Consider the following 105,303-nt stretch of genomic DNA (forward strand, 5'->3'; position numbering starts at 1 on the left):
GGCGCCGGATGCGCCGGGGACAGCGGGTGCCGGACGGATCAGCCGACGTGTGATCGACGTCCGCACCGGTGGTTGGTCGTGGGTGGACCGTTCCAGAACCCTGCCAGGCCCTGGTGACCGGCCCCTGAACCTCAGATGACCTTCTGCTCCAGAGTGACGCACCTGATGCCGACGGCATCGAGATGCTCACCGACCCGGACAAACCCGGCACTCTCGTAGAACGACAGGTTCCCGTCACTCTCGGCCCCGGTGAAGAGCCAGACGACCCTTACGTCCCGCGGCACCCGTGTGCTGACGGCCTCCAGCAGCCTGCGACCGACCCCGCCACCCTGCACGTCGGGCGCGACGGCCAGCCGCGCCACCTCCATGCGCTCGCCGTCGACGCGGCTGCGCACCGACCCGACGAGCCGCGCCCCGTCGAACGCCCCGAACGCGGGCGTGCCGTCGCCGAGGTGCTCGCGGATCTCGTCGAGCGTCTCGACGAGCGGCGGCAGGTCCCACGCCCCGTAGCGGCGAGCCTCTGCGAGGTACGCGGCACGCTGGATCGTCAGGACTTGACCGGCGTGATGCGGCTTCAACGGTCCGATGTGGACGTTCACGGCCCGGTGACCCCTGGCGTCCAGCTCTCGGGGAGTCCGCTCTCGGTGAGGACCAGCTGGTGCTCGTGGAACCCCTCCGGCGCATCGGGTTGCCAGGGCCACTGTCCCTGCGGCGTCGGCACGATGATCTGCACCGCCGCGAACTCCGACCCGTCGTAGAGGAGGTACGCGCTGCCGAAGAACTCCGGGTAGAACCCCTTGTAGACCCGCTCGAACACCACGGGCACGCCCTCGAAGAAGTCGTGGTAGAGCTGCCCCATCACGAACCGCTCGCCACCGCTGGCGCGCCGCACGTACAGGTTGATCAGGTTCTCGCCCATCCCCTGCGGCAGCCCGATCACGACGGCCTCGGCCACCCCGAACCGCCGCCAGGCCCCCACCGAGAACACGTACCCGGCGCCCTCGGCGTCCGGGTTCACGACGATGTTCGTGTGGCCGTGCTGGTCTGCCGCGGAGAGCAGCCGGGCTCGCAGCGCGATGTCTTCGTCGGAAAGCACATCACCACCCTACGACTTGCCGCCGGTTTGGAGCTTCTCCAAGACTCCCACCTTCAGGCAGATTTGAAGCGAAACGATGGAGCGAACGGGAATCGTGGGCCTACTTTCCCTTTCATGCCCAAGAGATCGTCCAGTGTGGTGGGCCGCGAGTTCGGAAACGGCGTCCGTGCGGCCATCGCGAGCACCGGCCTCACCCATCGCCAGCTCGCCAAGTTGCTCGGCTGGCAAGAAGCCAAGATCTCGGATCTGCTAGCCGGCAAAGGCGGCGTGACCGAGCTGGAAGTCGCCACCCTGCTCGCCTACTGCCGCGTCCCCCTCGCCGAGTACGAACGCCTGATGGCGTTGTTCCGCGAGTCGGGCAACGTCTATCTGCAGATGCCGAAGGACGGCGTCCCGGACCAAGTCCGCACGCTGATCGAGCACGAGAAGGACGCCAACGAGATCACCTGCTGGTCGATGATCCTCGTTCCCGGACTGCTCCAGATCCACGACTACATCGAGGCTGTCACCGCCAAAGCAAGGACGGTTTCACCCGAGAACAGGGCCGCGGTGGTCGCAGCGCGGGCCGCCCGAGCAGAGATTCTCGAATACACCCGAACCTTCACCTTCTACGTGCACGAGCAGGCGCTGTGGCTGCCGGTCGGCGGCGAGGAGGTGTGGCGGGAGCAGCTTGCCCACCTTCTGCGGTTGTCGGTGCGGAAGTACGTCAGCATCCGGATCGTCCCCAGGTCGATCGGCATGCATGCGGGCGTGTCCGGCGACTTCCGGCTGATGAAGTTCCCGAAGTACCCGCCCGTCGTCTACGTCGAGAGCGTCAAGTGCTGTCTGTTCTTCGACGACAAGGAGACCGTCGACACCTACGAGAACATCCTGAAGGACCTCGCTGCCGTCGCTCTCGATGAGGAAGAATCGAGGGCGGTGATCAACAGCATCTTGGAGGGCCTCCAATGACCGTGTGGCGCAAGAGCAGCTACAGCGGCGACGGCGACAACTGCGTGGAGGTCGGCCGCGGCGTCGGCATCCGAGACAGCAAAGCGCCGACCACCCACCTGCAGGTGTCCGCAGATGCGTGGTCGGCGCTGTTGAAGCTGGTGGTCAGCCGACCTCGGCCATGACCTCGTCCGACACGTCGAAGTTCGCGAAGACGTTCTGCACGTCGTCGCAGTCCTCCAGCGCGTCGATGAGCTTGAAGATCTTCTTCGCGCCCTCGACCTCCAGTGCGACCGAGACCGACGGCAGGAAGCTCGACTCGGCCGACTCGTAGTCGATGCCGGAGTCCTGCAGCGCCTTGCGGACCGGAATGAGGTCACCGGCCTCGGACACGACCTCGAACGCCTCGCCCAGGTCGTTGACCTCCTCGGCACCGGCCTCGAGCACCGCCATCATCACGTCGTCCTCGGACGTGCCCGCCTTCGGCACGATCACGACGCCCTTGCGGCTGAACATGTACGCCACCGAACCGGGGTCGGCCATCGAACCGCCGTTGCGGGTCATGGCCGTGCGGACCTCGGTCGCGGCGCGGTTGCGGTTGTCGGTGAGGCACTCGATGAGCACCGCGACGCCGTTGGGGCCGTAGCCCTCGTACATGATGGTCTGCCAGTCGGCGCCGCCGGCTTCCTCGCCGCCACCGCGCTTGCGCGCGCGCTCGATGTTGTCCAGCGGCACCGAGTTCTTGCGGGCCTTCTGGATCGCGTCGTACAGCGTCGGGTTGCCGTCCGGGTCCCCACCACCGGTGCGGGCGGCCACCTCGATGTTCTTGATCAGCCGCGCGAAGAGCTTGCCGCGCTTGGCGTCAATGGCGGCCTTCTTGTGCTTGGTGGTCGCCCACTTGGAGTGGCCGCTCATTTCTCCTCCGAACCCTTCAAACCACGAACCATGTCCACGAACAGGCGGTGGACGCGCTCATCCCCCGTGAGCTCCGGGTGAAACGCCGTGGCCAGCACGTTGCCCTGCCTGACCGCGACGATCCTACCGGCGGCGTCGCCCGCCTCAGCCGTAACGGGCACCGTAGCGAGAACCTCCACGTGCTCGCTCACCGCCTCCACCCACGGCGCACGGATGAACACGGCGTGCACCGTCTCACCGGCGAGGTCGAGATCGGTCTCGAACGAGTCGATCTGCCTGCCGAAGGCGTTGCGCCGCACGGTGACGTCCAGACCGCCGAGCTGGTGCTGGTCTTCGCGCCCGTCCAGCACGTTGTTGGCCAGCAGGATCATGCCCGCGCACGACCCGTACGCCGGGAAGCCGTCCTTGATCTTGGCCTTCAGCGGCTCCAGCAGCGCGAAGTTGTCGAGCAGCTTGCTGATGGTCGTCGACTCGCCGCCGGGGATCACGATCCCGTCGAGCTCGTCCAGCTCCTCGGCGCGGCGAACGGGCCGTGCGGTGACATCGCACTTCGCGAGCGAGACGAGGTGTTCCTGAACATCACCCTGCAGGGCGAGCACACCGATGACGGGAGGGGCAGCGACAACCATGCCACCAGCATATTTGAGGCGTCGGAACCCTGTTGGCAGTGGTTGCCCCTGCGCGGGCCGGCGTAGTGCGTGATGATCGTTTTTCGCCCTGATGGACGTCGCCACCAAAGCGGTTAACGACGTTAACTCGGCAACGTGTCCAGCATCGATGACCACATGACCACCCTGCCCCGCGACCCACGCGCCGATGAGTACCCGATGCCGTTCGTGCCACACGGCTGGTACGCGGTTCTGCGCAGCGTTCAGCTCCCTCGCGGGAAGGTCGTGCCCCTGCACTACTTCGGCCGGGCTCTCATCGCCTTCCGCGGTCCCGACGGGCGGCCCGCCGTCCGTGACGCCCACTGCCCGCACTACGGCGCACACCTCGGCGTCGGCGGGAAAGTCGTGGACGGGACGGTCGAGTGCCCGTTCCACGGCTGGCGGTTCGGCACGGACGGCCGGTGCACGTACGCGCCGTTCGCCGCCCGGCCGCCGAAGGTGTCGATCGGCGGGTTCGAAGTGCGGGAGCACAGCGGACTGATCTTCGTCTACACCGGGCCGGACGCGCCGGCGTGGGAGGTGCCGGAGATCCCGGAGGCCACGGCGGGTGAGTTCGCGAGCCCGATCGACGACGTGCAGACCTCGCGCATCCACATCCAGGAGATGCGGGAGAACATCGTCGACGAGTCCCACTTCCACTTCATCCACGGCCAGAGCGAGCCGCCGGTGCAGGACCTGGTCGTGGACGGGCCGTTCGCCGAGGTGCGCGGCCGCTTCGCGCGGAAGGTGCTGGCCTGGGAGGTCGACAACACCTTCGACGTGTTCATGTACGGCCCCGGCGTCATGGTGGTGCGCGTGCTCGGCAGCATGCTCTCGCTGACCGCCATCGCGCTCACGAACCCGATCGACGACCACACGAGCGAGCTGCGGATGCTCTACCACGTGCGCAAACCCGCCGGGCTGCCGTTCCTGACCCCGGTGCTCAAGCTGATCTTCCGCACGCAGGCCCTCGGCGAGGTCCGCGAAGAGGTCCGCATCTGGGACCACAAGATCCACCAGGCCCGTCCGGTCCTGCTGCAACACGAACGCGGCATCAAAGCCCTGCGCCGCTGGTACGCCCAGTTCTACCCCGACGTCCCCGCCGCTTCGTGAAACGCACGCGGGGCCCTTTCGTACTGTCAGTCAGTACGAAAGCGCCCCGCGTGCAGCTCAGTGCTCGTCGTAGTGGTCGGCGTGGGCCGCGTGCCGGTGCCCGTCGTGGATGTAGTCGACGTGGTCGGCGTGCGGAACGGCCACGTGGCCACAGCCCTGGCCGTGGTCGTGGTCGTGCGCGGCGTGCTCGTCGTGGCCGCTCGGCTCGCACTCGTCGAAGTGACCGTCGTGCTCGCGGTGGAGGTGACCGTCGTGGACGTAGTCGACGTGGTCGCTGTGCGGCACCCCGACGTGGCCGCAGCCGTCGCCGTGGACGTGGGGGTGCCCGGTGTGCTCGATGTGGCTCGTCGTCATGGAATCAGGCTGCTCCGCCGCGCCGTCCGCCGCGTGTCCAGCCACCCGACCGAGTGACACCGGAAAGCCGCGAGCCGCCCCCTCCACGAGGGGACGGCTCGGCGAGGCCTACCTGTTGGCGATGGCCGTGGCCTCGGCGACCACGTCGGCGAGGACCGGGTCGACCTGGTCCGGGTGCGCGGCGTGGAACTCCAGCAGCGCGGGGCCGTACGTCTCCCAGCCCGCCACGAGGTCGCGCGCCGCCTCCGTGCCGATCAGGGTGAGGACGCCGTCGGCGTCGGCAGTCGCACAGTCCCCCGGCCCCACCACAGCGGCCAGCAACGTCCGTGCGCTCGCCAACGCCTCCTCCGGTGCGCCGTCGAGTTCACCGAGCCGGTCGAACATCGTGGTCCACACCGCGACGAGTGCGTCGGTCTGCTCGTCGGAGCTCGAGTGCTCGCAAATGGCGTCCGCGGCGTCCACCACGAACAGCATCGCGGCGAACGGGTCCGGCGTCGTGGTCCGCGTCGCGTTCCGGTGCAGCCCGGGAGACATCTGACCGGCGTAGCGCCGTTGCAGGTCCATCAGCTTCGTGATCTCCGCGTCGACCGCGTCCGGGTTCTCCTGCCGCGCCGCCAGCAACGGCGGACCCCACGAGGAGTACTCGCTGAACAGGGTGCGGACAGCGGTGGTGCCGACGGCCCCGAAGGCTCCGGTGTTCCGGACGTCCAGGCACGTCTGCGGCCTGAACGACTGGGACATCAGCGTCCTGAGCGTGTGCACGGCTTCCTGCGGAAGGCCGTCCGCCGTCTCCATCCCGGCGAGCGCGTTGTCCAGGGAGACGGCGGCCCCGCCGACCACGCCGCCACTCGTGCTGCCTGGCGTCCGGTAGTTGCCGGTGAAGTTGCACGCGTAGTCGAGAAGGTCGATCCACGCCAACACGGCCCGGACGGCATCGGGCCTCTCCGGTGTCGCCGCGGCCGGCTGCGCGCCGAGAACCACGAGCGAGGTCACAATCGCCAACAGCCGACGCACTCTGCGCGACATCAGCAGACCTTTCAGAAAGGTGATTGATGCGTGAAAGCTACAACACGCGGGCACCTTCTGCTGTTTGGCGCGAAGGCGAATGGAGTTCACCAGCAAGGCGCGAGCCGCCCCCTTGTGAGGGGACGGCTCGCGATCATCACCGAGTCCTGGTCAGCTGACGGTGACGAGCTTCTCCTGCTCCTGGCCGACCGGCCGGCGCGACTTCACGAAGCGCCACCCGATGAACAGCACCAGAGCGAGCACGGGGATCGACCAGAACGCGATCCTCTCCGCGGCGCCGGCGGAGAACGCCATCTGCCCGATCACCAGCGCGAGGAACGCCAGCGTCAGCCAGTTCGTGTAGGGCGCGCCGGGCATCCGGTACGAAGGCCGCTCGATCTCCCCTGCCAACGCCTTCTTCCGCAGCCTCATCTGACAGATGATCAGCGTGGCCCACGTGGACACCACCCCCAGCGACGCCACCGCGATCGCGATGTCGAACGCCTCCTTGGGCACCATGTAGTTGAGCACCACGCCGAACAGGTAGGCCGCACCGGTGAACAGGATGCCGCCGTAGGGCACGTGCCGGGAGTTCATCCTGCCGGTGAACGCGGGCGCCTCACCCTTCTGCGCCAACGACCTCAGGATGCGACCGGTGGAGTACAGACCCGAGTTGCAAGAGGACAGTGCGGCGGTCAGCACCACCGCGTTCATGATGTCGCCGACGGCGGGGATGCCCAGCGCGGAGAACACCGTGACGAACGGCGACTCGGTGCCGGTGAAGTGGTCCCACGGCAGAAGCATCGTCAGCAGCAGCACGGAACCGACGTAGAAGATCGCGATGCGGTACACCACGCCGTTGATGGCGCGCGGCATGATCTTCTCGGGGTCCTTGGTCTCGCCCGCGGCGATACCGACGAGTTCGATGGCCGAGTAGGCGAAGATGACCGCCTGCAGGGTCATCAGTGCGACCCCGAACCCGGCCGGGAACAGACCGCCGTGGCCCAGGGTGTTCGAGACCGACGCGGTGGTGCCGCCGATGTCGGCGTTGCCGATCACCAGGCTCGTGCCGACGACGAGGAAGACCACGATCGCGGTCACCTTGATGACCGAGAACCAGAACTCCAGCTCACCGAACAGCTTGACGGACAACATGTTGATCCCGATCAACACGAAGAGCGCCACCAGTGCGGTGATCCACTGCGGCAGCTCCGGGAACCACTTGTGCATGTAGATCGCGACGGCGGTGATCTCGGCGATGCCGGTCATCGCCCAGTTCACCCAGTACATCCAGCCCGACGTGAAGCCCGCCCACGGACCGATGAACTCGCGGGCGTACTCGACGAAGCTGCCGGCAACCGGGCGGTGCAGCACGAGCTCGCCCAATGCGCGCATGACGAAGAACGCCGCGAGGCCGCACACCGCGTACGACAGGATCAGCGACGGCCCCGCTGTGGCGAGGCGTCCGCCCGCACCCAGGAAGAGGCCGACGCCGATCGCACCGCCGATGGCGATCATCTGCACCTGACGCTTGCTCAGCGCCTTGGTGTAGCCGTCCGCATCAGTTTCCACAGAACTCACGAGGGGTTCCTTCCGAAAACGGAAAAATGCTCGCGTCGGAACCTCCCGCGCCCCGACGCGCTGATGCGTTGGGACCTTAGTGAGCGCCGGTCATCACCAAGTAATCACCTGGGGAAGGCTTAACGTAAGCGACGTCACAGAGCGCCGCGTTCAAGTCGTCCCAAATGTCCTCGACATGCTCGAGTCCAACTGAAATGCGCAGCAAATTGTCCGGAACTCCCGATGCACGCAGTTCTTCTCCGGGCACCAGTCGATGCGTCAAAGCCGAGGGATGCTCAATCAGGGTGTCGACCGAACCCAGCGATACCGCCGGCGTGATCAACCGCAGCCGCCGCATGACCTCGGTCGGGTCGCCGTGCACGCCGAACGCGATCATCGCGCCGGTCCCCCGCATCTGCAGCGACGCGGACGGGTAGCGCACGAACTCGACGGCGTCGTGCTCGGCCAGCCGCACCGCCAGCACGGCCGCGGACCGCGAGGCGGCCTCGACGCGCAACGGCAACGTGGCCAGCCCGCGGTGCAGCAGGTAGCCGCCCAACGGGTGCAGCACGGCGCCCGTGATGATCCTGACCTGCCGCAATGCCGCCGCGCGGTCCTCAGCACACGCCACGACACCGCCGAGCACGTCGCCGTGCCCGCCGAGGTACTTGGTGCCGGAGTGCAGGACGTAAGAGGCGCCGTGCAGCGCCGGGTTCTGCAGGATCGGGGTCGCGAAGGTGTTGTCGACCATCACCGGCACCGAACCGGCCTGACGCACGACGTGGTCGATGTCGACCAGGTCCAGGTTCGGGTTCGCCGGCGTCTCGACGACGATCAACCCGGTGTCCGGCCGGATCGCGGAGGACACCAGGCCTGCTTCGACGTAGGTGGTGGAGACGCCCAGGAGACCGGACGACAGCAGGTGGTCCGTGCCGCCGTAGAGCGGCCGCACGGCCACGACGTGCGGTTTTCCGGCCATCACGCACGCGGCCTGGATCACCGCGGTCACCGCCGCCATGCCGCTGCCGAACGCGACGGCGGCCTCGGTGTGCTCGAGCTTCGCCAGCGCCTGCTCGAACCGGGCCACGGTCGGGTTGTGCAGCCGCGCGTAGACGGGCGACGAGGCCCGTGCGGCGCCGGTGGCCCACTCACCCAGTGCTTCCCCGCCGAGGGCCTGGTCAGGCACGGGGTAGGTGGTGGACAGGTCGATCGGGGGAGCGTGCACGCCGAGCTCCGCGAGGTCGTCGCGGCCGCCGTGCACTGCGATGGTCTCGATGCGCGTCATGGCGCGAATGGTGGAGACTTCCTCGGCGGAGTGGGCGAACAACCGCAGCAGATTCGATGAAACGGAGAAGAGCCGTGCTGGATTCGATCGACGAGGCCATCGTGCGGGAGCTGCGGAAGGACGCGCGGCTGCAGAACAAGGACCTGGCCGAACGCGTGAACGTCGCGCAGTCCACGGCGGTGGTCCGGCATCGGGCGCTGCGGGAGCGCGGCGTGATCACCGGGTACCACGCGGAGATCGATCCCAACGCGATCGGGCAGCACGTGCAGGCAATGCTCGCGGTGAAGATCCGCCCGCACACCAAGGAGATCGTGGACCCGTTCATGGCTTACGTGCTGGGCCTGCCCGAAACGCTCGCGCTCTCGCACGTGACCGGTCCGGAAGATTTTCTAGTACATGTCGCAGTATCTGATGTCGGTCACCTGCAACGGCTGGTATTGGACAAATTCACCAGCCGCCGGGAGGTGACAGAGGTTCATACGAACCTGCTCTTCTCACACGTCCGCAAGCATTAGCGAGAAACCACCCTCAGGCCACGCCGATGAGCCTGAGTCCCGCCGTGGTGGCCGCCGCCAGCACAATGACGGCGACGAACGGCAGTTTGCGCCACGCCGCGAGCCCACCGACGACAACACCGGCCGCAAGCGCCCAGCCGCCGAACTGCTTGCCGTTCGTCAGCGCCGAGACCGCCACCAGCGCCAGCAGCAGCACGGTGGCACTCGCGGAGATGACCTCGCGGGCCTTGTCGGGCAACGTGACGCGGTCGCGCAGCAGCGGACCGGCGATCCGGATCGCGAACGTGCCCGCGGCGAGGATCAGGACTGCGGTGACGGGCACGGTTCCTCCTTTTTGGTCCTGAACACCACCAGTCCGGCCAGTGCGAGCAGCACGGGCAGACCGGCGGGCAGGAACGGTGTGGTCGCGAGCGCGATCGCCGCACCAGCGAGCGCCGCGTTGCGCGTGGCCGCGTCCTTCAGGGCCGGGAGCGTGAGCGCGAGCATCGCCGCGGGGAACGCCGCGTCCAGCCCGAACGTCATCGGATCGCCGATCGCCTGGCCCGCGAGCGCACCGATGAGCACGCCCGTGTTCCAGCTGAAGAAGAGCGCCACGCCACACGCCCAGTAGGCCGCACGCGCTCTCGCGGGATCCTTCTGCGACATCGCAAAAGCGGTCGACTCGTCGATCAACAGGTGACTGCCGACGATCCGCGCCAGCGGACTTCTGCCGAGCACATCACCGATCGCCAGCCCGAACGGCAGGTGCCGAGCGTTGAGCACCAGACCGGCCAGCACGGCCGCGGCAGGACTGCCACCGGCGGCGACGATGCCGACGGCCATGAACTGCGAGCCGCCCGCGAAGATCACCAGCGACATCAGCACCGGCATCCACCACGGCAGCCCCGATCCGACCGAGATCGCGCCGAAGGAAGCACCGGTCACAGCGGCGCCAAGTGCGACTGCGGCGACGTCACGCAGGAGCACAGCATCAAGGGTTCGCCATATCGAACGCATCACCCATTACAATGAACACCTGAACGGGTGTTCGTCAAGCCGAACGGATGGACTTCTGTGTCGAACGCACCACTCGACCTCATCGCGGCCAACCTCCGCCGCGAGCGCGACCGCACCGGCATGTCGTTGAGCGAGCTCGCCAAGAAAGCCGGAATCGCGAAGTCGACGCTCTCCCAACTGGAGTCCGGCGCCGGAAACCCCAGCGTGGAGACCCTGTGGGCACTGGGCGTGGCCCTGGGCGTCCCGTTCAGCCGGCTCGTCGAACCCGCCGTGCCACGCGTGCAGGTGATCCGCGCCGGCGAGGGCCCGGTCATCCACTCCGAACGCGCGCACTACTCCGCCACCCTGCTGGCCGCCTGCCGTCCGGGGACCAAGCACGACATCTACTGGCTGACCCTCGAACCCGGCGGCGCCCGCGAGTCCGAGCCGCACGTGCCGGGCAGCGTCGAGCACATGATCGTGGCGTCCGGGCGCTGTCTGGCGGGGCTGGCCGACGACCCGATCGAGCTCGGGCCCGGCGACTACATCGTTTATCCGGGCGATCTGCCGCACATCTGCAAGGCCCTGGAACCGGGGACCACGGCGATGATGGTCATGGAGCACACGTCGTAAGCAGAAGCCCCGAAGCCGGCTCTGGCATGCTGAAGACGTCTTGGTTCGAGTGGGGGACGTGCGTGTGGGGTTTGGTCGGCAGGAGTGTTCTGGCCGCTCTCGTCTCGGTCCTCGCGGCCGGCGGGATCTTCCCCGCGACCGCGTCAGCGATCGTCGGCGGCCAGGAGGTCACTCAGGAGTACCCGTGGGCTGTGGTGGTCGAGTACTCCCAAGGGGCGTGCAGCGGAGCCCTGATCGCGCCCCGATGGGTGCTGACCGCCGGGCACTGCATCGTCACCGCTCGGCCAGACCAGGCCGAGAACGACCCGGGACTGGACAATCCGCTGCGTGAAGCGGCCGACGTCCGCCTGTACGTCGGGGCGACCGCGAGGTACGAGGGGCAGGCCCGCCGGGCCAACCGCCTGGTCAAGGGACCGGCCGGGCTCGACGTCGGCCTGATCGAACTCGACCGCGCGTCGGACAAGGCGCCGATCCAGGTCGCCGCACCGATGACGCCGAGCGGCGGGCAGCAGGGATTGCTGGTGGCATGGGGCCAGGTCTGTGCGGAGAAGGACTGCGCGGTCTCCCAGACCCTCAAACAGCTGCCGGTGAACCTGTCTCCGGCCGCCGGCGTGACGGCGGCCGACAGCGAACTGCTGACCTGGCCGATGGAGGACCCTCAGCAGCAGGCGGCCAAGGGCGACTCCGGCGGCCCGATCGTCACCCAGATCGATGGGCAGCCGCAGCTGGTCGGCACGCTCAGCGGCTCGGGCACGTCCAGCAACAGCAGTGCGCAGAAGGGCCTGGCCACCAACGTGACCTCGGTCCGTCGCTGGCTTGACGAGACAACCTCGACCACCACGCCGGAAACCAGCAGCTGGAGCGTGGAGTTCATCCTCGCGGTGGTTCTCGGCGGCGTGGTCGTGCTCGTGGTGATCCGGTCGTTCTGGCGCTTGCACGGACGTAAGCGGCAGATGATGCCGTCCACCCCGATGCAGAAAGCACGCGACGAGGATCTCGACCACCTGGAGCAGTGGGCGCTGCGGCACTCCGGTGTCGAGGCCTACTTCGAACCGGGCGCTGCGACCATCGTCGCCACCATCATGCTGATCGCGGGCGACGGCGAGTGGACCCGACGCAAGATCGGCAGCCTCGAGGCCGCGTTCCGGTTCGGCAACAAGTGCGGGATCCCCGTCTACGAGGTGTTCAGAACCGGCTATCCGCAGCGGAAAAGGGACTACGACGAGCGATCACGGCGACCGAAGGCGCTTGGGTAGCCCTGGCAGACAGCGGGCGGCAGCGCCGTTTCTTCCCACTTAACCGTATAGCAGAGAGGGGGCCTTGCCACAAGGCCCCGTGCATCGTTCACACTCATCGCCTCATGCCAGAACACAGGCGCACTGGGGAGCACGTGGGGTACGAAGAAGAGCTGCAGTACGAGCGTGAATACGTTGCCGGTCTCTACGCACGGCTCGATGCCGAACGTGCGCGCGTGAAAGCCGCGTACCAGTCAGCGCTGGGTGGCACCGGCGAGACCGTCATGGATCGCGACAACGAGGTGCGCGCCCGGCACCGCGAGATGAAGCGGCTGAACGTGGCCGACTACGGGCTGTGCTTCGGCCGGTTGGACAGCGTCGACGGGGACGTGTCCTACATCGGCAGGATCGGCCTGTTCGACGAGGAGCAGGACTTCGAGCCGGCGCTGCTCGACTGGCGGGCACCGGCGGCGCGGCCGTTCTACACCGCCACCGGCGCCAACGCCGAGGGCATGAGCCGCCGTCGTCAGTTCCTCACGCGCCGCCGCACGGTGGCCGGGTTCACCGACGAGGTGTTCGGCAGGCTCGGCGAGGAGCGCGGTGACGTGGCTCTGCTGGAGGCGTTGAACGCGCCGCGCGGCGAGGGCATGCGCGACATCGTGGCGACCATCCAGGCCGAGCAGGACGCGATCATCCGGCTCGACCACCCCGGCGTGCTGGTGATCGAGGGCGGGCCCGGCACCGGCAAGACCGTCGTGGCGCTGCACCGCGTCGCATACCTGATGTACACGCAACGCGAACGCATGGAACGGCACGGCGTGCTTGTGGTCGGCCCGAACCCGGCGTTCCTCAACCACATCGGGCGCGTGCTGCCGTCGCTGGGCGAGTCCGACGTGGTGTTCTCGACCGCCGGGAGCCTCCTGCCGGGGCTCAACGCGGTGCTGGAGGACACGCCGGACGTCGCGCGGCTCAAGGGCTCGCTGAAGATGGTGGACGTGCTGAACGCGGCCGTCGCGGACCGGCAGCGGCTGCCCGAGCAGCCCGTTCCGATCACGATGAAGGACGTCGTCGTGCAGATCGGCGCCGACGTCGCCGAGTGGGCCCGGCAGGAGGCGCGCGACAGCGGCCTGCCGCACAACGAGGCCCGCGCGGTGTTCCGCGAGATCATCACGTACGTCCTGACCGAACGGGCGCTCGGCCGGATCGGCAAGGGCTGGCTGTCCCGTTCGGACAAGCAGGGCTGGGAGGACATGCGGTCCGGCCTGGTGAAGGAACTGGCCGACGACGAGACGTTCACCGGGGCGCTGGACTCGCTGTGGCCCGTGGTGACGCCGGCGCAGCTGCTGGGTGAGCTGTACACGTCGCCGGCACGGCTGGCGGCGGCCGGAGCGGATCCGTCGCTGCACCGCGCCGACGGTGAGGCGTGGACGGTCTCGGACGTGCCGCTGCTCGACGAGCTGCACGACCTGCTGGGCCGCGACGGCACCGAGCAGGCCTCCGACCAGGCGCTGTCCGCCGAACGTCAGGCCGAGGCCCGCTACGCCGCCGAGGTGCTCGACAGCATGGTCAACCGGCAGGACCACATGGACGACGAGGACCACCTCTTCGCCACGGACATGCTGGAGGCCGAGGACCTCGCCGAACGCTTCGAGGAGCACGACCAGCGCACGCTCGTCGAACGCGCCCAGGCCGACCGCGGCTGGACCTACCGGCACGTGGTGGTGGACGAGGCGCAGGAACTGTCCGAAATGGACTGGCGGGTGCTGATGCGCCGCTGCCCTGGCCGTTCCTTCACGGTGGTGGGCGATCTGGCCCAGCGCCGTTCGGAGGCCGGCGCCCGGTCGTGGGGCGAGATGCTGGAGCCGTACGTGCCGGGCCGCTGGGAGTACCGTTCGCTGACGGTCAACTACCGCACGCCCGCCGAGATCATGGCCGTCGCCGCTCGGGTGCTGGCCGAGTTCGCGCCGGACGTGCAGGCCCCGGAATCGGTGCGGGCCAACGGTGTTCAGCCGTGGGCCCGGCAGGTCTCGGAGTCCGAGCTGGCCGCGGCCATCGAGGAGTTCGAACGCGCGGAGGCCGGTCTCGAGGGCACCAGCGTCGTGATCGGGCCGCCCGGCGTGCCCGGCACGGTGCCCGCCTCGGAGACCAAGGGTCTGGAGTACGACTCGGTGCTCGTCGTCGCGCCGGAACGGATCCTGGCGCTCGGCCCGCGTGGCGCGGCGGAGCTGTACGTGGCGCTGACCCGCGCCACGCAACGGCTCGGCGTGCTGCACCACGAGCCGTTGCCGGCCGCTTTGTCCGGTCTCGCCGAGACGGTGCGCACCTGAGGCAGGCGCAGGGGGACGGACGGGTTCAGCGGCTAAGCTCACGCGGAAATCCTGGGGGGATCCGATGAGCAAAACCGACGAACCCGATCCGTTCTCGGCCTTCGACGCGCCTGCCGCCGAACCGCCGCCACCCAGTGCGGGCGGCGGCAGGCCCATCGGCGTCTACGACGTCCCGGAGCCGGTGCTGCCCGTCGCGCCGCACCGCGGGTCCGGTGGCGGCGGGAAGATCGTCGCGGTGCTGACGGTGTTCGCGCTGGCGCTGGGCGGCCTGATCTTCTGGCTGTCCACCAAGAACACGATCGAGTTCAGCAGCGGCAGCGACACGCCGACGACGGCCGTTGCTGCTGTGACGACCACTGCTCCGACGACCACGTCGAAACCGGCGCCGTTCGCTGCGATCGGCGACTGCGTGTCGATGACCGGCAACGCGGCCAAGCCTGACTACAAAAAGGTCGCCTGCGGGGAGCACAACTACACGGTCAGCAAGGTCGGAACGTCGTCGAGCGACAAGTGCGGCGAACTGACCGACGGATACGTCCAGTACGTGCAGTTCAGCGTGTTGGAAAGCGTGTCGGTCTGCCTGATCCCGGTGTTCGCCGACGGTCAGTGCTACGACTTCACGATGGCCTCGATCCAGGCTTCCGTGCCGCAGAAGGACTGCGGCACCTTCGGGGTGGCACGGGTGAAGGTGCTCGCGAACACCGTCGACAAGGCGGCGTGCGGGCCGAACCCGGTGCTGGCACTCGCCTATCCGGAGATCAAGACGACGTACTGCTTCTCCCGATAGTTCTCCCGACGGCAAAAGGCGCACCCGCGAGCGGGTGCGCCTTCGTCGTTAGTGGAGCTTGCTCACCAGCCGCGCTCGGCGAGGCGGTGCGGCTCCGGGACGTCCTCGACGTTGATGCCGACCATGGCCTCGCCCAGGCCGCGCGAGACCTTGGCGATGACGTCCGGGTCGTCGTAGAAGGTGGTGGCCTTCACGATGGCCTCGGCGCGCTGGGCCGGGTTGCCGGACTTGAAGATGCCCGAGCCGACGAACACGCCCTCGGCGCCGAGCTGCATCATCATCGCGGCGTCGGCCGGGGTGGCGATGCCGCCCGCGGTGAACAGCACGACGGGGAGCTTGCCGTTCTGCGCGATCTCCTTGACCAGCTCGTACGGCGCCTGGAGCTCCTTGGCGGCCACGTAGAGCTCGTCCTCGGGGAGGTTCTGCAGGCGGCGGATCTCCTGGCGGATCTTGCGCATGTGCGTGGTGGCGTTGGAGACGTCACCGGTGCCGGCCTCGCCCTTGGAGCGGATCATGGCCGCGCCCTCGGTGATGCGGCGCAGGGCCTCGCCGAGGTTCGTCGCACCGCAGACGAAGGGGACGGTGAACGCCCACTTGTCGATGTGGTTGGCGTAGTCGGCCGGGGTCAGCACCTCGGACTCGTCGATGTAGTCGACGCCGAGCGAGGCGAGGACCTGGGCCTCGACGAAGTGGCCGATGCGGGCCTTGGCCATCACCGGGATCGAGACGGCGTTGATGATCCCGTCGATCAGGTCGGGGTCGCTCATGCGGGCGACGCCGCCCTGCGCGCGGATGTCGGCGGGCACGCGCTCGAGCGCCATGACGGCGACGGCGCCCGCGTCCTCCGCGATCTTCGCCTGGGTGGCGTCGACCACGTCCATGATCACGCCACCCTTGAGCATCTCGGCCATGCCGCGCTTCACGCGGGCGGTACCCGTGACCTGATCAGTGCTCACCGGGGCAACCTTTCACGAGGGGAAGTCTTGGTGAACTCATCCTACGTCTGACGTGGCCACCTCACCCAAGCCACTGGAGCCCGGAACCAGAAGGCCACTTCACGATCAACCGCAGGTCGTGACTGGTGTCACTCAGACGGTTGACGGGCGGGCCTGTTCGCCGGTCGGCGCCCAGACGGGTCTTCGGGGTTGTCCCACGAGGGGAACGGGTGTGAGATCGAACACTACGACTTGACGGAGGTCGCCATGGGAAGCAAGAACTCCGACAACGGGACACCGGCAGGCGCGGTCGCTGTAGACGACCCGGCCAAGGTCCGCAACGTCGTGCTCGTCGGCCCGTCCGGCGCGGGCAAGACGACGCTCACCGAGGCCATGCTCGCCGCCACCGGCGTGCTGACCCGCGCGGGGTCGGTCACCGAGGGCACCACGGTCTGCGACCACGACCCGGCCGCCGTGCGACAACAACGATCGGTAGGCCTGGCGGTGGCCCCGATCCAGCACGGGAACATCAAGATCAATCTGATCGACACCCCCGGATACATCGACTTCGTGGGTGAGCTCAGGGCAGGACTACGGGCCGCGGATGCGGCCCTTTTTGTTGTCAACGCTTTCGAGGGCGTCGACACGGCCACCATCGCGCTGTGGGAAGAGTGCGCGCTCGTCGGCATGCCACGTGCCGTTGTCATCACCCGCACCGACCACCACCGCGCCAACTTCGGCAACGCGGTCATCGAGTGCCAGGCGGCGTTCGGCGCGGGCGTGGTGCCGTTGTACATGCCGGAGGGCGACACGCTGGTCGGTCTGCTGACGTCCGGCGACAACTACCCGGACGAGCGCGCGGCGTTGATCGAGGGAATCATCGCCGAGAGCGAGGACGAGTCCCTGATGGACCGCTACCTGGCGGGCGAGGAGATCGACCAGGACACGCTGATCACCGACCTGGAAACCGCCGTCGCACGCGGTTCGTTCCACCCGGTGGTGCCCGTGTGCGCGGCAACCGGCATGGGCCTGACAGAGCTGCTGGACGGCATCGCGCGCGCGTTCCCCTCACCGCTGGAGCACGAGGTCCCCCTCGTCACGTCGGTGGACGGCATCCCGCAGCCCCGCATGGCCGCCGACCCGGACGGGCCACTCGTCGCCGAGGTGGTCCGCACAGCGGTGGACTCCTACGTCGGCCGCGTGTCGCTGGTCCGCGTCTTCTCCGGCACGCTGCGCCCCGAACGCCCCGTGCACGTCTCCGGCCACGGCATGGCCGACCGCGGTCACGAGGACCACGACGCCGACGAGCGCGTGGCCCACATCTACTCGCCGTTGGGCGCCTCCCTTCGTGAAGTCCCCTACTGTGTGGCCGGCGACCTGTGCGCCCTGACCAAACTCACCACCGCCGAAACCGGCGACACCGTGTCCGCCCCCGACAAGCCACTCCTGATGGCCCCGTGGGACATGCCCGAACCGCTGCTGCCCGTCGCCGTCGTCCCGCGCACCCGCAGCGACGAGGACAACCTGGCCCGCAACCTCAACCGTCTGGTCGCAAGCGACCCGACCCTGCGCCTCGACCGCAACGCCGAGACGCACCAGATGGTCCTGTGGTGCATGGGCGAGGCCCACGCCGACGTCGTGCTGGCCCGCCTGCGCGCAGGCGGAGCGGAGATCGACACCGAACCGGTCCGCGTCGCGTTGCGTGAAACCTTTGCGAGCTCGGCAAAGGGCCACGGCCGGCACGTCAAGCAATCTGGAGGTCACGGCCAGTACGCCGTGTGCGACATCGTGGTGGAACCCCTCCCCCGCGGCTCCGGCTTCGAGTTCGTGGACAAGATCGTGGGTGGCTCGATCCCCAACCAGTTCATCCCTTCCGTGGAAAAGGGCGTGCGCGCGCAGCTGGAACGGGGCCTGCACGACGGCACACCAGTGGTCGACGTCCGCGTGACCCTCGTCGACGGCAAAGCGCACTCCGTCGACTCCTCCGACGCCGCCTTCCAGACCGCGGGTTCGATGGCCCTGAAGGAAGCCGCCGCGAACGGCCGCACGACGTTGCTGGAGCCGATGGACGAGGTGGCCATCAGACTGCCCGACGAACACCTGGGCACCGTCCTCGGCGACCTGTCCGGCCGGCGCGGCCGGGTGCTGGGCACCGAGTCCGACGAGGGCGGCTGGACGATGATCCGCGCCGAGGTGCCGTCGTCCGAGTTGCTGCGCTACGCCATCGAACTGCGCTCGCTGACGTCGGGCACCGGCACCTTCACCCGCCGCTTCTCCCGCTACGACCCGCTGCCGGAGGCGCTGGCAGCTCGCACGAGCAAGTAGGCCCGGTCGCTCGCGTGCTCCACACGCGGGTCCGGGGCGCGATCGAGGCGGGCTGTCACCGTGAGGCCCGCCTCCGCCAACGCCCGCGTTTCCGCGTCCGGATCGAGGAACCGGAAGGTCAGCTCGACCTCGTTGTCCCACCACCGCGTCAGCGTTTTCTCTTGCCCCGCCCGCGTTTCCGCGTCCCGCACGTGGAACGCGACCAGCGCGTGCCCACCGGGCCGCAGCACGCGTGCGAACTCCGCGTAGGCCGCCGCCCGTTCCGCCGCGTCGAGGTGGATCACCGCGTAGAGACAGACGAGCGCCGACACCGAGTGCGACCGGAACGGCAGTGCCGTCATGTCGCCTGCGCACACCGGGACCGAGGCGTGCGCGCACATCTGTGGCGACAGGTCGACCCCGACGACGGACACGCGCCGGGCCAGGTACTCGGCGACGTGGCCCGGCCCGCAGCCGACGTCGAGCACCGGGCCGTCCGCCAGCTCGGCCACCGCGTCGAGCAGCGCCCGATCCAACGGCTTTCCCGCGAGCTCGTCGCCCAGCTCGGCGGCGTAGCGCGCGGCAACCAGGTCATACGAGCGCCGGGTGCTCATGCCTCAGCACCGCCGTCAAACCGGATGAAGCAGCGCAGCGTGCCAGACCCGTAATCGCGGATCTCGGCGTAGCCCAGGCTCTCGTAGAACGCGCGTTGGCCCGGCTCGTCGTCGGTCAGCAGGACCTTCTGCCGCACCGTGCGATAGCGGTCCAGCACCGCCCCCACCAGAGCGCGGCCGATCCCGCGACGGTGCTCGGCCGGGTGCACGAGCACGTCCTGCAGGTAGCAGATGGTCGCCCCGTCGGACAACGCGCGAGCGAGGCCGACCAGCCGTCCGCCCCGGCGCGCGGTCACCACGAAGGACGCCCCGGCCACCGCGGCTTCCAGCAGCTCGGGCGAGGAGGTGTAAGCCGACCAGCCGACCGACTCGTAGAGCGCCAGCAGCTCGGCCACCGGGATACCCGACTCCGGTCCGATCACGAGCTCCGCTTGATCCACTCGACGATCCTGACACATCGACCGCAGCTTCGGCCGCAGTCGTGATCGCGGGCGTGATCGCGGGCGTCACAACGAGACCGAGCGCCGGCGGGCGGGACCCGCACAGCGCTCGGCACGATCGACGGACCACGCCGGTGATGGCGAGGGCCGCGGACAGGATGGCGTCGAGGAGCATGGAGACGACGCTAGGCCGGGGTGAGCCCTGGGGACCATGAGGTCAACCGCAAAGTAGACCTGCGGAAAACCACACCCCGGCTAGGTGTTCTGCGGGAACCCCAAATTCACCCCACCATGCGACGGATCCAGCCACCGCGAGGTGATCACCTTGGAGCGGGTGAAGAAGTGCACGCCGTGCGGCCCGTACGCGTGTGCGTCGCCGAACAGCGATTCCTTCCAGCCACCGAACGAGTAGTAGGCCACGGGCACGGGGATCGGCACGTTCACGCCAACCATGCCGACCTCGATCTCGTTCTGGAACCGCCGCGCGGCCCCACCGTCGTTGGTGAAGATCGCGGTGCCGTTGCCGTACCGGTTGCTGTTCACCATCTCGACGGCTTCTTCATAGGTGTCACAGCGGACGACCGAGAGAACCGGGCCGAAGATCTCGTCGGTGTAGATCGTCATGTCCGTGCCGACGTGGTCGAACAGCGTGGGGCCGAGCCAGAACCCGTTCGCCTCACCGTCGATCGGGTGGTCGCGGCCGTCCACCACCAAAGAAGCACCGGCGCTGACACCGGCGTCCAAATAGGACGTGACCTTGTCCCGGTGCACGCCGGTGACCAGCGGTCCCATCTCGCACGACGGTCCGGACCCGACCTTCACGTCCGCGATCCGCGACTTGATCTTGGAGACCAGCGAGTCACCAACCGGGCCCACGGCCACGACCACCGAGATGGCCATGCACCGCTCGCCCGCCGAACCGAACCCGGCGGACACCGCGGCGTCCGCGGCCAGGTCCAGGTCGGCGTCGGGCAGCACGACCATGTGGTTCTTGGCGCCGCCCAGCGCCTGCACGCGCTTGCCGTGCGAGGTACCGGTTTCGTAGACGTACCGCGCGATCGGCGTGGAACCGACGAACGAGATCGCCTTCACGGTCGGGTGTTCCAGCAGCCGGTCGACGGCCACCTTGTCGCCGTGCACGACGTTCAGCACCCCGTCCGGCAGCCCGGCCTCCGCGAACAGCTCGGCGATGAAGATCGACGCCGACGGGTCCTTCTCCGACGGCTTCAGCACCACCGCGTTGCCGCAGGCGATCGCCGTCGGCACGAACCACAGCGGCACCATCGCCGGGAAGTTGAACGGCGAGATCACGCCGACCACGCCGACCGGCTGCTGGATCGAGTAGACGTCGACCCGCGTCGAGGCGTTCTCGCTGAACCCGCCCTTGAGCAGCTGCGGGATCCCGCACGCGTACTCGACCGACTCCAGCGCCCGCTGGATCTCGCCACCCGCGTCGGAGACGACCTTGCCGTGCTCCGCCGAGACGATCTGCGCGAGATCACCCTTGCGCGCGTTCAGCAGCTCGCGGAACTTGAACATCACCGTCGAGCGCTGCGCCAGCGACGCGTTCCGCCACGACGCAAACGCTTCCGCGGCCGCGTCGACCGCGGCGTCCACTTCGGACACCGACGCGAACGCGACCTGCGCGGCCACCTTGCCGGTCGTCGGGTCGTAGACGTCACCGAGACGTTCCGAAGCGGATTCCCAGGGCTTGCCGTTGATCCAGTGCTTGATCACGCCTTCTCCACCGCCTGCGCCAAGATCCCCAGAGCCTCTTCCAGTTCGTCCTCGGTCAGCGTCATCGGCGGCGCCAACCGGATCACGTTGCCGTACAGGCCGCCCTTGCCGACGAGCAGTCCGCGCGCCTTCGACTCGGCCAGCACCGTGGCCGCGGCACCGGCGTTCGGCTCCCCCTCGGGTCCGACGAACTCGACGCCGACCATCAGGCCCTTGCCGCGCACGTCACCGATGACCGGGTGCTTGTCCGCGAGCTCGCGCAGGCCCCCGAGCAGGCGCGAACCCAGCTTGGCCGCGTTGGCCTGCAGGTCGTGGTCGAGCAGGTAGTTCACGGTGGCGAGCGCGCCGGCCGTGGAGACCGGGTTGCCGCCGAAGGTGGAGATCGAGTTGGCGTTGATCGCGTCCATCAGGTCGCCGCGCGCGACCACGCCGCCGATCGCGAGGCCGTTGCCGAGGCCCTTGGCGAACGTCATCGCGTCCGGCACCACGTCGTGCGCCTGGATGCCCCAGAAGTGCTCGCCGGTGCGCCCCCAGCCGGTCTGCACCTCGTCGGAGATGAAGAGGATCCCGTACTCGTCCAGGACGTCCTTGAACGCGCGGAACAGGCCGTCGGGCGGGGAGGTGAAGCCGCCGACGCCCTGGATCGGCTCGGCGATCATGCACGCGACGTCGCCGGACGTGGTGGTCTCGATGATCTCGCGCAGGTCGTCGACGCAGGCCTTGATGTAGTCCTTGTCGTCCATCGCCTTGAACGGGCTGCGGTAGCGGTAACCACCGTGCACCCAGCTGACCTTGATCGGCGAGAGCGCGCTGGCCGACCAACCGCGGTTGCCCGTGATGGCGACCGTGGCGAACGCACGGCCGTGGTAGCTGTTGCGCAGGGCCAGCACCTGCTCGCTGCGGCGGGCCTGAGTGGCGAGCATCAGCGCCGTCTCGTTGGCCTCCGTGCCGGAGTTGGTGAAGAACACCTTGGCGTCCGGGATGCCGCTCAGCTCGGCGATCTTCTCGGCCAGCTCGACCTGCGACTTGATCAGGTACAGCGTGGAGCTGTGCAGGACGCCGGTGTCGAGCTGGGCGCGGATCGCGTCGCTGATCTCGGCGACGTCGTAGCCGATGGCGTTGGTCAGGATGCCCGCGAAGAAGTCCAGGTAGGTCGTGCCCTCGCGATCGGTCACCCGGCGCCCGCTGGCGCTCGCGATCTCGATGGGCTCGTCGTAGTAGAGGGCCAGCCACTTCGGCATCACCGCGCGGTGTCGTGCCAGCAGCTCCTTGTGGGCCATCTCGTCCTCCAGGGGTTAACTCCTGTTCTCGGAGTCTGCTGTGGTGCCCGGTTCGCCGCCATGCACAACCTGTACCCGGATCGGGCGGTTGGCATTACGTTGTGTCCATGTACCCGACCGTCGCCGATGTCGTCGCTCTCCCGGTGATCCGGCAGGGAAAGCCGCGTTTGGTGGCCGGGTCGGCCGGTTTGAGCCGCCGGGTGCGATGGGTGCATGTGGCGGAGATCGCAGACATCGCACCGTTGCTCCGAGGTGGCGAGCTGGTGCTCACGACCGGCGTGATGCTGCCAGAGTCCGGCCTCGCCCGGTACGTCGAGGAACTCGCCGCGGTGGGCTGCGCCGGACTGGTCGTCGAACTGGGCCGGCGGTGGCGCGACGACGTGCCGGCCGCCCTGGTCACCGCCGCCGAACACCACGGGTTACCGCTGCTCACCCTCTCGGAGGAGACGAAGTACGTGGCGGTGACGGAGGCGGTGGTGGCGTTGATCGTGGACGCCCAGCTGGCCGAGCTGCGGGCCGCGGAACAGGTGCACGAGACGTTCACGGCGCTGACGGTCGCCGGGGCCGAGCCCGCCGAGGTGCTGCGCGAGGTGGCGCGCACGTCGGGGCTGCCTGTCGTGCTGGAGACCTTGGGCCACGACGTGCTGGCCTACGACGCGGCCGGGCACGACCCCGTCCGGCTGCTCGACGACTGGGCGGCGCGCTCGCGGGCGGTCACGGTGTCCGAGCGGACCGCCTACCACTCCGGGTCCGGCTGGCTGATCACGATCGTCGGAGCGCGCGGAGCCGACTGGGGCCGGCTCGTGCTGGTGTCACCGGAACCGCCGCCGCATCGGCACGTGGTGGTCGCCGAGCGCGCTGCGTCCGCACTGGCCGTGCACCGGTTGGTGGCGCGTGACCGCGAATCGCTGGAACGGCAGACGCACCGGACATTGCTCGCACAGCTGTTGGGTCAGTCCGCCCAGGCGCCTGATTTAGGTGCGCGGGCGGCGGCGTTGGGTGTGCCGTTGGAACGGCGGCAGCTGATCGGGGTGGCGGTCCGGCCGGTGTCCGTGCTGCAGGGGCAAACGCTTGCCACGCAGGAGGTTCTGCGCGACCTCGCGGAAGCGACGGCGTTGGCTGGGCGCAGGGTGACGGTCGCGGCGCTGGTCGGCGTCGTGGACGACACATCGGTGCGTGCGCTGCTGTCTGTGCCGATGACCGTTGGGGTGGAAAGCGTGCTGCGCAAGGTCGCGCGCGAGATACACCGCACGGCCGCGTCTCCGGTGGTGATCGCCGTGGGCACGACCGTGACGTCCACAACGGACGTTCGCCGCTCGTTGGGCGAAGCCGCGCACGTTGCCGGAGCGGCGTTGCGGGCGCCGGGATCCCAGCTCTACCACCGGCTCGACGACGTGCGGCTGCGCGGGCTGCTGCACCTGCTGCGCGAGGACGAGCGGGTGCGAGCGTTCGCGGACCGCGAGCTGGGGCCGTTGCTGGCGCGGGATTCCGCACAGGGCTCACGGCTGGTGGAGCTGCTGCGGTGCCTGTGTGAGAACGGCGGCAACAAGTCGGCGGCCGCGGGCGCCGCGCACCTGTCCCGCACGGCCTACTACCAGCAGCTGGCGCGGATCGAGCAGGTCCTGGGCGTGTCGCTGGAGGACCCGGAGTCGGTGCTCTCGCTGTACGTCGCGCTGCTGGTGCACGAAATGGGCCCGTGAGGAAGCCATGGGGGGCACATTCATGGACCTGAGGTCCATGAATGTGCCCCCCATGGAGCGCGTGTCAGCCGTTGATCGTCGGCAGCGTGCCCGACAGCACGTTCGGGTTCGGCACGACGCCGTTGGTCGGCAGGTCGGACAGGCTCGGCGCCTTCAGGTCACCGACGTGCGCGTTGCCGGCGAGGGCCTCGGCGTTCGGCAGCGCCGGCAGGGTGCCCAGCTCGGGCAGCGGCGCGGGCACGGTGCGCTCCTGCGCGGCCGGGACCGGCAGCTCGCTGACCACGGGAGCCTGGATCTGGCCGAGGTTGACGGCGCCGGCCGACTCGAGCGGGTTCGTGTGCGAGGTGGCGTCGGAGATCACCTTGTCCGCGCCGACCTCGGGCAGGCCACCGTTCAGCTGCGGCACCTCCACGGCGTTGGCCGAGCCCGCGAGCAGCGGGGCCGCACCGGCGGCGAGAAGGGCGGCGGCGCGGAACAGTCCGGAACGAGACACAGTTTTCCTCAATCTGGTTTGGGGACCGATCTTCGTTTTCATCGGCTGTTTTGGTTCGCCGATTAATCCGCTCGATCGGGTGTTGAGGACTTGAACCTCCCGCAGCGTGAGGTCCTACGGTCTTGGTGTGACCCGTTGGAGCATCGGTGACCTGGCCAAAGCGAGCGGACTGACCGTCCGCACGCTCTACCACTACGACGAGATCGGGCTTGTCGTCGCGTCGGAGCGCACGACATCCGGTCACCGTCGGTACACACCGGACGACGTCCGGCGCCTCTATCAGGTGAGATCGCTGCGCCAGCTCGGTCTGACGCTGGAAGAGGTCCGATCGGCACTGTCCCGTTCGGACTCGCTGCGGCCGCTCTTCGAGGCGCAGCTGGCGGCGTTGAACGCGCAGGCCCAGCACGTGGAAGCACTGCGGTCCCGCCTCACCGCGCTGCTCGACGGGCACACCACCGAGTCCCTTCTGTCCACTTTGGAGATGATGTCCGTGTACGAGAGCTACTTCACCGCCGACCAGCTCACCGACCTGCGATCCCGCGCGGCCTCGATGGGCCCCGAAGCCGTGGAGGCGCTGAAGGCGTCCTGGCTCGAGCTGGTGCAGCAACTGCGTCAGCACATGGCGGACGGCACGCCCGCCACCGACCCACGCGTCGTGGAGCTGTCACGGCAGTGGGACGCGCTCGGAGCAAAGTTCACCGGCGACGACCCGGCGATCAAGGCCGCCGCGCAACGGTCTTGGGAGGAGAACAAGTCGTCGATCAGCACCCAGATCGGGTGGCCCGCCGACGACGGCCTGGTGGATTACGTAAGTCAGGCGCGCGCAGCTCAGTGAGGTGAAAAGGTGTCGTCATGTCCGCTGATGACGATGCCCGCCGCCTGCAAGCCACCAATCCGACCGGTTGGTTCGAAGAGCTCTACGCGGAGGCCGAAGCCGGCACGGCCTCCGTCCCCTGGGACGTCCCTCATCCGCAACCGCAGCTCGTCGACTGGGCCTCTGGCCTCGACGGCACGGGTCAGCGCGCGTTGGTCGTGGGCTGCGGGTACGGCCGCGACTCGGAGTACCTGGCCTCGCTGGGTTTCGACGTGGTGGCGTTCGACATCTCCCCCACCGGGATCGCCGCGGTCCAGGCGCGCCATCCCTCGTCTGCTGTTTCCTACGTCGTCGCCGACCTGCTGAACCCGCCCGCCGAGTGGCACCACGCGTTCGACCTGGTCGTGGAGAACATGACGGTGCAGGCGCTGCCCGTCGAACTGCACGCGCAGGCCACCGAACGGGTCGCGTGGTTGACCGGCAAAACGCTGCTGGTGCTCGCCGTGGCCCGCGAGGAGGGACCGGTGCCCGATGGTCCGCCATGGCCGCTGACGCCGTCCGAGATCATGGCGTTCGAGACCGACGGGCTGCAGGCGCGCAACGTGCGGCGCGACGAGTACCGCTGGACGGCGGAATTCGTGCGCTAACTGTCCATGAACTGACTACTTATGCCGGACTTCTGCCGCATAGCGTGAATCATGCTCGTTCGTCGGCTGATCGCCCGTCTGCTCGACTGGCTCCTGGTGCTGGTCGTGGCGTGGCCGTTGGTCCACGAACCCGTGCTGGTGGTGCTCTGCGCGGTCGTGTACGACGCTCTGCTGCTGCGTCTGAACACCCTCGGCAAAGCCCTGACAGGGCTGCGGGTGGTGGGCCCCGCGTCCGGTCTGCGCCTCAGACGAGCACTCGCCCGCACGCTCATCACGACCGCGCTGCCCGGCGCGGGCGCGGTGCTCGTGCTGGCCGGCCTGGGCTGGCGGGAACCGGCGCTGATGGCGGGCCTCGGCTGGCAACAGCCGTGGGTCGTCATCGGCGAGCACGTGGCCGTGAGCTCGGCGGGCTGGTTGGCGTCGCTGCTGCTGGTGGGCGGGCTGGTGCTGCTCGTGTTGTCCGCCGTGGAGTCGTTGGACCTGCGCGGAACGCGGACGTGGCACGACCGTAAGGCAGGCACGGCCGTGGTGCGCCTCAAGGTGGCAGACTCCCGCCGGTGACGGTGAACAACGAGATCCACGACAACCGCGGCAACGCGGTACAGGCGGGTCACATCGACACCCTTCACCTCCACTCCGCGGCGCCACCACCGACCGCGCTGGACGGGTTGCTGGACGCGAGCAAGTCGTTCACCGGCAGGGAGCCCGAGCTCGCCGAACTGACGGGCGCCTCGGGGTTGACCGTCATATCGGGCCTGGCCGGGGTCGGTAAAACCGAACTGGCGCTGCGGTACGCCGAAAGCGGCGAGTTCCCCGGCGGCAAGCTCTTCGTCGACCTCCACGACTACGACGACAAACGCCGGGTCACGCCCGCGAAGGCGTTGGAGGGGTTCCTGTCCGAACTGGGCGTGCGGGAGATCCCGCCGACCGAGGCGGCGCGCACGGCCCTGTTCCGCACCATCACCGCTTCTCGTGAGCCGATGCTGGTCATCATCGACAACGCACGGTTCGTGCCGCACGTACGGCCGTTGCTGCCCAACAGGCATCGCACGATCGTGACCAGCAGGCACCGGCTCGCCGCCCTCGACGACGCCCACCACCTCGAACTGGGCGTGCTGCCGCTGGAGGAGGCCGCCGCGCTCGTGGGCGATCCCGAGCTGGCCGAGCCGTGCGGACGGCTGCCGCTGGCCCTGCGGATCATGGCGGCGCTGCGACGCACCGATCCCGGCCACGACTGGGTGGCAGAGCTGCGCGAGGTGAAGCTGGACCTGCTGGACGACGGCGAAGAACGGTCGGTGCGCGCCGCGTTCGAACTGTCCTACCGGGCCCTCACCGAGGAGCAGGCCCGGTTGTTCCGGCGGGCCGGCCTGAGCCCGGCCACCGAGGTGACGGCCGAGGCCGCGTCGGTGCTCACCGGGTGCACCGAGGCCAGGGCGCGCAAGCTGCTGCGAGACCTGCGCACCGCGCACCTGCTCGAACCCGGCGACCGCTTCCACGACCTGGTGCTGGAGTTCGCGGGCGAACGCATGCGCGAGGAGGAAACGGAAGGAACCTCGAACGAGGAGATTTCGCGGCTCGTCCACCACTTCGCCGACCGCGCCGAACAGATGGACGCCGCGCTCGACACACCCAAGCAGGCCGAGGCGCTGCACTGGTTCGACCGACACCGGTCGATGTTCGTGCCACTGGCGCTCTGCGCGCTGCTGATGTCGCACTTCCGCGAGGGAGGACGCCTCGCCTGGGCCGTGCACCGCTACCTCGAAGCACGTGGCCACCTGGACGACCTGACGATGGCGGACACGCTCACCAAGGACGCGGGGGTGAACCTCGGCGACGCCTGGATGACCGCGGTCGCCCAGATCCGCCTCGGACACACCCTGCTGCGCACCGGAGACGACGAGCGGGCTCTGGCACACCTCCACCACGCGTGGAAGGTCGTGCGCGGCAGTCACGACCGAGCGCTGCTCCGGCGCGCACTGGAGGGTCTGGTGGAGGCCTTCGAGCGCAACAACAGGGCAGGGGAGGCCCGACTGGCGGCTGCGGACCTCGCTCGTCTGATCAAAGACGACTCCCGATGAACCCCAACGCCTCCGGCAGCACGCGGCGCCAGTAGCCGTCGTTGTGCTCGCCGTGCTCGAACGACCCCTGCGCCCCCACCGCGCGAGCCAGCTCCTGCGCCGGGTCGTGGAACGGGTCCTCCTGCCCGCACCAGATGCCGACCGGTGACCGGATACCGGCCGTGTGCCGCAACGGTTCGTGTTGCTCCCACACCTCGCGCGACGCGAACCCGTTGATCCGCTCGGCGTCCTCCCACGTCGGGAACAACGCCGGGCTGATCGCCGCCACCGCCTTGAGCGACTGTCGGGACGCGATGTCCAGCACCCCGAACCCGCCCATCGACACTCCCAACGCGGCGTCGAACGGCACTGGCGGCACCAGCGAGACCCAGTAGTCTTCACCGCCGTTGACCACGGCACATCGGAACTTCGCGCCGTTGAGGAACTGCGGCAAGCCGAGGTCCCGCCACCACCCGACGCTGCCCCCACGCCCGTGCAGCACGAGCACGGTCGGCCCGGAAGACCCCATCCACGCGCCCCACGGCGTCAGCTCCACGGCCACCGGCAGCACCGCGGGCACCACACCGTCCGGGCCGGTCCAGCCCAGCAGCCGGCGGCCCCTCGGGGTCAGCGCGCCGTACGTCGCAGCCGCCCCGACCAGGCCCGCGCCTGCGAGCAGGACCGTTCGCCGTGGAATCCCCATACCGATCAGTGAAACAGAACGTACGCACAATGTGCGCCGATCATGACAAGCGTGGACACTCTGACACTGCCACACCTGCGGCAGCGGACCCAGGATTCCGGGATGGAACCGACCGCGTTCGCGTTGTTTCAGCAGCGTAACAGGGGGTTGAACGATGGCAGTTGAGTCCTCCCCGCCTCAGGTCACACCTGACGGCCGTGTCGAACTGAGCGACGTGGGTCCCATCAAGGACAGCCGCTTCTACAACCCCGAGCTCGCGCCGGTGCCGATCGAGCAGCGGACGTGGACGACGTACAACTTCTTCGCGCTGTGGATGGGCATGGCGCACAACATCCCCAGTTACACGCTGGCCGCGAGCCTGATCGCGCTGGGCATGGACTGGGTGCAGGCGTTCCTCACGATCACCCTGGGCAACCTGATCGTGCTGATCCCCATGCTGCTCAACAGCCACGCCGGCACGAAGTACGGCATCCCGTTCCCCGTGTTCGCCCGCGCGTTCTACGGGATCCGGGGTGCGAACCTCGTCGCGCTGCTGCGAGCGTTCATCGCGTGCGCCTGGTTCGGCATCCAGACGTGGGTCGGCGGCAAGGCGCTGCACGTGATCATCGGCAGGCTGGCCGGTGAGGGGTGGTCCAAGGCGTCGCAGATCGGCGGGCAGCCGTGGACGTTGTGGTTGTGCTTCTTCGGGTTCTGGGTCGTGCAGATGCTGGTCATCTGGCGCGGCATGGAGGCGATCCGGCGGTTCGAGAACTGGACGGCGCCGCTGGTCAGCGTCGGGTTCCTGATCCTGCTGGGCTACGTGCTGGTCAAGGCGGGCGGGTTCGGGCCGATCCTGCACCAGGGCAGCACGCTCGGGTGGGGGCCGGACTTCTGGAAGGTCTTCTTCCCCTCGCTGATGGGCATGATCGCGTTCTGGTCGACGCTGAGCCTGAACATGCCGGACTTCACGCGGTTCGGCGGGTCGCAGCGCAAGCAGGTCACCGGGCAGATCCTCGGCCTGCCGACCACCATGTCGTTCATCGCGATCGTCGCGATCCTGACCACGTCGGGCGCGCAGGCCCTCTACGGCGAGGCGATCTGGGACCCGGCGGATCTGGCGTCCCGGTTCGACAGCACGCTCCTCGTGCTCGTCGCGTTGATGTCGCTGGTGCTGGCGACCATCTCGGCGAACCTCGCGGCGAACGTCGTCAGCCCCTCCTACGACTTCTCGAACGCGTTCCCCAAGCGCATCACGTTCGCGATCGGCGGCCTGATCACCGGTGTGGTCGGCATCCTGATCCAGCCGTGGCGGTTGATCTCCGACCCGAGCATCTACATCTTCGCGTGGCTCGGGTTCTACGGCGGTCTGCTGGCGAGCGTCGCCGGCGTGTTCGTGGCCGGGTACTGGGTGATCAAGAAGACCACGCTCGAACTCGAGGACCTCTACCTGGACGGACGCGGCGCGTACTGGTTCAACGGCGGCTGGAACTGGCGCGCTGTCGTGGCGACGCTCGTGGGCGCGGTGCTCGCGGTCGGCGGCGCCTACGGCGGGCCGTTCCCTGCTGACGGCCTGATTCCGTTCCTCAAGCCGCTCTACGACTACAACTGGGTGATCGGTTTCGCGGCCGGTTTCCTGGTTTTCCTCGCTCTGAAGGACAACACGGCAAAGGAGACGACCAGGTGAGCAACATCATCCGGGCGGCGCTCGTCCAGCAGAAGTGGACGGGCGACAAGGAGTCGATGATCGCGAACGCGGTCGAGCACATCCGCAAGGCCGCTTCCCAGGGCGCGCAGGTGTTGTGTCTCCAGGAGCTCTTCTACGGTCCGTACTTCTGCCAGGTGCAGGACGCGGACTTCTACTCCTACACCGAGGCGATCCCCGACGGCCCCACGACGGAGCTGATGAAGGAGGTCGCGGCGCAGAACAACATCGTGCTGATCGTGCCGATGTACGAGGTGGAACAGCCGGGCGTCTACTACAACACCGCGGCGGTGATCGACGCGGACGGCACCTACCTCGGCAAGTACCGCAAGAACCACATCCCGCAGGTGAAGGGTTTCTGGGAGAAGTTCTACTTCAAGCCCGGCAACCTCGGTTACCCCGTGTTCGACACCGCGGTCGGCCGGATCGGCGTCTACATCTGCTACGAACGCCACTTCCCCGAGGGCTGGCGCGCGCTCGGCCTGGCCGGCGCGAAGATCGTGTTCAACCCGTCGGCGACGTCCAGGTCCCTGTCCGAGTACCTGTGGCGACTGGAACAGCCCGCCGCGGCCGTCGCGAACGAGTACTTCGTCGGCGCGATCAACCGTGTCGGCGTGGAACCGTTGGGCGACAACGAGTTCTACGGCCAGACGTACTTCGTGTCGCCGCGCGGCCAGCTCGTCGGTGACGCGGCGTCCGACACCGAGGAAGAGCTCGTGGTGCGCGACCTCGACCTGGACCTGCTGACCGAGGTCCGTGACACGTGGGCGTTCTACCGCGACCGCCGCCCGGACACCTACGAGGGCCTGGTGACGCCGTGAGCACTCTCATCCGCAACGGCCTGGTCGTCAACGCGACCGGCTCGCACGCGGCCGACGTGCTGATCGAGGGCGAGCACATCGCCGCACTGGTCACGCCGGGGTTCGAGGTGCAGGCCGACGAGGTGATCGACGCGGCGGGCAAGTACGTGATCCCGGGCGGAATCGACGTGCACACGCACATGGAGATGCCGTTCGGCGGCACCCAGTCCGCGGACACCTTCGAGACCGGCACGACCGCGGCGGCGTGGGGCGGCACCACCACGATCGTCGACTTCGCCGTGCAGCCCAAGGGCAGCTCGCTGCTGTCCACTCTGGACAAATGGCACACCAAGGCCGACGGCAACTGCGCCGTCGACTACGGCTTCCACATGATCATCTCCGACGTCAACGACCAGTCGCTCAAGGAGATGGAGTCCTGCATCGCGCAGGGCGTGAACAGCTTCAAGATGTTCATGGCCTACCCCGGCGTCTTCTACGCCACGGACGGCGAGATCCTGCGCGCCATGCAGAAGGCGCGCGAGACCGGTGGCACGATCATGATGCACGCGGAGAACGGCATCGCGATCGACCAGCTCGTGGCGCAGGCGCTCGCGAACGGTTTGGGCGACCCTGTGCAGCACGGCCTGACCCGCCCGCCGGAGCTGGAGGGCGAGGCCACCTCGCGCGCCATCCAGCTGGCGAAGGTGACCGGTTCCCCCTTGTACATCGTGCACTTGTCGGCCGCGCAAGCGCTTGACGCCGTCACAGCCGCACGGGACACGGGACAGAACGTGTTCGCCGAGACGTGCCCGCAGTACCTGTACCTGTCGCTGGAGGACCTGGCCAAGCCTGGCTTCGAGGGCGCGAAGTACGTGGCGTCGCCTCCGTTGCGTCCCAAGGAACACCAGTCTTCGTTGTGGCGCGGGCTCAGGACGAACGACCTGTCCGTCGTGAGCACCGACCACTGCCCGTTCTGCTTCAAGGACCAGAAACAGCTGGGCGTCGGCGACTTCTCCAAGATTCCCAACGGCATGCCCGGCGTCGAGCACCGCGTCGACCTGCTGCACCAAGGGGTCGCGAAGGGTGAGATCACCCGCGAGCGCTGGGTCGAGATCGTGTCCACCACCCCGGCGCGGATGTTCGGCATGTACCCGCGCAAGGGCGTGATCGCTCCGGGCGCCGACGCGGACGTCGTGATCTACGACCCTGCCGCCACCCAGACGATCTCCGCCGAGACCCACCACATGGCCGTGGACTACTCGGCCTACGAGGGCTTCGAACTCGCGGGCAAGGTCGACACCGTGTTCTCCCGCGGCCGCAAGGTGATCGCCGACGGCGCCTACCACGGCTCCACGGGCCACGGCCGGTTCGTGTCCCGCGATCTCAACCAGTACCTGGTCTAGGAAGGAACACCGTGGACTTCGGCATCGTGCTGCAGACCGACCCGCCGGCGCGGGACGTGGTGGAAGGCCTCCGTGCCGCCGAGGACTGCGGCTTCCGCTACGGCTGGACGTTCGACTCCTGTGTGCTGTGGCAGGAGCCGTTCGTCATCTACTCGCAGGTGCTCAGCGCCACCCGCGACCTGATCATCGGCCCCATGGTCACCAACCCGTCCACAAGGGACTGGTCGGTGACGGCATCGCTCTTCGCGACGCTGAACGACATGTTCGGCAACCGCACGGTCTGCGGCATCGGCCGGGGCGACTCGGCCCGCCGCGTGATCGGCCAGAAGCCCGCCTCCCTGGCCACGCTGGGTGACGCGATGCACGTGATCAAGGAACTGGCAGAAGGGCGTTCCGTCGAACACCACGGCACGGCGGTGCAAATTCCGTGGGTGCGCAACGGAAAGCTCGAAATGTGGATGGCCGCGTACGGTCCCAAGGCGCTGAAGATGGTCGGCGAGCAGGCCGACGGCTTCATCCTGCAGACCGCCGACCCGGACATCGCGCGCTGGACGATCGGCTCGGTCCGCGAGGCCGCCGTCGCGGCCGGCCGTGACCCGTCGGCCATCACGATGTGCGTGGCGGCACCTGCCTACGTCGGAACCGATCTCCCCCATCAGCGGGATCAGTTGCGGTGGTTCGGCGGGATGGTCGGCAACCACGTCGCGGATCTCGTCGCGCGGTACGGGGATTCGGGCGCCGTGCCCAAGGCCCTGACCGACTACATCAAGGACCGCGAGGGCTACGACTACTCCCACCACGGCAAGGCGGGCAACCGGTCGACCGACTTCGTACCGGACTCGATCGTGGACCGCTTCTGCCTGGTCGGTCCGGAGTCCGCGCACGTGGAACGGTTGCAGGAGCTCAAGGAGATCGGCGTCGACAACTTCGCGCTTTACCTGATGCACGACGAGAAGGACAAGACGCGCGACGCGTACGGATCGTCGATCATCTCGGCTGTTTAGGTTCATACTGTCTGGCATGTCCGACGACCTGCCCACCGTGTCCAACTCCGTGGAGGACACGTCCGGGCAGGTCGTCCAGGTAGGCGCCGTCTACGGCGACATCAATCTCCACCAGTCGGCCAACCGCAACCCGTTGCCGCTGCGCGCCGGCCTGATCCCGCTGCGCGCGGCCTCTTTCCAGGAACGCGCGAACCTCATCACCGACCGCGTCACCGTGCTCTTCGGAATGGGCGGAGTCGGGAAGACCCAACTGGCCGCCGACCACGCCGAACGCCGCTGGGAAGCCGGCGACGTCGAACTCCTGGTGTGGGTGACCGCAAGCTCGCGTGAAGCGATCGTGTCCGCCTACGCCGACGCCGCCACCAAGCTCACCGGACAGCCCGGATCCGCGCGAACCTTGCTGGAGTGGCTAGCTACGACGACTGCACCGTGGTTGGTGGTGCTCGACGACCTGCGAACACCGGCCGACCTGGCCCAGCTGTGGCCACCGTCGAGCTCGAACGGCCAAGTCGTGGTGACCACGCGACGCCGTGACTCTGCTCTTCGCGGCCATCGCCGAACCCTCGTCGAGGTGGACGTCTTCGACGAACTCGAAGCCCTCACCTATCTGCGAACGGTGCTGGCCGACCAGCCACGGTTGCTCGACGACGCCGAGGGCCTCGTGCAGGACCTGGGACACCTGCCGGTGGCGCTCGCCCCGGCAGCCGCGTACATGGTGGACAAGCACCTGTGCTGCTCCGAGTATCGGACCCGCTTCGCCGCACGACGTCTGGCGCACGTCGTGCCGGACGACGACGGCCTGCCCGACGAACACCAGGCCACGGTCGCGGCAACCTGGTCGCTGTCCGTGGAACTCGCAGACCGGCTGGCCCCCGCAGGACTGGCTGGCCCGCTGCTGGACATCGCCAGTGTGCTGGACCCCAACGGAATTCCGGTCGCGGTGTTCACCGCCAGGGCGACGCTTGAGGTGCTGAGCAAGGCGGCGAGACGTCGAGTCGACGCGGCAGACGCGCGAGACGGACTTGGCTGCCTGCACCGGCTCAGCCTGATCACCGTGGACTTCAGCGCAACGTCACGCGAAGTACGAGTGCACCCGTTGGTGCAACGTGCGACCCTCGACGCGTGGCCGGACGAGAGAACAGGTCCGCTCGCGAGAACCGCTGCCACGGCGTTGGGCCAGGTGTGGCCGGAGGTGGAACGAGACACCGTGCTGAGCCAGGTTCTGCGTTCGAACGTGGACGCGCTCGCAGCGATCGGTCAGGAGGAGCTGTGGCGTCCAGATTGCCACATCGTCCTGCTCCTCGCGGGACACAGCAGGTCCGAAGCCGGTCTGCTGGCCGAAGCCAGGGACTACTACGACTCCCTGCTCGAGATCGCCGGCCGTCTGCTCGGTCCTGATCACCAGGACACGATGATCCTTCGCAACAACCGCGCTATCGCCCAGAGCGGGGCAGGTGATCTGCGGGGAGCCGCGGCAGCGTTGGAGGAGCTTCTCGCCGACTACCTCCGCTTGCGAGGACCCGACCACCCCCGCACCCTGGCCACCCGGAACAACCTGGCGTACCTGTTGAAAGCGGTCGGCGACCGCGCCGGAGCGGTCGCCGCCTACGAAGACGTTCTCGCCGACCGGCTGCGCGTCTTGGGCCCCCACCACCCGGACACCCTGCTCAGCCGCAACAATCTCGTCCTGACGCAGGCCGAAGCCGATGACCACGAGACGGTGATCGCGGCCTACCAGGACGTTCTCGCCGACCATCTCCGCGTCCTCGGCCCCGACCACCCGGACACCCTGCTCGCCCGGATGAACCTGGCCCGTCGACTCGGCGACTCCGGGGAGATCGCCGAGGAACTCGCGGCTCTGCGGCAACTTCGCGTCGACGCTCTCCGCGCTCTCGGACCTGACCACCCCAACACCTTCATGATTCGGAACAACCTCGCCATGTCACTGGCTGACTCCGGCGATCACGACGCAGCGGTCTCAGCGATCCGGGAAGTTCTCGCTGACCGGCTGCGCGTCCTCGGGCCTGAGCACCCGGAGACCATGATCACCCGCCGCAATCTCGCCCAGATTCAAGCCAAGGGCGGCGACCACGAAGCAGCGATCACCAGCTACCAGACAGTTCTCGCCGATCGTCTCCGCGTCCTCGGCCCGGACCACCCCGACACGCTGCGCACTCGGAGCGGCCTCGGCTACGTGCAGGCGAAGACAGGCGATCTGCGGGGAGCGCTGGCCACGTTCGAGCAACTCCTCACCGACAACCTCCGCGTCTTCGGGCCCGATCACTCCGAATTCCAGACGACCCGACGCGTGCGCGACCTTTTGAGAAACCGGCTGGGCGACGTGGAAGCTTGACCATCACCGCACGGTGCGGGTCTCGCCGTCCCACTCCGCGGCGAGCGTCGGCAGCAGTTCGGCCAGCTGCACCGGGTACACGGCGTCCTCTGTGGACTCCAGCTCCTCGGCGCTCCACCACCGATGCCCGGTGATGGTGGACTCCTCGACGTCGTTGAACCCCGAGGTGTCGACGGCGAGCTCGCCGTCGATGCGCGCGTAGAAGAACCACTCCTCCGCGTCGAATGTCTGGCCGTCGAAGCTGAACACCGCGCGCCGCCGCCACACCGGGCCGATGAGCGACTCCGGCGCGAGTTTCACGCCGGTCTCCTCGAAGGCCTCGCGGAGGGCCGTGTCGCGCAGTTCCTCGCCGTCCTCGACGCCGCCGCCGACGGTGAACCAGAACTTCTCCTGCGGTCGTGCCGGGTCGAAGCCCTGGAAGAGCAGCACTCGGCCCGCGGGATCGGTCAGCACGACGCGGGCGGACGGGCGGGGGGTCAGCATGACGGCTTCGGCCGGGGTGGTGGGCTCGGCGATCTCGAAGTACGACGGCTGCGGCGCGGTGCCAGCGAGGCGCAGCCAGCGCACGATGCGGCGGCGGCGTTGCAGCAGCGTGTCGCGGACGGCGTCGTTGTGCACTCGGCGGGCGAGCATGACGCGTTCTTCGGCGTCGGAGAGTTCGGCGGCCAGGGCAGGCGCCAAGGAAGACCGGTCCAGGGCGCCCAGAAGACCGGAGAGTTCGTTCTCGGCGAGTTCACGCTCCGAGCGAGACGCCGACTCGGCACGAGAAGCCGCCGCGGACAGTTCGGGGTCGAGCAGCGCGCGGGTGACGACCGCGCGGCGGGCCAGGGCGGCGTCCACGGCGGCCCAGGCGGCGTCGGTGCGGACGTGCAGGCGGTCGAGGCGGTTCGCGATCGCCAGGATCCAGGCGGCCAGCAGGAGTGCTACCAGGACGATGAAAAGAGCCGTGGTCATGCCTCGCTCACCCGGCGCGGGTCGGCGGCGATCGCGGTCTCGTAGACGCGCAACACCTGCGACGCCACCACGGACCAGTCGAAGGCCTGCACGCGTTGGGAAGCGATGTCGACGTACTCGGCGCGCAGACCCGAATCCCGCAGCACAGACCGCAACGCGTCCGCCAGGCCGCGGGCGTCGCCGACCGGGAACAGCACGCCCGCCTTGCCGTCGTCGAGCACGCGGCGGAACGCGTCGAGGTCCGACGCCACCACCGCGGTGCCGGCGGACATGGCCTCGGTCAGGATGATGCCGAACGACTCGCCGCCGGTGTTCGGTGCGACGTAGACGTCCACCGAACGCAGCATCCGGGCCTTCTCGACGTCGTCGACCTGGCCCAGCAGATCGACCCGCGAGGCGAAAGGTCCGTCGAACTCCGTCTCGCCTCGGCCCACGACCAGCAGGCGCAGGTCCGGGAACTCGTCGGCGATCAGGCCGAACGCTTCCCACAACACGGGCATGCCCTTGCGCGGCTCGTCGTAGCGGCCGACGAAGCCGATGGTGCCGCCCGGCCGCGGGTAGCCGTCCAAAGTGGACGCCGAGGCGAAGAAGTCCACGTCCACGCCGTTCGGGATTTCCACCGCGTCGCCGCCGAGGTGCTCCACCTGCACGCGGCGGGCCAGCGCGGACACGGCGATGCGGGCGGTGACCTTCTCCAGGAACGGCTGCAGCACGCCCTGGAACGCCGACAACATCTTCGACCGCGGCGTCGAGGTGTGGAAGGTGGCGACGATCGGGCCGTCCGCGACCACCAACGCCAGGAACGACAGGGACGGCGCCGTGGGCTCGTGCAGGTGCAGGACGTCGAACTGGTGCTCGTCGATCCAGCGGCGGACCCGCGCGTACGAGACAGGGCCGAACGACAGACGCGCCACCGAGCCGTTGTACGGGATGCCGACCGCGCGGCCCGCGGACGTGACGAACGGAGGCAGTTCCTGGTCGTCGTCGGCCGGTGCGAGGACGTTGACGGAGTGCCCGAGGCCGATCAGGGCGCGGGCGAGGTCGACGACGTGGGCCTGCACTCCCCCTGGTACGTCCAAGGAGTACGGGCAGACGATGCCAACCTTCATCTGGGCACCACCTTCACCGCGAGAGCCTCCTGGCCAGCGCGGCGCGGCGACTCTCGGGCAGGTCGGCGAGCCAGAGCTTCTGCAGCATGTGCCAGTCCGCCGGGTGCGCGGCGATGTCGGCGGCGAACACGTCCGCGACGGCCTGGGTGGCCGCCTGGACGGTGCTGACCTTGATCGGCGGATGGATGCGGAAGTGCCAGCCGTCCTCGGTGAACCAGCAGCCGACCGGGAGCAGCGCGGCCCCCGTGGTGGCGGCGAGGTGCGCGGGGCCCGCGGGCATCAGGGTCTGTTCGCCGAAGAACGTCACGGGCACGCCGGACGAGGTCAGGTCGCGGTCGGCCAGCAGGCACACGACCTTGTTGGCCCGCAGCCGCTCGGCCAGCACCGTCGCGGGTGGACGGTCGCCGCCGTTCAGCGGCAGCACCTCGAAGCCGAGGGTCTCGCGGAACTCCACGAACCTGCGGTAGAGCGACTCGGGCTTCAACCGCTCGGCGACCGTCGTGAACGTGCCGGAGTGGCCGACCAGCCAGACGCCGGCCATGTCCCAGTTGCCGCTGTGCGGCAGCGCGACGACCGCGCCGGTGCCCTCGCTCAGCGCGGCGTCGAGGTTCTCCACGCCGGACACCTGCGAGTCGCACTTCTCGTAGGCGGCGCGCAGATCCATCGACGGCAAGCGGAACGCCTCGCACCAGTACCGCGCGTACGACCGCAGCGAGTCGCGCACCAGTCCGTCGAGCTCTTCCTCGCCCGCCTGCGGCACGACGCGGCGCAGGTTCGTCCGCAGCTGCGCAACGCTCTCGCCGCCCCGTTTCGCGGCGAAGTCGGCGCCTGCCCGGAACAGAGCCCGCGCCCACGACTGCGGCAGCAACCGGATGAGCCGCCAGCCCGCCGTGTAGCCGAGGGTCGCGAGGTTCACGCGGCCTCCCGCGCCGACTTCGCCACGGCGAAGATCCGCTGCAGCACCGTCGCCACGGTCATGACCGCGAGCAGCCACAACGAGATGTCCATCAGGTACGGCACACCCAGCCCCTGCACACCGGCACCGACCAGCGCGACGATGAACCGCTCGGCTCGTTCGGCCAGGCCACCGTCGGCGCTCAGCCCGGACGCGTCGGCGCGCGCCTTCACGTACGAGATCACCTGCGAGGCGACCAGGCAGATGAACCCGGCCGCGGCGGTCCACCGGTTGCCGGTGTCGAACGCGTACCAGGTGAGCGCGGCGAACAGCGCACCGTCCGCGATGCGGTCGCAGGTGGCGTCGAGCACGGCACCGAACTTCGTGGGCCCCTGCGCGCGGGCCATGGCCCCGTCGATCAGGTCGAGCAGCACGAAGAACGTCACCAGGGCGCAGCCGAGGAACAGCTGCCCGCGGGGGATGAACCACAGCGCGCTGGCCACGGCACCGATGGTGCCTGCCACGGTGACGGCGTTGGGCGTGAGGCCACGCGCCAGCAACCACGCCCCGATCGGATCGGTGACGCGCGAGACGGACGCGCGAGCGAAGATGTTCAGCATGGCGTGTCGCAGCCTAGCTGGGCTGCCGAAACACGCTGCTCGCGGGTAACGGGAGTACCCGCGGAGATCCCTCTGGTAGACGGCCGGCGAGCACTGTCCGGTGATTGACAGCACCCGCGAGCGATCCTGCTAACCGAGCCGGCGGTGATCCTCGGCGATGCGTTTCAGCAACGCCTGCAACTCCTCTCCCCGCACCGCCAGCCTTTCGAGCCGTCCGAACAACGCGAGGTACTCCCGCACGTCGAGCGGATCGGTGATGGTGGCGTTGCCGGTCAGCACGCTGACCGTGACAACGCGCTCGTCGTAGATGTGGAAGCCGTGCAGGGCAACCACATTCGCGTCGGCCGACCACGGCACGACACCAAGACGGACGTTCGGGCGGCGCTGGATGGCGGCCAGGTGTTCCACCTGTTCCGCCATCAGTTCGGCCGAGCCCATCCGCCAGCGCAGCGCGCCCTCGGAGAGCAGGAACACGAACTGCTTGGCCAGGTCGTCCATCCGAGAACGCCGGATGCGCAAGGCCGCCACCGCGGCCTCCTGCTCCGACTGCGGCATCGTCCCCAGCACGATTCGCAGGTAGGCCTCGGACTGCAACAACGCGGGCACCAGGTTGACCTGGAAGAACCTCGATGTCGCCGCCCGCGCCTCCACGCGAGTGATCGTCTGCTGGTGGCGGTGCGCCCCTCGGTGCAGCACGACTCGGCGGGTTTCCGCCTCCGCGTGCAGCGACCTGGCGAGTTCGACCAGTTCGATGCGCGTCTCTCTCGACGCGGACAATTCCGCGACGAGACGCTCCACGTCGGTGACGGACGGGAGCAGCATGCCGTTCTCGATCTTCGACAGCTTTGACTGGCTCATCCCGGTGGCACGGGCGGTGGCCGTGCCGGTCATCTTCGCCTCGGTGCGCAACCGGCGTAACTCACGCGAAAGCCGTTCTCTCGCTAATCGCGAACGCTCAGGTGCGGTCATGTTCGCACCGTAACCATCCGCACACGCGGAGACGATCGGCCATCGGCGGGGACTTGACTTGCAGTTGACACCTCCAGGTGGGTGATCTCACGCACCTGGAATCGTTTTGTGCTGCCGTTACGTCTCGATCGGTTGACTAGAAACACCCGAAAGTTGTAATCGATCTATTCCGCGCGACGTGGAAACTGGCCTGATTGTCCTACCCGGACAAGCACGAGTGGTTTTTGTCACTCTTTTGTCCAGTAATTGGTACGGCTTTCAATCACATCCTGGACTAAACGCCGCGTTTAGTCATACGCGCTTACGTCCGCGCAATACCGCGCGCACCCCGAACCCGATGGCACCGAGGATCAGCAAGAAGCCGATGGCACCGAGTCCCGGTGCGTCGTCAGCGTCGGCGTACATGATCGCACCGACGCCCAGCGCCACCACGAGGACACAGCAGACCAGGGGAAGCAGCAGTCTAGGCATGGATCGACTATCACTCGTGATCTATCGAAAGTCAACAGATAACGAGCGTCCAACGATCAACTCAGCCGACGGCCTTCCAGCCGTCCGCCAGCAGCTGGCGGGTCTCCCCGAGCAGTTGCGGCAACACCTTCGTGTGCCCGATGACCGGCATGAAGTTCGCGTCCCCACCCCACCTCGGCACGACGTGCTGGTGCAGATGCGCGGCAATCCCGGCACCGGCGACGACACCCTGGTTCATGCCGACGTTGAACCCGTGCGGCGCCGCGACGTGTCGCGCCACCCGCATCGCCTTCTGCGTGAACGCGGCGAACTCGGCGGTCTCCGACTCCGTCAGGTCGGTGTAGTCCGGCACGTGCCGATACGGCAGCACCATCAGATGACCGGGGTTGTACGGGTAGAGGTTCAAAACAGCGAAGACCTCGGCACCGCGAGCGATGATCAGGCCGTCCGAGTCGTCCAACTCGACAACTCGGCAGAACGGGCACCCGGAAGGTTCGTCACCGTCCGCCTTGCCCTCGCCCTTTACATACGACAAGCGGTGCGGAGTCCACAAACGCTGCAATGCGTCGTGGACCCCGACACCGTCCTGCTCGGAAAACTCAGACGTCACGAGAGCAGTTCCGCCGTGGGCGAGGCGTTCTCGCGGCGCTGCACCCACTCGACGATCTGTTCGACCGCCCGCTCCACCGGAACGCCGTTGATCTGCGTGCCGTCGCGGAACCGGAACGACACCGCGTTCGCCTCCACGTCCTTGGCGCCGGCCAGGAGCATGAACGGCACCTTCTGCATGGTGTGGTTGCGGATCTTCTTCTGCATGCGGTCGTCGGACGCGTCGACGTCCATGCGGATGCCCTGCTTGCGCAGGACTTCCCGCAGCGCGAACAGGTGGTCCGCGTTCTCGCTGGTCACCGGGATGCCCATGACCTGCACCGGCGCGAGCCACGCCGGGAACGCGCCCGCGTAGTGCTCGGTCAGCACGCCGAAGAACCGCTCGATCGAGCCGAACAACGCGCGGTGGATCATGATCGGCTGCTGGCGCGAGCCGTCCGGCGCGGTGTACTCCAGCTCGAACCGCTTCGGCTGGTTGAAGTCCAGCTGGATGGTCGACATCTGCCACGAACGGCCGATGGCGTCCTTGGCCTGCACGGAGATCTTCGGGCCGTAGTACGCGGCGCCACCGGGGTCCGGCACCAGCTCGAGGCCGGAGTCGATCGCGGCCTGTCGCAGCGTCTCGGTCGCCTCTTCCCACTCCTGCGGGTCACCGATGAACTTCGGCGAGTCGTCGCGAGTGGAAAGCTCCAGGTAGAAGTCGGTCAGACCGTAGTCGGCGAGCAGGTCCAGCACGAACTTGAGCAGCGACCGAAGCTCACCCGGCATCTGCTCCTTCGTGCAGTAGATGTGCGAGTCGTCCATCGTCAGACCGCGCACCCTGGTGAGGCCGTGCACCACGCCGGACTTCTCGTACCGGTAGACCGTGCCGAACTCGAACAGCCGCAGGGGCAGCTCGCGGTAGGACCGCCCGCGCGACCTGAAGATCAGGTTGTGCATCGGGCAGTTCATGGCCTTGAGGTAGTAGTCCTCACCCTCGAACTCGATGGGCGGGAACATCGTGTCGGCGTAGTACGGCAGGTGGCCGGAGGTGTGGAACAGCCCGCTCTTGCTGATGTGCGGGGTGTTCACGAACTCGTAGCCGGACTCCTCGTGCCTGCGGCGCGCGTAGGTCTCCAGCTCGCGGCGGATGATGCCGCCCTTCGGGTGGAACACCGCCAGGCCGGAGCCCAGCTCGTCCGGGAACGAGAACAGGTCCAGCTCGACACCCAGCTTGCGGTGGTCGCGGCGCTCGGCCTCGGCCAGGCGCTCCAGGTACGCGTCCTGCGCCTCCTGCGACTCCCACGCGGTGCCGTAGATGCGCTGCAGCTGCGGGTTGTTCTCGTTGCCCCGCCAGTACGCGGCGGCGACGCGGGTCAGCTTGAACGCCGGGATGTGCTTCGTGGTCGGCACGTGCGGGCCGCGGCACAGGTCGCCCCACACCTGCTCGCCGGAGCGCGGGTCGAGGTTGTCGTAGATCGTCAGCTCGCCGCCGCCGACCTCCATGATCTCACTGGTGTCGACGTCGCTCTTGATGTCGACGAGCTCCAGCTTGAACGGCTCCTTCGCGAGCTCGCTCTTCGCGGCGTCGATCGACTCGACCACCCGGCGCGAGAACCGCTGCGAGGACTTGATGATCTGCTTCATGCGCTTCTCCAGCGCCTGCAGGTCCTCGGGCGTGAACGGCTTCTCGACCTGGAAGTCGTAGTAGAAACCGTCCTTCACGGGCGGGCCGATGCCGAGCTTGGCCTCGGGGAACTGCTGCTGCACCGCCTGCGCCAGCACGTGCGCGGCGGAGTGGCGGATGACGCTGCGGCCGTCCTCGGTGTCCGCGGCGACGGCCTCGACCTCGACGTCGACCTGCGGGGTCCACGACAGGTCGCGCAGGTGGCCCTCGGCGTCCTTCACGACGACGATCGCGTCGGAGCCCTTGCCGGGCAGCCCGGCCTCGCGCACGGCCGTGCCCGCCGTCGTCCCAGCCGGAACCACCACGCGAGGCGGGTTCTGGGCGACTACTGGGCGCGACTCGGACACGATGACTCCTAGTTGGAAGTTTTCGGTTTGCGGATCAGATGCTATCGGTGCTCAAGATGGACATGACGATCGCGTCGTAGAAGACGCCGTCCCAGAGCAGGGCGTCCCTCAGCCGGCCTTCCTCGCGGAAGCCGCACTTCTTGTAGACGTGGATCGCCCGTTCGTTGAACTCGTACACCTCCAGGTCGACCCGGTGCAGGTCGAGCACGTTGAACGCGTGGTCGAGGACGTGCTTGATCGCGATGGTGCCGTAGCCCTTGCCGAAGCCGTCCCAGAGCGCGATCCGAAGTCCCGACTTCCGGTTGTGCGCGTCGATCGGGTTCAGCACGACCTCGCCGATGCACTTCCCGTCCTCGACGATGGCGCGGGTGTAGCGGTCCGGATCGTTGAGCGTGCGCTCGACGTACGCCTCGTAGTCCTGCAGCGTGAACGTGGCGTGCGTGCCGGTGAGCCGGTTGACCTCGGCGTTGTCCGAACTCGCGTGCAGCTGTGCGGCGAACTCAGGGCGGAGCGGTACGAGTTCCATGCCTCCATCGAACCGGGTGCGCGCAACCGGTTTGTGGAACCGGACGCTCCGAGCGTGCGTCAGTTAGCTCGACCGGGTGGTTTCCAGGCCGCGATTCATACGCAGACGGTTCTGAGTGGTTTTTCGGATGCGTCTCGATGGGCGGGGCGAGCAGTCTGTGTGCCCGGCCCGCCGTTAGGAGCACCGACATGCACGACCTGGTCGTCGAATGCCCGGTCCACCTCACCGAGTCCAACCGGGACGAACTGCGCCTGCTCTACACCGACCTGCGCGACCACTACGCGCGCCGCGACGCCCGTGACGGCACGCGCACGACGCTGCACTTCGTGTGGTCCGGCGTGCTCGATCCCGAACTCTTCGGTGCGACCTACGCCGACCAGCGGCACGTCTTCATCGCCTCCCGCCCCGTGATCAACTCCTTGCGAGGCGCTGACCTGCCCGAATCGCTGCGTCACGGCGTCTGCACGGCCTGATCGTCCGGCTTCAGGAAACGGACAGGCGGCTGTCAGCCTCAGCTCAGCCGAACGGCGCATCGTTGAGGACATGAGCGAGCAGGGACCGACGCCTCCGCGGGAGCAGTCGAGCAACGAACCGCAGGCCGCCCAGCCTGCACCGGACCAGGCAACGACCCCGCTGCCGGCCGAAGCACCGGCCACGCCTGGTCAGCACCCCGCCCCGGACCAGCCGGCGGCGACAGCGGCGGAACCACCCCCGGCGACAGCACCGGCCACGCCACAGCCGGCACCGACAGCCGCGGAAGCACCCCCGGCAGCGGCACCGATCCCTTCGGCTGCAGCACCCGCCAGCCGTGGCCGCGCGAGGCGTTTCGCGGGACACCGCGCCACCCAACTGGTGGCCGTGGGACTGCTGGGCCTCGTCCTCGGCGGCGGCATCGTGGGAGCCGTCGCAGCTAACCGCTTCGACGACCGCGGCGGACCGGGTCACGTCCGCGTCCACGACCGAGGCGACCGCGGCCCGGACCGCGGTGATCGGGGTGACCGCTTCGAGCAGCGCGGTCCGTTCAGCGACCGCGGCGACCGCGGCGAGCGGTAACCCGACCGAGCGCACGACTCACGTCCTGCCCGAGTCCCCGACGACGTGAGTCGTGCGCTCCCCAAAGCCATGAACGGCGCTTTCGTGGACCCCAAGTCCACAAAAGCGCCGTTCATGGCTTTAGTTCGAGTGCGGTTGCGAGCCCAGTCTGATCGCCAGCAGCTGGCGTCGGAGCACTTTGCCGGTCGCGTTGCGCGGCAGCTTCGGCACGACGACGACCTCGCGCGGAACCTTGTGCCGAGCCAGCCGGGTCCGCACGAACTCGCGCAGCTCCCGCACGTCGATCCGCGCCCCCGCCACCGGCACCACGAAGGCGCGCAACCGTTGCCCGTACTCGGGGTCCGGCACGCCGAGCACCGCCGCGTCGCGCACGCGGTAGTGCGTCATCAACAGGTTCTCCACCTCGACCGGGTACACGTTCTCGCCGCCGGACACGATCATGTCGTCCTCGCGGCCGTCGAAGTAGAGCCGTCCACTCGGGTCGAAGTGGCCGAGGTCGCCGGTCGCGACGAGGCCGTCGATGCGTTCCTTCTGCGAGCCGTCGGTGTACTCGTCGACGGTCAGCGAGCCGCGCACGAAGATCCGGCCGGTCACGAACGACCGGGTGATCCGGTTTCCGTCGTTGTCGTAGACGCGGACGATGCAGTTGTGCGGTGGCATGCCGACGCTCGACGGCGCGGCTTCGAGGTCCTGAGGCGTGGCCACGGTGGCGACGGCGACCTCCGTCGAACCGTAGAGGTTGTAGAGCACCGGACCGAGCACGGCCTGGGTGCGGTGCACGAGGTCCGTCGGGATCGCGGCGCCGGAGCAGAACACCACGCGCAGGTGGCGCAGGTCGAACGAGTCGATCACGGACCGGTCCAGTTCCATGATCCGCTGCAGCATCGTCGGCACCAGCACGATCGTCGTGCAGCGCTGGCCCTGCACCGACCACAGCGTCTTGCGCGGGTCGAACCGGCGTTGCAGCACCGCGCGCGAGCCGAGCGACATGGCGAGGGTCAGGTGCGAGTAGCCGACGGAGTGGAAGATCGGCGCGGCGATGAACGTCGATTCCCCGGAGTGCATGGGGATGCGGTCGAGGAAGTCCGATGCCGTCAGGACCGACTTGATCTCGCGGGCGGTGCCCTTCGGCACGCCGGTCGTTCCGGACGTCAGCTGGATGACGACACCCGGTTCGCGCGGGGGTTCCAGTTCGCCGCGCGGGGCTTTCGCCACCAGCTGGTCGAGTGTCGGCGTGCGACGGTCGAGTCCGTCGCGCGACCAGGCGAGCCAGCGCGGGATCGACGGCGGCAGCTGGTGGAACAGCGGCGTGAACTCCTCGTCGTGAATGACGAGCGACGCGCGTTCACGTTGCAGAAGGTCCAAAACGACCGGAGCGCCGAAGCCCGTGTTCACCAACAACACGCGGACGCCGAGCTTCGCGCACGCCAGCAGCGACTCGACCATGCCGCGGTGGTTGCGGCACATCAACGCGACGATGTGGGTGTGCTGCACCCCCAGCGCGCGCAAGCCCTGCGCGATCGCGGTGGAACGCCGGTCGAGCTGGCGGTAGGTCATCGAACCGCGTTCGTCGACGATCGCGACACCGTCCGGGTTCAGCAGAACGGAACGGCGCAGTGCCGTGACGTTCGGCCCCCAGACCTTCACCTCTTTCAACGCCTGCACGGACATCTTGAAGTTCCTGAGACTCACCATGCCCGCGGCGGACAAGACACGGAGTGAGTGCACCCGGCCCATGGCGTCGCGAAACACCTTGCGCAACCCTGGCATCAACAGCTCCTCGCGCTGCAAGTCCCCGAGGTATTCGGACGGTAACTGTCCGCAAGGCTCACGCCAAGTGTTGTTCCATGCGGAATTCGCATGACAACGGGACAGTTGAACCTGAAAACGTTTTCACGTTGCTGTTTTCTGACAACAACCCTTCCACACTGCTGCCTTTGCCGGAGTCTGACCGGTCAGACCAAAAAGCCGCGCAGCAGTGATGCCGTTCCGTCGAGGTGCTCGGCCATCGCCTGCCGTGCCGACGCCGGGTCTCCGTCCAAAATGGAGGTGATGATGCGCTCGTGCTGGGCGTTGGAGTGCGCGAGGTTCGGTTCGAGCAGCGGGATGGTGTCGAGCAGCTCGTTGACCCGCATGCGCGAGTCGGCGACCGCGGCCGTCAGTGCCGCGGACCCGGTGGCCTCGGCGATCGCGAGGTGCAGCCGCGAGTCCTTGCGCCGGTACTCCCCCACCGACGCGGTGGAGGCCTCTTCCAGCCGGGCCCGCAGCCCGCGCCGTTCGGCGGGTCCCAGCGAGCGACCCGCCGCGGCTTCCGCGGCTCCCGTCTCCAGGACCTTCCTCAACGTCAGCGCGTCGTGGATGTCGCCGAACTCCTTGCCGGGCGCGGGCTTCGGGATCACTTCGTTGACGAACGTGCCCCCGTACCGGCCGCGCCGGGACTCGACGTAGTCGTTCTCCTGAAGGGACCTGATGGCCTCGCGCACGGTCACCCGGCTCACGCCGAGCCGGGTGGCCAGATCCCGTTCGGACGGCAGCCGCTCGCCCGGCGCGACGACGCCGAGCCGGATGGCCTGCATGAGCCGTTCGACGGTCTCCTCGAAGGCGTTGCCCGCTCGCACGGGACGGAACAACGCCTCCTGCGCGTGTTCCATCATCTACAGGGGTGTCACGTACGCGCCGGCGATGCCGCCGTCCACGAGGAAGTTCGACGCGGTCATGAACGACGAGTCGTCGGACGCGAGAAACGCGACCGCCGCGGCGATTTCCTCGGGTTCGGCGAACCTACCGAGCGGTACGTGCACCAGCCGACGCGCGGCCCGCTCCGGGTCCTTCGCGAACAGCTCCTGCAGCAGCGGGGTGTTGACCGGCCCGGGGGAAAGCGCATTCACCCGGATGCCCTCGCGCGCGAACTGCACGCCGAGCTCACGCGACATCGCCAGCACGCCGCCCTTCGACGCCGTGTAGGAGATCTGCGAGGTGGCCGCGCCCATCGTCGCCACGAACGACGCCGTGTTGATGATGGAACCCTTGCCGTTGGCCTGCATGTGCGGAATGGCGTACTTGCAACACAAATAAACCGACGTGAGGTTCACCTTCTGCACGCGGTCCCACGCCTCGATGCCCGTGGTCAGGATCGAGTCGTCGTCAGGCGGCGAGATGCCCGCGTTGTTGAACGCGATGTCCAGCTTGCCGTAAGTGTCCACAGTGGTCTGGAAGAGGGCCTTGACCTGTTCCTCGTCGGTCACGTCGACCTGGACGAACAGCCCGCCGACCTCGTCCGCGGCCGCCTTGCCGGACGCGGGGTCGAGATCGGCGACGACGACCTTCGCGCCTTCGCTCGCGAACCTGCGCGCGGTCGCGAGGCCGATGCCGCTAGCGCCACCCGTCACGACGGCCACGCGGCCCTCGAGTCGCTGCACCATCTGTTGTTCTCCTGTCAGGTATGCCGAAAATCAGGTGGCGATGAAGACGTTCTTGACTTCGGTGAAGGAATCCAGCGCGTCCGGTCCGAGCTCACGGCCGAGACCCGACTGCTTCACGCCGCCGAAAGGTGTCCAGTAGCGGACGGAAGAATGCGAGTTGACAGACAGGTTTCCGGCCTCGATCGCCCGTGACACCCGGATCGCCCGGCCGACGTCCTGCGTCCAGATCGAACCGGACAGCCCGTACTCGGAGTCGTTCGCGATCCTGATGGCGTCGGCCTCGTCGGAGAACGGCAGCACCACGACGACCGGTCCGAAGATCTCCTCGGTGACGGTCACGTGGTCCGCGGGAGGCGTCAGGACCGTCGGCGGGAACCAGAAACCGGGTCCGTCCGGCGAGGTTCCGCGGAAGGCGACATGGGCGTCGTCCGGCACGTAGGACGCCACCTTCCCGAGGTGCGCCGCGGTGATGAGCGGCCCCATCTCGGTCGCCTCGTCACCGGGCTCGCCGACCTTGACGCCCTTGACCGCGGGCTCCAGCAGTTCCATGAACCGGTCGTAGACGCTGGCCTGCACGAGGATCCGCGACCGCGCGCAGCAGTCCTGCCCGGCGTTGTCGAACACCCCGTACGGCGCCGTGGCGGCCGCCTTCTCCAGGTCGGAGTCGGCGAAGATCACGTTCGCCGACTTGCCGCCCAGCTCCAGCGTCACCCTCTTCACCTGGTCCGCGCAGCCGGCCATGATCTGCTTGCCGACCTCGGTCGAGCCCGTGAAAACGACCTTGCGCACCAACGGATGCGTGACGAACCGGTTGCCGACCACGCTGCCCTTGCCCGGCAGCACCTGGAACACGCCCTCCGGGAGGCCCGCCTCCAGCGCGAGCTCGCCCAGACGGATCGCGGTCAGCGGCGTGACCTCGGCGGGCTTCAGCACGACCGTGTTGCCGGCGGCCAGTGCCGGGGCGAACCCCCATCCCGCGATCGGCATCGGGAAGTTCCACGGCACGATCACGCCGACGACGCCCAGCGGTTCGTGGAACGTGACGTTCAGCCCGCCGGGCACCGGGATCTGCTTGCCGAACAACCGTTCCGGCGCGGCCGAGTAGTACTGCAGCACGTCGCGGACGTTGCCGGCCTCCCAGCGGGCGTTGCCGATGGTGTGCCCGGAGTTCTCGACCTCCAGCTGCGCCAGCTCTTCGTTGTGCGCGTCGACGAGGTCGGCGAACCTGCGCAGCAACCGGCCGCGATCACCGGGGGCGACGTTCCGCCAGCTCTCGAACGCCTTCTGCGCCCGGACGATCGCCGCGTCCGTCTCTTCGAGAGAGGTGTGCGGTACGGACCGCACGACCTTCTCGGTGGCGGGGTTGATGACGTCAAAGGTCACGACGCTCTTCTCCTTGCGGCTTCGACCAGCGCTTCGAACAGCCTCAGGTCTTCGATGTCCTGCTCGGGGTGCGACTGCACGCCGACGACGAACGGGGCGCCTTCCAGTTCGACGGCCTCGACGGTGCCGTCGGGCGCGGCCGCGGTGACGCGCAGCCCGTCCGCGACCCGGTCCAGCGACTGGTGGTGATGACACTGCACGGTCGTCGCGTCGCCGAGGACGTCGTGCAGCCGGGAGTCGCCGACGATCTCGATGTCGGTGTGCTCGAAGACGCCCGGCGCCGGGTTGTGGCCCTCGATGTGCTGGTGCAACGTGCCGCCCAGCGCCACGTTGAGCACCTGCATGCCCCGGCAGACGCCGAGCACCGGCAGGTCGAGCTTCAACGCCGCCTCGACCAGCGCGAACTCGGCGTCGTCGCGGTCACGGCGTGGTTCGCCGGTCAGCTCGTGCTTGGCGGCACCGTAGGCGGCGGGGTCGATGTCCGCGCCGCCCGCGATCACCAGTCCGTCCAGGAACCCGATCGTCTCGGCGCTCCAGGTGCCGACCGGCGGCAGCATGACCGGGTTGCCGCCCGCCTTGACCACGCAGTCGAGGTAACCGCGGTAGAGCACCGCGGCTTCCACGTCCCAGTGGCCGAAGCGCGTGCGCTCCAGGTACGTGCTGATGCCGATGAGTGGCTTAGAGGCGCTCAAACCCGCGTACCTTCTCCCAGTCCGTGATCGCCGCCTCGAACGCGTCGAGCTCGACCTTCGCCGCGTTCAGGTAGTGGTCGACGACCTCCTTGCCGAACGCCTCCCGCGCGATCTCGCTGGCCGCGAACAGGTCCGCGGCCTCACGCAGCGTCGTGGGCACGGTCGGCCGGTCCGAGGCGTAGGCGTTGCCGACGAACTCGTCCTCGAGCTCCAGCTTCTGCTCGACGCCGTGCAGGCCGGCCGCGATCAACGCCGCCACCGCGAGGTAGGGGTTCACGTCGCCACCGGGTACCCGGTTCTCGAACCGCAAAGACTGACCGTGGCCGACGACCCGCAACGCGCACGTCCGGTTGTCCCGGCCCCACGCGACGGCGGTCGGCGCGAACGACCCCTTCACGAAACGCTTGTAGGAGTTGATGTTCGGCGCGAGGAAGTAGGTGAACTCCCGCAACGCGGCGAGCTGCCCGGCGACGAAGTGCTTCATCATCTCCGACATGCCGTGGCCCTCGGCGAACACCGGCTCGCCGTCCTTGGAGCGCAGCGACAGGTGGATGTGGCAGGAGTTGCCCTCGCGTTCGTTGTACTTCGCCATGAACGTGAGCGACTTGCCCTGCTGTGAGGCGATCTCCTTGGAGCCGTTCTTGTAGATGGCGTGCTGGTCGCACGTCCGCAGCGCCGTCGTGTAGCGGAACGCGATCTCGTGCTGGCCGGGGTTGCACTCGCCCTTGGCCGACTCGACGACCATGCCCGCGCCCGTCATGCCGTTGCGAATGGCCCGCAGCAACGGCTCAACGCGCGCGGTGCCGAGCAACGAGTAGTCGACGTTGTACTGGTTGGACGGTGTGAGGTTGCGGTAGCCGGCGTTCCAGGCCTGCTCGTACGTGTCGTCGAAGACGATGAACTCGAGCTCGGTGCCGACGTAGCACTCCAGCCCGAGCGCGGCGAGCCGGTCGAGCTGCTTGCGCAGGATCTGCCGCGGCGAGGCGACGACGGGATCGCCGTTCTCCCACACGAGATCGCACATGACGAGCGCGGTGCCCTCCTGCCACGGCACCCGGCGCAGCGTCTCGACGTCCGGCTTCATCACGAAGTCGCCGTACCCGCGGTCCCAGCTGGACATTTCGAAACCGCTGACGGGGTTCATCTCGACGTCGACGGCGAGCAGGTAGTTGCAGCCCTCCGCGGAGTGGCCGAGCACCTCGTCGAGGAAGTACCGGGCAGCGCAACGCTTGCCCTGCAGGCGACCCTGCATGTCCACGATCGCGACCAGGACGGTGTCGATCTCACCGCTGTCCACGGCCTCGCGCAACTCCTCGACGGTCAGCATCCCGCGTTCCTCCAAAGGTATGTCAGCGAGCCATTGGCGGCTACATCTTGACACCACCGGCTCTTGAGCGCCACCCTCAGCCACCGGGTTAAAGGACTATTAGGAGTCCATATGGCCAAGCACGTCGAGTACGAGAAGGTGGGCAGCGATTACCTGGAGCACCGTCAGCTCAAACGGGGCGCGGCGGGCTGGGTCCTGCTGGCCGGGCTGGGTGTCTCGTACGTGATCTCCGGCGACTTCGCCGGGTGGAACTTCGGTCTGGCCCAGGGTGGCTGGGGCGGAATGCTGGTCGCCACGATCCTGATGGCGACGATGTACACGTGCATGGTGTTCGGTCTCGCCGAACTGGCCTCCGCACTGCCGGTCGCGGGCGCCGGCTACGGGTTCGCGAGGCGCGCGCTCGGCCCGTTGGGCGGGTACGCAACAGGTATCGCCATTCTGATCGAGTACGCCATCGCGCCCGCGGCGATCTCGGTGTTCATCGGCGACTACATCAAGGCACTGGGCATTTTGGACGCCACGTGGCCGGTGTACCTCGCGTGCTACGTGATCTTCGTCGGCATCCACCTCTACGGCGTCGGCGAGGCTCTGCGGCTGATGTTCGTGATCACCGGCGTCGCGGTGGTCGCCCTGGTCGCGTTCGTGGCGGGCATGATCCCGAAGTTCGACTCCGCCAAGCTGTTCGACATCGGCGACGGTTCGTTCCTGCCGATGGGCGTCACCGGGGCGTGGGGCGCGATCGTGTTTGCGATCTGGTTCTTCCTCGCGGTGGAAGGCGTACCGCTGGCCGCCGAGGAAGCGCGAGACCCCAAGCGCGACATGCCGCGCGGCATCATCGGCGCGATGGTGGCGCTGCTGGTGTTCGCGGCGGCGATCTTGCTGGTGGCACCCGGTGGTGCGGGGTCGAAGGTGCTGGAGGCGTCCGGAAACCCGTTGCCCGAGGCGGTTCGCGCCGCGTACGGCGGCGACACCTTCCTGGCGCAGCTGGTGAACTACGTGGGCCTGGCCGGCCTGGTGGCGTCCTTCTTCTCGATCATCTACGCCTACTCGCGGCAGCTGTTCGCGTTGTCCCGCGCGGGCTACCTGCCGCGCTGGCTGTCGAAGACCGGCAAGCGCAAGACGCCGTACCTGGCCCTGATCGTGCCCGGCACGATCGGGTTCGTGCTGGCCACGATCATGAAGACGGTCGACCCGGTGACGGGTGGCGCGCGGCTCATCAACATCGCGGTGTTCGGTGCTGCCTTGTCTTACGTGCTGATGATGGTGTCGCACATCGTGTTGCGTAAGACGGCACCGGAGTTGCCACGGCCGTACCGGACTCCTGGCGGTGTGGTCACCACGAGCGTTGCTCTGGTACTGGCGGTTGCCGCTGTGATCGCGACGTTCTTCGTCGACGAGATCGCTGCGGCGGTGACGGCGGGCATCGTGTTGCTCGCTGTTGCCTACTACTGGTTCTACAGCCGTCATCACCTGGTCGCGAACGCTCCCGAAGAGGAGTTCGCGGCGATCGCCAAGGCGGAGGCGGAGCTCGACTGACGATGTGCATTCCCCACGTTGGCACGGCCTCGATGCTGTGCCAACGTGGGTCAGCCGAAGCGGATGAGATCCAGACTGGAGAAGTGCATCAGCTCGACCCAACTGATCGGGACCGACGATGCCAACCCTGACAGAAAACTCGTCACGACAGCGACTCCGCGAACGTCTCTCAACCCGCGGAACGCTCGCAAAGCGCGGTTGTACTGCCGCTCGGCCTCCAACCGATTGCTCTGTTCGCGATGGGTGTGCCCGAGCTGGATCGCCGCGACGATCCCGGTGTGCGAGTCGGAGAGGTCCGCTTCCTTCACCACGTGCTCGAGTATTGCCGCGGCCGTCGCCGGATCGCCGAGCCTGCGACGTACCGTGGCCTGGTTGACCTGCACCCGGAGCGCCCCCAGCTCGTCACCGATCTCGCGGCGAATCTCCAAGGCCCGGTCGTACAGCTCGTCTGCTTCGTCCAGTTCACCGAGCATCTGACGTGCGTTGCCCAGATTGGTCAACGCGGAGCTCTCCAGATTTCGATCAGCAACCTCTGTTGCGTAGGCCAACACCATCTCGTGCTGCACCACCGCATCCGCGGCCAGCCGCGCGGCAAGCAGAGAACTGCCGAACAACAAGCGCGCCCTCGCCTCACCGTCAACGTCCTTCAAGCGGCGGCAGGCGTCGACGGCGCTACGCGCCACATCGCTCCAACGACCGGGGTTTCTCAGGTAGAGGTACGGCTTCATGGCCGCAGCCAGTGCGCGCTTGTGCGTGTTGGTGGCCGACTCGAACACAGACACGAGGTTCAGATACTCGTCGTCCATCCACATCAGTGCTTCGTCCCAGGTGGAGAACCTGTTGTCCGGAATCGCGGCGGGGTCGAGCCATCCAGCCGCGCTCCGCGCACCCCGCAGGTAGTGGTCAGTCAGTCGCACACCGGCACGCCGACAGAGTTGATCTTCCCTTGCGAGTTCGGCCGTGAACAGTCGCAGCAGGTCGTGCATCGCCCACCGACTGCGATCCCGACGATCGACCAACGACGCCCGCTGAAGACGCTGCAGCATCAGCCGGGCTGCGCGATTCCCCGCCTGGAAGAGGTGGGCCGCGGCCTCCAGGCTCATGTCCGGCCCCCGGTTGACCCCGAGCAGGCGCAACGCACGCTGCTCGCCCTCGCCGAGTTGCCGGTACGACAGCGCAAAGGCCGCCCTCGCAGAGAGGGCGTCCTCCTCCATGTCGAGCTCGCTGAGGCGAGTCTGTTCGTCTTCCAGCGCCGCCACCAGATCCTCGACCGTGGGGTGCGAGTCCGTCCCGAGCAGTGCGACCGCGGTGTGCAACGCAAGAGGCAGCCAGCCGCACAACTCCACGAGCCGAGCCGTTCCATCCGCGGAGGTGTTCGTGTCGTACTCCGCAGATAGACGTGTCCGAAGCAACTCCACACACGCGTCAGTCGGCAGCACGGGCACCGTCACATGCCGAGCGTTCTCCAACGCCGCAAGCCGACGCCTGCTCGTCACCAGCGACCGATGGCCAGGATGACCCGGAAGCAGCGGAAGCACCTGTGCCGCCGACAAGGCGTTGTCGACGATCAGCAACGTCGGCGGCATCTCGGCGAGAACTGTCCGCCAAAGCCACATGCGCGCCTGGTCGTCCGGCGGCACCTGCTCTGCTCGCATCCCCACGGCCACCAGCAGTGAGCCGAGTGCATGGGACACCGTGACCGGCTGATCATCGCAGCCACGCATGTCGATCATCACGACACCACCGGGGAACTCATCTCGCACCTGCCACGCGACGTGCGTGACCAGCGCTGTTTTCCCGACTCCGGGAAGTCCCGCGACAGCCGCGACGGCAACCGGTGAATCAGGGCTCAACACGCCGCGCAACTCCGCGACCTGCTCGGCCCTGCCGACGAACAACCGTCGCGGAGGCAAGCCGTTCAACCCGATCGGTTGTGGAAGGGCCTCGTTCATCGTCACGGTGCCGACCTGCACGACCGTTCCGGCAACTGAGCCTTGCACACGATTGATCTGCTTGGGCACCGCAGGATTGTGCCTGACGTACAGATGATCACCCTCCCACGGCCTTCGTGATCAGGATCTACAAGAAGTGGTCCACGTAGGCGAACCAGTCATCATCCTCATCTGACGGGTAGTCGCTCAGCTTCTGCACCATGCGCTCGATCGCGGCGGTGCCGCGATCGTCACCCAGATCCCTGCACGTCTCCAACGCACGTTCGTAGTTCTGGCGCGCAAGTCGCCGCAGCCCGGCGTCGCGGTAGGCGTGACCGAGTTGGACCGCGGCGATGACCTCGAGTGGGAAGCCTTCGATCTGTTGCTGTTCCAACGCCTCGGTGAGAGCGCGCAGCGCCAGCTTCTGCTTGCCGAGTTCGCGGTACACAGCACCGAGATTGATCAGCGTCCTCAGCGAGCCGAGCCGGTGCCCGGAGGTTCGCTGAACCGCTCGCACGTACTCGTACAGCTCCATGGCACCCATCGGGTCACCCAGTACCCGACGTGCGTTACCGATGTTCACGAGCGCCATGCTCACCAGCGCGCTGTCCCCTGCGTTCCGGGCGTGGCTCAACCCCGTCTCGTACTCCCACAACGCATCCGCTACCCGGCGCGCCGAGAGGAACGCGTTGCCGAGAGCGTTGTGCGCGATCGCCGAACCGGCGTCGTCGTTCAGCCGAACGCACGCACGCACCGCGCAACGTGCGGCGAAGATCCAGTCGCTCGCGGGTCGTCTGAGTTCGAAATACGGCTTCATCGCCGTACAAAGGTCACGCACGTGGTGGTCGGCAGCGAACGAGAAAACGGCGATCAGGTTGGGGAACTCGATGTCAGCCCACCTCAGCGCCTCCGCCCTGGTGCTGAACACAACAGGGAACTCGGCCTGGGGATCGAGGCACGTGGCCACGCCGCGTGCACCGTCCAAGTAGTGCTCGACCAACCGCACGCTCGCGACGGCACACTCGGTGTCGCCGAGTTCGGTCGCGTAGAGCCGAAGCAGATCGTGCATCAGCCATCGCCCGAACGTTCCGCGCTCGATCAGCGAGGCGCGCTGCAACCGCCTCAGCATCCGGTCGGCCGCTCGCACGGGTGAGTCCAGCAGCCGAGCCGCAGCCTCGGCACTCACGTGAGGTCCCTTGTTGACCGCGAGCAGCCGCAATGCCCTGCGTTCCGCCTCGTCGAGCCGTTCGTACGACAGATTGAAGGCAGCACGCACCGAGAGCGTGCCGTCGAGATCGAGCTCGGTGAGCCGTTCGCTCTCGTCTTCCAGCGCTTCGATCAGGTCGGTCACCGGCCGGCCTGGATCGGTGGCCAGCAGAGCGGCGACGGTTCGCAGCGCCAACGGCAACCCACCACACAACGACGAGAGCCGCTCCGCATGATCGCCCGCGTCGGTCAGCAGGCCGATCGCCGCTGCGGAGGGCAGTGCCGGCACCGTCATCCGCCCTCCCGGCAGCCCCGCGAGCCGGTGTCTGCTGGTCACCAGCACCTTGTGCGCGCCGTCACCGGGCAGCAGCGGCACCACCTGGTCCACCGCCGAGACGTTGTCGATCACCACCAGGATCGGGTGCTCGCCGTACTCCGCAAGCACGGTGCGCCACAGCCACGAGCGGCCGGGCAGATCCACCGGGACCCGCTCGGCGTGCACCCCCACGGCCCGCAAGAGCGAACCGAGCGCCGCGAACGCCGTGACCCGTTGTTCCTCGTCGTCGTACCCGCGCATGTCGATCATCACGACACCGCCGGAAAACTCACGTTTGCGACTCGCCGCCACCCGCAACGCCAGGGCGGTCTTACCGATCCCCGCCAGCCCGTCCACCAGGACGACGGGCACACTCGCGTCCGGGCGCAGCAGGTCCGACAGCACCGCGACCTGCTCGTCCCTGCCGACGAACGTCGACTGCGGCGGGAGTCCTCCCAACGCGATCGCGGGCGGCGGGGCCTCGGCAATCGTGATGGAGCCCGCCTGCACAACGTTGCCGATCACTGTGCCGTGCACACCGTTGACCGTGTTCACTCCGTGCGACACCGAACGATTGTGGCAGCACCACCTCGGTTCGAGATGCTCATGGCAGGATCGGGCGTGTGAGTGACATTCAACGAGTGGGAGTCGTCGGTTCCGGCCTCATGGGTTCCGGAATCGCCGAGGTGAGCGCCCGCGCCGGCCTCGACGTCATCGTCGCCGAGGTCAACGTGGACGCGGCCGCGGCAGCGCAGGGGCGGATCGCCTCATCGCTCGCCAGGGGCGTGAAGTCGGGGAAGCTGAGCGCAGAGGACCGCGAGGCCGCCCTGGCGCGCATCCGGTTCACCACCGACATCGGCGAATTCGCCGACCGCCAGTTCGTGGTCGAGGCGGTCGCCGAGAACGAGCAGATCAAGACCGACGTCTTCACCGCGCTCGACAAGGTCGTGAAGGACGAGGACGCCATCTTCGCGTCCAACACGTCGTCCATCCCGATCATGAAGCTCGGCATGGCGACCCAGCGCCCCGAGCAGGTCATCGGCGTGCACTTCTTCAACCCGGTGCCCGTGCTGAAGCTGGTGGAGATCGTGCCGTCCCTGTTGACCGGCGCCACCACCCAGGACCGCGCGGAGTCGTTCGTGCGCACTGTCCTGGGCAAGGAGGTCATCCGCTCGCAGGACCGCGCCGGCTTCGTGGTCAACGCGCTGCTGATCCCCTACCTGCTCTCGTCGATCCGCATGCTGGAGTCCGGCTTCGCCTCGGCCGACGACATCGACAACGGCATGGTGCTCGGCTGCGCCCACCCGATGGGGCCGTTGAGGCTCACCGACCTGATCGGCCTCGACACCACGAAGGCCATCGCCGAGTCGATGTACGACGAGTTCAAGGAGCCGCTGTACTCGCCGCCGCCGCTGCTGCTGCGCATGGTGGACGCGGGCCTGCTGGGCAAGAAGTCGGGCCGCGGTTTCCACAACTACGCGAAGTGACGCGGTGAAGGGGAGCTCTCGGCCGAGAGCTCCCCTTGATCAGCACGCGCCACACCCGCAATGCTGATCAAGTGCTGGCCGACATCGCAAGCAACGTCATCGCGAACATCGTCTTCTGGATCGGCCTCGGTCTCGCCGCGGCAGGGACGGTCCGGGTCGGCCAACGCCGGTTCCGCAGGTTCTTCGGGCTGGACACGAACCAGCAACTGGTCGTGTGCCTGTCGAACGTGTGGAACAGCTCGGCCAGCACGCGGCCGCGCGGGTACTCGGTCACACTTCACGAACTGCGCGCCTCCGAGGGCGTGAACCGCCTGTTCGGCTCCGCGTCGTTCCGCCTCCCGGACATGGTCCGTGGCCTGGTCGACGCGATCTACCTCGGTCGCCACCGCTACGACTTCCGCACCTCGGTGAGCCCCTCGACGTCCGACGACCCGAAGCAGTTCACCGAGCTGAGCGGCAACCTCGTCGTGGTCGGCGGTGCCGTGCGCAACAGCATCCGGAGGCTCTACCTCGACGAGAACCTGGTGAGCCTCCGCCTGTCGAACGAACTGGAAGAAGCCGGCCCGCGGCAGCAGCAGTTCGCAGAGGTGCTGGGAGGGGCGGACGTCGGCAGGAAGATCACGTCCGAGGCCTTGGAACTCGCCGTGGTGGAACGGGTGCGCGACGCCGCGCGCGGCACGACGGTGGTGTTCTGCCTGGGCCGCAGAGGTGACACGACGTGGGCGGCCACCGAGTTCCTGGTCCGCAACTGGCGAAACCTGGAACGGGAGTTCGGCGACCGGCCGTTCGCGCTGTGCCTCGGCTTCCGCGACGTGAGCTACAGCTACAACTACCACCCGCCACGCCGCCTGGCCGTCGTGCACGGGTGACAGGCACCTGGACGGCCGCTCCGAGGAGCGAGCCACGTCAGCGACCGCGCTCACCGCGAGTCCCAGCTTCCTGTTCTTCGTGCTGACCGCCCAGCGCCTGACCGCCTAGCGCCCGGCGAGACCGGCTGCTCTGCGGACTTCGGCGGCGATCGCGGGAACGTCCAGCGGTTCGGTGGTGTCGACCTCCACCACCGGGCCGACGCCCAACGGGCGCACCGGTTCTCCCCACAGCTCGGCCTCGTCGCGCTCCAGATCCAGGTGCCCCGCATGGCGATCGGCGGCCCTGGCGCAATAGCGCGCCCGAGCCACCTCCACCGGCACGACGCAACGCAGTTCCACCACGGGCCCGGGCAATGCCGCCACCAGGGGGCGGGTGTAGTCGAACCACGTGCTGTCCACCACCGCGCCCGGACATCGACGTGCGATCCGCAGCACCGCGAGGACCGCCGCCCTGCCCAGCCGCCGCGACTCGCTCACCGTGGCAGGCGGGCCGAGCTCGTCGGCGAGGGCCTCCTTGACGTCGTCCTTGGCCAGCACCGGCAACCCGAGCGACGGACCGAGCGCGGTCGCCAACGTGGTCTTGCCCGCTCCCGGCCAGCCTCCCACCAGCACGAACACCCTAAACAGCGGCCAGCCGGTTCATCGAGTGCTGGATCAGGCCGACGAGCACCGTCTTGGACGACTCGCGGTTCCGCGCGTCGCACAGCACCACCGGGATCCCGTCGTCGAGATCGAGGGCGTGCCGGACCTCGTCCACGGTGTAGAGCTGCGCCCCGTCGAAGCAGTTCACGGCCACGACGAACGGGATGCCGCGGTGCTCGAAGAAGTCGATCGACGGGAACGACGAGTCCAGCCGCCGCGTGTCCACCAGGACCACGGCGCCGATGGCACCGGTCGCCAGTTCGTCCCACATGAACCAGAACCTGTTCTGGCCCGGCGTTCCGAACAGGTACAGCACGACCGTCGTGTTGATCGTGATCCGGCCGAAGTCCAAGGCGACGGTCGTCGTGTCCTTGCCCTCGATGCCGGCGAGGTCGTCGACGTGCACACCGGCCTCGGTGAGCAGTTCCTCGGTCCGCAGCGGCGGGATCTCCGAGACCGACGCGACCATGGTGGTCTTGCCGGTGCCGAACCCGCCGGCGATGACGATCTTGACCGCGGTCGGCACGGTCTGCTGGACGTCAGATCCCACGAACACCATCCAGTACGGCCTGCAGGAGATCCCGGTCGGGAATCTGGGGGGAGGAGTTCTGCACCAGCACGTCACCCCGCTCGATGAGGTCCGACAGCAGGACCTTGACGACGACGAGCGGGACGTCGAGGTAGGCGGCGACCTCGGCGACCGACAGGGGGCGTGCGCACAGGGCCATGATCTCGCGATGTTCGACCGTCAGCGACGTCTGGTCGGACGCAAACGAGGACGCTCGGACCTGCGTCACCAGGTGCAAGTCAGGCGCGTTCGGCCGGGTGCGGCCGCGCACCATGGCGTACGGCCGCACGAGAGGCCCCGCGGCCTCGTCGTACCACCAGTCCTCCCGCGCGGTCATCAGCGCGACTCACGCGCCGAGGGGACGGTTGCCGTTTCCTGGCGCGGGGCCGACGAGAGGTACGTGCCAACCCGCTTGACCAGCATGTTCATCTCGTAGGCGATCATGCCCATGTCGGCGTCCTCCTCGCCCAGGACCGCGAGGCACGCGCCGTGCCCGGCCGCGGTCACGAACAGGTAGGCGTGCTCCATCTCGACGATGGTCTGCCGGACCGCGCCGCCGCCGAAGTGCCGGCCCGTGCCGCGGGCGAGCGACTGGAACGCCGACGCCATCGCGGACAGGTGCTCCGAGTCGTCGCGGGACAGGCCTGCCGAGCGGCCCAGCAGGAGGCCGTCCGCCGACAGCACGACCGCGTGACGGGCGCCGACCACGCGCTGGATCAGGTCCTCCAGCAACCAGTTCAGTTCGCCGTGCTGGCTGGTGTTGTCCTTCATGACGAGGGGGCTCCTTCTGATCTCCAGTCGTCGGTCAGCCGGGCGTCACGGGTGCCGCGCTGGAACGCGGCGAGCCCGTCTCGGATCCGCTCGGCCGGCCTTGCGCCGCTCACCGGCTCGGCGTGCGGCGTCTCCTCCGCGGACTGCATGAGCTGCGGCGCCAGATTCTGCCGCTTCTTCCTGCGGGGAAGTGGGGCCTTCCCATCCTGCGGAAGTGGTGTTGGGGTCGGTTCGTCCACGGGTGCGTCTGTCTCGGAAACGGCCGGCGGAGCCGTCGAGTTCAGCGCCGCCCGCACCTCGGGGGTCACCGTGATCGGGAAACTCGGGTGTTCCTCGACGTGGCCGTGGTGGTGGTCGTGGAACGACCGCACCGGCATCTGCGTGGTCTCGGTGATGTCGCCGGCCGTGTTGTGTGGGGCGACGATGTTCGGCGGCAGCACGCACAACGCGACCGTGCCGCCGTAGGGCGAGTCGCGCAGCTCCACCTTGATGCCCCGCCGCGCGGCGAGCCGGGCGACGACGAACAGCCCCAGCCGGGACTCGCCCCGGAACGCCATCGTCTCGAAGGCCGGCGGGTTGGAGAGCTTCGCGTTGGCCTGCAGACGCTCCTCCCGCGTCATGCCGAGCCCGTGGTCCTCGATCTCGATCACGATCCCGTGCGGCACGGCGCTGGAGTGGACGATCACCTCCGACCGCGGCGACGAGAACGCCGTCGCGTTGTCGACGAGCTCCGCGAGCAGGTGGATGGTGTCGGCGACGGCCACCCCCACCAGTGCGCGGTCGGGCACCGGGTTGACCCTGACCCGGACGTACTGCTCGGTCTCGGCGACCGCGGAGCGGATGACGTCGCTCAGCCGCACCGGCTTGCGCCACTGCCTGCCCGGCTGCTCCCCGGCGAGGATGATCAGGTTCTCCGCGTTGCGGCGGGCACGCGTCGCCAGGTGGTCGAGCTGGAACAGCGAGTCGAGCTGCTCGGGGTGCTCCTCCTCGCGCTCCAGCTTGTCGAGGATCTTGAGCTGCCGGTGGACGAGACCCTGGTTGCGGTGCGCGATGTCGAGGAAGACCCGGTTCACGCCCTCACGGGCCTGCGTCTCCTTCACCGCCGCCGCGACCGCCGTGTACTGGGCGGTGTTGAACGCGTCCGCGACCTGGCCGATCTCGTCGTTGCCGTAGTCCAGCGGCGGCATGTCGCGGTGCACGTCCACCTGCTCGCCGCCGCGCAGCCGCGCCACGATGTGCGGCAGCCGTTCCTGCGCGAGCCGCAGCGTGTCCTCGCGCAACGACGCCAGCCGCGTGACCAGGGCCCGCGACACGAGCCGGTTCGAGATGCGCAGCGCCAGCACGATGCCCACGACGACCGCGAGCAACGCGATCAGGCTGCCGATCAGCACCGCGGTGAACCGGCTGCCGGCCTTGGCGAGACCCAGGTTCGCGCCGTCTCCCGCCTGCTGGATCGCGATCCCGACGAGCTTCTCGTGCACCGGACCGGCCGCCGCGCGCCACTGCTGGTCGGTGACTCCCGCGTCGCCGTTGATGATCCGGCCTTCGAGGTCGAGCAGCGCCCGGTACTCCGCACTCCCCCGCAGCGCGTCGTACTGCGCGCGCGGCTGCTCGAGTGCGAACGGGATCGTGGAGTCGATGCCGGCGTGGTAGGCACCGACGAGCCGGGCGAACTCGATGCGCTCGGCGGGGGTGAACGTGCCGTTGAGCAACCCGCGTGAGCCGATGGTGGTGTCGCGGGACATCCAGTCGGCGGCCTGGAAGATCGTGACGGCCTGAACGTTGGCCTGGCTCGCCTCCGCGTCCGGCACCAGCCGCGCCTGCCGGGAGAACAGCGCCACGCCCGCGTCGAGCAGGCCGTTGTAGTAGTCGTAGACCGCCTGCGGGTTCGCGGCGCCCGACTCGACCTGCGCACGCTGCTGCGGCAGCTCGTCCAGCACGGAGTTGAGTGCGTTGATCCGGTCGACGATGTCCTGGGGTGAGCTGTCCGCGAGGTCCGTGAACGCGGCTTTCATCTTCCGGACCGACTCGTCGGTGACGTCCTGCTGCCGGTTCAGCGCGGCCGCGTCCACTCCGGCGGCCTTGCTCAGCAGCTCGAGGCTCAGCTGACGTTCCTTCTGCAGTCCGGCGAACGCGTCGACGGACGGGATCGTCGCGTCCTTCACGCTCGAAGCGACCGACCGCATGTAGATACCGTCAAAAAGGGTGTAAGAGGAGAAAACCGCCCACATGATCAGGAGCACCACGCTGGGCACGACCACAACACCAGCCAGCCGCGACCGAATGGTCCGCGGGTTGGTCGGTGTGTAACCGCTCTTCTCGCTCACAGCGCTCTCTTGGTCTCCCGTGTCCCACAGCTAGCGCCGCAGGTAACCCGAGTCACTCCTTCGGCTGCAATTAGGTTACAAGTAGAGATCATCGTTACCCAATGACAGCGATCACACGCAGTACGCGGTTGGCAGGCTACCCAGTCGAGTGAGCGGCGCAACACCCGGTACGAGGGTTCTCACAAGGCAAGAACCCCCGTACGGGCTAGTTCCTGTGCTCGTTCTACGGACGCTCTACAGCGACGACGGTGTAAGTCGTCTCGGGCGTCGGCGGCGTGCTGAACCGGGCATTCGGCAGGTACAGACGCTTGCCGAACGCGGCGACAGTCGTAGGAACGTCGAACCGCGCGTCCGTGCGTTCCGCCGCAAGGGTCGCGCCATCACGACTGAGCGTGTAGCGCGCTACTTTGTTCAACCTGTTTTGCACCACGAACAACTGGCGCCCCTCACGCAACAGGCCGTCTCCATTGGTGAGTACTTGACCGTGCAAATTGATGTTCGCGGTTTTGCCCGTCCGTGGATCGATCCGGAAGAGCAACCCGGTGTTGCTCTGCACGGCGATCAAACCCCCGTCGAGCCCGGTGACGATTCCGTTGAGGTTCGTCGCACCGGGCGTGACGACGAGGTCGCCGGTCAGCGCCAGGGTCCGGTGCGGCTTGAGGTTGAGCGGCACCTCGTACAGAACCGCCTTGCGCGAGTCAGTGAACCACGCCGACTTCTCGGTCAGCACGACGTCGTTGACGAACGTGTCCGCGGTCGCGAACTGGAACTTCGCCAGCAACACGCCGGTGCGGGTGTCGTAGACGCGTGCGTCGCCACCAACACCACCCGCGACCCACAGCCGTTTGCGCGCATCGACCTTCATGCCGAGCGACGGCGTGCCGGGCCCCTTGGCGAGCACCTTGCCCTTGCCGGTGCGCAGGTCCGCCGCGTAGATCGACCCGTCGGCCCGCGACCCGAAGTAGGCCGTGGCGCCGCTGATCGCGATGCCTTCCGGCTGCCACCCGTTCGGCAGGGAGAACTCCGTCGGGAACTGCCCTGTTGGATCATGCTGGGACGCGTCTGCGGTGGCCGGCGCCGCGGCGGTGAGCGTGAGGCCCAGGACCGCCGCGAGCAGGACACCGAATCTGCGGTACATGCCGTCTCCTTTGGTTTGGGGTGCGTCTCCGATCCTTGTGCCTGCGGAGGGGCGAACCGGAGTTTTCTCAGGAAGCCGACATGTCCACAGCTCAGCGGTGGCTAGGCTGAGTTGGTGATCATCGGAGAAGGCACGCGAACCCGGCTGCTCGTCGTGCTGGTCGCTTTCGTCGCCTCGCTGACGTGGGTGCAGCCGGCGTCGGCGGCGACCGCGTTGACCGTCCTGCCGAACGCCTCCAGGGACTTCAAGCTCAAGATCGACCCGACGGCGGACTGGCGCGCGTACGGCGCGGCCATCAGGGGCGCCGAGGCGTCCGGCGCGGTCACCAGGGTCACACCGTTGCAGGTGGCGCAGTCCGCGCAGCACGTCGGACGGGCGGCCCTGTGCCACGACACGGGACTGGACGGCACCTACAAGTACGACGGTTTCTGCTGGGACCAGGCGGACGACAACACCAGCGCCTACTCCGCCGACGGCGGCTGGCACCCCCAGGGACTCACGGCCTCCCACGACTTCGACGGGACGTCGTACCACGGCCACCACCTCTACCTGGCCTCCTGGTTCTTCGGCAGTGAGGCGGGAGGAAAGGACCGGTTCGGGCGCATCACCATCGCCGAGTCCACCGGCGGCCGGATCACCTACGGCCACGTCATGCTCGTCCAGCCCACCGGCAACGACTCGTCCGGCAACTTCATCCCCGTCACCAACGTCCACGCCGACGGCATCGTCTGGTACGGCAACAAGCTGTTCGTGGCCAACGGCGGCGAGCTCCTAGTCTTCGACATGCAGTACCTGTGGAAGATGAGCACCACTTCCCGCGAGGAGACCGGCATTCGCGCCGGCGCCTCGTCAGCGCGCTGGCACCAGTGGGCACTACCGCTGGTGGCCCGCTATCACACGGCTGAGCGCTCGACCAATCCTCGCGCCTGCGCGGGAGGCAGCGGACCGATCTGCCTGGGTTCGCTGAGCCTCGACCGCAGCACCACCCCGCCCACCCTGGTCTCCGGCGAGTACCGCTCCCACGACGCGGGTGGCGGAGGCCGGATCGCCCGCTGGCCGTTGAGCGACCGCTACGACCTGCCCAGGGCGGACAACGGCGACGCCGTCAACACCACTTCCGCCGCGGCCGGGTACAGCACGCCGGTCTTCCAGATGCAGGGCGTGGCAACCGACGGCACCTGGTACTACATGGCCGGCGAATGCCCCACGAGCTGGGTCGCCGACCCCACGGCCCGCGGCGCTTACTCGTGCGTCCACCGCGCACAACCCGGCGCCGCGCCGTCCGTGCTCACCAGGGCCCCCAGCCTCACTCAGAACCTCTCCTACAGCCGTGCGTCCGGACGCCTGTGGGGCCTGAACGAGTGGACAGGGCACCGAGTGGTCTTCAGCATCGACCCGCCCTGACCCTCACAGTTCCGCGGCGGCCTCGGCGATGAGCTCCAGCGACTCGCCGGTGCCGAGCGCGAGCTGCTGCAGCCCGGTGAACCGCTGGGCGCACTGCTCGGTCAGGCCGGGTTCCTCGAAGTACTCGCCCTTGATGAAGGTCTCCAGGTACGCCACGTCGTTGTGCTGGCGGTGCGGGAACTCCAGCAACGTGAACGGCGACCCCATCGCCGGATAGGCCCCGGCGGCGCGCGGCACGACCTGCAGGCTCACCGTCGGGTGCTCGCTGACCTCCATCAGGTGCAGCAGCTGCGCCTTCATCACCCGCGGCCCGCCGACGACCTGCCGCAGCACGGCTTCCGGGAAGACCGCCTGCACGGTCAGCGGGTCCTTGTCGCCCAGCCGCGCCGACCACGCCTCCCGCACCATCGTCAGCCGCGCGATCCGCACCGGGTCGTCGGTCAGCATCGCCGCGTTCGTGTACCCGCCGAGTTGAAAGACGGCGGGCACGAGATCCGTCGTGAACACCCGCAGCGATGTCGCCTCGAACACGAGATTCGTGAAGTCGGCGGCCGGATCGAAGTTCGGCTCGTTGTTGAGCGCGCGCGTACGGGCGTGTTCCGCGTACTGCGCCCGCAACACCACGGCCTGCCATTGCGGCGTCGGCACCTTGTAGACGTAACCCAGCGCCATGACGTCGACCGGCGCCGACGGCTGCACGGCGTTCTCCATCATGGACAGCTTGGCGCTGCTGAAACCCACGCGCTGGCCCGCCTCCGCGAGGCTGAGCTCGCGCTCGTTGCGCCACCCGGCCAGCTGCCGCCCGATGGCGCGTTCGAGCGTCGTGGCCCGGAAATCCTTCGGCATGACGCGAAGGATATGACCAATTCGGATTCCCGAATGGGACCACCCGGTGTGGACAACCCTTTAGCGGCAACGTTCTTCGTTTATCAGAGAGCTATGTCGTTGAACGGCCGTGTGTGCAATTTACTATTGATAGCGCTTCGTGCGCGCGTGGGCACGCACAAGGTCGTGGAACCGGAACGCGTAGTCACCGACCTCGGTCAGCAACGACTTCTCGACCAGGTCGTCCAGCGCGTCCTCGACGTCGCAGTCGGGCTCCCCCGCGATCGCCGCCGCCACCGGCACGCCGAACGTGCCGGGCTCCCACGCGCACAACCGGTACAGCCGCGCCTGCCGTTCCGGAAGCTCCACATAGGACCGGTCGAGCAGCTGGCCGAGACGCCCGTCGTCGGTGAGCGGTTCGACCTCGATCTCCTGCGCCTCCGGAAGGTCCAGCTTCACCCGGCTGGTCACGAGCACCGTGCCGGACGCGGGCAGCAGCGGCGTCACCTGGTCGGCGGAGTCCGCGTTGTCCAGCAACAGGGTGAACTGCCGCCTGGCCACGAGGCCCCGGAACACCGCCGCCGTCTCGTCCGCGGCGACGCCGTCGAGACCGAACGCCCGCAGCAGCCGATCGAGATCCTGGGTCGCCAGGTCGACGTACAACTGCTCGCCGGATCGCCGCTCCTGCAACCACTTCAGCGCCAGCGCGGTCTTCCCCACCCCGCCGGGCCCGCTGAGCACCGTCACCCCGCCGGCCCTGATGCCCGCCAGTTCGGCGTCGCGGCCCACGAAGTGCCGCGGCGGCGCCGGCGGCCGGAACCGCCTCGGTACGTCGTAGGTGCAGCGGATCGCGCCTGTGCTGGTGCCCGTCAGAACGTCACTCATCACCCGTACCTCCCCGACACCTTGAAGCTACGGGCTTTCACCGTCTTGCGTCAGACAGCCATAGAGTGATCGCACGCCAGTGCGGCACCCGTGTTGGAGGTGGCGCTCTTGACCTGGCGGCCGTTGATGATGATCTTGCACGTGAGCTCGCCGTGCACGCCCTCGAGCCGGACGGCCACCCGTCCCTTGCGCGCGCCGATGCGTTCGAACGGCATGTCCGGGTTACGCAGCGTCCGTTCCTCCTCACCGGGAAACACGTAGGTGAGCTGGTCCGTCGTGCCCGATCCCTCCACCACCACGCGGATGTGGGGCGCTGCCGCGCAACCGGTGCTTCCGGCCAGCAGCAGGCCCATGAGTAAGGCGGCGGTTCTCATGTCGGGAACGGTAGGAAACGCGAGCCCGCAGATACATCAGCCTGAAGGCTCAAGCCACATCAGCCGTCAGACGGACAACCCGAGGCGCCTCAGACATTCCTCGACCCTGAACCGCTCGATCTCGCGGTCCACCCCCTGCGGCAACAGGTCCAGCCGGTGCTCGACCTCCAACGACGCACAGGCCTGCACGAGCAACGCGTCGTAGGCCTGACGAGCGGCGATCTTCTTGATCGCCGAGTCCTCCGGCTCGAAGCAGGCCAGCGCCCGGCGCACACGACGAAGGTCGGCCGCGATGCGTTCGATCGGCCGATGCTGGGACACCGGGGCAGTACGCAACCTGCGCAGCACCTTCATCAGGTCGAAGGGCACACTCCCAAGCTACCCCGCCTGCAGCGCCAGGAAGAGGTCCACGCGCGCCTCGAACTCGGCCAGGTCGACGCCCAGCAGTTCCTCGACTCGGCCCACCCGGTACCGCAGCGTGTTCACGTGGACGTGCAGCTTGGCGGCCGCGGCGGTCCACGAGCCGGAGCAGTCCAGGAAGACCTTCAGCGTGCCGGTGAGATCCGACCCGTGCTCGGCGTCGTAGTCCAGCACCGGGCCGAGCAGCCGGCGCCGCAACGACGCCCGCAGCTCTTCCGGTACGCCCGCGAGCAGCAGTTGGTAGAGCGCGATCTCCTCGCCCGCCACCACGCACGTGCGACCACCACGCCGTTCGCCGAGCTGACGCGCGTGTGTGGCTTCCTCCGCGGCGCCGCGCAAACCGCGCCACTCGACCGGCGAGCTGATGCCGACCAGGACGCGTGCCGACCCGAGGCCCGGCTCCATCACGCGCAGCGCCTCGCGCACGTCGTCCGGCAGCGAGTCGTCGGCTTTCGCCACCGCGTAGACCATGTCGCCGACGGGCGTGACCAACGCCTGCGGCAGCGTCTCCTCCAGCACCGCGGTCGCCAGGTCCGTGCGCTGGTCGGAGGTCACGGCGCTGATGACCCGCAGCCGTGCGTTCTCCAGCCCGGCCGCCGCCAGCCGTGACTCGACGTCCGCGGATCCGCTCAGCACGGCGGTGACCAGCGGTCCGGCCGTGCGGTTCTCGATCTGCCGGCCCTGCGCCTGGCGGAGGCGTTCCAACCCGACCAGGGACGCGAGCTCGGCGGCGGCCTCTTGCTGCGGTTCGCCGCCTACGACGAGGATCCAGCTGGTGAGCCGGGTGCCGCCGCGTTCGGAGACAGGAACGAGCGTCCTGCCCTTGACCGTCTTCGGGAGCCGCTCGGCCTGCAGGAACTCCTTCACCAGCGTGACCCGATCGGGCAGCTCGCCGCCCGCCACGACCCGGCCCGCGGTGGAGAGCACCCAGCACGGCGCGTTCAGCTCGTGGCCGCCCGCCAACAACAACGCGGGCAGCCCGGCGCCTTCCGCGACGACGTTCAGCAACCGGCGGTGCCGTGACAGCCCGACCAGTTCCATCGACACGCGTTCGGTGATGGTCGCGAACGACAGGTCGACCGGCACCTCGAGCAACGGCACGTGGTGGCGGACGCAGGCGTCGACCAGGTCGTCGGGCAACGAGCGGTTCTCGGTCTCGGACGCGGCCAGACCGGCGACGCGGGCCGCGGCGAGCGAGCGGACGAACGTCTCGGAGTCCTGCGGGCCGTGGTGCCAGAGCAGGCCGGACAGCACGAGCTCCCCGCCGGACAGGTACCGGCTGGGGTCGGGCAGCTCCGTTCCGTACACGCGGCTGACCGTGCGGTCGAGCTGGTCCTCACCGGTTTGCAGGCTCAGCCGCAGTTCCGGCATCTGCAGCAACGTCCGCAGCAACAACATGACTGGTCACTTTCGTCCATTCGTGTTTGTAGGAAAGCACAAATTCGTTACGTGTAGGAACCTGCTGATTCATGCGTCCCGGCTGTAGTGGACCGGGCCCTTGGCTCTGTGTACTGACTCACAACCAGATGGGAGGGCGAGTGACGATCTCCACGCATGTGCTGGACGCGGCACGCGGCAGGCCGTTCGCCGGCATCGCCGTGTCGCTGCAGCGCCGCGACGGGACCGAGGTGGCGAACGCCGAGACGAACGCCGACGGCCGGATCACCGGATGGGGTGAAGGTCTGGAGGCCGGCGTGTACCGGCTGGTGTTCGACACGGCGCAGGCCGCGCCGTTCTTCCCCGAGGTCGTGCTCACGTTCGACTACTCCGATCCGGCGCAGCACTACCACGTGCCGCTGCTGCTGTCGCCGTTCGCCTACTCCACCTACCGAGGTAGCTGACGATGGATTTCCTTCGACCGGAAACGCTTGCGGAGGCGTTGGAGCTGAAGGCCTCCCGGCCGGACGCCGTGCCGATCGCCGGCGGCACGGACGTCATGGTGGAGCTGAACTACGACCACCGCCGGCCAGCCGCGCTGCTCGACCTGACCCGGATTCCCGAACTGAGCGAGTGGTCCGACGGCCTGCGCGTCGGCGCGGGCGTGCCGTACGTGCGGATCATCGAGGAGCTCGGTGCCCAGCTTCCCGGCCTCGCGATGGCTTCACGAACGGTCGGCTCGCCGCAGATCCGCAACCGCGGCACGGTCGGCGGCAACCTCGGCGCGGCCTCCCCCGCCGGGGACACGCACCCGGTGCTGCTGGCGTCCGACGCGGTGATCGAGGTGGCCTCCGTGCGCGGGACACGGATGATCCCGGCAGTTGATTTCTACCTGGGCGTCAAGCGCAACGCGGTGGAGCCGGACGAGCTGATCGTGGCGGTTCACCTGGCGCCTGCCAAGGGGCCACAACAGTTCTCCAAGGTCGGCACGCGCAACGCCATGGTGATCGCGGTGTGCTCGTTCGCGATCTCGCTGTTCCCCGCGGAGAACCGGGTCGGCGCGGCGGTCGGTTCCGCGGCTCCCACACCGCGCCGGGCGCTCGAAGCCGAGCAGTTCCTGGCTTCCGCGCTGGACTTCGCCTCGCCGAAGCCGTTGCTGGACTCGGTGAAGCGCGAGTTCGGGGAGCTGGTCTCGCGCGCCGCGTCGCCGATCGACGACGTGCGCGGCTCGGCTGCCTATCGCAAGCACGCGCTCGCCGTGATGGCACGACGGACACTCGGCTGGGCCTGGCAGGAACTCTTGGACGGGGAAAAGGCATGCGCGTGAACGTGACGGTCAACGGCGAGCAGCGCCAGGCCGACGACGTCTGGGAAGGCGAGTCGCTGCTGTTCATGCTGCGCGAACGGCTCGGGCTGCCCGGCTCGAAGAACGCCTGCGAGCAGGGTGAATGCGGTTCGTGCACGGTGTACCTGGACAACGTGCCGGTGTGTGCGTGCCTGGTCGCGGCCGGGCAGGCGCAGGACCGTTCCGTGCGGACGGTCGAGGGACTGGCTTCCGGGGACGAGCTGGACCCGGTGCAGGAGGCGTTCGTCGAGGCGGGCGCGGTGCAGTGCGGGTTCTGCACGCCCGGTCTCGTCGTGGCGGCGCACGACCTGCTGGACCGCGTGCCGTCGCCGTCCGATCCGGAGATCCGCGAGGCGCTCGCCGGGAACCTGTGCCGTTGCACGGGGTACGAGAAGATCCTGGACGCCGTGCGATTGGCGGCGTCGCGCCGATGATCGTCCTCGACCGCTGTGCGGTGTCCACTGTGGATTCGGCCGGGACCGAGCACTTGTCCGGGCACGTCGTCGTCGATGACGGGCGGATTGTCTCGGTCGGGTCGGGTCCGGCGGCTCGGCCTGACGAGTCGCACACCTATGTCGACGCGTCGTCGTGCCTGGTCACGCCTGGGTTGATCAACACCCACCACCACCTGTACCAGTGGGCGACGCGCGGGCTGGCCCAGGACGCGACGTTGTTCGAGTGGCTGACCACGTTGTACCCGGTGTGGCGCGGGCTGGACGACGCGGTGACGCACGCGGCGGCTTCGGCCGGGCTCGCGCGGCTCGCGTTGACCGGCTGTACCTTGGCCGCTGATCACCACTACGTCTTCCCGTCCGGTGGCGGTGACGTGTTCGACGCGCTGGTGTCGGCGGGGCGGCGGATCGGAATCCGGCTGGAGGCGATCCGCGGGTCGATGGACCGGGGGCAGTCCTCCGGCGGGTTGCCGCCGGACAACCTGGTCGAGGAGACCGAGGCCGCGTTGATCGCGACCGAGCAGGCGATCGCTGACCACCACTCGACCGCCGACGACGCGCTGGTGCGCGTGGCCGTCGGGCCCTGCTCGCCGTTCTCGGTGTCGAAGGAGCTGATGACCGGGGCTGCGTCTTTGGCACGCCGGCACGGGGTCCGGCTGCACACGCACCTCGCCGAGACGCTGGACGAGGAAGAGCAGTGCCTGGCGGAGAACGGGTGCACGCCGACCGAGTACGCCGAGCAGCTCGGCTGGCTGGGTTCCGACGTGTGGCTCGCGCACACCGTGCATCTGAACGCCGACGCGGTGAAGCGGCTCGGGGCCACGTCCACGGGTTCCGCGCACTGTCCGACGTCCAACGGGCGGCTGGGCACCGGGATCGCGCCGGTGCGCGACCTGCTCGACGCGGGTGCGCCGGTCGGGCTCGGGGTCGACGGCGCGGCGTCCAATGAGGACGGTGGCCTGGTGGTCGAGCTGCGTTCGGCGCTGTACCAGGCACGTCAGCGGGGCGGGCCGCGGGCGCTGGACGCCCGCAAGGCGTTGTGGATGGGCACCATGGGCGGGGCCCAGGTGCTGGGCCGCTCCGACTCGCTGGGCTCGATCGAGCCGGGCAAGGTGGCGGACCTCGCGGTGTGGGATCTGTCCGGAATGGACTACGCGGGCATCGCGGACCCGGTGGCTGCGTTGGTGCTGGGCACTCCCCCGCCGTTGAAACTGTTGATCGTGGGCGGCCGGGTCGTCGTGCGGGACGGGGTCCTGCTGACGGCGTCGACCGACGAGCTGGCGCGTGACCTCACCGCCGCCAGTCTGAAGCTTCAGGAGGCAGCGCGATGACCCTCACTCCCGCCGAACTCACCTCCGCGGTGTCGGGTGGCATCGGGACGTCGCCGCAGCGCCCGGACGGCAACCTGAAGGTGCGCGGCGAGTTCGCCTACGCGTCCGACCTGTGGCACGAGGACATGATCTGGGGTGCGACCCTGCGCTCGCCGCACCCGTATGCCCGCATCACGTCAGTGGACATCACCGAGGCGTTGAAGGTGCCGGGCGTGTACGCGGTGCTGACGCATTCGGACGTGCCGGGGCGCAACCTGTACGGGTTGGAGCACAAGGACCAGCCGGTGCTGGCGGTCGACGTCGTGCGTTACCAGGGTGAGCCGATCGCGCTGGTAGGCGCCGACCACCCGGAAACCGCGCTGCGGGCCATGAAGAAGATCGTCGTGACCTACGACGTGCTGGAACCCGTGGTGGACATGGAAACCGCGGTCGACGACACCCCGCTGCACCCCGGTGGGAACCTGGTGCGGCACGTGCCGATCCGGCGTGGTGCGCAGGACGTCACCGCCGACGTCGTGGTCACCGGCCGGTACGAGGTCGGGATGCAGGACCAGGCGTTCCTCGGGCCGGAGTCCGGGCTCGCGGTGCCGGCGGTGGACGGCTCGGTCGACCTGTACATCGCGACGCAGTGGCTGCACGTCGACCGCGACCAGATCGCGGCCGCGCTGGGGTTGCCGCAGGAGCAGGTGCGGCTGACGTTGTCCGGTGTCGGTGGCGCGTTCGGTGGCCGTGAGGACCTGTCGATGCAGGTGCACGCCTGTCTGCTGGCGCTGCACACCGGCAAGCCCGTGAAGATGGTCTACAACCGCGAAGAGTCGTTCTACGGGCACGTGCACCGGCATCCGGCCGTGCTGTACTACGAGCACGGCGCCGACCACACCGGCAAGCTGGTCTACGTCCGTACGCGGATGTACTTGGACGGCGGTGCTTACGCCTCCTCCACCCCCGCTGTGGTGGCCAACGCGGCGACGTTGGGCGTCGGTCCGTACGAGGTCGACAACGTGACCGTCGACGCGTACGGCGTCTACACGAACAACCCGCCATGCGGTGCGATGCGTGGGTTCGGTGCTGTTCAAGCGGGTTTCGCCTACGAGTCGCAGATGGACAAGCTGGCCGAAGCGCTGGGCATGTCGCCCGTGGACGTCCGTGTGCGCAACGCGATGACCGAAGGTTCGGTCATGCCGACCGGGCAGGTGGTCGACTCGGCCGCGCCCGTCGCGCAACTGCTGAAGCTGGTGCAGGACAAGCCCCTGCCGGCGGGAACGTCTTCTGACATCCGCGAACTGCCCGGTGGTGTCTCGAACACCACGCACGGCGAGGGTGTCGTGCGTGGTGTCGGTTATGCCGTCGGCATCAAGAACATCTGCTTCTCCGAAGGCTACGACGACTACTCGACCGCTCGGGTGCGGGTGTCGATGGTCAACGGCTCGTTGGCCGCGTCCGTGCACACCGCTGCGTGTGAGGTCGGTCAGGGCCTGGTGACGATCATGCAGCAGATCGTGCGGACCGAGCTCGGCATCCAGCGCGTGACCGTGCTGCCGATGGACACCACGATCGGCAACGGCGGCTCCACCTCCGCGTCACGCCAGACTTACGTGACCGGCGGTGCCGTGAAGGCCGCTTGCGCTGTCGTTCGGTCTCGTTTGGACGGTCGGACGGACATCGGCTCCGAGGTGATCGACGAGACCGTCGAGTGGCGGCACCGCGCGACCGAGCCGTTGGATCCCGAGACCGGACAAGGCAACGCGCACGTCCAGTACGGTTTCGCCGCACACCGCGCGGTCGTCGACGTGGACGTCGAGCTCGGCCTGGTGCGCGTGGTTTCGTTGGACTGCGCGCAGGACGTGGGTCGCGCGTTGAACCCACAGGCCGTGGTGGGTCAGATCCAGGGCGGTTCCGCCCAGGGCCTCGGCCTCGCGGTGATGGAGGAGATCCAGACCTCCGGCGGCAAGGTGCGCAACCCGTCCTTCACCGACTACCTGATTCCCACCGTGCTCGACATGCCGCCGATGAGCATCGACGTGCTCGAGCTCGCCGATCCCCATGCCCCGTACGGCATCCGCGGCGTCGGCGAACCGCCCACCATCTCGTCGACCCCGGCGATCGTGGCGGCGATCCGCGCGGCGACCGGCCTGGCGCTCACCCGCGTCCCGGTCCGCCCGGAACACCTCACCGGTACCTGAGTTTCTGGAGTTTGTTGCTGTGAACGCACATCTGCTCGCCACCATCGACCTGGCCACCCGCAACGTGGCCTCCGGCGGCGGCCCGTTCGGCGCGATGATCGTCCGCGACGGTCAGGTCATCGCCACCGGCGTCAACCAGGTGACGCCTGCTTTGGATCCCACCGCCCACGCCGAGGTCGTCGCGATCCGCGCGGCCTGCCAGGTGCTCGGTGACTTCAAGTTGACCGGCTGCACGCTCATCTCGTCGTGCGAGCCGTGTCCCCTGTGCTTGTCCGCGGCGCTCTGGGCGCGGGTGGACAAGGTCATCTACGCCGCCGACCGCGACGACGCGGCGGCGGCCGGGTTCGACGACCGCGAGTTCTACGAACTCTTCAGCAAGCCCCGTTCCGAATGGGACCTGCCCGTACTCCAGATCTCCACAGGCGAGGACAACGCCCCGTTTACCGCGTGGATGTCCCTCACAAACCGTATCGATTACTGACGGCCACAAGCCTGTCTAGCTGACCGGAGCTGCATCGCACAAACGCGTTCCGGCGTTGGAACGCGCCCACCGGCATGGGAAAGGCCGTCCTCCATGACTCAGTTACGGAGCCGACAATCGACGTCGGCCCTCGACCAGTTCTTCCGCATCACCGAACGTGGCAGCTCCTTGGGCCGTGAAGTTCGGGGCGGCATAACGACTTTCGTCGCGATGTCGTACATCGTGCTGCTGAACCCGCTGATCCTCGGTGCGTCCGCCGACATCACCGGCGCCAAGCTCACCATCGCCGAGATCACCACCGCCACCGCGCTGGCGGCCGGCGTGATGACCGTCCTGATGGGACTGGTGGGCAACGCCCCGCTGGCGATCGCCGCCGGACTCGGCGTGAACGGCGTGGTGGCGTTCCAGATGGCGCCGACCATGACGTGGGCGCAGGCCTTCGGTCTGGTGGTGCTCGAAGGCGTGTGCATCGTGATCATGGCCGCCTCCGGTGTCCGCGAACGGATCATCAACGCGATCCCCGAGCCGTTGAAGATCGCGATCACCGTGGGCATCGGCCTCTACATCGCGTTGGTGGGACTGGTTTCCGCCGGGTTCGTGACCCGCACGCCCGATGCCGTCGGGTCCACGGTCCCGGTCCGCATGGGCGTGGACGGCCACCTGAGCGGCTGGCCGATCGTGATCTTCTGCCTCGGCCTGCTGCTGATGATCGTGCTGATGGCCCGCGGTGTCCCCGGCGCCGTCCTGATCAGCATCGTCGTCGCGACCGCGGTGGCCGTGGTGGTGAACTCGGTGTTCACGATCAAGGGCTGGGGCCTGGTGACGCCCACGCTGCCCTCGTCCGTGGTGGGCTCACCGGACTTCGGGCTGTTCGGCCGGGTCGACCTGTTCGGCGGGTTCGTGTCGGCCGGCGTGATCGCCGCGACGATCTTCCTGTTCACCCTCGTGCTGTCGGGCTTCTTCGACGCGATGGGCACCATCACCTCGGTGTCCGACGAGGCGGGCCTCACCCGTGACGGTCGCGTGGAGGGTATGGGCAAGATCCTGATGGTGGACGGTGCCGGCGCGATCGCCGGTGGCGTCACGGGTTCGGCCCCGAACACCGTGTTCCTGGAGTCGGCGGCGGGCGTTGGCGAAGGCGCCCGAACCGGCCTGGCCTCGGTGGTCACCGGCGGTCTGTTCCTGGTGGCGCTGCTCTTCACGCCGCTGGCCACCGTCGTGCCCGCCCAGGCCGCGGCTCCGGCCCTGGTGGTGATCGGCGGTCTGATGATGACCCAGATCCGCCGAATCCCGTGGCAGGACACGGACTTCACCATCCCGGTGTTCCTGACGGTGGCGATCATCCCGTTCACCTACTCGATCACCAACGGCATCGGCGCGGGCCTCGTGTCCTACGTCGTGCTGCGCGTCTGCAAGGGCCGCTGGCCGGGCTGGCTGATGACCGGCCTGGCCCTGATGTTCGCCGTGTACTTCGGCGTGGACGTGATCACCGGCAAGTGACGCGCCGAGGTTCGGCCGGGCGGCCACCCGGCCGAACCTCAGATTGGGAGACTCGATGCGGGACCTGGCTTCAACCCTGCTGTCGTGGGACCGGTTCGCGGTCGCCTCGGTGGTGGCCGTGCGGGGCAGCGCACCACGCCCGGTCGGCGCCGCGATGGCGGTCGGCCCGTCGGGTGAGGTGATCGGCAGCGTGTCCGGCGGCTGCGTGGAGGCCGAGGTGTACGACCTGGCCTGCACGGTGCTGTCGACCTCTGAGCCTGCCTTGGCGACGTTCGGCTACTCCGACGACACGGCGTTCTCCGTCGGCCTGACGTGCGGCGGCTCGTTGGACGTCCTGGTGCAGCGCGACAGTCCTTCGTTGCGCGCGGCACTTCAGGCCTCTGTGGACGGACACCCGGTGTCGGTGTGCTTTTCTCATGAGGACCGTGTGTTCACCGAATCCTGGATGCCACCACCACGCCTGCTGGTGTTCGGCGCCATCGACCACGCCGCCGCCGTGGCCGAGATCGGGCGTTTCCTCGGCTACCACGTGACGGTGTGCGATGCCCGCCCGATCTTCGCGACCGTTGAACGTTTTCCGGCGGCGCACTCCGTGGTCGTCGACTGGCCGCACCGCTACCTCGCTCGTACCCACACCGATTCCGACACCGCCGTGGTGGTGCTGACCCACGACCCGAAGTTCGACATCCCAGTGCTCTCGCAGGCGTTGTCGATGCCGCTGGCCTTCGTCGGCGCGCTGGGCTCCCGCCGCACCCACGCGGAACGCCTCGACCGGCTGTTGGAAGCGGGTGTGCCCAGCGCGGCGCTGTCCCGGCTGCGTTCACCGATCGGCCTCGACCTCGGCGGCCGCAGCCCGGCGGAGACCGCGGTGTCCATCGCCGCCGAACTGGTGGCCCTGCGCCACGGCGGCACCGGGCTGCCGCTGTCCTCACTGTCCTCGCCCATCCACCGGACCCAGGAGAGTCATGGCACTGATCTTTCTCAACGGCGGCGGCATGCGGGGCGGACCGCTGCACTCCCAGCTGCAGGGCACGCCGATGGTGTGCCGGGCGCGCAGTGCGGCCAAATACCGCTACTTCTCGGTGCGGGGGAAGTTCCCCGCGATGCACGAGTCGGGGTCGGCGTCCGTCGTCGGTGAGCTCTACGACCTGCCGCTGAAAGTCCTGCGCGACCACCTGGTCCCCGCCGAACCCCCGGAGCTGGAGATCGGCGTGATCGAACTGGAAGACGGCAGCGCCGCCCTCGCCACCGTCCTGCGCGACGCCGTCCTGTCCGACCCGTCACTGCTCCAATCGGGTGACATCCGAGACATCTCGTATCTGGGTGACTGGCGGGAGTTCTTACATCGCGAGGGGTGAGGGAGTGGCAAGGGGGAGTTGCCGCAGGCGGCGGGACCAACTTCGGTCGGTCCCGCCGCGGGGGGATCTCACCGCTCCCGGCTCCGCAGCAGCCCGCGCTCGTACGCCACCGCGACGGCCGCCGCCCGATCCGAGACCCCGAGCTTCGCGTAGACGTGCAGCAGATGGGTCTTCACCGTCGCCTCGCTGATGAACAGCGCCGCCGCCACCGCCCGGTTCGTGGACCCCTTCGCGACCAGCGTCAACACGTCGAGCTCCCGAGTGGACAACGCCTCGGTCGCCGGCTCGCGCACCTGCCCCAGCAGCCGCGTCGCCACCGCGGGCGACAACACGGCCTCGCCCGCGTGAGCGGACCGGATGGCCCGCTGCAACTCGTCGCGCGGGGTGTCCTTCAACAGGTAGCCGGTGGCCCCGGCCTTGATGGCCGGCAACACGTCCCGGTCCGTGTCGTAGGTGGTGAGCACCAGCACCCGGCACGGGTGGCCACGCAGACGTTCGATCGCGGACAGCCCGTCGCTCCCAGGCATGCGCAGGTCCATGAGCACGACGTCCGGCGACACCGCCGTGACGACGGCGACGGCCTCGTCGCCCGACGCGGCCTCGCCCACGACCTTGAAGTCGGCCGCGGCGAGCATGCCGCGCAACCCGTCGCGGACCACGGGGTGGTCGTCGACGATGACCAGCCGGATCACGCGGGCACCCGCACCGTCATGACGCCGCGGCGGGCAGCAAAGCCGCCCCCGCACGCCGAACACACCAGATCCACGCCCCACCTCCGCGATCCCGCCACACCACTCACGCCGGGCCCCCCGCTGCCGTCCACCGCATCACTCACGCCGGCACCCGCGCCGAGACCGCCGTCCCCGCGCCCGGCTCCGACTCCACGAACAGCGCCCCGGACAACCGGTGCACGCGGTGCCGCATCGCCGACAGCCCGAAGCCCTGCGACGGCGTGGCGAGGTCGAAGCCCACCCCGTCGTCGCGCACGTCCAGGGTCACCACGTCGTCCATGTACGACAGGGTCAGGCCGACGCGCGACGCTGAGGCGTGCTTGGCCACGTTCGCCAGGGCTTCCTGGGCCGTGCGCAGCAGGGCGACCTCTACCTCGGGGTGCATCACGCGCACGGAACCGGTCAGCGTGACCGACACCGGCACGCCGTAGACCGTGGACCACCCCGAGGCCACCTCGTCGAGCGCTTCGGGCAGGGCCGCGGAGTCCAGCGCGGGCGGGCGGAGCGCGTGCACCGAGCGGCGGGCTTCGGCCAGGTTCGAGCGCGCCAGGTCGGCCGACACCGACACGCGGCGTTCCCAGTCGGAGGCGGTGGCCGCCGACAGTTGCGTGATGATGCCCGTCAGGCCTTGGGCCAGCGTGTCGTGGATCTCGCGGGCCATGCGGTGCCGCTCGTCCTGCACGCCCGCCTCGTGCGCCTGCACCAGCAGTTGGGCGTGGAGGCCCTCGTTCTCCTCCAGCAGTTCCTTGCGCAGGCGGGACTGTTCGGTTGTCACGTGGCCGACGAACGTGAAGGTGCACGCGAGCACCACGAACACCAGCGCCAGCAGCCAGAAGGCAGGCCTCTCCGCCGCGGGTGGGTAGCCGCCGAACAACGACAACGTCGCCAGCACGGCCGTCAGCGCCACCACGAAGAACATCCAGCGGCCGCGCAGCAGTTCGCTCGCGTAGATGTAGACCGCGTACGACACCGCGCCGAACACCTGCTCGCGCAAGCCCAGCACGCCGTAGAACAGGACCATGCCGCCGACGAACACGGCCATGAGTTCCGCACGGCTGTGCCACGCGGGGTGCAGCGTGAACCACCACGCCATCCACGCGTAACCGAACGCCACCATGCCGTAGGTGACCCAACGCTCCGAGGCCGAGTGCACGGTGAAGATCGAGTACATCACCGTGGTCACGGTCAGCACGAAGTACGGGATCCCGTGCGCGATGAATGCGAGCCTGCGCTCCCACCTGTCCAAGGCGGCCATGTCCACGAGCTACCCCCAGCGGAACGTTCTGGCCGCGACGGTACCCGCCACGAGGCTCACCAGCCCCATGATCGCGAGATGCCTCCAGTCCGGCGCGCTGCCGAGCCACGCCTGTTGCAGCGCCTCCACACCGGGAGGCGTGTACGAGCCGATCGCCTGAACCACCGAGGGCAGCATGAACCGCGGCAGGTACACGCCGCCGAAGAACATCAGCAGCATGAACACCACCGTCGCCCAGCCACCGGCCGTCCGCGCGTTCGGGGCCAGTGCGGCGATCACCAGGCCCAGCGCGAACGTCCCCGCGCCTCCCAGCACCACGGCACACGCCAGGCCGAGTGGATGGTGAGGCAGGTCGACGCCGAAAACGACGTACCCGACCAGGATGGTGAGCAGCACCGACAAGATCGCCGCGGCGAAGTTGACCACCAGTTGTCCCACGAGCAACCGCGCCGGATGCATGGGCGTCGTGGACAGCCGGCGCAACACACCCTTCTCCCGGTACGTCGCCACGACCGCCGGCAGGCGTTGCAACCCGATGAACACCAACGTGAGCACGACCAACGACGACATGTAGCCGTCGATGAACCGAAGCCCGCCGAACTCCGGCGCGGGCGTGCGCAAAGCAGGCACGGCCCCCAACACCAAGAGCAACAGGGACGGGAACAACAGCGAGAACAACGAGTTCAGCCGATCGCGAACGAACAGCCGAGCTTCCACCTCAATGATCTTCAGCACCACTACCCCCGGTCAGCTCGACGTAGGCGTCGTCCAGCGAAACCTGGTCGACGCGGAGTTGCCGCGCCACGATCTGCTTGCGCGCCAACAAAGAAGTCACCGCGTGCACAAGGTTCTCCGACCCGCTGACGACGATCTGCTCCCCCACCGACGAAACGCCGGTGACCTCCGGCAGCGCCTCCAGCAGCGTCACGTCCAGCGCAACGGAAGGCACGAACCTCACGCGCGTCGACCCGTCCACCCGCGACACCAGTCCGGAAGGCGTGTCCAGCGCGGCGATCCGTCCGTCGCGAAACACCGCCACCCGGTCGCAGAGCCGCTCGGCCTCCTCCATGAAGTGCGTGACCAGCACGATCGTCACGCCGGCCGAGCGCACCTCCTCGATGACCGACCACGTGTCCCGCCGCGCCTGCGGGTCCAGCCCCGTCGTCAGCTCGTCGAGAATCGCCACCCGTGGCGACCCGATCAACGCCAGCGCGATCGACAGCCGCTGCTTCAACCCACCGGACAGCTGCCCGAACTCCGCCTTCAGATGCGCCGACAGCCCCAGCCGGGCGGACCAGTCCGCCGGCGTCGGGTAGAACGACGAGAACAGCGACAAAGCCTCGCTGACCCGAATCCGTTCGGGAAGTTCCGACGACTGCAGCTGCACCCCGATCGCCGACCGCACGTCCGCGGGCGCCCGCCCCAGCACGGACACGCTCCCCCGGTCCGCCTTGCGCAGCCCCGCCACGCACTCGACGGTCGTCGTCTTGCCGGCCCCGTTCGGCCCCAGGATGCCGAAGATCTCCCCCTCGGCGACCTCGAAGGACACCGCGTCCACCGCGATCTTCGGCCCGTACCTCTTGCCGAGGTCGCGCACTTCGATGATTGCCATGCCACCAACGATCGGGCAGCACCACAAGAAGATCATCGAACAGCCGGCGACACCCGGATCAACCAATCGGTTGATGCCGCTGCTCAGTCTCCAGAACGGCGGCACGCAGCGCGCCGGCCAACCGCGCAACAGGCTCCGGCACCGGTCCGGGCAGCCGCGCCAGCAGAATCCGGCGCTGTTCGGCTGGCCCGTCCCGGACGGGCAGGACCCGCACTCCGTCCGGCACCACGAGCGCGGCGGGCACCGTCGTGATCCCCAGCCCCGCCGCGACCAGCTGCAGCTTCGCCAGCCAGTCACGGGCGGTGTGCGCGACGACGGGCCGCTCGCCCAGTCCCGGCCACACCCCCATCACCAGCGGATCGCCCGGTCCGGCGATCCAGCGCTGTCCCCGCAGCTCCACGAGGTCGACGAAGTCGTTGCGCGCCAACGGATGTGCAGCCGGAAACGCCACCCGCAGGCTACGTTCGACCAACACCTCGGTCTCCAGCGCGGGCGTCTCGTCGTCGGGCGCACGAAACGGCGGTGACGACGCGATCAACGCAACGTCCAACGTGCCCGCACGCAACGCACGCACCAACGCCGGTGTGCTGCCCTCACGCGTCACAACGCTGATGGACGGATGCGTCCGCCCCAACGACACCAGCGCCTGAGGCACCAGCCACGCTCCGGCCGTGGCGAACCACCCGAGCCGAACCTTGCTCTCGTCCTCCCCCGGCAGCCCGGCCAGTTCGCGCGCCGCCGCGTCGACCTGGTCGACCACGAGCGCCGCGTGCCGCAACACGAGCCGCCCGGCCGCGGTGAGCCGGACACCGTCGTGACGCCGCTCCAGCAACGGGCTCCCCGCTGCCCGTTCCAGCGCCGCGATCTGCCGCGACACGGCCGACTGCGTGTACCCGAGCGCGGTGGCCGCCGCGGTCAGCGTGCCCCGCTCGGCCGCCTCGCGGAACACCCGGAGAGCGACCAGCGACGCGTCGGTGAAGGCCATGACGTCTACGCATACCCCGGTTGAGATTCTTTCGCTACTCGCATGACCGGCATCGGCCTAGTTTCGGGTCATGACAGTCGCACTCGTCACCGGCGCCACCCAGGGCCTCGGCCGCGCCCTGGTCGAAGGACTCGCGCAACGGCTGGAGCCCACCGACACCGTCTACCTCACCGGCCGTGACAGGAACCGGGTCAGCGCCGCCGTCCAGACCGTGCAGGGCCGCGCCAGGGTCCGCGGCGAACTCCTCGACGTCGCGGACCCCGACGCCGCGACCGAACTCGCCCGGCAGCTCGGAGAACGCCACGGCGGCATCGACATCGTCTTCGGCAACGCCGTCATGCGCATCGGCCCCGACGACAACCCGCGCGAGATCATCGACACCTACACCCAGGTCAACAACTTCGGCACCACGAGGCTGCTCCGAGCCTTCGCGCCGATCCTCAACGACAACGGCAGGTTGCTCGTGGTCGCCAGCTCACTGGGCACGCTCCACCACCTCGCACCGGTGCTGCACAAGCGGTTCACCGAACCGTCCTCTTTGGACGAGATCGACGAGCAGATCGCGAACTGGCGCGACAGCACGAAAGAAGGCCGCGCGGGCGCGTGGCCCGCCTTCGTCAACATCCCGTCCAAGATCGGCCAGGTCGCCGCGGTTCGCGTGCTCGCACACCAACGCAGGCAAAGCGACGAACGACGGGGCGTCCTGATCGCCGCCGTCTGCCCGGGAATGATCAACACACCCACGTCCGCGCTGTGGTGGGACGTCAGCACCGCGCCCACCCCGGCGCAGGCCGCGACCGCGTTGCTGGACCTCGCCCTGAACCCGGTCGAGCCCGAGCACCACGGCGAGCTCGTCCGCGACGGCCAGGTGGTCCCGTTCAGCTGATGCGCTGGTCCAGCCCGTGCACGACCTGGTCGAGCAGCGTCTGGATGACGGCCTCGTTGTGCTCGTTGCGGCCCGGCGTGATCATCCGGGACGTCGCCTCGACCATGGCGTGCACCAGCATCGCCCGCAACGGCGCGCGCTGCACCCCGGCCGTTTTGAAGACACCGACCAACGGCGCCAGCAACCGTTCGTGCTCGGCCCTGATCTGCTCACGCGACGCGTCCGGCAGCGTGTGCGCGGACAACGCGACCACGGCCCCGTGGCTGCCGTCGGTGATGATCGCCAGCTCGGTGCGCAGGTACGCCTCGATCTTCTCCGGCACGGACTCGGCGCTGTTGACCGCGTCCTCCAGCTTGTCCGCCCACTCCGGCAGCGCGTCGGACACGATCGCCGCGACCAGTTCCTCGCGCGACCGGAAGTACTCGTAGAGGCTCGGCCGGGACAACCCGACGCGTCTGGCGAGCGACGCGAGCGTCAGCGCCTCCGCTCCCTCGGTCGCCACGATGTCCCGCCCCGCGTCCAGCAGGGCGCGCAACCGGTTGGCGCGGTGCTCCGCAACGGTGTCGGCACTGATCCTCGGCACCCCGGGATCGTATCGCGCTTGCTTTCCCGACGGTGTGTTGGAATAGTTCCCGACAGAGCGTCGGAATCGGGGAGGACCCACATGTTCATCGCGACGAACCGCCTGTTCGTCCCTGCCGAGCGGGCAGCCGAGTTCGAGGACCACTTCCGCGACAACATGCGCACGTACCTGCCCGGCGTCCCCGGCCTGCTGCGCAGCACGCTGCTCAAGCCGACGAAGGAAGACCAGCCGTACGTGTCGGTCAACGAGTTCGAGTCCGAGGAGCACTTCCGCGCCTGGGTCGCCTCCGACTCGTTCCGCGAGGCGCACAGGCGCAACCGCGGCATCGCCCGGCACGTCACGGGCAACGCCGTCGAGACCTTCCAGCACGCCGAGGACATGGTGTTGCCGCAACAACGCACCGAGCAGTAGTCGATACTCGCCATGTGTCGTTCAAGGTGCTCGGTCCGCTCGCGGTCGAAGTGGACGGACGTGAAGTAGCGGTACCCGCCGGGCGCTGCCAGGCAGTGCTCACCGTTCTCCTGTTGTGCCCCAACGAGGTCGTCCCTGCTGACGACCTCATCAAACGGGCCTGGCCGGACGGCGGCAGCATCGGGGCACTGCGCCAGGTCGTGATGAGGCTGCGCACCGCACTGGGCGAGGCGAACTGCGTGCGCACGGTCGGCACCGGTTACGTGGCCGAGCCGGACGACCTCGACCTGCTCACGTTCCGCGAACTGTGCGAGCAGGGCCAGTTCGCCGAGGCGTTGCAGCTGTGGCGCGGTCCCGCTCTCGCCGAGATCGACTCGGAGTGGGTGCGCACCGAGGTGTCCGCGCTCGTCGAGGAACGCCGAGCGGCGCAACGAAAACTGGTCATCCCGAAACAGATCCCCGCGCCACCGACACAGTTCGTCGGCCGCGCCCACGAGCTCGACGAGCTGGACGCCGCGCGCGGACCGCTGGTGATCTCCGCGGTCAGCGGCGCCGCCGGCGTCGGCAAGACCGCGCTGGCGATGCGCTGGGCACACCGGGCGGCGGACCGCTTTCCCGAAGGCCAGCTCCACGTCAACCTGCGCGGGTTCGACCCGGCGGCCGAGCCCGTGCGGCCGCAGGAGGCGATCCGGCGTTTCCTCGCGGCGTTGGGTGTGCCGAACGAACGCATGCCGGACGACGACATCGCCCAGGCCGAGCTCTACCGCGACCTCGTCTCCGCCAAGCGTCTGCTGCTCCTGCTGGACAACGCCCGCGACGCCGACCAGGTGCGCCCGCTGCTGCCGGGCGGCGACCGCTGCCAGGTCATCATCACGAGCCGCGACCGGATGAGCGACCTCGCCGGGGCACGCGCGCTGCGCCTCGGCACGCTTGGTCACGCCGAAGCCGCGGCCCTGGTCACAGCCCGCATCGGCGCCGAGCGCGCAGCCGCGGAACCCGAGGCGCTCGCCCGTCTGGTCGAGCTGTGCGGCGGTCTGCCGCTGGCGCTGTCCGTCGTCGCGGCGCGCGCGGCCTCGGACGCCCAGCTCCCGCTCATCACGCTGGCCGACGAGTTCGCCGACGAGCAGACCAGGCTCGACTTCCTCGACACCGGCGAGGAGATGACCAGCGTGCGCGCCGCGTTCTCGTGGTCGTACCAGCACCTCAGCCCGGCGGCCGCCCGGCTGTTCCGGCTGCTCGGCACACACCCCGGCCCGGACTTCTCCGCGGCGGCCGTGGTCAGTCTCGGGGCCACGTCATCCGAGCTCGACGAGCTCACCGACGCCCACCTGCTGCAGCGGACGGAGAACGGGCGCTACTACTTCCACGACCTCGTCCGGCTCTTCGCCCGCGAGCTCCCGGACGAGAACGAACGGCGCGACGCACTGCGCCATCTGCTCGACCACTACGTGCACAGTGCCTACCGCACAACGCAGACGCTGCGCCTCTCGCACAGGACGTTGCCGCTGACCGACCCGCTGCCGGGAGTGACCCCGGAGGCCATCGACGCGGAACAGGGCTGGAGCTGGCTCGAGGCCGAGCTCGCCGTGCTGATCGGTCTGGTCCCGATAGCGGCACACGCGGGCCTCGACACCTCCGCGTGGCAGCTGACGTGGTGCCTGACCAACGTTCTCGACCACGTGGGCCGCAGGCACGAGTGGACGGACATCGCCAAGATCGCACTGGCGGCGGCCATCCGGCTCGACGACGTCTACGCCCGATCCCGGATGCGTGAGTCGCTGGGCCGCGCCTACCGCCGCGTCGGACAGGTCGACGAGGCGGTGAGGGTGATGCACGAGGCGATGGACGACTACCGCGCCCTGGACGACATCGAGTCCATCGGCACCGTCTACGAGGTGCTCACCCTGCTGTACGGCGACCAAGGACGCCACGCCGAGGCGCTGGACGCCGCACACCAGGCGCTGGCACTGGCAGAGGAGGCGGGATCCGCCTTCGGAGTCGCCGCGTCGCTCAACATGGTCGGCTGGTTCAGCGGCGAACTGGGCGACCACCGGAGCGCCGTCGAGCACTGCGAGCGGGCGGTGGCCATGCTGCAGGACCTGGGAGAGCCGCTGTTCGAAGCCGCGGCACTGGACAGCGTCGCCAAGGCACGGCGCAACCTCGGCGACCTGCCGGGCGCGCTCGCCGCGGCCGAACGCAGCGTGGAGCTCCTCGCCACCACCGGCTCCCTGGAGGACGAGGCTGAAGCGCTGCGCGGTCTCGGTGACGCCCAGCATGCGCTGGGAAACCGCGAACAGGCCCGTCAGGCGTGGCTGCGCTCGCTGGCGTTGTACGAGCACGTCGACAGCGGCACGGCCGACTCCGTCCGCGAGCGTCTCACAGCGTGGGCAGCAGGGCCTTCATCCGGTTGATCTCGTCGGACTGCGTGGCGATCACGTCGTCCGCCATCTCCTCGACCTGAACGTTGGTGCCGGCCGCGCGCACGTCCGTCGCCATCTTGATCGCACCCTCGTGGTGCTTGATCATCAGTTCCAGGAACATCTTGTCGAAGTCCTTGCCGCGCGCGGCCCCCAGCGCGGTCAACTGCTCCTGCGTCGCCATGCCCGGCATCGAGCCGTGATCGGCGTGCCCGCCGACGATGTTGAACGTGCGCTGCCACTGCTTCATGGCACCGATCTCGGGCTCCTGGCTGTACCGGATGCGGTCGGCCAGTCCCTTCACCGTCTCGTTCTGCGCCCGCTCGGGGGCGAACCGCGTCATCGCGAGCGCCTGCTCGTGGTGGACGATCATCATGTCCACGTACTGGCGGTCGGCGTCGTTGGGCGGCGGCGGGATCGCCCCGCTCGCGTCCGACGGGGCGATCGTCGGCGCCGAACCGCCGGGCGTGTCCGGCGCGATGAGCGGCGGTGCATCCGGCTCCGATGTACAGCCCGCCAACAGGGCGAACGCCGCGACGATGACCAGAACCCCAGAACGCATGGGACGGACAATACCCTCCGAAAGACGCTGGCCCTTAGCAAGGCGAAAGGGTCATACTCCCCCTCACCAACCCGTACTGAGGGGGTAAAGCAGTGACTTCACGCGAAACGGCCCGGCGGCGCAGAACGCCGTTCGCGGTTCTGGGGGCGCTCGCACTGACGCTGTCAACGTTGACCGCGCCCGCGTCCGCCGATCCCGACCTTCCCGCCGACGGTGCAGGTCTGAGCGAGAGCCAGCTCGAGGCCCAGGCGGAAGCCGTCAACGGCATCCCGGGCGTCGACGAGATCAGCCGCAGCCGCAACATGGTCCCGGTCGCCCACCTGGACCGGCAGGCTCCGCTCGACTCGACGCAGACCGACATCGCCTTCCAGGGCAACTACGCGTTCGTCGGCAACTACAACGGCTTCGTCATCTACGACATCCGCAACCCGAAGAAGCCGTCCATCAAGAGCCAGGTGCTCTGCCCCGGCTCGCAGAACGACGTCTCGGTGTACGGGAACCTGCTGTTCCTGTCGACCGACTCCTCGCGCAGCGACAACTCCTGCAACAGCGTGTCGCAGCCGGCCACGATCAAGGAGTCGTGGGAGGGCATCAAGGTCTTCGACATCAGCGACAAGGCGGCCCCGAAGTACGTCGCCGCCGTCGAGACCGACTGCGGTTCGCACACCCACACGCTGGTGCCGGCCAAGGACAAGAAGAGCCTCTACCTCTACATCTCGTCCTACTCGCCCAACGCCACGTTCCCGGACTGCCAGCCGCCGCACGACAAGATCTCGATCGTCAAGGTCCCCGTGAAGAACCCGGCCCAGGCCTCGCTGCTCAAGGCGCCGGTGCTCTTCCCGGACGGCGGCAACCCCGGTAACCCGGGCACCATCGAGACCGGCTACACCTCGGCCACCTCCGGTTGCCACGACATCACCGTCTACCCGCAGCTCGACCTCGCGGCCGGCGCGTGCATGGGTGACGGCGTGCTGTGGGACATCTCGAACCGGGAGAACCTGGTGGAGATCAACCGGGTCCAGGACGACAAGCACTTCGCGTTCTGGCACTCGGCCACGTTCAACAACAGCGGCACCAAGGTCGTCTTCACCGACGAGCTCGGTGGCGGTGGCGCCGCGACGTGCAACGAGAAGATCGGCCCGAACCGCGGTGCCAACGGCATCTACGACATCGTGGGCAAGGGCAAGAACCGCAAGCTGGTCTTCAAGTCCTACTACAAGATCCCGCGCATGCAGGCGGACTCGGAGAACTGCGTCGCCCACAACGGCTCGCTGATCCCCGTGCCCGGCAAGGACATCATGGTGCAGTCCTGGTACCAGGGCGGCGTCTCGGTGTGGGACTTCACGAACTCGAGCAAGCCGCGTGAGATCGGCTTCTTCGAGCGCGGCCCGATGCCGAACAACACCGGCGGCGGCACGTGGTCGACCTACTGGTACAACGGCTACATCTACTCCTCGGAGATGGGCCGCGGCTTCGACGTGATCGACATGCGCGACCCGCGCACGTTCGTCGCGAAGCTCTTCCGCACGAACGAGCTCAACGTCCAGACGCAGGGCAACTTCTACCGCGGTTAGTCGGTGAGCATCAGCGCGGCTGCCGGCGTTCGGCAGCCGCGCTGATCGCTGTCAGGACCAGGGTCACCGCGACACCACCGAAAACCGCCCAGATCGGCGAGCCGACGTCCATCGCCCACGCGACCACGACGGCCGTGAGCCCGTAACCCGCGCCGGTCACCGCGTACATCATCGAGAACCCGGCCGCGTGCGCGCCGACCGGAAGCCGTTCGCGCAGCGCCAGGCTCCGCGTCACGAGCACGCCGGACTGGAACAACCCGGCCGCCAGCAACGCGCCAGCGATGCCCGGCAGGTTCGGGAACAACGCCACCGCGCCGGCACAGGTCGCGGTGATCACCAACAGCACCAAACCCTGCACCCGCAACGATCCGGGCCACGGCCGCAGCCCGTACAGCACCGCTCCCAGCGCGCTGCACGCCGCGAACCCCATGAGCAACGGCCCGATCCAGCCGATGGCGATGCCCCGGTGTTCCAGCAACGCGGGCAGCACGAGCTCGGCGACCGCCAGCTGCGCCAGCGCCGCCGCGCTCACCAGGTAGATCGGCCACGCCGACGCCACCACGCGCACCTTCGCCGTGCCGGAACGCGAAGTCACGTGCCCGCGCGGCAGGATGAACACCAGCCAGGCCGCGACGACGATCAGACTGACCGACACCACGACGGGCGCCCGGTGGTCGACGCTCAACGCCAGCACGGTGACCAACGCGGGCGCCACCGCCCACACCACCTGCGTGATCATGGCGTCGAAGCCCATCGCCTTGGGCACCAACGAGTCCGGTACCAGCCCGAGCAGCATCGCGCGCAGCCCGCCTGGTGTCGTCGACGGCCCGGCGCCCGCGACCAACGCCGCTATGACCAGCACCGTCACGTTCGTGGTCAACGCGAGCGTCGTGAACGCCGCGGCACCGACGAGCAGGCCGACCGACAGCTGGCCGCGCATCCGCGACGGGTCGAGGAACAGGCCCAGCAGCGCGGCGCCGAGGACCTCCCCGAGCACGTAGACCGCGACCAGCGACGCGGCCAGCACGTAACCGCCGGGCAGTCCCCTGGTCAGGAACACCATCATCAGCGGCGTCATGGACATCGGTAACTTCGCGGCGACCGTGACCACGGCGCACGCGAGCACGTCCCGGTTCGCGAGATCGCGGTAGCCGGCAGCGGAGATCGTCACTCGGCCAGCTCCTGGAACAGGGTCAGCTGCAGCCCGGCGGGCGCGGCGAGCCTCGCGTTCAAGGAGTTCCACGGCGTGCGCGTGGGTTCCGCGATCACCTCGGCACCGGCGGCTTCCAGCGAACGGGTCACCGCGGCGGAGTCGTCCACTTCGAACGCGACCCGGATGTGCCCGGCGACGCGCTTGCCCACCTCGACGTCGTCGATGAACTCCGCGTGCGGCGGGTCGGTGATCTCCAGGGTGGCCCGCCCTGCCTCCAGGATCGTGACCCGCCCGCCGTCGGACGCGAACGCCGCCCGTTGCTCGAGACCGAGCACGTCTCGGTAGAAGCGCAGCGCCTCGTCGTAGTCGGCGGCGGTGACGACTAGGCGGAGTTCACGAACACCGGTCATGCACTGATCATCGCACCAGGCGCGTGAGGACCACGACAACCGCCGCGATCCCAGCCGTGACGTGAATAGGCGCTGGTCCGAACGTCGCAGCGAGCACGGCGACCGAGCCGAGCGGCAGCAGGTACTTGCGCAGCCCGGACTGACCCAGGCAGTCCTGCACGTACCAGACGCACAGGAAGAACACCGCGAGCGGCACCGTCGTGAACGCGGCGACCGTGGTGCCCGGCGCGTGCGAGAGGTGCAGGTCGTAGTCGACGGACGCGGCGAGACCGGCGCCGAGCGCGGCGATCGAGCCGAGGATGAACAGGTGCGCGTACCCCCACAGGAACGCCTTCTTCAGCGAGAGCAGGTGGGTCGGCGCCTCGAAGTAGATCCACCACACGGAGAACACGATGATCAGCGATGCCGCCGCGAGCGAGATCAGGTTGACGCCGCTGTCGAAGCCCTTCTGGAACGCGAGCGTCGCCGCCAGGATCGACTCGCCGAGCACGATCAGCGTGAACAGACCGTGCCGCTCCGCGATGTGGTGCGGGTGCCACGTCGTCGCCTGGTCGCGCTCCGCCCAGACCGGCACCAGCAGCTCACCGATCATGAAGATCACCCACAGCGGCAGCTGCAGGCTCGGCGGCGCGACGACGACCCACAGCACCCACAACACCTGCATGCCGGCGATACCGGCCGCATAGCGACGCGTACAGCCCTTGTGCGAAGGGTTGTCCCGCGACGCCCTGAGCCAGTGCGCGACCATCGCGAGCCGGATGACGACGTAGCCGCCGACGACGATCCGGTAGTCCTGACGCTCGAAGACGGCCGGGATGCCCGCCGCGATCACCAGCACGCCGGCGATCTGGAACATCGTGATGATCCGGTACAGCGTGTCGTCGTTGTCGAACGCGCTGGCGAACCACGTGAAGTTCAGCCACGGCAACCACAGCGCGAAGAACGCCATGCAGAACGCCAGCAGGCCGGCGCCGGCGTGGTTCTCGGACACGGCGTGGTGCAACGAGGCGGCGGCCTGGGCGACCGCCACCACGAAGCTCAGGTCGAACAACAGCTCCAACGGCGTCGCGACCCGGTGGGCCTCCGCCGTGTCGCGCGCGAGGAGCTTTCTGATCATCCAGGCACCACCATGATCCGTGACTCACTGAGGTCGAGTGCGACCTGCGTGCCGGGCTGGAAAGCGGCCGCGGTGTTCGACGGCTGGTCGACCCGCAGGACCTGCTCGCCCACCCTCACCGAGATCCGCGTGACCGGCCCGAGGAACGACTGGGTCAGCACATCGCCCACGATCTTGCCATTCGAATCGCCGGCGTGTGCGGAAACGCCGATGTCCTCCGGCCGCACGATGACACGAACGTCGCTTCCGGACGGCTGGTCGTGCTCCGCCGCGACCGTCACACCGTTGACGACGACCGTCTGCCCCTCCGCCTTGGCCACAACGCTGTTCGTGACGCCGACGAACTGCGCGACGAACGCGGTCTTCGGTTCCCGGTACACGACGGAAGGCGTGTCCAACTGCTCCAACCGCCCGTGCGACATCACGCCCACACGGTCGGAAACGGCGAGTGCTTCCTCCTGGTCGTGCGTGACGAACAGCGTCGTCATGCCGAGCTCCGTCTGAATGCGACGGATCTCGTCACGCAGCGACACGCGGACCTTCGCGTCCAACGCGGACAACGGCTCGTCCAGCAACAGCACGCGCGGCTGGATCGCCAACGCACGCGCGAGAGCGACGCGCTGCTGCTGACCACCCGACATCTGGTGCGGGTACCGGCCACCGAGGTGACCGAGACCGACCAGTTCGAGCAGCTCCGACGTGCGCTTCGGATCGCTGTTCTTGCGCATCTTGAGTCCGAACGCGACGTTCTGCGCCGCGGTCATGTTCGGGAACAGGCTGTAGGCCTGGAAGACCATGCCCATGTCCCGCTTGTTCGCCGGCACGCGGGTGATGTCCTTGCCGCCCACTGTGACCGTGCCCGAGTCCGAGGTCTCGAAGCCCGCGACGATCCGCAGCGCCGTCGTCTTGCCGCAGCCCGACGGCCCGAGCAGCGACACCAGTTCGCCCTCGGCCAGGTCGAGGTCGAGACCGTCCAGCGCGACGTTGCCGCCGAAGGACTTGCGCAGTCCCTTGAGTTCCAGGTGGCCCATAGTCTCAGTTACTCCCCGGCAAGATTTCCTCTTCGGCAACGGTCTGACGGCGCCGCTGGCCGACGTAAGAAAGTGCGAACAGAAGAACGAACGCGAAGATCAGGCACAGCAACGACACCGCGATGGACACACCCGCGTTGCGCTTGCCGAGCAGGTTGACCTGCACCTGCAGCGTGTCGAAGTTGAGCAGCGACGCGATGGTGAACTCGCCGAGCACCAAGGCCACCGACAGCAGGGACGCGCCGATCAGCGCGACACGGATGTTCGGCACGACGACCTTCCACAGCACCGTGAACCACGACGCACCGAGGCTGCGCGCGGCTTCGGCCAGCGTCTTGAGGTCGATCGCGGCGAGTCCGGCGTCGACCGCGCGGTAGGCGAACGGCAGCACCAGGATCGTGTAGGCGAACGTCAACGTCAGCGGTGAGTCGCCGAGGAAGTAGTTCACCCACGCGTAGAGCGGCGCCATGCCGACCACCAGCACGATCGCCGGGATCGCCAAAGGCAGCAGGCAGAGGAACTCCACGAGCCGCTGCAGCTGGGGAAGCCTGAGCCGGATCCACGCCATCGTCGGGACGAGCAGCACCAGCATCAACACCGCGCTGGTCACCGACAGCAGCAGCGAGTTGACGAGCGCTTCCATCAGTCCGTCGTCGTCGACGATCGACGTCCACGACTCGAGGCTGCGGCTGCCGCCCCTGCCCCGCGTCGAGAACTCCGCCATCGCGATCAGCGGCAGAATGAAGTAGACGCCGAGGACCAGCAGGATGATCGTGCGCAGGACGCGCTGCTTCACTACCGAACCCACTTGGCGACCCTCCTCTGCAGCAGCACGTTCACGCCCATCGCGATGCTGACCACGATCACCATGCCGAGGCCCAGCGCCTTGCCCAGGTTCTCCTGGCCGAGCACGACCTCACCGGTGAGGAAACCGCGGATCTGCAGCGGCACGATCGGGCTGCCCTGCGAGACGAGGGCGGCGGCCGTGGCGTAGGCGCTGAAGGCGTTGGCGAACAGCAGGAGCAGCGCGCCGAGGAACGGCGGCAGCAGGATCGGGCCACCGACGTGGCGCCAGTACGTCCAGCTCGTGCCGCCGAGGCTCGCGTTCGCCTCGCGCCACTGCGGCCGCAGACCGTCCAGCGCGGGCAGGAACACGATGACCATCAGCGGGATCTGGAAGAACGTGTAGACGAGCGTCAGGCCGGGCAGTTCGAACAGCCACGCGCTGCCGGCGAACAGGTCGATGCCGACGTTGTCGCGCAGGAACTTCGTGACCAGGCCCTCGAAGCCGACCGTCGCGAGGAACGCGAACGCCAGCGGCACGCCACCGAACTGGGCGAGCACACCGCTACCCGCGACGACGATCCGGCGCAGCATCCCGTCGGGGTTGCCGACCGCGATCGCCCACGTGAGCAGCGCGCCGAAGACCGCGCCGATGACCGCGGTGAGCGCGGACAGTTCGATGCTGCGCACGAACGCGTCGAAGACAACACCCGTGAACAGGCTTGAGAGGTTGTCGAGCGTGAACGCGCCGGTGGAGTCCTGGAAGGCACCGAACAGCACGAGCACCGTGGGGTAGACGAGGAAGATGCCGACGAACGCGAGGAACGGCACCGCGACGAGCCAAGCGGCCGCAGACGGCCGACCGGCGGCCCCACTCTTGCGAGTGGGACCGCCGGGCTTTGCCGCCGCTACCGGAGCGACGGAGGTCATCCGATGGCCTGAGCCCAGGTCGCGGTGAGAACGGCCTTGGCCTTGTCGGCCTGGGCCTGCGTCTGGAACACCTGCTTGCCGTCGGTCTTGGGCAGCTTGTCCTTCGCCGCCTTGTCCGCCTTGTCACCCATCTTGTCCAGGCGAACCGGGCGGGACATGCCCTTCAGGTACAGGTTCTGGCCCTCGTCGGAGTAGAGGAACTCCTGCCACAGGCGCGCGGCCGCGGGGTGCGGCGCGTCCTTGCTGATGGCCTGGTTGTAGTAGCCGCCGATCTGCGCCTCGGCCGGCACGACGACCTTCCAGTCCATCTTGCCCTTGAGCTTCTCGGTCTGGGCGGCGTTGGTGTAGTCCCAGTCGATGACGACCGGCGTCTGGCCGGACTCGATCGTCGCGGGCGACGGGTCGACCGGCTGGAAGTTGCCGGCCTGCTTGAGCTGCTTGAAGAACTCGACGCCGGGCGCGATGTCGTCGGCGGAACCACCGTTGCCCAGCGCGGCCATCACGACACCGGCGAACGCGGCACCGGCCTGCGTCGGGTCGCCGTTGAGCGCGACCTTGCCCTTGTACTCGGGCTTGAGCAGGTCCTTCACGCTCGTCGGCGCCGGCACCTTGGCGGCGTCGTAGCCGATCGACATGAAGCCGCCGTAGTCGCCGTAGTAGAGGCCGTCCGCCTCCTTCAGCTCAGCGGGGATGTCGTCCCAGGTGCTGACCTTGTAGGGCGCGAACAGGTCCTTGTTGGCCAGCGCCACGTTCAGCCCGAGGTCGAACACGTCCGGCGCGCGGTCGTTGCCCTTGAGCTGTTTGGCGGCGTTGATCTCCTCCTGGCTGGACGCGTCCGGCTGCGCGGAGTCGACCTTGATGCCGTACTTCGCCTCGAACGCCTTGATGATCTCGCCGTAGTTCGCCCAGTCCGGGGGCAACGCGATGACGTTGAGCTTGCCTTCCTTCTTGGCGGCCTCGACCAGCTTGTCCATGCCGCCGAGCTCGCTCGCCGACTTGGCGGTGTTGGCGGCACCGGCCGGCGTCTCCTTGGCGGGCGGGGCGCCACATGCAGCCACCGCCAGCACCAACGCGCCGACGCCAATCAGTTTCGTGGTGACGTTCCCTCGCTTCAGCACAGGCGGAGGATTCGCGCGGACGGCTTTCGTTGTCAAGCCAGCCGCGCCGGTTGAGACCTTCTCGACTCCTACCGTGAATTCTCGGCGTCTTAAGGGTTGCCACTGAATGCTTTCCGCGCTTCACTCAAATGTTGGGCCGAGATCCCGGTGCCCGGATCGACGTCGATGAGCGCGGTGGTCAGATGCCGTCGCTTGTGGACGAACTCCCGGTTCCGCTCGGGGTGCAGCCCGAAGTCGTCGTCGAACCAGACGAGGGGCCGTTCGTAGGCGTACCGGGCGACGGCGGGGTACTTCCAGCCGTGCTCGTCGTGGAACTCGATCACCTTGAGCTCCGGCAGGCCCAGGCGCGGTCCTATCTCGGTGTTCGCCCGGTGCATCCAGCTCGTGGCCCAGGCGAGTTCGGCCCCGGTTTCCTCGGCCAGTTGTCTCAGCTGGTCGCCGTGCTCCGGGTCGAGCCAGACGCGGAGCTTGCGCCACCAGCCGACCTTGATGTCGAACGGCCGGTAGTTGTCCGGCTTCGGGTGGGCCGACCACGGGTTGAGCGGCCCGTCCACATCGATCACGATCAACGGCTTCACCCCGCCAGCATGCCCCGGTATCTACGCTCTGTCCCCATGAAACGGCTGGCGTTGCTCCTCCTGCTGTGCACCGCGCTGGCGGGCTGCGGCGCGGTCACCGACATGACCGACCTGCATTCCCGCCTGACCGACGCCGGATACACCCGCATCTCGACCAACCAGGGCTCGGTCAACGGCACCGACCGGCTGGAGGTCAGGGCCTCGGGCGCGGGCCCGAGGCACGCCACCGACGAGATCGCCGAGATCGTCTGGAACACCTACCCCCAGCGCCTCGACCAGGTGTCCATCACGCTGAACGAGTCCCACGAGGTCTACAAGGAGGAAGACCTGCGCGCCGCGTTCGGCGAGCGCCAGGTGACCGAGAAGCCCGCCGAGGACGTGGGCCGGACCATCGTGACGTGGCTGATCGTGGGCGCGGTGGTGTTCCTGCTGTTCCTGGCGGGCCTGATCGTCCTGATCGTCTTCCTGGTGCGCCGCTCCCGCCGCCGCACCGTGCCACCGCAGTACCCGCCGCAGTACCCGCCACCAGGTTGGTCGCCCCAGTAGTCGAAAACGCGGGCTCGTGTTCGTATAAGGGGCATGTTCACCGAACAAGAGATCGCCTACCTGCGCGAACAGCCGTTGGCCCGCCTCGCGACGATCAACGAGGACGGCCAGCCGGACGTCGTCCCGCTGGCCTTCGAGTACGACGGCACGCACTTCTGGGTGGGCGGCGTGGGCGCGCAGGTCCTGCACACCCGCAAGTTCCGCAACATCACCGCCGGCCGCCGCAAGGTGTCGCTGGTGATCGACGACCTGGTGTCGCTGAACCCCTTCATCGCCCGGGCCGTCCGCGTCTACGGCATCGCGGACGACCCGGTGGACCGCGTCGGTCTGATGGGTCCCGGCAGCTACTGCCGGATCACCCCGACGCGCGCCTGGGCGTGGAACATGGCGGGCGAACCAGCCGGCGAACGGTGGTACGAACCGCGACGGTCATGAAGCCCGCCGCGCCGAGCACAACACCGACCCACCCCACCGCGCGCCGTAGAGCAGCCCCGGCAGCAGCCGCCGGAACCGCAGGTGGATCTCCCCGGCCCGGTCCACCGCGTGCTGGGTCCCGCTCGGCTCGGCATCAGACCGCTGCAGCACGCCGTCGAACGTCCGCACGAGCCGTTTGCGGTCGTGTTCGAACCGCACGCGCAGGTCGAACACCTCGCACGGCCGTTCGGGCACGTGCAGAACGCACGGGTGCATTGCGTCCCGGTTCGACAGCCGGTACCGGATCGCGAAGTCGTGGGTGTCGCCGCGGGTCAGCGGTTCGGCGGGCAGCAGCGTGAAGCCGGGACGTTCCACCGCGGAGCTGCGGTCCTGCAGTGTGCCGCCGTACAGCAGATGGACGTCCACGTCCCGTCTGCGCACCGGGAACACCGAGGCGAACTCCAGCTTGTCGACCCCGTCCCCGTCGATGACGACCTGGTAGCGCTCCAGCACCTCGGGCTGCCCCTGGTCGAGCACCACGGCGACGCTCAGTTCCGCGGTGTGCCAGCCGGCGGCGTCGCGCGGGGTGGTCGTCGCGGCGAGCTCGGCCAGCTGGTCGACGGCCTCGTCGACGCGGCGGCGCACGGTGCGGGAGTCGCGGTCGATCGCGGCCGCCACCCAGTTGACCCGCTCCTGGTAGAGGGGGTGCCGGACGTCGGGGACCAGGCCGAACGCCGCCCGCGCCGCGAAGTGGAGGTCCTCCGGGAGCTGCTCGATCAGCTCGGTCAGCCGGGACACCAGCTTCTGCCGGACGGCGGCCGGTCCGTCGGCCCTGGTGATCCCGCACGCGGCGGCCAGGGCCGTGCCCACCCGGTCCACGATCCGCCCGGCGTGCACACCCCGTCCCTTGCGAAGGGTCTTCAGCTCACGGACCAAGGTCGCGTGCGTCGTCATCTCCGCTCTCCCTCCCCTTGCGCGCTCACGTGCGGCGAAGGCAGGTTGCGGCGGGCGTGTGGACGAGAAGTGGACACGCCGTGGATCAGACGTGCTCCGGTCGCAGAACCGTCCGCGCGACCGAGGAGGCCAGCGCGAGGCCCAGCCGGACGCCGTCGCGGCCGAGGAAGACCCGCGAGGTGCCGATGCGGTCCAGCGCCGGTTGGTCGACGGCTCCGAAGCCGAACGCGATCATCTCCGGGCACGACGACGTGGCGCAGAGCCGCGCCAGCGCCTGTGGCCAGCCACGATCGGTCGCCCTGCCGTCGGAGATGAAGAACAGCATCGGGCGGCGCACCCGGATTCGCTGCGTTTTAAGACTTTTCACGTCACGTTCGATGGTGGCGTGCACGAGGGTGAACGCGGAACCGAAGTCGGAGCCCGATTCCTGGCGGGGACGAATCGGTTCGGCGGGGTCGAGCGCGGGCAGGAGAGGCTGCACGACCAACGGCCGTTCCGCGAAAACGACCACGCAGAGCCGGATCTGGGCGGTCGCGCGGCGATCCGCGTGCACCACACCGCGAAACTCGCGCATGCCCGCGTTCACCTCGTCGATGTGGTCGGTCATCGAGAACGACACGTCGCACACGACGTAGCAGGGCAACACCTCGGACACCATCGGTCTCCCCTTCACCACCAAGCGTGACACGGGGAACCGTTACCGGATCGCGTTGATCAAACGTGGACAAAAAGCTGATTCGCTGACACGCCAACGGGCCCTTGCGCGACATTCCTCCCAGATGGAGGCTCGGGCACCGGGAGGACTGCGTGGAATTTCGTATGCTGGGTCCATTGGAATCTTGGCACGGCAACACCTCCGTGTCCTTGGGCGACCAGCAGCAACGCTTCATCCTCGTCGTGCTTCTCCTGCACGCGAACAAACCCGTGTCACCTGAACGGCTCACCGAAACCGTGTGGCCCGACAACCCTGACCGCCGGAACCTGGTGCGCGGCTACATCAACAAGCTGCGCAAGGCGTTCGAGCCGACCGACGCCTCGATCGAGACGACACCGACCGGCTACGTGCTGCGCGTCGACGAGGACCAGATCGACACCGTCCGCTTCGACCGGCTGCGTCAGGAAGCAGCGCAAGCCGTGCAGGACAACGACCAGCGCAAGGCCGTCGAGTTGTTGCGCGAGGCGGTCGCGTTGTGGCGCGGCAGGTTCCTCGACGACATCGACATCGACCGGGTCGGCGGCGCGTCGGTGATCTCCCCCGCCGACAGTTACGCGGACGCACTCGGTGACCTCGCCGAACTGGAGCTCGGCATCGGTGACCACCGCTCGGCGCGCGACCGGATGCGCCGCGCCCTGCCGACCGACCCGGCCAACCAGAAGTACGCCGAACTGTTGATGCGCGCGCTGATCGCGGGCCGCGACGGCGTAGGCGCCATCCGGGTCTACAAGAGCGCCTGCACCGCGCTCGCGGAGGCCGGGTACGAACCGGGATCGGTGCTCCGCAAGCTCGCGGCACGGGCCGAGCACGGTGAGCCGGTCAGCTCGCTGCCGTCCCGTCCGGGCGGGTTCACCGGCCGGTCCGGCGAGCTGGAGACGATCGAGGTGGCCGCCGCGGGCAGCGGTGAACGACGCGCGGTGTGGATCAGCGGCGCGCCCGGCGTGGGCAAGACCGGCCTGGCCGTCGAGGCGGCGCACCGGTTGCGCCACCGGTTCCCGGACGGCCAGCTCCTGGTGCGGCTGGGCGGGTTCACGCCTGGCGTGGTGCCGATGCCGGTGTCGGACGCGCTGACCCAGTTGCTGACCGAGTTGGGCGTGCCGGCCGAGCAGATCCCGGACACGGTCAGCCGCAAGGCCACGCTCTACCAAACCCAGCTCTACGGCACGAAAACCCTGGTGGTGCTGGACAACGCGTACTCACCGGAGCAGATCCGGCCGCTGTTGCCCGAGTCGCAGGACTGCTTCGCCGTCGTGACGAGCAGGAAGATGGGTGATCCGGACATCAGCGAGCACGTGCGGCTGTCCCCGCTGCCGCCGCGTGACGCCTCCGACCTGTTCCGGGCGCTCACCGATCCGTTCCGCGTGCGCGGCAGGGCGGCGGACGTGGCCGGGCTGGTCAAGCGCTGCGGGTACCTGCCGGTGGAGATCACGGTCGCGGCGGCGTTGCTGCGCAGGCACGACCGCTGGTCGCTGGACAACCTCCTCGGCCTGTTGGACGAGCAGGGACCGCTGCGGGAAGACGCCGCGGTGCACGCGTCCTACCTCCAGCTCAACGACCAGCTGCAGCAGGTCTTCCGGCTGTTCGGCCACCTCCCGGGCCCTGATGTCGACGTCATCGGCGCGGCGGCGCTCATCGGCCGCGACGTCGCCGACGCCCGCAAGCTGCTCGACGACCTGCACGAGGTCTGTCTGTTGGAGGAGCTCTCCCCGGACCGCTACCAGATGCTCGACTCCGTCAAGGAGTTCGCGGCGCAGGAACCTCCGTCCGAGGACGCTTTGGTGCGGCTGCTGGACTTCTACCTCGTGACGCTGACCAACGCGGTGAGCGCCGCGTACCCGTTCGACCGCACCGTCCAGCCGTCGGTGGAGCGCACGAGCCCGCACGGTCTGTCGTTCACCGACGAGGACAAGGCGCTGGCGTGGATCACCGCGGAGCGCGACAACCTGATGGCCGCGATCCGGCACGCGGGCACGGACCACGCGTGGAGGCTGGCCGCGCTGATCTGGCGGTACTTCAACACCGCGAACCGGTTCGAGGACTGGATCGAGGCCGTGAAGTCCGTGCGTGCGGACGACGACCGCGGCCAGGCGCACGTGTTGCTGCGCCTCTCCTTCGCGAACAACCGGCTCGGCCGGCACGCCGAGGCCCTCGACCTGGCCGGACAGGCACTGCCGAGGTGGTCCCGGCTCGGCGACCTGGCGGGTGAGGCGGACACGTCGTGTGCGCTCGCCCTCGCCGCCATGGCGCTCGGCAGCCACGACGAGGCGATGCGGCATTCCGAGGCCGCGCTGGCGAAGTACGAGCTGTGCGGGGACCTCCGCGGCCAGGCGCACGCGCTGAGCATGCTCGGCTACCTCAACGAACAGCACCGCGAGTACGAAGTGGCGCTGCGGCAACAGACTGACGCCGTGCGGATGTTGCGAGAGATCGGTCACCTGCAGGGCCTGGCCCACGCGTTGAACAACCGCGGCGCGAACCGCCAGCACCTCGGAATGCTGGACGAGGCCATTCCCGACCACGTGGAGGCGCACGAGATCGCGGTCGAGCTCGGTGACGACTGCGTGGCCGCCTACGCGTTGACCAACATCGCCGACGCGCACCGGCTCGCGGGCCGGCTCGGCGAGGCACTGCGCCACCACGAGCTGGCAGCGGCTGCCGCGGCCGGTGTGGCCGACACGGACCTGCGCGCCCGGTTGTTGCGCGACAGGGCGTTGACGGCACTTGACGGCGGCGACCTGGCGGGGGCGCTGCGCCTGTACCAGACGTTGTCGGACGCGGCCACCGGCACGGGCAACCGCTCGTACCAGGCCACCGGCGAAATCGGTGTGGCACGGACGATGCACGCGCTCGGCAGGCACGCGGCCGCGGTGCCGCACTGGGACGCGGCCGAGGCGATCTACGCCGAGCTCGACCAGCCCGAGGTAGAGGAGGTGCGGGCCGAGCGCGCGGCGTTGAGGTGTGCGTGCGGTCAGCGGTGAGTCAGAAGTCGTTTCAGGTCGGGGTAAACCTCCCTGACCGCGCTGTGGTTGTGCCACCGGCCCAGGGTTCTGGCCAGCTGCCGCAGGTCCGTCCGGACGGTCGCCGAGTCGACGTGCGCCGCGTCGTCGATCGTCTCGGTGAGCGTCCGGCAGCTCTGGTCGACGTCGCCGACCAGCGCGTGGGCGAGTGATCGTCTGGTGCCGAAGCGGGCCCTGGTGCGACGCGACGTCGCGGGCACCAGGGTGAGCTGCCGGTCCAGCACGGTCGCGGCTTCGGCGTTGAGGCCGAGGTCGCTCAACGCCCAGCCCCTGGCCAGTTCGAGCGGATCGGGTGCGCTCGGACCGAGCGCGGGGTACGGGCTGTCCGGCGGTGCGGAGTCCATCAGCCGCACCGCCCGGTCGAACGAGCTCTCGGTGGCGTAACGGTTTCCGGCCAGTGCGTGGCCCTGCCCCTCACGCCGCGCGGCCAGGGCGAGGACGCGTGCCCCCGCGCTGCCGATCCACTGCGCCTGCTGGGCGAGGTTGATCGTGCTCTGGGCGTCCTGCCGGTAGAACGCGATCCCCGCCTCCCGCACGAACGAGTAGCTCGCGATGTCCGGATCGGACGCCGCCCGCGACAGTTCGGAAGCTTGCCTGGTCCACCACAGCGCGCCCTGCTCGTCGCCGGCCTCCTGGCTCATCCAGCCGGTGTACTCGGCGATGCGCGCGGCGAGCCGGAGGAGCTTCGTCCCGACCGGCCCGACGTTCTCGCGGGCCATCCCGTGCACGGTGTGCTGCAAGGCTTTCAGCGGTTCGATGAGCATCATCGGGCTGGTGCGCAACCCCAGTCCCCGCAGGTTCTCGAACGACGCGCGCATCCCCGCGATCACCTGTTCGTCCGGCACCGGCCGCGCCCCGCTGCCCGCGAGCGCGCCGACGCCGAGCATCGTGCCGGCCATCAGCACCTGACGGCGGCCGAGTGCCGGGGCTTCGTGCAGCGCGGCCTCGATCAGCCGGCCACCGACGTCCAGCACGCCGTCGCACAGCCGCGCGACCGTGGGCGTCGGCGGTTTGAGGTCGTTCTCGATCTTGCTGAGATAACCCTTGCTGTAATGAATCAGCTTCGCCAGCTGACCCATCGACATCCCCGCGGCGATGCGGTGTTCGCGCAACAACTCACCAAAAGTTCCGGCCACGACTGCCTCCCACTCCGGCGTACGCCGAGTACATCATCGGATTCTGCGCAGGGCAATCGCCCTGGCCATGACAAAAAATGGCCAGGGCGAATTGGCCACTAACTCACCCGTACCACGGGTTGCCGCCGCCGTTCTGCGTCTCCGTGGTGGTCGTGGTGGTAGGAGGCACCGGCGGGTTGTCGTCCGCGCTGGCCGCGCCACCACCGGAAACAGCGGCGGCGACGACGAGTGCGGTCACCAGCGTGGTGGCACCGGCGACGAAACTGGACACGATTTTGGACATGACGAATCCTCCGAAGGAAATCGCGATTGATTCCGGGATTTCGCCCGCCGTCGGAGCGGGCTACTTCGAGGATTCATCTCCACAAACCGTGAAAACAGGTGTTTCCCGTTGCCCACCGAGGTGGTCAACGCGTCCACTCCTCATCCACTTCTGGTCAACACCCGGCGTGGATGCTGCGCGCAACCGGCCGCCGGCCGGTCCAGCAGGAGGAGGTAGGAGTGATCGAATCCGCGACCTACGACATCGCCGTGTCGTTCGCCGAGGAACAGCGCGCCGTGGTCGACGAGGTGGTCGAGGCCTGCCGGCAGCGCGGCCTGACCGTGCTGGAGGGCAACGACCTGCCGCAGGCTCAGGTGCGCTTCTTCGTGCCGTTCGTGTCCACTGTGGACGACCTGACGGTGAACGGCGACGAGCACGTGCTGCCGGTGCTGACCGGCGAGGCCCCCGAGTCGTCCGCCTACCTGCGCGCCGACGAGGGCCTGGTGGACGCCCTGGTGAGCCGCGTGGAAGCCGCCGAAACCGCGGGCCAGGACCGCGTGGCCGTCGCCGACGTGGCGGCAACGGTCGAACACCCGCCGCCACCCGCGACTCCAGAACCGCCCGCACCGCCCGCCCTGCGCGCCCTGGCCGAACAGTTCGCCGCCGCATCACCCGGCCGCGACCTCTCCGGCACCCTGCACCTGGGCGACACCACGATCGCCGTGCGCGTCGAACGGTCAGGCGACACGGTGTACGCGGTGGAAGCGAGCGACGACACGGTCAACTTCGTCGTCCTCGGCGGCTCCGCCGACGTGCTCTCCACCCTGTACCAACGAATCGAGGACATGTTGACCGCGTGACGCGAAAAGGGCGGTGCCCCACCGGTGAACCGCTCCCCGGAAGTTGGACTGGTATCCAGTTCCGACTCTCCGGGGAGCGGTTCGTTGCATCCACGAAGTTCGTTGTGTGAGCGGCAGCGGGAGGCTGCTGTCGCGTTGTTCGAGGCTGGGTA

General features: G+C 68.5%; 106 protein-coding genes. 42 read left to right on the forward strand and 64 right to left on the reverse strand.

What is annotated here, in order from left to right:
* Positions 1 to 131 precede the first annotated feature (131 nt).
* Together G7043_RS43060 and G7043_RS43065 are read right to left on the reverse strand one after the other, a co-directional pair.
* Positions 132 to 599 (reverse strand): GNAT family N-acetyltransferase, encoded by a 468-nt coding sequence (locus tag G7043_RS43060; RefSeq protein ID WP_166054669.1) that lies wholly within the window; start codon positions 597 to 599, stop codon positions 132 to 134.
* The gene (locus tag G7043_RS43065; protein ID WP_166054671.1) at positions 596 to 1,096 is read right to left on the reverse strand and encodes a DUF4262 domain-containing protein; all 501 of its coding nucleotides are present in this window, start codon (positions 1,094 to 1,096) and stop codon (positions 596 to 598) included. Before G7043_RS43065 ends, G7043_RS43060 begins: the two co-directional genes overlap by 4 nt.
* Before the next feature lie 114 nt (positions 1,097 to 1,210).
* On the opposite strand from G7043_RS43065, the gene G7043_RS43070 reads away from it, so the two are divergent.
* On the forward strand, positions 1,211 to 2,047 hold the full coding sequence (locus G7043_RS43070; protein ID WP_166054673.1) for a helix-turn-helix domain-containing protein: 837 nt from the start codon (positions 1,211 to 1,213) through the stop codon (positions 2,045 to 2,047).
* Positions 2,044 to 2,211 (forward strand): DUF397 domain-containing protein, encoded by a 168-nt coding sequence (locus G7043_RS43075; RefSeq protein ID WP_166054675.1) that lies wholly within the window; start codon positions 2,044 to 2,046, stop codon positions 2,209 to 2,211. Before G7043_RS43070 ends, G7043_RS43075 begins: the two co-directional genes overlap by 4 nt.
* Here G7043_RS43075 and G7043_RS43080 read toward each other — a convergent pair.
* Both G7043_RS43080 and pdxT read right to left on the reverse strand, forming a co-directional pair.
* The gene (locus G7043_RS43080; protein ID WP_086667389.1) at positions 2,192 to 2,941 is read right to left on the reverse strand and encodes a YebC/PmpR family DNA-binding transcriptional regulator; all 750 of its coding nucleotides are present in this window, start codon (positions 2,939 to 2,941) and stop codon (positions 2,192 to 2,194) included. The two genes, G7043_RS43075 and G7043_RS43080, sit on opposite strands and share 20 nt — an antisense overlap.
* Positions 2,938 to 3,570, reverse strand: a complete 633-nt coding sequence (gene pdxT / locus G7043_RS43085; protein WP_166054677.1) for a pyridoxal 5'-phosphate synthase glutaminase subunit PdxT — start codon at positions 3,568 to 3,570, stop codon at positions 2,938 to 2,940. Before pdxT ends, G7043_RS43080 begins: the two co-directional genes overlap by 4 nt.
* A 135-nt stretch (positions 3,571 to 3,705) precedes the next feature.
* Between pdxT and G7043_RS43090 the strand changes: the two genes are divergently transcribed.
* Positions 3,706 to 4,701, forward strand: coding sequence for a Rieske 2Fe-2S domain-containing protein (locus G7043_RS43090; protein WP_313888373.1), 996 nt, complete (start codon positions 3,706 to 3,708; stop codon positions 4,699 to 4,701).
* 57 nt (positions 4,702 to 4,758) lie between these two features.
* Here the strand turns inward: G7043_RS43090 and G7043_RS43095 are convergent, their stop codons facing one another.
* From G7043_RS43095 to G7043_RS43110, 4 genes are all read right to left on the reverse strand, one after another.
* On the reverse strand, positions 4,759 to 5,055 hold the full coding sequence (locus G7043_RS43095) for a hypothetical protein (RefSeq protein ID WP_166054680.1): 297 nt from the start codon (positions 5,053 to 5,055) through the stop codon (positions 4,759 to 4,761).
* A gap of 108 nt (positions 5,056 to 5,163) precedes the next feature.
* The gene (locus G7043_RS43100) at positions 5,164 to 6,081 is read right to left on the reverse strand and encodes a hypothetical protein (protein ID WP_166054682.1); all 918 of its coding nucleotides are present in this window, start codon (positions 6,079 to 6,081) and stop codon (positions 5,164 to 5,166) included.
* Between the two features lie 150 nt (positions 6,082 to 6,231).
* The gene (locus G7043_RS43105; RefSeq protein WP_242643330.1) at positions 6,232 to 7,578 is read right to left on the reverse strand and encodes an amino acid permease; all 1,347 of its coding nucleotides are present in this window, start codon (positions 7,576 to 7,578) and stop codon (positions 6,232 to 6,234) included.
* Positions 7,579 to 7,717: 139 nt separating this feature from the next.
* Entirely contained in the window at positions 7,718 to 8,905 is a 1,188-nt protein-coding gene (locus tag G7043_RS43110) for a trans-sulfuration enzyme family protein (protein ID WP_166054687.1), read from the reverse strand.
* Positions 8,906 to 8,961: 56 nt separating this feature from the next.
* Here G7043_RS43110 and G7043_RS43115 point away from each other — a divergent pair, with 56 nt between their 5' ends.
* Positions 8,962 to 9,420: an Lrp/AsnC family transcriptional regulator gene (locus G7043_RS43115; protein WP_166054689.1), complete on the forward strand. Its 459-nt coding sequence runs from the start codon at positions 8,962 to 8,964 to the stop codon at positions 9,418 to 9,420.
* A gap of 13 nt (positions 9,421 to 9,433) precedes the next feature.
* Here the strand turns inward: G7043_RS43115 and G7043_RS43120 are convergent, their stop codons facing one another.
* A complete protein-coding gene (locus tag G7043_RS43120) occupies positions 9,434 to 9,742 on the reverse strand; it encodes an AzlD domain-containing protein (RefSeq protein WP_166054691.1) in 309 nt (102 codons plus the stop codon).
* Positions 9,721 to 10,416: an AzlC family ABC transporter permease gene (locus tag G7043_RS43125; RefSeq protein WP_166054693.1), complete on the reverse strand. Its 696-nt coding sequence runs from the start codon at positions 10,414 to 10,416 to the stop codon at positions 9,721 to 9,723. Before G7043_RS43125 ends, G7043_RS43120 begins: the two co-directional genes overlap by 22 nt.
* A 57-nt stretch (positions 10,417 to 10,473) precedes the next feature.
* Between G7043_RS43125 and G7043_RS43130 the strand changes: the two genes are divergently transcribed.
* The 4 genes from G7043_RS43130 to G7043_RS43145 all read left to right on the forward strand — a co-directional run bounded on the left by G7043_RS43130 (position 10,474) and on the right by G7043_RS43145 (position 15,377).
* Positions 10,474 to 11,028, forward strand: a complete 555-nt coding sequence (locus tag G7043_RS43130; RefSeq protein ID WP_313888374.1) for a helix-turn-helix domain-containing protein — start codon at positions 10,474 to 10,476, stop codon at positions 11,026 to 11,028.
* A gap of 26 nt (positions 11,029 to 11,054) precedes the next feature.
* On the forward strand, positions 11,055 to 12,284 hold the full coding sequence (locus G7043_RS50230; RefSeq protein WP_166054697.1) for a S1 family peptidase: 1,230 nt from the start codon (positions 11,055 to 11,057) through the stop codon (positions 12,282 to 12,284).
* Positions 12,285 to 12,418: 134 nt separating this feature from the next.
* Entirely contained in the window at positions 12,419 to 14,590 is a 2,172-nt protein-coding gene (helR, locus tag G7043_RS43140) for an RNA polymerase recycling motor ATPase HelR (protein WP_390829518.1), read from the forward strand.
* A 64-nt stretch (positions 14,591 to 14,654) separates the two neighbouring features.
* Positions 14,655 to 15,377, forward strand: coding sequence for an LppU/SCO3897 family protein (locus G7043_RS43145; protein WP_166054699.1), 723 nt, complete (start codon positions 14,655 to 14,657; stop codon positions 15,375 to 15,377).
* A gap of 62 nt (positions 15,378 to 15,439) precedes the next feature.
* Here G7043_RS43145 and pdxS read toward each other — a convergent pair whose 3' ends face one another.
* Positions 15,440 to 16,333 (reverse strand): pyridoxal 5'-phosphate synthase lyase subunit PdxS, encoded by an 894-nt coding sequence (gene pdxS, locus G7043_RS43150; protein ID WP_086667803.1) that lies wholly within the window; start codon positions 16,331 to 16,333, stop codon positions 15,440 to 15,442.
* A 246-nt stretch (positions 16,334 to 16,579) separates the two neighbouring features.
* Here pdxS and G7043_RS43155 point away from each other — a divergent pair, with 246 nt between their 5' ends.
* Positions 16,580 to 18,637 (forward strand): elongation factor G, encoded by a 2,058-nt coding sequence (locus G7043_RS43155; RefSeq protein ID WP_166054701.1) that lies wholly within the window; start codon positions 16,580 to 16,582, stop codon positions 18,635 to 18,637.
* Here G7043_RS43155 and G7043_RS43160 read toward each other — a convergent pair.
* The 4 genes from G7043_RS43160 to G7043_RS43175 form a co-directional block, all read right to left on the reverse strand.
* Positions 18,592 to 19,230 carry a class I SAM-dependent methyltransferase gene (locus G7043_RS43160; RefSeq protein ID WP_166054704.1) on the reverse strand — a complete coding sequence of 213 codons (639 nt, stop codon included), beginning with the start codon at positions 19,228 to 19,230 and terminating at the stop codon, positions 18,592 to 18,594. The genes G7043_RS43155 and G7043_RS43160 overlap by 46 nt on opposite strands.
* Positions 19,227 to 19,670, reverse strand: coding sequence for a GNAT family N-acetyltransferase (locus tag G7043_RS43165; RefSeq protein WP_313888375.1), 444 nt, complete (start codon positions 19,668 to 19,670; stop codon positions 19,227 to 19,229). Before G7043_RS43165 ends, G7043_RS43160 begins: the two co-directional genes overlap by 4 nt.
* A gap of 255 nt (positions 19,671 to 19,925) precedes the next feature.
* Positions 19,926 to 21,407, reverse strand: a complete 1,482-nt coding sequence (locus G7043_RS43170; protein ID WP_166054708.1) for a CoA-acylating methylmalonate-semialdehyde dehydrogenase — start codon at positions 21,405 to 21,407, stop codon at positions 19,926 to 19,928.
* Positions 21,404 to 22,687 carry an aspartate aminotransferase family protein gene (locus G7043_RS43175; RefSeq protein ID WP_166054710.1) on the reverse strand — a complete coding sequence of 428 codons (1,284 nt, stop codon included), beginning with the start codon at positions 22,685 to 22,687 and terminating at the stop codon, positions 21,404 to 21,406. The genes G7043_RS43170 and G7043_RS43175 overlap by 4 nt, the downstream gene beginning before the upstream one ends.
* Positions 22,688 to 22,794: 107 nt before the next feature.
* Between G7043_RS43175 and G7043_RS43180 the strand changes: the two genes are divergently transcribed.
* Positions 22,795 to 24,387, forward strand: a complete 1,593-nt coding sequence (locus tag G7043_RS43180) for a PucR family transcriptional regulator (protein ID WP_166054712.1) — start codon at positions 22,795 to 22,797, stop codon at positions 24,385 to 24,387.
* 64 nt (positions 24,388 to 24,451) lie between these two features.
* On the opposite strand, the gene G7043_RS43185 is transcribed toward G7043_RS43180, so the two are convergent.
* Positions 24,452 to 24,880, reverse strand: a complete 429-nt coding sequence (locus G7043_RS43185) for a hypothetical protein (RefSeq protein ID WP_166054714.1) — start codon at positions 24,878 to 24,880, stop codon at positions 24,452 to 24,454.
* Between the two features lie 127 nt (positions 24,881 to 25,007).
* Here G7043_RS43185 and G7043_RS43190 point away from each other — a divergent pair, with 127 nt between their 5' ends.
* Genes G7043_RS43190 through G7043_RS43205 form a run of 4 tightly spaced genes read left to right on the forward strand, consistent with a single transcriptional unit; the run spans position 25,008 to position 28,419 of the window.
* On the forward strand, positions 25,008 to 25,715 hold the full coding sequence (locus G7043_RS43190) for a MerR family transcriptional regulator (RefSeq protein WP_166054716.1): 708 nt from the start codon (positions 25,008 to 25,010) through the stop codon (positions 25,713 to 25,715).
* A gap of 17 nt (positions 25,716 to 25,732) precedes the next feature.
* The gene (locus G7043_RS43195; RefSeq protein ID WP_166054718.1) at positions 25,733 to 26,341 is read left to right on the forward strand and encodes a class I SAM-dependent methyltransferase; all 609 of its coding nucleotides are present in this window, start codon (positions 25,733 to 25,735) and stop codon (positions 26,339 to 26,341) included.
* Between the two features lie 51 nt (positions 26,342 to 26,392).
* The gene (locus G7043_RS43200; RefSeq protein WP_166054719.1) at positions 26,393 to 26,902 is read left to right on the forward strand and encodes an RDD family protein; all 510 of its coding nucleotides are present in this window, start codon (positions 26,393 to 26,395) and stop codon (positions 26,900 to 26,902) included.
* Positions 26,899 to 28,419, forward strand: a complete 1,521-nt coding sequence (locus G7043_RS43205; RefSeq protein WP_166054721.1) for an ATP-binding protein — start codon at positions 26,899 to 26,901, stop codon at positions 28,417 to 28,419. Before G7043_RS43200 ends, G7043_RS43205 begins: the two co-directional genes overlap by 4 nt.
* Here G7043_RS43205 and G7043_RS43210 read toward each other — a convergent pair.
* Positions 28,400 to 29,101 carry a hypothetical protein gene (locus G7043_RS43210; protein ID WP_166054723.1) on the reverse strand — a complete coding sequence of 234 codons (702 nt, stop codon included), beginning with the start codon at positions 29,099 to 29,101 and terminating at the stop codon, positions 28,400 to 28,402. The genes G7043_RS43205 and G7043_RS43210 overlap by 20 nt on opposite strands.
* A 154-nt stretch (positions 29,102 to 29,255) precedes the next feature.
* Here G7043_RS43210 and G7043_RS43215 point away from each other — a divergent pair, with 154 nt between their 5' ends.
* Genes G7043_RS43215 through G7043_RS43235 form a run of 5 tightly spaced genes read left to right on the forward strand, consistent with a single transcriptional unit; the run spans position 29,256 to position 36,342 of the window.
* Positions 29,256 to 30,764, forward strand: a complete 1,509-nt coding sequence (locus G7043_RS43215) for an NCS1 family nucleobase:cation symporter-1 (RefSeq protein ID WP_166054725.1) — start codon at positions 29,256 to 29,258, stop codon at positions 30,762 to 30,764.
* The gene (locus tag G7043_RS43220) at positions 30,761 to 31,603 is read left to right on the forward strand and encodes a nitrilase-related carbon-nitrogen hydrolase (RefSeq protein WP_166054727.1); all 843 of its coding nucleotides are present in this window, start codon (positions 30,761 to 30,763) and stop codon (positions 31,601 to 31,603) included. Before G7043_RS43215 ends, G7043_RS43220 begins: the two co-directional genes overlap by 4 nt.
* Entirely contained in the window at positions 31,600 to 32,985 is a 1,386-nt protein-coding gene (gene hydA, locus G7043_RS43225; RefSeq protein ID WP_166054729.1) for a dihydropyrimidinase, read from the forward strand. Before G7043_RS43220 ends, hydA begins: the two co-directional genes overlap by 4 nt.
* An 11-nt stretch (positions 32,986 to 32,996) precedes the next feature.
* Positions 32,997 to 33,989: a TIGR03842 family LLM class F420-dependent oxidoreductase gene (locus tag G7043_RS43230; protein WP_166054731.1), complete on the forward strand. Its 993-nt coding sequence runs from the start codon at positions 32,997 to 32,999 to the stop codon at positions 33,987 to 33,989.
* A 16-nt stretch (positions 33,990 to 34,005) separates the two neighbouring features.
* The gene (locus tag G7043_RS43235; RefSeq protein ID WP_166054732.1) at positions 34,006 to 36,342 is read left to right on the forward strand and encodes a tetratricopeptide repeat protein; all 2,337 of its coding nucleotides are present in this window, start codon (positions 34,006 to 34,008) and stop codon (positions 36,340 to 36,342) included.
* 3 nt (positions 36,343 to 36,345) lie between these two features.
* Here the strand turns inward: G7043_RS43235 and G7043_RS43240 are convergent, their stop codons facing one another.
* From G7043_RS43240 to G7043_RS43280, 9 genes are all read right to left on the reverse strand, one after another.
* On the reverse strand, positions 36,346 to 37,296 hold the full coding sequence (locus tag G7043_RS43240; protein WP_166054734.1) for an NUDIX hydrolase: 951 nt from the start codon (positions 37,294 to 37,296) through the stop codon (positions 36,346 to 36,348).
* A complete protein-coding gene (locus G7043_RS43245; RefSeq protein WP_166054736.1) occupies positions 37,293 to 38,405 on the reverse strand; it encodes a glycosyltransferase family 4 protein in 1,113 nt (370 codons plus the stop codon). Before G7043_RS43245 ends, G7043_RS43240 begins: the two co-directional genes overlap by 4 nt.
* Before the next feature lie 13 nt (positions 38,406 to 38,418).
* On the reverse strand, positions 38,419 to 39,321 hold the full coding sequence (locus G7043_RS43250; RefSeq protein WP_166054738.1) for a phosphatidylinositol mannoside acyltransferase: 903 nt from the start codon (positions 39,319 to 39,321) through the stop codon (positions 38,419 to 38,421).
* A complete protein-coding gene (gene pgsA, locus G7043_RS49040) occupies positions 39,318 to 39,920 on the reverse strand; it encodes a phosphatidylinositol phosphate synthase (RefSeq protein ID WP_166054740.1) in 603 nt (200 codons plus the stop codon). The genes G7043_RS43250 and pgsA overlap by 4 nt, the downstream gene beginning before the upstream one ends.
* Positions 39,921 to 40,049: 129 nt before the next feature.
* Positions 40,050 to 40,889 carry a helix-turn-helix domain-containing protein gene (locus tag G7043_RS43260; protein WP_166054743.1) on the reverse strand — a complete coding sequence of 280 codons (840 nt, stop codon included), beginning with the start codon at positions 40,887 to 40,889 and terminating at the stop codon, positions 40,050 to 40,052.
* Between the two features lie 291 nt (positions 40,890 to 41,180).
* Positions 41,181 to 41,360 carry a hypothetical protein gene (locus tag G7043_RS43265; protein WP_166054745.1) on the reverse strand — a complete coding sequence of 60 codons (180 nt, stop codon included), beginning with the start codon at positions 41,358 to 41,360 and terminating at the stop codon, positions 41,181 to 41,183.
* 61 nt (positions 41,361 to 41,421) lie between these two features.
* Positions 41,422 to 41,970 carry an HIT family protein gene (locus G7043_RS43270; protein WP_086667784.1) on the reverse strand — a complete coding sequence of 183 codons (549 nt, stop codon included), beginning with the start codon at positions 41,968 to 41,970 and terminating at the stop codon, positions 41,422 to 41,424.
* A complete protein-coding gene (gene thrS, locus G7043_RS43275; RefSeq protein WP_166054747.1) occupies positions 41,967 to 43,982 on the reverse strand; it encodes a threonine--tRNA ligase in 2,016 nt (671 codons plus the stop codon). Before thrS ends, G7043_RS43270 begins: the two co-directional genes overlap by 4 nt.
* 34 nt (positions 43,983 to 44,016) lie before the next feature.
* Positions 44,017 to 44,508, reverse strand: coding sequence for a GNAT family N-acetyltransferase (locus G7043_RS43280; RefSeq protein ID WP_166054749.1), 492 nt, complete (start codon positions 44,506 to 44,508; stop codon positions 44,017 to 44,019).
* Positions 44,509 to 44,696: 188 nt separating this feature from the next.
* On the opposite strand from G7043_RS43280, the gene G7043_RS43285 reads away from it, so the two are divergent.
* Both G7043_RS43285 and G7043_RS43290 read left to right on the forward strand, forming a co-directional pair.
* A complete protein-coding gene (locus G7043_RS43285; RefSeq protein WP_166054751.1) occupies positions 44,697 to 44,981 on the forward strand; it encodes a hypothetical protein in 285 nt (94 codons plus the stop codon).
* 70 nt (positions 44,982 to 45,051) lie between these two features.
* Positions 45,052 to 45,561 carry a hypothetical protein gene (locus G7043_RS43290; RefSeq protein ID WP_166054493.1) on the forward strand — a complete coding sequence of 170 codons (510 nt, stop codon included), beginning with the start codon at positions 45,052 to 45,054 and terminating at the stop codon, positions 45,559 to 45,561.
* 120 nt (positions 45,562 to 45,681) lie between these two features.
* On the opposite strand, the gene G7043_RS43295 is transcribed toward G7043_RS43290, so the two are convergent.
* The 6 genes from G7043_RS43295 to G7043_RS43320 form a co-directional block, all read right to left on the reverse strand.
* Positions 45,682 to 47,331, reverse strand: a complete 1,650-nt coding sequence (locus G7043_RS43295; RefSeq protein ID WP_166054753.1) for an AMP-binding protein — start codon at positions 47,329 to 47,331, stop codon at positions 45,682 to 45,684.
* Between the two features lie 185 nt (positions 47,332 to 47,516).
* Positions 47,517 to 48,215, reverse strand: a complete 699-nt coding sequence (locus G7043_RS43300; protein WP_390829533.1) for a FadR/GntR family transcriptional regulator — start codon at positions 48,213 to 48,215, stop codon at positions 47,517 to 47,519.
* Entirely contained in the window at positions 48,216 to 48,983 is a 768-nt protein-coding gene (locus tag G7043_RS43305) for a 3-oxoacyl-ACP reductase (RefSeq protein ID WP_166054754.1), read from the reverse strand. It abuts the gene before it with no gap.
* 30 nt (positions 48,984 to 49,013) lie between these two features.
* Positions 49,014 to 50,366, reverse strand: a complete 1,353-nt coding sequence (locus G7043_RS43310) for an aldehyde dehydrogenase family protein (RefSeq protein WP_166054756.1) — start codon at positions 50,364 to 50,366, stop codon at positions 49,014 to 49,016.
* Positions 50,363 to 51,058: a gamma-glutamyl-gamma-aminobutyrate hydrolase family protein gene (locus tag G7043_RS43315; protein WP_166054758.1), complete on the reverse strand. Its 696-nt coding sequence runs from the start codon at positions 51,056 to 51,058 to the stop codon at positions 50,363 to 50,365. The genes G7043_RS43310 and G7043_RS43315 overlap by 4 nt, the downstream gene beginning before the upstream one ends.
* On the reverse strand, positions 51,045 to 52,385 hold the full coding sequence (locus G7043_RS43320; protein WP_166054760.1) for a glutamine synthetase family protein: 1,341 nt from the start codon (positions 52,383 to 52,385) through the stop codon (positions 51,045 to 51,047). Before G7043_RS43320 ends, G7043_RS43315 begins: the two co-directional genes overlap by 14 nt.
* Positions 52,386 to 52,496: 111 nt before the next feature.
* Between G7043_RS43320 and eat the strand changes: the two genes are divergently transcribed.
* Complete coding sequence (gene eat, locus G7043_RS43325) at positions 52,497 to 53,921, forward strand: ethanolamine permease (protein WP_166054763.1); 1,425 nt, start codon at positions 52,497 to 52,499, stop codon at positions 53,919 to 53,921.
* A gap of 50 nt (positions 53,922 to 53,971) precedes the next feature.
* On the opposite strand, the gene G7043_RS50235 is transcribed toward eat, so the two are convergent.
* Both G7043_RS50235 and G7043_RS50240 read right to left on the reverse strand, forming a co-directional pair.
* On the reverse strand, positions 53,972 to 55,942 hold the full coding sequence (locus tag G7043_RS50235) for a tetratricopeptide repeat protein (RefSeq protein ID WP_166054765.1): 1,971 nt from the start codon (positions 55,940 to 55,942) through the stop codon (positions 53,972 to 53,974).
* A 58-nt stretch (positions 55,943 to 56,000) separates the two neighbouring features.
* The gene (locus G7043_RS50240) at positions 56,001 to 57,941 is read right to left on the reverse strand and encodes a tetratricopeptide repeat protein (protein ID WP_166054767.1); all 1,941 of its coding nucleotides are present in this window, start codon (positions 57,939 to 57,941) and stop codon (positions 56,001 to 56,003) included.
* 56 nt (positions 57,942 to 57,997) lie between these two features.
* Here G7043_RS50240 and G7043_RS43340 point away from each other — a divergent pair, with 56 nt between their 5' ends.
* Together G7043_RS43340 and G7043_RS43345 are read left to right on the forward strand one after the other, a co-directional pair.
* Positions 57,998 to 58,861 carry a 3-hydroxybutyryl-CoA dehydrogenase gene (locus G7043_RS43340; protein WP_166054769.1) on the forward strand — a complete coding sequence of 288 codons (864 nt, stop codon included), beginning with the start codon at positions 57,998 to 58,000 and terminating at the stop codon, positions 58,859 to 58,861.
* 71 nt (positions 58,862 to 58,932) lie between these two features.
* On the forward strand, positions 58,933 to 59,730 hold the full coding sequence (locus G7043_RS43345) for a hypothetical protein (RefSeq protein ID WP_166054771.1): 798 nt from the start codon (positions 58,933 to 58,935) through the stop codon (positions 59,728 to 59,730).
* 105 nt (positions 59,731 to 59,835) lie between these two features.
* Here the strand turns inward: G7043_RS43345 and G7043_RS43350 are convergent, their stop codons facing one another.
* The 6 genes from G7043_RS43350 to G7043_RS43375 all read right to left on the reverse strand — a co-directional run bounded on the left by G7043_RS43350 (position 59,836) and on the right by G7043_RS43375 (position 65,176).
* On the reverse strand, positions 59,836 to 60,348 hold the full coding sequence (locus G7043_RS43350) for an AAA family ATPase (protein WP_166054773.1): 513 nt from the start codon (positions 60,346 to 60,348) through the stop codon (positions 59,836 to 59,838).
* Position 60,349: 1 nt separating this feature from the next.
* Positions 60,350 to 60,931, reverse strand: a complete 582-nt coding sequence (locus G7043_RS43355) for a GTP-binding protein (RefSeq protein ID WP_166054775.1) — start codon at positions 60,929 to 60,931, stop codon at positions 60,350 to 60,352.
* Positions 60,912 to 61,277 (reverse strand): DUF742 domain-containing protein, encoded by a 366-nt coding sequence (locus tag G7043_RS43360; RefSeq protein WP_112263002.1) that lies wholly within the window; start codon positions 61,275 to 61,277, stop codon positions 60,912 to 60,914. The genes G7043_RS43355 and G7043_RS43360 overlap by 20 nt, the downstream gene beginning before the upstream one ends.
* On the reverse strand, positions 61,277 to 61,711 hold the full coding sequence (locus G7043_RS43365) for a roadblock/LC7 domain-containing protein (protein WP_086667770.1): 435 nt from the start codon (positions 61,709 to 61,711) through the stop codon (positions 61,277 to 61,279). The genes G7043_RS43360 and G7043_RS43365 overlap by 1 nt, the downstream gene beginning before the upstream one ends.
* The gene (locus G7043_RS43370) at positions 61,708 to 63,897 is read right to left on the reverse strand and encodes a sensor histidine kinase (RefSeq protein WP_242643312.1); all 2,190 of its coding nucleotides are present in this window, start codon (positions 63,895 to 63,897) and stop codon (positions 61,708 to 61,710) included. The genes G7043_RS43365 and G7043_RS43370 overlap by 4 nt, the downstream gene beginning before the upstream one ends.
* A 364-nt stretch (positions 63,898 to 64,261) precedes the next feature.
* A complete protein-coding gene (locus G7043_RS43375) occupies positions 64,262 to 65,176 on the reverse strand; it encodes a superoxide dismutase (RefSeq protein WP_166054777.1) in 915 nt (304 codons plus the stop codon).
* A gap of 114 nt (positions 65,177 to 65,290) precedes the next feature.
* Between G7043_RS43375 and G7043_RS43380 the strand changes: the two genes are divergently transcribed.
* On the forward strand, positions 65,291 to 66,580 hold the full coding sequence (locus G7043_RS43380; RefSeq protein ID WP_166054779.1) for a hypothetical protein: 1,290 nt from the start codon (positions 65,291 to 65,293) through the stop codon (positions 66,578 to 66,580).
* A gap of 3 nt (positions 66,581 to 66,583) precedes the next feature.
* Here the strand turns inward: G7043_RS43380 and G7043_RS43385 are convergent, their stop codons facing one another.
* The 5 genes from G7043_RS43385 to G7043_RS43405 form a co-directional block, all read right to left on the reverse strand.
* Complete coding sequence (locus G7043_RS43385; protein ID WP_166054781.1) at positions 66,584 to 67,426, reverse strand: helix-turn-helix domain-containing protein; 843 nt, start codon at positions 67,424 to 67,426, stop codon at positions 66,584 to 66,586.
* Between the two features lie 123 nt (positions 67,427 to 67,549).
* On the reverse strand, positions 67,550 to 68,290 hold the full coding sequence (locus tag G7043_RS43390; protein ID WP_166054783.1) for an ATP-binding protein: 741 nt from the start codon (positions 68,288 to 68,290) through the stop codon (positions 67,550 to 67,552).
* 50 nt (positions 68,291 to 68,340) lie between these two features.
* On the reverse strand, positions 68,341 to 68,664 hold the full coding sequence (locus tag G7043_RS43395; protein ID WP_166054785.1) for a hypothetical protein: 324 nt from the start codon (positions 68,662 to 68,664) through the stop codon (positions 68,341 to 68,343).
* A gap of 66 nt (positions 68,665 to 68,730) precedes the next feature.
* Positions 68,731 to 69,033, reverse strand: coding sequence for a hypothetical protein (locus G7043_RS43400; protein WP_207312492.1), 303 nt, complete (start codon positions 69,031 to 69,033; stop codon positions 68,731 to 68,733).
* A gap of 9 nt (positions 69,034 to 69,042) precedes the next feature.
* Positions 69,043 to 70,482 carry a PucR family transcriptional regulator gene (locus G7043_RS43405; RefSeq protein WP_166054787.1) on the reverse strand — a complete coding sequence of 480 codons (1,440 nt, stop codon included), beginning with the start codon at positions 70,480 to 70,482 and terminating at the stop codon, positions 69,043 to 69,045.
* A 128-nt stretch (positions 70,483 to 70,610) separates the two neighbouring features.
* Between G7043_RS43405 and uraH the strand changes: the two genes are divergently transcribed.
* From uraH to G7043_RS43450, 9 genes are all read left to right on the forward strand, one after another.
* Entirely contained in the window at positions 70,611 to 70,925 is a 315-nt protein-coding gene (uraH, locus tag G7043_RS43410) for a hydroxyisourate hydrolase (RefSeq protein WP_166054789.1), read from the forward strand.
* 2 nt (positions 70,926 to 70,927) lie between these two features.
* Positions 70,928 to 71,788, forward strand: coding sequence for an FAD binding domain-containing protein (locus G7043_RS43415; protein ID WP_166054791.1), 861 nt, complete (start codon positions 70,928 to 70,930; stop codon positions 71,786 to 71,788).
* Positions 71,779 to 72,240: a (2Fe-2S)-binding protein gene (locus tag G7043_RS43420; RefSeq protein ID WP_166054793.1), complete on the forward strand. Its 462-nt coding sequence runs from the start codon at positions 71,779 to 71,781 to the stop codon at positions 72,238 to 72,240. The genes G7043_RS43415 and G7043_RS43420 overlap by 10 nt, the downstream gene beginning before the upstream one ends.
* Positions 72,237 to 73,589, forward strand: coding sequence for an 8-oxoguanine deaminase (locus G7043_RS43425; protein ID WP_166054796.1), 1,353 nt, complete (start codon positions 72,237 to 72,239; stop codon positions 73,587 to 73,589). The genes G7043_RS43420 and G7043_RS43425 overlap by 4 nt, the downstream gene beginning before the upstream one ends.
* Positions 73,586 to 75,772: a molybdopterin cofactor-binding domain-containing protein gene (locus G7043_RS43430; RefSeq protein ID WP_166054798.1), complete on the forward strand. Its 2,187-nt coding sequence runs from the start codon at positions 73,586 to 73,588 to the stop codon at positions 75,770 to 75,772. The genes G7043_RS43425 and G7043_RS43430 overlap by 4 nt, the downstream gene beginning before the upstream one ends.
* A 19-nt stretch (positions 75,773 to 75,791) precedes the next feature.
* The gene (locus tag G7043_RS43435) at positions 75,792 to 76,253 is read left to right on the forward strand and encodes a nucleoside deaminase (RefSeq protein ID WP_313888376.1); all 462 of its coding nucleotides are present in this window, start codon (positions 75,792 to 75,794) and stop codon (positions 76,251 to 76,253) included.
* Between the two features lie 93 nt (positions 76,254 to 76,346).
* Positions 76,347 to 77,753 (forward strand): NCS2 family permease, encoded by a 1,407-nt coding sequence (locus G7043_RS43440; protein ID WP_166054799.1) that lies wholly within the window; start codon positions 76,347 to 76,349, stop codon positions 77,751 to 77,753.
* Between the two features lie 55 nt (positions 77,754 to 77,808).
* On the forward strand, positions 77,809 to 78,891 hold the full coding sequence (locus G7043_RS43445; RefSeq protein WP_166054801.1) for an XdhC family protein: 1,083 nt from the start codon (positions 77,809 to 77,811) through the stop codon (positions 78,889 to 78,891).
* Complete coding sequence (locus tag G7043_RS43450; RefSeq protein ID WP_390829561.1) at positions 78,776 to 79,111, forward strand: allophanate hydrolase-related protein; 336 nt, start codon at positions 78,776 to 78,778, stop codon at positions 79,109 to 79,111. Before G7043_RS43445 ends, G7043_RS43450 begins: the two co-directional genes overlap by 116 nt.
* A gap of 68 nt (positions 79,112 to 79,179) precedes the next feature.
* On the opposite strand, the gene G7043_RS43455 is transcribed toward G7043_RS43450, so the two are convergent.
* The 5 genes from G7043_RS43455 to G7043_RS43475 form a co-directional block, all read right to left on the reverse strand.
* Complete coding sequence (locus G7043_RS43455) at positions 79,180 to 79,803, reverse strand: response regulator transcription factor (protein ID WP_313888377.1); 624 nt, start codon at positions 79,801 to 79,803, stop codon at positions 79,180 to 79,182.
* 139 nt (positions 79,804 to 79,942) lie between these two features.
* A complete protein-coding gene (locus G7043_RS43460; protein ID WP_166054805.1) occupies positions 79,943 to 81,097 on the reverse strand; it encodes a sensor histidine kinase in 1,155 nt (384 codons plus the stop codon).
* A gap of 9 nt (positions 81,098 to 81,106) precedes the next feature.
* Complete coding sequence (locus tag G7043_RS43465) at positions 81,107 to 81,832, reverse strand: ABC transporter permease (RefSeq protein WP_313888378.1); 726 nt, start codon at positions 81,830 to 81,832, stop codon at positions 81,107 to 81,109.
* A complete protein-coding gene (locus G7043_RS43470) occupies positions 81,816 to 82,709 on the reverse strand; it encodes an ABC transporter ATP-binding protein (protein WP_166054809.1) in 894 nt (297 codons plus the stop codon). The genes G7043_RS43465 and G7043_RS43470 overlap by 17 nt, the downstream gene beginning before the upstream one ends.
* A 58-nt stretch (positions 82,710 to 82,767) precedes the next feature.
* Complete coding sequence (locus G7043_RS43475; RefSeq protein ID WP_166054811.1) at positions 82,768 to 83,694, reverse strand: LysR family transcriptional regulator; 927 nt, start codon at positions 83,692 to 83,694, stop codon at positions 82,768 to 82,770.
* 70 nt (positions 83,695 to 83,764) lie between these two features.
* Between G7043_RS43475 and G7043_RS43480 the strand changes: the two genes are divergently transcribed.
* The gene (locus G7043_RS43480) at positions 83,765 to 84,580 is read left to right on the forward strand and encodes an SDR family NAD(P)-dependent oxidoreductase (protein ID WP_166054813.1); all 816 of its coding nucleotides are present in this window, start codon (positions 83,765 to 83,767) and stop codon (positions 84,578 to 84,580) included.
* On the opposite strand, the gene G7043_RS43485 is transcribed toward G7043_RS43480, so the two are convergent.
* On the reverse strand, positions 84,573 to 85,163 hold the full coding sequence (locus G7043_RS43485; protein ID WP_166054815.1) for a TetR/AcrR family transcriptional regulator: 591 nt from the start codon (positions 85,161 to 85,163) through the stop codon (positions 84,573 to 84,575). The two genes, G7043_RS43480 and G7043_RS43485, sit on opposite strands and share 8 nt — an antisense overlap.
* Before the next feature lie 81 nt (positions 85,164 to 85,244).
* On the opposite strand from G7043_RS43485, the gene G7043_RS43490 reads away from it, so the two are divergent.
* Together G7043_RS43490 and G7043_RS43495 are read left to right on the forward strand one after the other, a co-directional pair.
* Positions 85,245 to 85,574, forward strand: a complete 330-nt coding sequence (locus G7043_RS43490) for an antibiotic biosynthesis monooxygenase family protein (RefSeq protein ID WP_166054817.1) — start codon at positions 85,245 to 85,247, stop codon at positions 85,572 to 85,574.
* 14 nt (positions 85,575 to 85,588) lie between these two features.
* Positions 85,589 to 87,985, forward strand: coding sequence for a tetratricopeptide repeat protein (locus G7043_RS43495; RefSeq protein WP_166054819.1), 2,397 nt, complete (start codon positions 85,589 to 85,591; stop codon positions 87,983 to 87,985).
* On the opposite strand, the gene G7043_RS43500 is transcribed toward G7043_RS43495, so the two are convergent.
* The gene (locus G7043_RS43500; RefSeq protein WP_166054821.1) at positions 87,951 to 88,553 is read right to left on the reverse strand and encodes a DUF305 domain-containing protein; all 603 of its coding nucleotides are present in this window, start codon (positions 88,551 to 88,553) and stop codon (positions 87,951 to 87,953) included. The genes G7043_RS43495 and G7043_RS43500 overlap by 35 nt on opposite strands.
* Before the next feature lie 92 nt (positions 88,554 to 88,645).
* Here G7043_RS43500 and G7043_RS43505 point away from each other — a divergent pair, with 92 nt between their 5' ends.
* Entirely contained in the window at positions 88,646 to 90,127 is a 1,482-nt protein-coding gene (locus tag G7043_RS43505; RefSeq protein ID WP_390829550.1) for an LVIVD repeat-containing protein, read from the forward strand.
* 10 nt (positions 90,128 to 90,137) lie between these two features.
* Here the strand turns inward: G7043_RS43505 and G7043_RS43510 are convergent, their stop codons facing one another.
* From G7043_RS43510 to G7043_RS43545, 8 genes are all read right to left on the reverse strand, one after another.
* Positions 90,138 to 91,298 carry an MFS transporter gene (locus tag G7043_RS43510; protein ID WP_207312493.1) on the reverse strand — a complete coding sequence of 387 codons (1,161 nt, stop codon included), beginning with the start codon at positions 91,296 to 91,298 and terminating at the stop codon, positions 90,138 to 90,140.
* Positions 91,295 to 91,690, reverse strand: coding sequence for a VOC family protein (locus G7043_RS43515; protein WP_166054823.1), 396 nt, complete (start codon positions 91,688 to 91,690; stop codon positions 91,295 to 91,297). Before G7043_RS43515 ends, G7043_RS43510 begins: the two co-directional genes overlap by 4 nt.
* Before the next feature lie 7 nt (positions 91,691 to 91,697).
* Positions 91,698 to 92,807, reverse strand: coding sequence for a low temperature requirement protein A (locus G7043_RS43520; protein ID WP_166054825.1), 1,110 nt, complete (start codon positions 92,805 to 92,807; stop codon positions 91,698 to 91,700).
* Entirely contained in the window at positions 92,804 to 93,838 is a 1,035-nt protein-coding gene (locus tag G7043_RS43525) for an ABC transporter ATP-binding protein (RefSeq protein ID WP_166054827.1), read from the reverse strand. Before G7043_RS43525 ends, G7043_RS43520 begins: the two co-directional genes overlap by 4 nt.
* Before the next feature lie 4 nt (positions 93,839 to 93,842).
* Positions 93,843 to 94,646, reverse strand: a complete 804-nt coding sequence (locus G7043_RS43530; RefSeq protein WP_313888379.1) for an ABC transporter permease — start codon at positions 94,644 to 94,646, stop codon at positions 93,843 to 93,845.
* Positions 94,634 to 95,452 (reverse strand): ABC transporter permease, encoded by an 819-nt coding sequence (locus G7043_RS43535; protein ID WP_313888380.1) that lies wholly within the window; start codon positions 95,450 to 95,452, stop codon positions 94,634 to 94,636. Before G7043_RS43535 ends, G7043_RS43530 begins: the two co-directional genes overlap by 13 nt.
* Before the next feature lie 95 nt (positions 95,453 to 95,547).
* Complete coding sequence (locus tag G7043_RS43540; RefSeq protein WP_313888381.1) at positions 95,548 to 96,669, reverse strand: ABC transporter substrate-binding protein; 1,122 nt, start codon at positions 96,667 to 96,669, stop codon at positions 95,548 to 95,550.
* Between the two features lie 89 nt (positions 96,670 to 96,758).
* The gene (locus tag G7043_RS43545) at positions 96,759 to 97,247 is read right to left on the reverse strand and encodes an HAD domain-containing protein (protein WP_166054831.1); all 489 of its coding nucleotides are present in this window, start codon (positions 97,245 to 97,247) and stop codon (positions 96,759 to 96,761) included.
* Positions 97,248 to 97,283: 36 nt separating this feature from the next.
* Between G7043_RS43545 and G7043_RS43550 the strand changes: the two genes are divergently transcribed.
* Positions 97,284 to 97,793 (forward strand): hypothetical protein, encoded by a 510-nt coding sequence (locus G7043_RS43550; RefSeq protein WP_166054833.1) that lies wholly within the window; start codon positions 97,284 to 97,286, stop codon positions 97,791 to 97,793.
* A 33-nt stretch (positions 97,794 to 97,826) separates the two neighbouring features.
* Complete coding sequence (locus G7043_RS43555) at positions 97,827 to 98,228, forward strand: PPOX class F420-dependent oxidoreductase (protein WP_166054835.1); 402 nt, start codon at positions 97,827 to 97,829, stop codon at positions 98,226 to 98,228.
* Here the strand turns inward: G7043_RS43555 and G7043_RS43560 are convergent.
* On the reverse strand, positions 98,223 to 99,161 hold the full coding sequence (locus G7043_RS43560) for a hypothetical protein (protein WP_166054837.1): 939 nt from the start codon (positions 99,159 to 99,161) through the stop codon (positions 98,223 to 98,225). The two genes, G7043_RS43555 and G7043_RS43560, sit on opposite strands and share 6 nt — an antisense overlap.
* An 85-nt stretch (positions 99,162 to 99,246) precedes the next feature.
* A complete protein-coding gene (locus G7043_RS43565) occupies positions 99,247 to 99,819 on the reverse strand; it encodes a vWA domain-containing protein (protein ID WP_166054839.1) in 573 nt (190 codons plus the stop codon).
* Positions 99,820 to 99,992: 173 nt separating this feature from the next.
* Between G7043_RS43565 and G7043_RS43570 the strand changes: the two genes are divergently transcribed.
* Positions 99,993 to 102,854 (forward strand): AfsR/SARP family transcriptional regulator, encoded by a 2,862-nt coding sequence (locus tag G7043_RS43570; protein WP_242643313.1) that lies wholly within the window; start codon positions 99,993 to 99,995, stop codon positions 102,852 to 102,854.
* Here G7043_RS43570 and G7043_RS43575 read toward each other — a convergent pair.
* Positions 102,845 to 104,029, reverse strand: a complete 1,185-nt coding sequence (locus G7043_RS43575; protein ID WP_166054841.1) for a helix-turn-helix domain-containing protein — start codon at positions 104,027 to 104,029, stop codon at positions 102,845 to 102,847. The genes G7043_RS43570 and G7043_RS43575 overlap by 10 nt on opposite strands.
* Positions 104,030 to 104,132: 103 nt before the next feature.
* A complete protein-coding gene (locus G7043_RS43580) occupies positions 104,133 to 104,312 on the reverse strand; it encodes a hypothetical protein (RefSeq protein WP_166054844.1) in 180 nt (59 codons plus the stop codon).
* Between the two features lie 218 nt (positions 104,313 to 104,530).
* Here G7043_RS43580 and G7043_RS43585 point away from each other — a divergent pair, with 218 nt between their 5' ends.
* Positions 104,531 to 105,151, forward strand: coding sequence for a hypothetical protein (locus G7043_RS43585; RefSeq protein WP_166054846.1), 621 nt, complete (start codon positions 104,531 to 104,533; stop codon positions 105,149 to 105,151).
* The last annotated feature ends 152 nt before the right edge of the window (positions 105,152 to 105,303 follow it).

It is taken from the genome of Lentzea alba (genome assembly GCF_011067745.1).
GTDB classification, from domain to species: Bacteria; Actinomycetota; Actinomycetes; order Mycobacteriales; family Pseudonocardiaceae; genus Lentzea; species Lentzea alba.

Bases quoted from the DNA above. Each gene is read 5' to 3' on its own strand.
- G7043_RS43070 (WP_166054673.1), top strand. From the start codon at position 1,211: ATGCCCAAGAGATCGTCCAGTGTGGTGGGCCGCGAGTTCGGAAACGGC.
- G7043_RS43075 (WP_166054675.1), top strand. From the start codon at position 2,044: ATGACCGTGTGGCGCAAGAGCAGCTACAGCGGCGACGGCGACAACTGC.
- G7043_RS43080 (WP_086667389.1), bottom strand. From the start codon at position 2,941: ATGAGCGGCCACTCCAAGTGGGCGACCACCAAGCACAAGAAGGCCGCC.
- pdxT (WP_166054677.1), bottom strand. From the start codon at position 3,570: ATGGTTGTCGCTGCCCCTCCCGTCATCGGTGTGCTCGCCCTGCAGGGT.
- G7043_RS43095 (WP_166054680.1), bottom strand. From the start codon at position 5,055: ATGACGACGAGCCACATCGAGCACACCGGGCACCCCCACGTCCACGGC.
- G7043_RS43100 (WP_166054682.1), bottom strand. From the start codon at position 6,081: ATGTCGCGCAGAGTGCGTCGGCTGTTGGCGATTGTGACCTCGCTCGTG.
- G7043_RS43105 (WP_242643330.1), bottom strand. From the start codon at position 7,578: ATGATCGCCATCGGCGGTGCGATCGGCGTCGGCCTCTTCCTGGGTGCG.
- G7043_RS43110 (WP_166054687.1), bottom strand. From the start codon at position 8,905: ATGACGCGCATCGAGACCATCGCAGTGCACGGCGGCCGCGACGACCTC.
- G7043_RS43115 (WP_166054689.1), top strand. From the start codon at position 8,962: ATGAAACGGAGAAGAGCCGTGCTGGATTCGATCGACGAGGCCATCGTG.
- G7043_RS43125 (WP_166054693.1), bottom strand. From the start codon at position 10,416: ATGCGTTCGATATGGCGAACCCTTGATGCTGTGCTCCTGCGTGACGTC.
- G7043_RS50230 (WP_166054697.1), top strand. From the start codon at position 11,055: ATGCTGAAGACGTCTTGGTTCGAGTGGGGGACGTGCGTGTGGGGTTTG.
- G7043_RS43145 (WP_166054699.1), top strand. From the start codon at position 14,655: ATGAGCAAAACCGACGAACCCGATCCGTTCTCGGCCTTCGACGCGCCT.
- G7043_RS43155 (WP_166054701.1), top strand. From the start codon at position 16,580: ATGGGAAGCAAGAACTCCGACAACGGGACACCGGCAGGCGCGGTCGCT.
- G7043_RS43160 (WP_166054704.1), bottom strand. From the start codon at position 19,230: ATGAGCACCCGGCGCTCGTATGACCTGGTTGCCGCGCGCTACGCCGCC.
- G7043_RS43175 (WP_166054710.1), bottom strand. From the start codon at position 22,687: ATGGCCCACAAGGAGCTGCTGGCACGACACCGCGCGGTGATGCCGAAG.
- G7043_RS43180 (WP_166054712.1), top strand. From the start codon at position 22,795: ATGTACCCGACCGTCGCCGATGTCGTCGCTCTCCCGGTGATCCGGCAG.
- G7043_RS43195 (WP_166054718.1), top strand. From the start codon at position 25,733: ATGTCCGCTGATGACGATGCCCGCCGCCTGCAAGCCACCAATCCGACC.
- G7043_RS43200 (WP_166054719.1), top strand. From the start codon at position 26,393: ATGCTCGTTCGTCGGCTGATCGCCCGTCTGCTCGACTGGCTCCTGGTG.
- G7043_RS43210 (WP_166054723.1), bottom strand. From the start codon at position 29,101: ATGGGGATTCCACGGCGAACGGTCCTGCTCGCAGGCGCGGGCCTGGTC.
- G7043_RS43215 (WP_166054725.1), top strand. From the start codon at position 29,256: ATGGCAGTTGAGTCCTCCCCGCCTCAGGTCACACCTGACGGCCGTGTC.
- G7043_RS43235 (WP_166054732.1), top strand. From the start codon at position 34,006: ATGTCCGACGACCTGCCCACCGTGTCCAACTCCGTGGAGGACACGTCC.
- G7043_RS43240 (WP_166054734.1), bottom strand. From the start codon at position 37,296: ATGACCACGGCTCTTTTCATCGTCCTGGTAGCACTCCTGCTGGCCGCC.
- G7043_RS43245 (WP_166054736.1), bottom strand. From the start codon at position 38,405: ATGAAGGTTGGCATCGTCTGCCCGTACTCCTTGGACGTACCAGGGGGA.
- pgsA (WP_166054740.1), bottom strand. From the start codon at position 39,920: ATGCTGAACATCTTCGCTCGCGCGTCCGTCTCGCGCGTCACCGATCCG.
- G7043_RS43260 (WP_166054743.1), bottom strand. From the start codon at position 40,889: ATGACCGCACCTGAGCGTTCGCGATTAGCGAGAGAACGGCTTTCGCGT.
- G7043_RS43265 (WP_166054745.1), bottom strand. From the start codon at position 41,360: ATGCCTAGACTGCTGCTTCCCCTGGTCTGCTGTGTCCTCGTGGTGGCG.
- G7043_RS43280 (WP_166054749.1), bottom strand. From the start codon at position 44,508: ATGGAACTCGTACCGCTCCGCCCTGAGTTCGCCGCACAGCTGCACGCG.
- G7043_RS43285 (WP_166054751.1), top strand. From the start codon at position 44,697: ATGCACGACCTGGTCGTCGAATGCCCGGTCCACCTCACCGAGTCCAAC.
- G7043_RS43290 (WP_166054493.1), top strand. From the start codon at position 45,052: ATGAGCGAGCAGGGACCGACGCCTCCGCGGGAGCAGTCGAGCAACGAA.
- G7043_RS43295 (WP_166054753.1), bottom strand. From the start codon at position 47,331: ATGCCAGGGTTGCGCAAGGTGTTTCGCGACGCCATGGGCCGGGTGCAC.
- G7043_RS43300 (WP_390829533.1), bottom strand. From the start codon at position 48,215: ATGATGGAACACGCGCAGGAGGCGTTGTTCCGTCCCGTGCGAGCGGGC.
- G7043_RS43305 (WP_166054754.1), bottom strand. From the start codon at position 48,983: ATGGTGCAGCGACTCGAGGGCCGCGTGGCCGTCGTGACGGGTGGCGCT.
- G7043_RS43320 (WP_166054760.1), bottom strand. From the start codon at position 52,385: ATGCTGACCGTCGAGGAGTTGCGCGAGGCCGTGGACAGCGGTGAGATC.
- eat (WP_166054763.1), top strand. From the start codon at position 52,497: ATGGCCAAGCACGTCGAGTACGAGAAGGTGGGCAGCGATTACCTGGAG.
- G7043_RS43355 (WP_166054775.1), bottom strand. From the start codon at position 60,931: ATGGTGTTCGTGGGATCTGACGTCCAGCAGACCGTGCCGACCGCGGTC.
- G7043_RS43360 (WP_112263002.1), bottom strand. From the start codon at position 61,277: ATGACCGCGCGGGAGGACTGGTGGTACGACGAGGCCGCGGGGCCTCTC.
- G7043_RS43365 (WP_086667770.1), bottom strand. From the start codon at position 61,711: ATGAAGGACAACACCAGCCAGCACGGCGAACTGAACTGGTTGCTGGAG.
- G7043_RS43370 (WP_242643312.1), bottom strand. From the start codon at position 63,897: ATGCGGTCGGTCGCTTCGAGCGTGAAGGACGCGACGATCCCGTCCGTC.
- G7043_RS43375 (WP_166054777.1), bottom strand. From the start codon at position 65,176: ATGTACCGCAGATTCGGTGTCCTGCTCGCGGCGGTCCTGGGCCTCACG.
- G7043_RS43385 (WP_166054781.1), bottom strand. From the start codon at position 67,426: ATGCCGAAGGATTTCCGGGCCACGACGCTCGAACGCGCCATCGGGCGG.
- G7043_RS43390 (WP_166054783.1), bottom strand. From the start codon at position 68,290: ATGAGTGACGTTCTGACGGGCACCAGCACAGGCGCGATCCGCTGCACC.
- G7043_RS43395 (WP_166054785.1), bottom strand. From the start codon at position 68,664: ATGAGAACCGCCGCCTTACTCATGGGCCTGCTGCTGGCCGGAAGCACC.
- G7043_RS43405 (WP_166054787.1), bottom strand. From the start codon at position 70,482: ATGTTGTTGCTGCGGACGTTGCTGCAGATGCCGGAACTGCGGCTGAGC.
- uraH (WP_166054789.1), top strand. From the start codon at position 70,611: ATGGGAGGGCGAGTGACGATCTCCACGCATGTGCTGGACGCGGCACGC.
- G7043_RS43415 (WP_166054791.1), top strand. From the start codon at position 70,928: ATGGATTTCCTTCGACCGGAAACGCTTGCGGAGGCGTTGGAGCTGAAG.
- G7043_RS43420 (WP_166054793.1), top strand. From the start codon at position 71,779: ATGCGCGTGAACGTGACGGTCAACGGCGAGCAGCGCCAGGCCGACGAC.
- G7043_RS43425 (WP_166054796.1), top strand. From the start codon at position 72,237: ATGATCGTCCTCGACCGCTGTGCGGTGTCCACTGTGGATTCGGCCGGG.
- G7043_RS43430 (WP_166054798.1), top strand. From the start codon at position 73,586: ATGACCCTCACTCCCGCCGAACTCACCTCCGCGGTGTCGGGTGGCATC.
- G7043_RS43440 (WP_166054799.1), top strand. From the start codon at position 76,347: ATGACTCAGTTACGGAGCCGACAATCGACGTCGGCCCTCGACCAGTTC.
- G7043_RS43445 (WP_166054801.1), top strand. From the start codon at position 77,809: ATGCGGGACCTGGCTTCAACCCTGCTGTCGTGGGACCGGTTCGCGGTC.
- G7043_RS43460 (WP_166054805.1), bottom strand. From the start codon at position 81,097: ATGGCCGCCTTGGACAGGTGGGAGCGCAGGCTCGCATTCATCGCGCAC.
- G7043_RS43470 (WP_166054809.1), bottom strand. From the start codon at position 82,709: ATGGCAATCATCGAAGTGCGCGACCTCGGCAAGAGGTACGGGCCGAAG.
- G7043_RS43475 (WP_166054811.1), bottom strand. From the start codon at position 83,694: ATGGCCTTCACCGACGCGTCGCTGGTCGCTCTCCGGGTGTTCCGCGAG.
- G7043_RS43480 (WP_166054813.1), top strand. From the start codon at position 83,765: ATGACAGTCGCACTCGTCACCGGCGCCACCCAGGGCCTCGGCCGCGCC.
- G7043_RS43490 (WP_166054817.1), top strand. From the start codon at position 85,245: ATGTTCATCGCGACGAACCGCCTGTTCGTCCCTGCCGAGCGGGCAGCC.
- G7043_RS43500 (WP_166054821.1), bottom strand. From the start codon at position 88,553: ATGCGTTCTGGGGTTCTGGTCATCGTCGCGGCGTTCGCCCTGTTGGCG.
- G7043_RS43515 (WP_166054823.1), bottom strand. From the start codon at position 91,690: ATGACCGGTGTTCGTGAACTCCGCCTAGTCGTCACCGCCGCCGACTAC.
- G7043_RS43520 (WP_166054825.1), bottom strand. From the start codon at position 92,807: ATGATCAGAAAGCTCCTCGCGCGCGACACGGCGGAGGCCCACCGGGTC.
- G7043_RS43525 (WP_166054827.1), bottom strand. From the start codon at position 93,838: ATGGGCCACCTGGAACTCAAGGGACTGCGCAAGTCCTTCGGCGGCAAC.
- G7043_RS43550 (WP_166054833.1), top strand. From the start codon at position 97,284: ATGAAACGGCTGGCGTTGCTCCTCCTGCTGTGCACCGCGCTGGCGGGC.
- G7043_RS43555 (WP_166054835.1), top strand. From the start codon at position 97,827: ATGTTCACCGAACAAGAGATCGCCTACCTGCGCGAACAGCCGTTGGCC.
- G7043_RS43560 (WP_166054837.1), bottom strand. From the start codon at position 99,161: ATGACGACGCACGCGACCTTGGTCCGTGAGCTGAAGACCCTTCGCAAG.
- G7043_RS43565 (WP_166054839.1), bottom strand. From the start codon at position 99,819: ATGGTGTCCGAGGTGTTGCCCTGCTACGTCGTGTGCGACGTGTCGTTC.
- G7043_RS43580 (WP_166054844.1), bottom strand. From the start codon at position 104,312: ATGTCCAAAATCGTGTCCAGTTTCGTCGCCGGTGCCACCACGCTGGTG.